Source organism: Bradyrhizobium sp. STM 3561 (assembly GCF_045571455.1).
Lineage (GTDB): Bacteria > Pseudomonadota > Alphaproteobacteria > Rhizobiales > Xanthobacteraceae > Bradyrhizobium > Bradyrhizobium vignae.
In genome coordinates, this window is the sequence record NZ_CP120695.1 from 5,450,658 (window position 1) to 5,564,231 (window position 113,574).

The 113,574-nt window shown below is 62.8% G+C and carries 99 protein-coding genes, 1 tRNA gene and 10 pseudogenes (1 of these 110 cut by a window edge); 55 read left to right on the top strand and 55 right to left on the bottom strand.

Going from position 1 to position 113,574, the window contains the following annotated elements; all coding sequences use genetic code 11:
- Window positions 1-31 precede the first annotated feature (31 nt).
- Window positions 32-968: pseudogene (locus P6U28_RS25800) on the bottom strand (Ku protein).
- 146 nt (window positions 969-1,114) lie between these two features.
- Between P6U28_RS25800 and P6U28_RS25805 the strand changes: the two are divergent.
- The 6 genes and pseudogenes from P6U28_RS25805 to P6U28_RS25830 all read left to right on the top strand — a co-directional run bounded on the left by P6U28_RS25805 (window position 1,115) and on the right by P6U28_RS25830 (window position 4,147).
- A complete protein-coding gene (locus P6U28_RS25805; protein WP_407120210.1) occupies window positions 1,115-1,507 on the top strand; it encodes a hypothetical protein in 393 nt (130 codons plus the stop codon).
- 45 nt (window positions 1,508-1,552) lie between these two features.
- A pseudogene (locus P6U28_RS25810) lies at window positions 1,553-2,001 on the top strand (hypothetical protein).
- 3 nt (window positions 2,002-2,004) lie between these two features.
- Window positions 2,005-2,713: pseudogene (locus P6U28_RS25815) on the top strand (SOS response-associated peptidase).
- A gap of 68 nt (window positions 2,714-2,781) precedes the next feature.
- Window positions 2,782-2,960: pseudogene (locus P6U28_RS25820) on the top strand (DNA polymerase IV); the annotation flags it as partial.
- A 324-nt stretch (window positions 2,961-3,284) separates the two neighbouring features.
- Window positions 3,285-3,509, top strand: a complete 225-nt coding sequence (locus P6U28_RS25825; protein ID WP_145986953.1) for a hypothetical protein — start codon at window positions 3,285-3,287, stop codon at window positions 3,507-3,509.
- Complete coding sequence (locus P6U28_RS25830; RefSeq protein WP_407120211.1) at window positions 3,506-4,147, top strand: Shedu anti-phage system protein SduA domain-containing protein; 642 nt, start codon at window positions 3,506-3,508, stop codon at window positions 4,145-4,147. The genes P6U28_RS25825 and P6U28_RS25830 overlap by 4 nt, the downstream gene beginning before the upstream one ends.
- Window positions 4,148-4,492: 345 nt before the next feature.
- Here P6U28_RS25830 and P6U28_RS25835 read toward each other — a convergent pair whose 3' ends face one another.
- Window positions 4,493-4,711, bottom strand: coding sequence for a hypothetical protein (locus P6U28_RS25835; RefSeq protein WP_407120212.1), 219 nt, complete (start codon window positions 4,709-4,711; stop codon window positions 4,493-4,495).
- 95 nt (window positions 4,712-4,806) lie between these two features.
- On the opposite strand from P6U28_RS25835, the gene P6U28_RS25840 reads away from it, so the two are divergent.
- Window positions 4,807-5,037 (top strand): hypothetical protein, encoded by a 231-nt coding sequence (locus tag P6U28_RS25840; RefSeq protein WP_122401243.1) that lies wholly within the window; start codon window positions 4,807-4,809, stop codon window positions 5,035-5,037.
- A gap of 38 nt (window positions 5,038-5,075) precedes the next feature.
- Here P6U28_RS25840 and P6U28_RS25845 read toward each other — a convergent pair whose 3' ends face one another.
- Window positions 5,076-5,954 carry a WYL domain-containing protein gene (locus P6U28_RS25845; RefSeq protein ID WP_122401242.1) on the bottom strand — a complete coding sequence of 293 codons (879 nt, stop codon included), beginning with the start codon at window positions 5,952-5,954 and terminating at the stop codon, window positions 5,076-5,078.
- A gap of 131 nt (window positions 5,955-6,085) precedes the next feature.
- Between P6U28_RS25845 and P6U28_RS25850 the strand changes: the two genes are divergently transcribed.
- The 6 genes from P6U28_RS25850 (at window position 6,086) to P6U28_RS25875 (ending at window position 14,865) form a co-directional block, all read left to right on the top strand.
- Complete coding sequence (locus P6U28_RS25850; protein ID WP_122401241.1) at window positions 6,086-7,051, top strand: CBASS oligonucleotide cyclase; 966 nt, start codon at window positions 6,086-6,088, stop codon at window positions 7,049-7,051.
- A 6-nt stretch (window positions 7,052-7,057) separates the two neighbouring features.
- On the top strand, window positions 7,058-7,573 hold the full coding sequence (locus tag P6U28_RS25855) for a hypothetical protein (protein WP_122401240.1): 516 nt from the start codon (window positions 7,058-7,060) through the stop codon (window positions 7,571-7,573).
- Window positions 7,573-8,511 (top strand): ATP-binding protein, encoded by a 939-nt coding sequence (locus P6U28_RS25860; RefSeq protein ID WP_122401239.1) that lies wholly within the window; start codon window positions 7,573-7,575, stop codon window positions 8,509-8,511. The genes P6U28_RS25855 and P6U28_RS25860 overlap by 1 nt, the downstream gene beginning before the upstream one ends.
- Window positions 8,508-9,230 (top strand): DUF6602 domain-containing protein, encoded by a 723-nt coding sequence (locus tag P6U28_RS25865; protein WP_122401238.1) that lies wholly within the window; start codon window positions 8,508-8,510, stop codon window positions 9,228-9,230. The genes P6U28_RS25860 and P6U28_RS25865 overlap by 4 nt, the downstream gene beginning before the upstream one ends.
- Window positions 9,231-9,489: 259 nt before the next feature.
- Window positions 9,490-11,658 carry a phage infection protein gene (locus P6U28_RS25870; protein WP_407120213.1) on the top strand — a complete coding sequence of 723 codons (2,169 nt, stop codon included), beginning with the start codon at window positions 9,490-9,492 and terminating at the stop codon, window positions 11,656-11,658.
- 135 nt (window positions 11,659-11,793) lie between these two features.
- Window positions 11,794-14,865, top strand: coding sequence for a UvrD-helicase domain-containing protein (locus P6U28_RS25875; RefSeq protein WP_122401236.1), 3,072 nt, complete (start codon window positions 11,794-11,796; stop codon window positions 14,863-14,865).
- 678 nt (window positions 14,866-15,543) lie between these two features.
- On the opposite strand, the gene P6U28_RS25880 is transcribed toward P6U28_RS25875, so the two are convergent.
- The 3 genes from P6U28_RS25880 to P6U28_RS25890 form a co-directional block, all read right to left on the bottom strand.
- Complete coding sequence (locus tag P6U28_RS25880) at window positions 15,544-16,113, bottom strand: hypothetical protein (RefSeq protein WP_129145799.1); 570 nt, start codon at window positions 16,111-16,113, stop codon at window positions 15,544-15,546.
- Between the two features lie 16 nt (window positions 16,114-16,129).
- Window positions 16,130-17,158, bottom strand: a complete 1,029-nt coding sequence (locus P6U28_RS25885) for an agmatine deiminase family protein (protein WP_122401234.1) — start codon at window positions 17,156-17,158, stop codon at window positions 16,130-16,132.
- Window positions 17,159-17,249: 91 nt separating this feature from the next.
- On the bottom strand, window positions 17,250-18,236 hold the full coding sequence (locus tag P6U28_RS25890) for a DnaJ family molecular chaperone (protein WP_122401233.1): 987 nt from the start codon (window positions 18,234-18,236) through the stop codon (window positions 17,250-17,252).
- Window positions 18,237-19,406: 1,170 nt separating this feature from the next.
- Here P6U28_RS25890 and P6U28_RS25895 point away from each other — a divergent pair.
- A complete protein-coding gene (locus tag P6U28_RS25895) occupies window positions 19,407-21,497 on the top strand; it encodes an MASE1 domain-containing protein (RefSeq protein WP_245509672.1) in 2,091 nt (696 codons plus the stop codon).
- Here the strand turns inward: P6U28_RS25895 and P6U28_RS25900 are convergent.
- Complete coding sequence (locus P6U28_RS25900; protein ID WP_122401229.1) at window positions 21,492-22,154, bottom strand: response regulator transcription factor; 663 nt, start codon at window positions 22,152-22,154, stop codon at window positions 21,492-21,494. The two genes, P6U28_RS25895 and P6U28_RS25900, sit on opposite strands and share 6 nt — an antisense overlap.
- A 544-nt stretch (window positions 22,155-22,698) precedes the next feature.
- Here P6U28_RS25900 and P6U28_RS25905 point away from each other — a divergent pair.
- Window positions 22,699-23,805: pseudogene (locus P6U28_RS25905) on the top strand (OpgC domain-containing protein); the annotation flags it as partial.
- Between the two features lie 206 nt (window positions 23,806-24,011).
- Here the strand turns inward: P6U28_RS25905 and P6U28_RS25910 are convergent.
- The 3 genes and pseudogenes from P6U28_RS25910 to P6U28_RS25920 all read right to left on the bottom strand — a co-directional run.
- Window positions 24,012-24,107, bottom strand: a pseudogene (locus tag P6U28_RS25910) (dihydroxyacetone kinase subunit DhaK); the annotation flags it as partial.
- Between the two features lie 111 nt (window positions 24,108-24,218).
- Window positions 24,219-25,016 carry an adenylate/guanylate cyclase domain-containing protein gene (locus tag P6U28_RS25915; protein WP_122406411.1) on the bottom strand — a complete coding sequence of 266 codons (798 nt, stop codon included), beginning with the start codon at window positions 25,014-25,016 and terminating at the stop codon, window positions 24,219-24,221.
- A gap of 132 nt (window positions 25,017-25,148) precedes the next feature.
- Window positions 25,149-25,346: pseudogene (locus P6U28_RS25920) on the bottom strand (hypothetical protein); the annotation flags it as partial.
- Window positions 25,347-25,463: 117 nt separating this feature from the next.
- Here P6U28_RS25920 and P6U28_RS25925 point away from each other — a divergent pair.
- A complete protein-coding gene (locus P6U28_RS25925) occupies window positions 25,464-25,676 on the top strand; it encodes a hypothetical protein (RefSeq protein WP_122406410.1) in 213 nt (70 codons plus the stop codon).
- Between the two features lie 170 nt (window positions 25,677-25,846).
- Here P6U28_RS25925 and P6U28_RS25930 read toward each other — a convergent pair whose 3' ends face one another.
- The 4 genes from P6U28_RS25930 to P6U28_RS25945 form a co-directional block, all read right to left on the bottom strand.
- On the bottom strand, window positions 25,847-27,037 hold the full coding sequence (locus P6U28_RS25930) for an adenylate/guanylate cyclase domain-containing protein (protein WP_122401227.1): 1,191 nt from the start codon (window positions 27,035-27,037) through the stop codon (window positions 25,847-25,849).
- Between the two features lie 101 nt (window positions 27,038-27,138).
- Window positions 27,139-27,723 (bottom strand): HutD family protein, encoded by a 585-nt coding sequence (locus tag P6U28_RS25935; RefSeq protein WP_122401226.1) that lies wholly within the window; start codon window positions 27,721-27,723, stop codon window positions 27,139-27,141.
- 199 nt (window positions 27,724-27,922) lie between these two features.
- A complete protein-coding gene (locus P6U28_RS25940; protein WP_122401225.1) occupies window positions 27,923-29,479 on the bottom strand; it encodes a L,D-transpeptidase in 1,557 nt (518 codons plus the stop codon).
- Between the two features lie 266 nt (window positions 29,480-29,745).
- The gene (locus P6U28_RS25945; RefSeq protein WP_407120214.1) at window positions 29,746-31,182 is read right to left on the bottom strand and encodes a lipopolysaccharide biosynthesis protein; all 1,437 of its coding nucleotides are present in this window, start codon (window positions 31,180-31,182) and stop codon (window positions 29,746-29,748) included.
- Between the two features lie 300 nt (window positions 31,183-31,482).
- Here P6U28_RS25945 and P6U28_RS25950 point away from each other — a divergent pair, with 300 nt between their 5' ends.
- A complete protein-coding gene (locus P6U28_RS25950; protein WP_407120215.1) occupies window positions 31,483-32,550 on the top strand; it encodes an endo-1,4-beta-xylanase in 1,068 nt (355 codons plus the stop codon).
- A gap of 104 nt (window positions 32,551-32,654) precedes the next feature.
- On the opposite strand, the gene P6U28_RS25955 is transcribed toward P6U28_RS25950, so the two are convergent.
- From P6U28_RS25955 to P6U28_RS25965, 3 genes are all read right to left on the bottom strand, one after another.
- Window positions 32,655-33,605 (bottom strand): DUF6492 family protein, encoded by a 951-nt coding sequence (locus P6U28_RS25955; protein ID WP_162500147.1) that lies wholly within the window; start codon window positions 33,603-33,605, stop codon window positions 32,655-32,657.
- Between the two features lie 99 nt (window positions 33,606-33,704).
- Window positions 33,705-34,496, bottom strand: coding sequence for a protein-L-isoaspartate O-methyltransferase (locus P6U28_RS25960; RefSeq protein ID WP_122401222.1), 792 nt, complete (start codon window positions 34,494-34,496; stop codon window positions 33,705-33,707).
- 1 nt (window position 34,497) lies between these two features.
- Window positions 34,498-37,962 (bottom strand): ATP-binding protein, encoded by a 3,465-nt coding sequence (locus P6U28_RS25965; RefSeq protein WP_407120217.1) that lies wholly within the window; start codon window positions 37,960-37,962, stop codon window positions 34,498-34,500.
- Window positions 37,963-38,097: 135 nt separating this feature from the next.
- On the opposite strand from P6U28_RS25965, the gene P6U28_RS25970 reads away from it, so the two are divergent.
- From P6U28_RS25970 to P6U28_RS25985, 4 genes are all read left to right on the top strand, one after another.
- Window positions 38,098-44,592: a non-ribosomal peptide synthetase gene (locus tag P6U28_RS25970; protein WP_122401220.1), complete on the top strand. Its 6,495-nt coding sequence runs from the start codon at window positions 38,098-38,100 to the stop codon at window positions 44,590-44,592.
- Window positions 44,593-44,681: 89 nt separating this feature from the next.
- The gene (locus P6U28_RS25975; protein ID WP_164937211.1) at window positions 44,682-44,852 is read left to right on the top strand and encodes a hypothetical protein; all 171 of its coding nucleotides are present in this window, start codon (window positions 44,682-44,684) and stop codon (window positions 44,850-44,852) included.
- 245 nt (window positions 44,853-45,097) lie between these two features.
- The gene (locus tag P6U28_RS25980) at window positions 45,098-45,829 is read left to right on the top strand and encodes a 4'-phosphopantetheinyl transferase superfamily protein (RefSeq protein WP_122401219.1); all 732 of its coding nucleotides are present in this window, start codon (window positions 45,098-45,100) and stop codon (window positions 45,827-45,829) included.
- A complete protein-coding gene (locus P6U28_RS25985; protein WP_122401218.1) occupies window positions 45,826-46,806 on the top strand; it encodes an LLM class flavin-dependent oxidoreductase in 981 nt (326 codons plus the stop codon). Before P6U28_RS25980 ends, P6U28_RS25985 begins: the two co-directional genes overlap by 4 nt.
- 97 nt (window positions 46,807-46,903) lie before the next feature.
- On the opposite strand, the gene P6U28_RS25990 is transcribed toward P6U28_RS25985, so the two are convergent.
- The 3 genes and pseudogenes from P6U28_RS25990 to P6U28_RS26000 all read right to left on the bottom strand — a co-directional run.
- Window positions 46,904-47,743 (bottom strand): ABC transporter ATP-binding protein, encoded by an 840-nt coding sequence (locus P6U28_RS25990; protein WP_122401217.1) that lies wholly within the window; start codon window positions 47,741-47,743, stop codon window positions 46,904-46,906.
- On the bottom strand, window positions 47,740-48,540 hold the full coding sequence (locus tag P6U28_RS25995; protein WP_174221550.1) for an ABC transporter permease: 801 nt from the start codon (window positions 48,538-48,540) through the stop codon (window positions 47,740-47,742). Before P6U28_RS25995 ends, P6U28_RS25990 begins: the two co-directional genes overlap by 4 nt.
- 82 nt (window positions 48,541-48,622) lie before the next feature.
- Window positions 48,623-49,942: pseudogene (locus P6U28_RS26000) on the bottom strand (ABC transporter substrate-binding protein); the annotation flags it as partial.
- On the opposite strand from P6U28_RS26000, the gene P6U28_RS26005 reads away from it, so the two are divergent.
- Both P6U28_RS26005 and P6U28_RS26010 read left to right on the top strand, forming a co-directional pair.
- Window positions 49,929-50,108, top strand: coding sequence for a hypothetical protein (locus tag P6U28_RS26005; protein WP_122401214.1), 180 nt, complete (start codon window positions 49,929-49,931; stop codon window positions 50,106-50,108). The pseudogene P6U28_RS26000 and the gene P6U28_RS26005 overlap by 14 nt on opposite strands.
- A gap of 159 nt (window positions 50,109-50,267) precedes the next feature.
- Window positions 50,268-51,101, top strand: a complete 834-nt coding sequence (locus P6U28_RS26010) for a Crp/Fnr family transcriptional regulator (protein ID WP_122401213.1) — start codon at window positions 50,268-50,270, stop codon at window positions 51,099-51,101.
- A 266-nt stretch (window positions 51,102-51,367) separates the two neighbouring features.
- On the opposite strand, the gene P6U28_RS26015 is transcribed toward P6U28_RS26010, so the two are convergent.
- Together P6U28_RS26015 and P6U28_RS26020 are read right to left on the bottom strand one after the other, a co-directional pair.
- Entirely contained in the window at window positions 51,368-52,309 is a 942-nt protein-coding gene (locus P6U28_RS26015; RefSeq protein WP_162500146.1) for an SMP-30/gluconolactonase/LRE family protein, read from the bottom strand.
- Entirely contained in the window at window positions 52,266-54,338 is a 2,073-nt protein-coding gene (locus P6U28_RS26020; RefSeq protein WP_407120218.1) for a PQQ-dependent sugar dehydrogenase, read from the bottom strand. Before P6U28_RS26020 ends, P6U28_RS26015 begins: the two co-directional genes overlap by 44 nt.
- 201 nt (window positions 54,339-54,539) lie before the next feature.
- Here P6U28_RS26020 and P6U28_RS26025 point away from each other — a divergent pair, with 201 nt between their 5' ends.
- The 4 genes from P6U28_RS26025 to P6U28_RS26040 all read left to right on the top strand — a co-directional run bounded on the left by P6U28_RS26025 (window position 54,540) and on the right by P6U28_RS26040 (window position 57,178).
- Window positions 54,540-54,773: a DUF6894 family protein gene (locus P6U28_RS26025; RefSeq protein WP_122401210.1), complete on the top strand. Its 234-nt coding sequence runs from the start codon at window positions 54,540-54,542 to the stop codon at window positions 54,771-54,773.
- Between the two features lie 9 nt (window positions 54,774-54,782).
- Window positions 54,783-54,959, top strand: a complete 177-nt coding sequence (locus P6U28_RS26030) for a hypothetical protein (protein ID WP_164937212.1) — start codon at window positions 54,783-54,785, stop codon at window positions 54,957-54,959.
- Between the two features lie 243 nt (window positions 54,960-55,202).
- Complete coding sequence (locus tag P6U28_RS26035; RefSeq protein WP_122401209.1) at window positions 55,203-56,795, top strand: gamma-glutamyltransferase family protein; 1,593 nt, start codon at window positions 55,203-55,205, stop codon at window positions 56,793-56,795.
- 158 nt (window positions 56,796-56,953) lie between these two features.
- Complete coding sequence (locus P6U28_RS26040) at window positions 56,954-57,178, top strand: hypothetical protein (RefSeq protein WP_162500145.1); 225 nt, start codon at window positions 56,954-56,956, stop codon at window positions 57,176-57,178.
- A gap of 52 nt (window positions 57,179-57,230) precedes the next feature.
- On the opposite strand, the gene P6U28_RS26045 is transcribed toward P6U28_RS26040, so the two are convergent.
- From P6U28_RS26045 to P6U28_RS26060, 4 genes are read right to left on the bottom strand one after another with little or no spacing between them, the layout of a single operon-like run.
- Window positions 57,231-58,514 (bottom strand): FAD-binding oxidoreductase, encoded by a 1,284-nt coding sequence (locus P6U28_RS26045; protein ID WP_122401207.1) that lies wholly within the window; start codon window positions 58,512-58,514, stop codon window positions 57,231-57,233.
- Window positions 58,515-58,526: 12 nt separating this feature from the next.
- Window positions 58,527-59,258 (bottom strand): amino acid ABC transporter ATP-binding protein, encoded by a 732-nt coding sequence (locus tag P6U28_RS26050; RefSeq protein WP_122401206.1) that lies wholly within the window; start codon window positions 59,256-59,258, stop codon window positions 58,527-58,529.
- Entirely contained in the window at window positions 59,255-59,908 is a 654-nt protein-coding gene (locus P6U28_RS26055; RefSeq protein WP_122401205.1) for an amino acid ABC transporter permease, read from the bottom strand. Before P6U28_RS26055 ends, P6U28_RS26050 begins: the two co-directional genes overlap by 4 nt.
- Before the next feature lie 31 nt (window positions 59,909-59,939).
- Window positions 59,940-60,698, bottom strand: coding sequence for an ABC transporter substrate-binding protein (locus P6U28_RS26060; RefSeq protein WP_122401204.1), 759 nt, complete (start codon window positions 60,696-60,698; stop codon window positions 59,940-59,942).
- 178 nt (window positions 60,699-60,876) lie between these two features.
- Between P6U28_RS26060 and P6U28_RS26065 the strand changes: the two genes are divergently transcribed.
- Window positions 60,877-61,518: a helix-turn-helix domain-containing protein gene (locus P6U28_RS26065; RefSeq protein ID WP_162500144.1), complete on the top strand. Its 642-nt coding sequence runs from the start codon at window positions 60,877-60,879 to the stop codon at window positions 61,516-61,518.
- A 585-nt stretch (window positions 61,519-62,103) separates the two neighbouring features.
- Here P6U28_RS26065 and P6U28_RS26070 read toward each other — a convergent pair.
- The 3 genes from P6U28_RS26070 to P6U28_RS26080 form a co-directional block, all read right to left on the bottom strand.
- Complete coding sequence (locus tag P6U28_RS26070; RefSeq protein WP_407120219.1) at window positions 62,104-63,270, bottom strand: IS110 family transposase; 1,167 nt, start codon at window positions 63,268-63,270, stop codon at window positions 62,104-62,106.
- 112 nt (window positions 63,271-63,382) lie between these two features.
- A complete protein-coding gene (locus tag P6U28_RS26075) occupies window positions 63,383-64,648 on the bottom strand; it encodes a D-amino acid dehydrogenase (protein ID WP_122401202.1) in 1,266 nt (421 codons plus the stop codon).
- A 70-nt stretch (window positions 64,649-64,718) separates the two neighbouring features.
- The gene (locus tag P6U28_RS26080; protein WP_407120220.1) at window positions 64,719-66,047 is read right to left on the bottom strand and encodes an aspartate aminotransferase family protein; all 1,329 of its coding nucleotides are present in this window, start codon (window positions 66,045-66,047) and stop codon (window positions 64,719-64,721) included.
- 147 nt (window positions 66,048-66,194) lie between these two features.
- On the opposite strand from P6U28_RS26080, the gene P6U28_RS26085 reads away from it, so the two are divergent.
- Together P6U28_RS26085 and P6U28_RS26090 are read left to right on the top strand one after the other, a co-directional pair.
- Window positions 66,195-66,743, top strand: coding sequence for a cupin domain-containing protein (locus tag P6U28_RS26085; RefSeq protein ID WP_018646206.1), 549 nt, complete (start codon window positions 66,195-66,197; stop codon window positions 66,741-66,743).
- A 179-nt stretch (window positions 66,744-66,922) separates the two neighbouring features.
- Window positions 66,923-67,075, top strand: a complete 153-nt coding sequence (locus tag P6U28_RS26090; RefSeq protein WP_164937244.1) for a hypothetical protein — start codon at window positions 66,923-66,925, stop codon at window positions 67,073-67,075.
- A gap of 42 nt (window positions 67,076-67,117) precedes the next feature.
- On the opposite strand, the gene P6U28_RS26095 is transcribed toward P6U28_RS26090, so the two are convergent.
- From P6U28_RS26095 to P6U28_RS26105, 3 genes are read right to left on the bottom strand one after another with little or no spacing between them, the layout of a single operon-like run.
- A complete protein-coding gene (locus P6U28_RS26095; protein WP_407120221.1) occupies window positions 67,118-69,379 on the bottom strand; it encodes a xanthine dehydrogenase family protein molybdopterin-binding subunit in 2,262 nt (753 codons plus the stop codon).
- Entirely contained in the window at window positions 69,372-70,427 is a 1,056-nt protein-coding gene (locus P6U28_RS26100; RefSeq protein ID WP_129146087.1) for a xanthine dehydrogenase family protein subunit M, read from the bottom strand. The genes P6U28_RS26095 and P6U28_RS26100 overlap by 8 nt, the downstream gene beginning before the upstream one ends.
- The gene (locus P6U28_RS26105; protein WP_122401198.1) at window positions 70,424-70,921 is read right to left on the bottom strand and encodes a (2Fe-2S)-binding protein; all 498 of its coding nucleotides are present in this window, start codon (window positions 70,919-70,921) and stop codon (window positions 70,424-70,426) included. Before P6U28_RS26105 ends, P6U28_RS26100 begins: the two co-directional genes overlap by 4 nt.
- Before the next feature lie 252 nt (window positions 70,922-71,173).
- Here P6U28_RS26105 and P6U28_RS26110 point away from each other — a divergent pair, with 252 nt between their 5' ends.
- The gene (locus P6U28_RS26110; protein ID WP_129146086.1) at window positions 71,174-71,812 is read left to right on the top strand and encodes a TetR/AcrR family transcriptional regulator; all 639 of its coding nucleotides are present in this window, start codon (window positions 71,174-71,176) and stop codon (window positions 71,810-71,812) included.
- 53 nt (window positions 71,813-71,865) lie between these two features.
- Window positions 71,866-72,273 (top strand): DUF4864 domain-containing protein, encoded by a 408-nt coding sequence (locus tag P6U28_RS26115; RefSeq protein ID WP_129146085.1) that lies wholly within the window; start codon window positions 71,866-71,868, stop codon window positions 72,271-72,273.
- On the opposite strand, the gene P6U28_RS26120 is transcribed toward P6U28_RS26115, so the two are convergent.
- On the bottom strand, window positions 72,270-73,535 hold the full coding sequence (locus P6U28_RS26120) for an MFS transporter (protein ID WP_129146084.1): 1,266 nt from the start codon (window positions 73,533-73,535) through the stop codon (window positions 72,270-72,272). The two genes, P6U28_RS26115 and P6U28_RS26120, sit on opposite strands and share 4 nt — an antisense overlap.
- A 144-nt stretch (window positions 73,536-73,679) precedes the next feature.
- Here P6U28_RS26120 and P6U28_RS26125 point away from each other — a divergent pair, with 144 nt between their 5' ends.
- The 11 genes from P6U28_RS26125 to P6U28_RS26175 all read left to right on the top strand — a co-directional run bounded on the left by P6U28_RS26125 (window position 73,680) and on the right by P6U28_RS26175 (window position 82,408).
- On the top strand, window positions 73,680-74,123 hold the full coding sequence (locus P6U28_RS26125) for a hypothetical protein (protein WP_122401194.1): 444 nt from the start codon (window positions 73,680-73,682) through the stop codon (window positions 74,121-74,123).
- A gap of 73 nt (window positions 74,124-74,196) precedes the next feature.
- Entirely contained in the window at window positions 74,197-74,478 is a 282-nt protein-coding gene (locus tag P6U28_RS26130) for a hypothetical protein (RefSeq protein ID WP_122401193.1), read from the top strand.
- A 9-nt stretch (window positions 74,479-74,487) separates the two neighbouring features.
- Complete coding sequence (locus P6U28_RS26135; RefSeq protein ID WP_407120222.1) at window positions 74,488-75,915, top strand: TolC family protein; 1,428 nt, start codon at window positions 74,488-74,490, stop codon at window positions 75,913-75,915.
- A 13-nt stretch (window positions 75,916-75,928) separates the two neighbouring features.
- A complete protein-coding gene (locus P6U28_RS26140) occupies window positions 75,929-77,263 on the top strand; it encodes a copper oxidase (protein ID WP_407120223.1) in 1,335 nt (444 codons plus the stop codon).
- Between the two features lie 32 nt (window positions 77,264-77,295).
- Window positions 77,296-77,751, top strand: a complete 456-nt coding sequence (locus tag P6U28_RS26145; RefSeq protein WP_164937243.1) for a cupredoxin domain-containing protein — start codon at window positions 77,296-77,298, stop codon at window positions 77,749-77,751.
- Window positions 77,752-77,768: 17 nt separating this feature from the next.
- Window positions 77,769-78,068, top strand: a complete 300-nt coding sequence (locus P6U28_RS26150) for a copper-binding protein (protein ID WP_129146080.1) — start codon at window positions 77,769-77,771, stop codon at window positions 78,066-78,068.
- Between the two features lie 145 nt (window positions 78,069-78,213).
- Window positions 78,214-78,441: a hypothetical protein gene (locus P6U28_RS26155; protein WP_164937242.1), complete on the top strand. Its 228-nt coding sequence runs from the start codon at window positions 78,214-78,216 to the stop codon at window positions 78,439-78,441.
- A gap of 149 nt (window positions 78,442-78,590) precedes the next feature.
- The gene (locus P6U28_RS26160) at window positions 78,591-79,028 is read left to right on the top strand and encodes a hypothetical protein (RefSeq protein ID WP_129146078.1); all 438 of its coding nucleotides are present in this window, start codon (window positions 78,591-78,593) and stop codon (window positions 79,026-79,028) included.
- Window positions 79,015-79,515: a DUF4259 domain-containing protein gene (locus P6U28_RS26165; protein ID WP_129146077.1), complete on the top strand. Its 501-nt coding sequence runs from the start codon at window positions 79,015-79,017 to the stop codon at window positions 79,513-79,515. Before P6U28_RS26160 ends, P6U28_RS26165 begins: the two co-directional genes overlap by 14 nt.
- A gap of 256 nt (window positions 79,516-79,771) precedes the next feature.
- Entirely contained in the window at window positions 79,772-81,913 is a 2,142-nt protein-coding gene (gene flhA, locus P6U28_RS26170) for a flagellar biosynthesis protein FlhA (protein WP_164937241.1), read from the top strand.
- 294 nt (window positions 81,914-82,207) lie between these two features.
- Window positions 82,208-82,408 carry a hypothetical protein gene (locus tag P6U28_RS26175; protein WP_129146075.1) on the top strand — a complete coding sequence of 67 codons (201 nt, stop codon included), beginning with the start codon at window positions 82,208-82,210 and terminating at the stop codon, window positions 82,406-82,408.
- 641 nt (window positions 82,409-83,049) lie between these two features.
- Here P6U28_RS26175 and P6U28_RS26180 read toward each other — a convergent pair.
- The 7 genes from P6U28_RS26180 to fliI all read right to left on the bottom strand — a co-directional run bounded on the left by P6U28_RS26180 (window position 83,050) and on the right by fliI (window position 90,004).
- Window positions 83,050-83,328 carry a transposase gene (locus P6U28_RS26180; RefSeq protein WP_407120224.1) on the bottom strand — a complete coding sequence of 93 codons (279 nt, stop codon included), beginning with the start codon at window positions 83,326-83,328 and terminating at the stop codon, window positions 83,050-83,052.
- Window positions 83,328-84,014, bottom strand: coding sequence for a transposase (locus P6U28_RS26185; RefSeq protein ID WP_407120225.1), 687 nt, complete (start codon window positions 84,012-84,014; stop codon window positions 83,328-83,330). Before P6U28_RS26185 ends, P6U28_RS26180 begins: the two co-directional genes overlap by 1 nt.
- Before the next feature lie 829 nt (window positions 84,015-84,843).
- Window positions 84,844-85,803 (bottom strand): AraC family transcriptional regulator, encoded by a 960-nt coding sequence (locus tag P6U28_RS26190; RefSeq protein WP_407120226.1) that lies wholly within the window; start codon window positions 85,801-85,803, stop codon window positions 84,844-84,846.
- A 235-nt stretch (window positions 85,804-86,038) separates the two neighbouring features.
- Entirely contained in the window at window positions 86,039-87,097 is a 1,059-nt protein-coding gene (locus P6U28_RS26195) for an anti-sigma factor domain-containing protein (RefSeq protein WP_122401186.1), read from the bottom strand.
- 182 nt (window positions 87,098-87,279) lie between these two features.
- Window positions 87,280-87,825 carry a sigma-70 family RNA polymerase sigma factor gene (locus tag P6U28_RS26200; RefSeq protein WP_129146089.1) on the bottom strand — a complete coding sequence of 182 codons (546 nt, stop codon included), beginning with the start codon at window positions 87,823-87,825 and terminating at the stop codon, window positions 87,280-87,282.
- Between the two features lie 312 nt (window positions 87,826-88,137).
- Window positions 88,138-88,557, bottom strand: a complete 420-nt coding sequence (gene fliJ / locus P6U28_RS26205) for a flagellar export protein FliJ (protein ID WP_011084990.1) — start codon at window positions 88,555-88,557, stop codon at window positions 88,138-88,140.
- A 121-nt stretch (window positions 88,558-88,678) separates the two neighbouring features.
- Window positions 88,679-90,004 carry a flagellar protein export ATPase FliI gene (gene fliI / locus P6U28_RS26210; RefSeq protein WP_122401184.1) on the bottom strand — a complete coding sequence of 442 codons (1,326 nt, stop codon included), beginning with the start codon at window positions 90,002-90,004 and terminating at the stop codon, window positions 88,679-88,681.
- Between the two features lie 430 nt (window positions 90,005-90,434).
- Here fliI and ctrA point away from each other — a divergent pair, with 430 nt between their 5' ends.
- From ctrA to P6U28_RS26230, 4 genes are all read left to right on the top strand, one after another.
- On the top strand, window positions 90,435-91,136 hold the full coding sequence (gene ctrA, locus P6U28_RS26215; protein WP_016848562.1) for a response regulator transcription factor CtrA: 702 nt from the start codon (window positions 90,435-90,437) through the stop codon (window positions 91,134-91,136).
- Between the two features lie 165 nt (window positions 91,137-91,301).
- A complete protein-coding gene (locus P6U28_RS26220; protein ID WP_129146072.1) occupies window positions 91,302-91,706 on the top strand; it encodes a DUF350 domain-containing protein in 405 nt (134 codons plus the stop codon).
- 1 nt (window position 91,707) lies between these two features.
- Window positions 91,708-92,097: a hypothetical protein gene (locus P6U28_RS26225; protein ID WP_129146071.1), complete on the top strand. Its 390-nt coding sequence runs from the start codon at window positions 91,708-91,710 to the stop codon at window positions 92,095-92,097.
- 3 nt (window positions 92,098-92,100) lie between these two features.
- A complete protein-coding gene (locus P6U28_RS26230) occupies window positions 92,101-93,261 on the top strand; it encodes a glutathionylspermidine synthase family protein (protein ID WP_407120227.1) in 1,161 nt (386 codons plus the stop codon).
- Between the two features lie 161 nt (window positions 93,262-93,422).
- Here the strand turns inward: P6U28_RS26230 and P6U28_RS26235 are convergent, their stop codons facing one another.
- The 6 genes and pseudogenes from P6U28_RS26235 to chpT form a co-directional block, all read right to left on the bottom strand.
- Complete coding sequence (locus P6U28_RS26235; RefSeq protein ID WP_129146069.1) at window positions 93,423-94,295, bottom strand: protein-glutamate O-methyltransferase CheR; 873 nt, start codon at window positions 94,293-94,295, stop codon at window positions 93,423-93,425.
- Complete coding sequence (locus P6U28_RS26240) at window positions 94,292-95,488, bottom strand: chemotaxis response regulator protein-glutamate methylesterase (RefSeq protein ID WP_129146068.1); 1,197 nt, start codon at window positions 95,486-95,488, stop codon at window positions 94,292-94,294. Before P6U28_RS26240 ends, P6U28_RS26235 begins: the two co-directional genes overlap by 4 nt.
- Before the next feature lie 75 nt (window positions 95,489-95,563).
- Window positions 95,564-95,929: a PleD family two-component system response regulator gene (locus P6U28_RS26245; RefSeq protein ID WP_007600538.1), complete on the bottom strand. Its 366-nt coding sequence runs from the start codon at window positions 95,927-95,929 to the stop codon at window positions 95,564-95,566.
- A gap of 71 nt (window positions 95,930-96,000) precedes the next feature.
- Window positions 96,001-96,471: a chemotaxis protein CheW gene (locus tag P6U28_RS26250; RefSeq protein WP_122401178.1), complete on the bottom strand. Its 471-nt coding sequence runs from the start codon at window positions 96,469-96,471 to the stop codon at window positions 96,001-96,003.
- Window positions 96,472-96,490: 19 nt separating this feature from the next.
- A pseudogene (locus P6U28_RS26255) lies at window positions 96,491-99,300 on the bottom strand (chemotaxis protein CheW).
- A 198-nt stretch (window positions 99,301-99,498) separates the two neighbouring features.
- Window positions 99,499-100,152 carry a histidine phosphotransferase ChpT gene (gene chpT / locus P6U28_RS26260; protein WP_164937296.1) on the bottom strand — a complete coding sequence of 218 codons (654 nt, stop codon included), beginning with the start codon at window positions 100,150-100,152 and terminating at the stop codon, window positions 99,499-99,501.
- Window positions 100,153-100,337: 185 nt separating this feature from the next.
- Between chpT and P6U28_RS26265 the strand changes: the two genes are divergently transcribed.
- Window positions 100,338-101,165, top strand: coding sequence for a 3'(2'),5'-bisphosphate nucleotidase CysQ (locus P6U28_RS26265; protein ID WP_129146425.1), 828 nt, complete (start codon window positions 100,338-100,340; stop codon window positions 101,163-101,165).
- Here the strand turns inward: P6U28_RS26265 and P6U28_RS26270 are convergent.
- A complete protein-coding gene (locus P6U28_RS26270; protein ID WP_129146426.1) occupies window positions 101,159-101,641 on the bottom strand; it encodes a YHS domain-containing (seleno)protein in 483 nt (160 codons plus the stop codon). The genes P6U28_RS26265 and P6U28_RS26270 overlap by 7 nt on opposite strands.
- 139 nt (window positions 101,642-101,780) lie before the next feature.
- On the opposite strand from P6U28_RS26270, the gene P6U28_RS26275 reads away from it, so the two are divergent.
- The 3 genes from P6U28_RS26275 to P6U28_RS26285 all read left to right on the top strand — a co-directional run bounded on the left by P6U28_RS26275 (window position 101,781) and on the right by P6U28_RS26285 (window position 104,038).
- On the top strand, window positions 101,781-102,386 hold the full coding sequence (locus P6U28_RS26275) for a DUF1134 domain-containing protein (RefSeq protein ID WP_129146427.1): 606 nt from the start codon (window positions 101,781-101,783) through the stop codon (window positions 102,384-102,386).
- A 119-nt stretch (window positions 102,387-102,505) separates the two neighbouring features.
- Window positions 102,506-103,804, top strand: a complete 1,299-nt coding sequence (locus tag P6U28_RS26280) for a hypothetical protein (RefSeq protein ID WP_129146428.1) — start codon at window positions 102,506-102,508, stop codon at window positions 103,802-103,804.
- 159 nt (window positions 103,805-103,963) lie between these two features.
- Window positions 103,964-104,038: transfer RNA gene (locus P6U28_RS26285), tRNA-Val, on the top strand.
- An 86-nt stretch (window positions 104,039-104,124) separates the two neighbouring features.
- Here P6U28_RS26285 and P6U28_RS26290 read toward each other — a convergent pair.
- On the bottom strand, window positions 104,125-105,315 hold the full coding sequence (locus P6U28_RS26290) for a hypothetical protein (RefSeq protein ID WP_407120228.1): 1,191 nt from the start codon (window positions 105,313-105,315) through the stop codon (window positions 104,125-104,127).
- Between the two features lie 155 nt (window positions 105,316-105,470).
- On the opposite strand from P6U28_RS26290, the gene P6U28_RS26295 reads away from it, so the two are divergent.
- From P6U28_RS26295 to P6U28_RS26305, 3 genes are all read left to right on the top strand, one after another.
- Window positions 105,471-105,668 (top strand): hypothetical protein, encoded by a 198-nt coding sequence (locus P6U28_RS26295; protein WP_407120229.1) that lies wholly within the window; start codon window positions 105,471-105,473, stop codon window positions 105,666-105,668.
- 332 nt (window positions 105,669-106,000) lie between these two features.
- A complete protein-coding gene (locus P6U28_RS26300; protein ID WP_407120230.1) occupies window positions 106,001-106,171 on the top strand; it encodes a hypothetical protein in 171 nt (56 codons plus the stop codon).
- A 71-nt stretch (window positions 106,172-106,242) separates the two neighbouring features.
- Entirely contained in the window at window positions 106,243-106,377 is a 135-nt protein-coding gene (locus tag P6U28_RS26305) for a hypothetical protein (RefSeq protein WP_407120231.1), read from the top strand.
- A 173-nt stretch (window positions 106,378-106,550) separates the two neighbouring features.
- Here P6U28_RS26305 and P6U28_RS26310 read toward each other — a convergent pair whose 3' ends face one another.
- The 6 genes from P6U28_RS26310 to P6U28_RS26335 all read right to left on the bottom strand — a co-directional run bounded on the left by P6U28_RS26310 (window position 106,551) and on the right by P6U28_RS26335 (window position 112,535).
- Window positions 106,551-107,306, bottom strand: a complete 756-nt coding sequence (locus P6U28_RS26310; protein ID WP_407120232.1) for a hypothetical protein — start codon at window positions 107,304-107,306, stop codon at window positions 106,551-106,553.
- A 13-nt stretch (window positions 107,307-107,319) separates the two neighbouring features.
- Window positions 107,320-108,741: a terminase large subunit domain-containing protein gene (locus tag P6U28_RS26315; RefSeq protein ID WP_407120233.1), complete on the bottom strand. Its 1,422-nt coding sequence runs from the start codon at window positions 108,739-108,741 to the stop codon at window positions 107,320-107,322.
- Entirely contained in the window at window positions 108,738-108,911 is a 174-nt protein-coding gene (locus P6U28_RS26320; RefSeq protein ID WP_407120234.1) for a hypothetical protein, read from the bottom strand. The genes P6U28_RS26315 and P6U28_RS26320 overlap by 4 nt, the downstream gene beginning before the upstream one ends.
- The gene (locus P6U28_RS26325; protein ID WP_407120235.1) at window positions 108,908-109,294 is read right to left on the bottom strand and encodes a hypothetical protein; all 387 of its coding nucleotides are present in this window, start codon (window positions 109,292-109,294) and stop codon (window positions 108,908-108,910) included. The genes P6U28_RS26320 and P6U28_RS26325 overlap by 4 nt, the downstream gene beginning before the upstream one ends.
- A gap of 801 nt (window positions 109,295-110,095) precedes the next feature.
- Window positions 110,096-112,123, bottom strand: a complete 2,028-nt coding sequence (locus P6U28_RS26330; protein ID WP_407120236.1) for a primase-helicase family protein — start codon at window positions 112,121-112,123, stop codon at window positions 110,096-110,098.
- The gene (locus tag P6U28_RS26335; protein WP_407120237.1) at window positions 112,074-112,535 is read right to left on the bottom strand and encodes a hypothetical protein; all 462 of its coding nucleotides are present in this window, start codon (window positions 112,533-112,535) and stop codon (window positions 112,074-112,076) included. Before P6U28_RS26335 ends, P6U28_RS26330 begins: the two co-directional genes overlap by 50 nt.
- Window positions 112,536-112,804: 269 nt before the next feature.
- On the opposite strand from P6U28_RS26335, the gene P6U28_RS26340 reads away from it, so the two are divergent.
- The gene (locus P6U28_RS26340; RefSeq protein WP_407120238.1) at window positions 112,805-113,551 is read left to right on the top strand and encodes a hypothetical protein; all 747 of its coding nucleotides are present in this window, start codon (window positions 112,805-112,807) and stop codon (window positions 113,549-113,551) included.
- Here P6U28_RS26340 and P6U28_RS26345 read toward each other — a convergent pair.
- Window positions 113,544-113,574, bottom strand: a pseudogene (locus tag P6U28_RS26345) (IS5 family transposase) (it continues 730 nt past the right edge of the window). The gene P6U28_RS26340 and the pseudogene P6U28_RS26345 overlap by 8 nt on opposite strands.

The following is a 113,574-nucleotide window of genomic DNA, read 5'->3' on the forward strand; positions in this document are numbered from 1 at the left end:
TCGCTTGGTTTCCAACGTCTGCAGCCTGCGCTCAGCACACCGGATGCTTCACGATTGGCTCGGCCGACTTTCGCTGCGGCTTTGCGGCGGGCTTTTTCGCCGTCTCCTTGGCCGATCTTTTGCCAGTGATCGGCATCAGCATTTGCTTCTGCCCAGCGGCCGCCTTGCGCGGCGTCTTGGCTGCTTTCTTCGGCGCCTCTGTCCGGCCCGGTCGCGTCTCTTCCAATGCTCTTGCGCAGTGCGTCCATCAGGTCCACGACGTTCTCGCCGCGGGGACTCGCTTTGGCGGTGATGGGTTTGCCGGCGCGCTTCTGATTGATGAGCTCGATGAGGGCGGTTTCGTACTGGTCTTCGAACTTGTCCGGCTCGAAATGGCCCGCCTTCTGATTGACGATGTGTTTGGCGAGATCGAGCATATCCTTGGTAACTTTGACATCCTGGATGTCGTCGAAATATTCATCGGCTGAACGGACTTCGTAGGGGTAGCAGCAGCGTTCCGATCAAGCCCTTGTCCAGCGGCTCGAGCGCAATGATGTGCTCGCGATTGGTCTGCACCACACAACCGATCGCGACCTTGTTCATCTCGCGGATGGTTTCCGGAATGACATCGTGCCCGACTTTACCGTCGGGACGCAGGTAGTAGGGCCGGATGAGATATCGCGGATTGATCTCGCTGCGGTCGACGAACTCGTCGATCTCGATCGTTCGCGTCGATTCCAGCGCGACGTTCTCAAGCTCCTCCTTGGTCACCTCGATGAACGTATCGGTATCGACCTTGTACCCCTTGACGATGTACTTGTTGTCAACCTCCTCGCCGGTGTCGGCGCGACCTTGGCGTACTTGATCCGATGGCCGGTCTTTCGGTTCAGCTGGTTGAACGAGACGGATTCCGAGGTGCCGGATCGAGCGCGACCGGACATGACCAGGGAAAGACGCAGGAAGCCTTTCCAGTTAGCGCGGGGGGCCATGCCGGGGGAACTCCGATACTGATACCTGATTCAAGACGAACGATCAGGCTGGGTTCCGACACCGCGACCCGTCCCATAGGAGGATTTTTCTCAGCGGCTGCCCCAGTCGGACTCGACATTTGTTCTTGCTATGTTCTAATTCGGGCATGACCGACCGACCCGCGAGCTGGCGCATGCCGACCCCGAAGCAGATGGAAAAACTGGCCGCCGAAGCCGGCCGGAGACGAGCGCCGTCCGCTGCGGGTCCTGATACGCCCCCCTCGGCCGAATATTGGGAATCGGTCCTCAAAGACCCTCGCGCCGGCGCGACTTTGGCCCAGGCCAGACATCGACGCCTTTCGGAAATTAAGGGCCGGGTGCTGCGCGTCTCCTGCCGCCGCTGCGAGCGGACCGTGGAAATCCAGACGGCCGATGCCGTCCGCTTGTATGGAGATAACGCGCTCTGGAAGGACGTGGCGCAGCGATTGCTCGACAACACCTGCCAGCAGCGCAGCGGCCGGCATGAGGAAGACGGCTGCTGGCCAGCGTTCGAGCCGTAGTCGCTCAGGATTCGCGATCCGATCTCTTTGCACCTGGATGTCCGGATGGCGCCGAAGTATCACCCTACGCCTTTGTCGGGCGGCGATCGCAAGGCTCTGGCGAAAGAGCTCGGCAAGGCACGTGCGATGGCAAACATCCTGGCTACCCAATCGGCGGAGATGCGGGCCAAAGGCGAGGCCATGATCCAGCAAGCGGACAGGCTGCTTTGCGAAAGCTGGAACGAGCGGATGTGGAGTGACGGCGAACCGATCGATCGTCGTCGACCATCGATCAGGCCGTCAACGGAGGCTTTCCCTGGCTGGAGATCAGGTGCGCACGGTGCAAGACGCCGAGCGACGTGGACCTCGCGGCGATGAAGCATCGGCCGACTACGTTCGTGCACGATCTCGCCAGCCGGCTGCGCTGCCGCAAATGCGCCAGGGCGGACCGGCGTCCATCCGCGACTCTGCTACAGTTGACGTGGCAGCCGCGCCACCCTCGAACCGAATCCTGACCGATGTGCAACCTTTATTCCATCACGACCAACCAAGCCGCGATCAGCGCGCTATTCCGCGTCTGAATCGACACGTCGGCAATCTGGCGCCGATGCCCGGGGTTTTTCCCGACTACAAAGCACCGATCGTACGGAACGGAGCCAAGGGCCGCGAGCTCGCTTCGGCGCGGTGGGGGATGCCATCATCATCAAAGGCGCTGATGGACGCCACCAAGAAACGAGCGGAAAAGCTGCAGGCCAAAGGCAAGGCGGTGGATATTTCAAGGAATTGCTCAGACTGGAGCCGGACGGCGGCACGACCAACATCCGCAATGTGAAGAGCAAACACTGGGCCCGCTGGCTCGGCGTCGAGCATCGCTGTGTGGTGCCGTTCAATTCGTTCAGTGAGTTCAACAAGGCCGAGGGCGGCGATATTTGGTTCGCGCTCGATGAGACTCGTCCCCTCGCCTGTTTCGCCGGCATCTGGACGAAGGTCAAAGAAGGTGAGACGACCAACGACCTCTACGCGTTCCTGACGACAGAGCCGAAGGCCGAGGTCGGAGCCATCCACCCCAAGGCCATGCCCGTGATCCTTACGACGCCGGACGAGGTCGAGTCCTGGATGACAGCCCCAGCGGACGAGGCCCTGAAATTCCAAAGGCCCCTTCCGGATCGAAGCCTCCGGATCGTGGCCCGCGGCGTGAAGGAAGACCCGGCTGGGCAGACAGCATGACGGACGGAGACGACGACCAGGCAGAGCCCTCGCTCACCCGACGCAAGATCACCGATGGACGCCTTTTGGCGCGCAGGTTCGGAGTTAGGTCGGCAATGCCGTCGGTGACGGTCAGACAGCAATGTCCGGATCTGATCTACGTGAAGCTGCTTTTCGAGGTCTACAAGGCGGCCTCGCAGTAAATCCGCGAGATATTCGCAAGCACACTCCAATCATCCAGCCTCTGTCTCTGGCCGAGGCCTATCTCGGAGAGGATCACCTCGGGCTTCGGAAAGTTGAGGGCGTAGTTGCATTGCAAAGGCCCGTGCCCGACAATCAACTCATCGATGACATGCCTGGAGCGGACACGGAATACGTAGCAAAGGCGTGAGGCCTGAGAAGTGAGATTATCCCCTGCGTAGCGCAGCGGCGGAAACAATCCGACTTCAAGGCTACGAGCACAAATGTTAGGTTCGAACAGCCACCGACCACAGCCTTTTCGATAGGTCCTAGGTCATCCATGCGCCTAATAATTGAAGAACGAGTCGAACATTCTCTTCGCTACCTCCGCCCAACGGAGAGCGCGAAGGTCATGCATACGCTTGGAGAACTCGAAAGAGCTGACTTTGCTCACTGGCGCGAAAAATTCAAAGTTGTAAAGTCGCAGACCGCCGGGGTTCAGCCGTTCTTCGTTATTCGCGTTAATCCCCGGCTCCGGATCATTTGTCGATATGGGGAAAATGAGACGCTGATCATTGAGGATATCGTTACTCACGAAGGCCTCGAAAAATTTGCTTCCGGGAAGCAGCGAAGATGAAGACGTTCGCTTCTCACACTTTTTCGTTTGATGACTGCGCTGTGCAGCTCGATACATTCCACGGTTTACTCCGCTCAAAAGTAGAGCTCAGCGAACGAGACGACATTCTACCTTTTTTCAAGAAGAACACACAGCTCGCGTCGTTCATAAGCACGTATGTGCCCGATATTGCTAACCCGGATCGGATCGCAATCGAGTACGACATCTTTGGCGACTTTGCCTGCGATCTCGCGATCGGAGACTCAACGTCGAAGAGCTATCTTTTGGTGGAATTCGAGGATGCCAAGCCGAACAGCTTGTTTATCACGGCAGGCAAGAAGGCAACACCTGAATGGGCACCTCGCCTTGAGCACGGACTTTCACAAGTTCTGGACTGGTTCTGGAAGCTTGGTGATATGGAGAAGTCGGACGATTATGAAAATCGATTCGGGGCACGACATGTAAGTTTTAATGGACTAGTTGTTGTCGGAAGAGATCAACAGCTCGAGGCACGTGAGAAGATTCGCCTGAAATGGCGCCAGGATCACACGGTAGTACACTCAAAGAAGGTCTCGGTAGTAACCTTTGACCAACTAGCCCGCGATCTTCGTTATCGACTCTCGCGATATTCACAAATCGCGCAGGCAAAGCAGGCATGAACGATACGGCCAGCTCGTTTTGGTTGATTGCAGGCGCGCTTGCCCAAGCGTCTGCTAGAGTTTCAGTTCCACTTTCGGGTAGCCTGATGCTGCCCAACATACGATTACTTTTCGCGAGGCCTCGTCGAAGAAAAAGGCTAAGCGAATGGTATGGCGCGGCTCTGTGCTCACTCCGTATCCGATATGCTCTTTTAGCTTCACACGGGCGTCGCGGTAGGTCACTTCGTAGTCAGCCGCGTACATACCCATGGTGATTTCGGACTGATGGGCGTTGTACCTAAACTGGCAGCTTTCCCGGCAGGAGTGGTCCAAATCAGCGCACCTCTCAACTCCTGTGCGCGCGTTCTAATACGTCGTCGCTAACCAATTGAAAGCCGCATACAACAGTTCCCGCTGTTCAAATTGAGAAGCCTCCTTTGAGGCGCGACCGTCGAGTACTTCTATGCGGCTCGTGAAATCGTTGCGTGCGCCGTCAATCGCCTCGTCTGTCGTTTCAATCCCCGGCACGTCAGCGGGCTGGCTGTCTTGATCGGCAGCCTTGGAACGCTGCGCCTGAAGAAACATGTTCTTCCAAAGAAGAAGCGCATAGTCGGCTGCGGTTTCTCAGAACGCACAATGATGCAGTCGGTTCGCCAGAGGAGCCGTGACTGAAGGTCGCCATGCTCGAACCGGACAGCGGCGACATCCCGTTCTTCAATCTCATCTTGCCAGCGGAGCACCTGGATCTTTTCGCCGCCCGGAAACACAAGGGGCTCTGCGAGCTTTGGCCAATTTACCGGACGCGCAAGCGGCCTGCGCGCATTCTTAAAAAGCCAATTCGCCACGTGCTCAAGCACCTCCGCCACGGTCGGCGGTGGAGTCTCGGCCTGCTCACCCATCAAGAATGCTGAGAAGTAGGTGGGTTGCACCGCTCCCCTCAAAACGTCGGCTAATATGCGATTCGCCGTAAAGTTTTATCGTACTCTTTCTTGTTGGCCACAACTATAGGTGTCTCTTTTGGCCGGTCCTGCTTCTCCGCAACGTCCAGGCGAAGACGCTTGTCGAAGTAGTAAAGCAAGGCGAGTCGCACCTTCAATTCGCAACGGCCATTGCTCATGCCGTAGTCGCGCTCGATCGTTTTCTGCTGCGCGGCGGAAAGTTTTGGGTTGGGCACGAGGACAACGGTGAACGTGTTGTGCCAATCGTGATCATCAGATGACTTTGCTTCAGGCGCGCCTGTCTGGCCGACCGCGAGGCACCTTGAGATGATAAAATCCTTGAAAGCACGTTCGATGTGACAGAACGCGCGTACGTGCCATCGCAGTCCATCTGTACCGAACGCGTGTGGGGTGATCCAGCGCCACATGGGTTCTGGCCTGCTATCGTTCAGCGACTGATATTCGATATGTGCGGAGCGCTGGGTCCGTATCGCTGTCAGGAAGAAGCGTAGAGTTTCCGGGTCCACTCGCCGTGACGGAATCGGCGTCACCCCCACGTCCGTGAGGGGAAGCATCCACGTATCGAGCGGCGATATGACATCCTCAGCAAGGGCGCGCATTTGGGCGAGATAGCGTTCGGCATTCGGCCGTAGGATACGCGGTTCAAACGTGTCCGACGGAAGGTAGCGTTTGCCGCTGCTGTCGTACCGCAGGTTTTCCGGAGCCCGCTCGCGGTATTGGGCTAGGTCAGCGGAGGCTTGGGGGATCGACACCCCGAATCTCTCCTTCAGGTCGGAGCGGTTGACGCTCCCCTCCCAAAATAGACGAAACTCAATGAATTCAAGACGTTGTTCCGCACCCCAGCGGGGCTTGGCGGGGGACTTGTCCACTGCGGCACTCCGATTATCAGTAAAGTTTCTTGACAGATATAGTTTCTTTATTCATAGGAAGACTAGACCCATCTCCGCTGCGTAGTCAACGATTCGGTTGGCCGCAGCACAGACTGCTTTTGGATTCAACGATGAGCCGCAGCCACGTCGATCATGCCGACATCGTCCGCTTTGCTTCCGAACGGGTAAACCTTCCTAAGGAGCAGGCCGACGAGTACCGCGCGCAAGTGCGTCGTCTGCGTGAGCGGCTTGAAACCTATCTGGCCGAACACCCGGAATTTTCGCTCCGAAAAATGCTTTTGTCGGGCAGCCTTGCCAAGGGTACCGCCCTTCGCACGCTCAACGACATCGACGTGGCCTGCTACATTAGCGGAGCGAACGCGCCCAAGGATGTCAGCGCACTGATCGAATACCTCGCCGAACGGCTTCGCAAGGCATTCCCGAACTTCTCGCCCGACCAGGTCAAGCCGCAGACCTATAGCGTGACCGTGTCCTTCAAGGGCACCGGCCTCGACGTTGACGTTGTCCCGATCCTCTATGACGGCGACAAGGACTGGTATGGCAACCTCGTCAGCCAGGAGGACGGCTCCTTCCTGAAGACCAATATTCCCTACCACCTTGAGTTCATTCGCAAGCGGAAGGCGGCACAGGAAAAGGACTTCGCGCAAGTTGCCCGTCTCCTGAAGTTCTGGACGCGCAAGCTGAAGAACGAGCAAGAAGGTTTCCGTTTCAAGTCTTTCATGGTCGAGTTGGTCCTCGCCCATCTCGCCGACGGCGGGGCCAATCTCTCGGACTATCCGGAGGCGCTGCAGCATTTCTTCACCTACGTCGCCAAGAGCAATTTCCGCCAGCTCATCGTTTTCGGCGACTACTACCCCGTTTCAAGCGCCGGCACGATCACCGAGCCTGTGAAGATCATCGATCCAGTCAACGCGGTGAACAACGTCAGCCGTCTTTATACGGCGCAACAGGCCGACGCGATTGTCGATGCCGCACTCGACGCGGGCGATGCGATTGATGCGGCGCTCGCCGCGCCAACCAAGGGTGAAACAGTTCGGTACTGGCAGCTAGTCTTTGGATCCTCATTTCAGGTCTGAGAGAACATGAGCACGAGTTACGCACTGACGGCAACCACGGCGTTCACAGTGACGCATGCGCGGCACATGGCGTCCAAAGTTGCGACTGACCTCAAGCGCGTGCAGCGATTCTATGGCGAACCGAGCGACATGCGGATCGCGAACTACGAGACTGAACTCACCGAGCTTTTGAAGGCTGGGTTCCTGTCCGAAGTCACCTACGGCTTCCAGCGGAACGGCTCCTGGATCGAGCCAACGCTGCGCTACACCGCGCAGGACCTGCAGGGCATGACGGCCAACGACGACGATCCGGGAAAGGTGCGCGCGGGTGCTGACGTGAGCAACGCCAGCTTTGGTTCGTTCCTGACATATTCCTCAGCTTACTTCACCGCGAGCGAGGCCACACGTGCCGCAGTGCATCGCTTGCTGCCCTTCTCGCGCGGCGATTCCGCCAATCCGGGCGTGTCCGGCTACTTTTCAGCCGACCGCACCTATTCGGCGGGCGGACAAGCCCTCAACCGTCAGAGCGTTCGGAGCTGGTAATGAACATGAAGCCTACCCTTGATGACCTCTTTGAGAGCCGCTTAACCTTCCCCGATCCACTCGCGCGCCAGCGGCTCGCCGCTCTCGTCGGGCTGGATGATCACAAGCAGCGTCTCATGAAAATTCTCGGCCTGCTGATCAATCCCGATGGCCTGAAGAAGTGGGCTCAAGCCCATCACCCGCAACTGAACGGTTCGTTGAGTAGCATCCTGCGACGGCCGCCGCTCGTGGTGCTCGCAGGGGACGTCGGTTCAGGCAAGACGGAACTTGCCGAGACAATTGGCGATGAGGTGGCGCGCCAGGAAAATATCGATGTAACTCTCTTTCCCCTGAGCCTTGCCACTAGAGGGCAAGGTCGTGTCGGTGAAATGACCCAGCTAATTTCCGCCGCGTTCGACCACACGGTGACTGAAGCTTCAAAACTAAAGTCAGCTACCGGCAAGTCCCGGGGTGGCATCATCCTGCTAGTCGACGAAGCCGACGCGCTCGCGCAATCCCGCGAGGCGACCCAAATGCATCACGAAGATCGCGCTGGCGTGAATGCATTCATCCGCGGCGTAGACCGGATCGGAAATGGCGCGCTGCCTGCCGCTGTGATCATGTGCACCAACCGGCTTGGCGCGCTGGATCCTGCCTTGCGGCGCCGCGCAGCCGAGATCCTGCAATTCCAAAGGCCAGACGGCGCCCAGCGCCACGCTGTTCTAAGCAGGATACTTACCGAACTCGGCTTCTCAGCGGCACATATTGAACAGGTCGTCACGGCCACAGGGCCGGCGGCGGGCATCCGTTATGGATGCACGTTCTCTGATCTGACACAACGGCTCCTTCCCGCCATCATTCTGGACGCCTACCCCACGAAAGCCGTCACCGCAGTGCGCGCTGTTGACATCGCCAGGGCGATAGTCCCTACGCCGCCATTTCAGGAGAAATCGACGTGAGCGGCTGGTCCTTAACCCAATTGTTGTCCGGGCTGCACGACGAGATTCAGCAGAAGCTCGCAATTGCAAGAAGCTCCTTTGCGCATCCTGGAATAAAGGGAGATGCGAGCGAGCAGGTTTGGCTCGACATGCTGCAGGCATACCTCCCTCAACGCTATCAGGCCGCATCAGCCCACGTAGTCGATAGTCAGGGGAAGTTCAGTGACCAAATCGATGTCGTCGTCTTCGATCGTCAGTATTCTCCCTTCATATTCAAGTTCCAGGGCCAAACCATCGTTCCCGCGGAGAGCGTCTATGCTGCATTTGAGGCCAAGCAGGCCATCAACGCGGCCCAGGTCGAATATGCGCAAAAGAAGATCGCAACTGTACGGCGGCTGCACCGCACGAGCCTCCCCATCCCGCACGCCGGCGGCACCTATCCCGCTAAGCAACTCATCCCCATCCTGGGAGGGCTTCTTACATTTGAGAGCGATTGGACTCCTGCTTTCGGCACTCCGTTGGAAAATGTCCTCGCAACTACCGATCCAATTGAACGCTTGAATATGGGCTGCGTCGCCGCACATGGCCACTTTGCGTTCGACCCGAAGACCAGCTCCTACATCTTCACCAGGGAAGGACGGCCTGCGACTGCGTTTTTGTTCAACCTCATCTCGACTCTGCAGTTCAGCGGCACAGTGCCGATGATCGACATCCAGGCCTACGCGCGTTGGCTGGCCTAGGCTTTTAGCGGCTAAACAAAAGGTGTTGAGCAAGATTGCGCGATGAATGCGAATCACGATGAGATCAGGGTACGCTGCCTCTTCCGGACCATTTTCGCGCCGGATCATTGGCTGTGCTGGGACTTGTGTTCGGCCCCGGCCGGTGATGATGCCACATTAGACTGGCGGCCCGTTCAGAGCTTTGGACTGCGCTGCGCTAATCTGACCTTTGGTAACGACCTGCAACATTATTGCCTGTACCAAGAGTAGGAACTTTCAAATGGACCGCGTCTCAATTGATCTCAAGCACTGCTACGGCATCAAGGCCCTCTCAAAGGATTTTGATTTCAAGAAGACCAAGGCTTACGCCATTTATGCCCCAAACGGCGTGATGAAGTCGTCGCTAGCCCAGACGTTCGCCGACGCGGCAGCAGGTGCCGATTCCCAAGATCGGATTTTCACCGGCCGCAAAACGGTCCGAAAGATCACCGACCAGGCGGGTAACAGCATCGATGGGGACCGTATCCTCGTCGTCCTACCTTATGATTCGGAATTCGGCCCCACTGAAAAGACATCTACACTTCTCGTCGACGCAAAGCTGCGCAAAGAGTACGAGCAGCTTCACGTCGACATCGAAGACGCGAAGGCTGTCCTTTTAAAGGATATCCGGCAAACGGCTGCTTCCAAGCGCGATTTCGAGATCGAGATTGCTGGTGCCTTCACCAACGGCAGCGACTTTGAGACAGCTGTTACTCGTATCCGGACCGAGCTGGAAAAACAGAAAGACGCGCCCTTCTCTGAAGTTTCCTACGACATCATCTTCGCCGACAAGGTCGTAACGGCCCTGGAAGGCAACGACCTAAAGGACGAAGTGGGCGACTATATCCGGCGATATAACGAGCTGATGGCGAACTCGACCTACTTCAAGAAAGGAATGTTCGACTACTACAATGCCGGTCAGATCGCAAAAAGCCTGGCAAGCAATGGCTTCTTCGACGCGAAACACGTTGTCACGCTGAGGTCGGCATCGGGAGGGGTCAAGGAGATTGCAACAGAGAAAGAACTCGAAGCCGTAATCGCGCAGGAGAAGGAGACCATTCTTAAGGACAAGGAGCTCCGGAAATCATTCGACGCGCTTTCGAAAAAGCTCGAGCGAAACTCCGAACTTCGTGATTTCTGCCGTTATCTTCAGGAGAACGAGACCCTGCTCTCCAGAATGAACAATCTTCCAAAGTTCAGGGAAGACGTTCTGAAATCATATCTGAAGGTACATCAGGATCACTATGAAGATCTGATGCAGAAATACGATGCCGCTGCAAAGCGCAAAAAACAAATCGAGGACGAGGCCCGAAAGCAGCGCACGCAATGGGAAGAGACCATTGCGATCTTCAACGACCGCTTTTTCGTTCCGTTCCGGCTGGAGGCGCGAAATCGCATCGAGGTAATGCTGGGTGAGGATGAGATCATTGATCTCGGGTTTACCTACATCGACGGCACCGAGACTGCAGACGTTGAGAAGCGGGAGCTCGTGCAGGTCCTCAGCACTGGCGAACGCAAGGCTCTGTATATCCTTAACGTCATTTTCGAAGTGCAACGCCGGATCAAGGTGGGCCTGGAGACCTTGGTCGTCGTCGATGACATCGCAGACTCCTTTGATTACTCAAACAAATATGCGATCATTCAGTATTTGAAGGACATCAGCGAGGCTGGCCCCTTTAAGCTGATCATAATGACGCACAACTTTGACTTCTTCCGGACAATCGAAGGTCGCTTCGTGGGATATCCGAACTGCTTGATGGCATCGAAGAATGCTCAGGGCGTATCGCTGGCACAAGCAACCGGAATACGGAACGTTTTTGCAAATGACTGGAAGGTAAACTTCTTCAAAGACGCGAAAAAGAAAATCGCCTCGATCTGTTTCCTGAGAAATCTAGTCGAGATGACAACGGGCGAGACTGATCCCCACTACGGGAAACTAACTTCCATGCTGCATTGGAGGTCCGACTCGCCGAGCATCTCAGTGCGAGATTTAGATGCCATTTACAACGCTGTATGTAAGACGTCCGGCACTTCGCAGGACGCCGGCAAATTGGTGCACGTTCTCATCACCGAAGAAGCCGAAAAATGCCTCGGAGGATCCGCAGGCTTGAACCTGGAGAACAAGATCGTGCTCGCGGTAGCAACGCGCCTGGCTGCGGAACGCTTCATGATTGCTAAACTCAATGACGCCGTTTTTCTAGCCGCGATCAAGTACAATCAGACTCAAGCCCTCATCGGCAAGTTCAAGGAAATTTTTCCAAACGACACGCCCCAGATCAATTGTCTAGATCGCGTCGCCCTTATGACGCCCGAGAATATTCACGTTAACTCGTTCATGTATGAACCGATCGTCGACATGTCGGACGAACATCTCAAGCGTCTGTACGAAGATGTGACGAAGCTCAAATAAGGTGGCTTGCCGCTTGTTAAAAGGCCGCGGCGGGCCATGGCGTGTGCGGATCGCCGAACCCGAACCGACGCGGAGCGATCTTTGGTGGTGCGTTGGGTTCTTTGTAAACTAGTCGATTGATTCTAGAGAATTGTAATGGACGTAGAAATCTATGAAACAAAGGAATTCCTGAAGGCTCTGCGGGCTATGAAACTCGTCGGCGGGCGCAAGAGCAAGGCCGCCGACCAAGTCTTGGCAATGCGCAGCAGCGTCGGGTTGTTCGACAATCCGTTTCAGAGCCTCCGCAAGACCAAGAACGGCGAGAGCCGGATTGCTGGATGTGTGAAGTATGACCTGCAGGAATTTTGCCGACTGGTCACGATTGCTGGAAACGGATGCATCTTTCTGCTCTACATCGGAGACCATGAGGAGGCCGACGCATGGCTCGACAGACATCGGGGCCTGACGATCGGTGCCGTGTCGGGCACTTCGCTCGGGAGAACGAAAATCTCCGATAGCGAAAGCGGTGTGACCATAAGCAACGAGCCGGACAATTGGTCCGGGGTGCTGATCGAGAGATTGCCTGAGGAGCTGCTTGAGCGCCTACTCGGCCACCGCCCCTACCGGGAGGTCCAGGCTATTCGCCAGGTTAGAGCCGGAAGCCGCGATACGAGCATACGAGACTGCCTCGTTCAGGTAGGCGACGAAGCTCTCCGGTCCGCTCTGTTCGATATCCTAGTTCTGTTAAATGGCGGTTTGATCGAGGAGGCTCAAAATCGCGCGCTCCACCACCTCGGAAGCTTCAAGCCCCTCGCCGAGCTTTCGCCTGAAGAGCTCTTGGAACTCGATATGGGCGATGGAACCCGGAAGGTCGAACTGGGCTCGAAGGAATACAGCGAATGGGTAGCTCGTTTCATAGAGACGAAACACCCCTTCGACTGGTTCCTGTTCATGCATCCCGAACAGGAGCGGCACGTTACTGCGGACTACAACGGTCCAGCAAAACTGTCCGGTGTAACAGGGTCGGGCAAGACCAGCATTGCTGTGAAGAGAGCGATACGCCTCGCAGGCGAATACGCGAACGAAAAGATCCTTGTATTAAGTTTAAACCGCGCTCTTTGTGAGTTCATCTCAGAAATTGTTGATCACGCGTGCGGCTCTGATCTCGCATTGAGAAGCAGAATAGAGGTCAAATCGCTGTTTTCAATCTGCCAAGAGCTGCTTCAAGAATTCGAACCGGCAAATGCCAAGCTCTACAGTGATGTGACCTGGGGCCTCGAAGAACACAAGGACGAAGTTTACCGCGAGTTTTACCGCTGCCTCAGTAACGTCAAGGACGCCGAGGTGCTGCGTCCAATGCACCGTCTGTTGACGTCGCAGTCCATCGACGCGGAAAAATATATCGCGGAAGAGTTCGATTGGATTCGTAGCGCGCTTGGACTCAACAAGCGGCCTGAATACAACTCGATTACACGCGCAGGGCGCGGGTATAAAATTCTAGAGCAGCATAGGACCTCCATTCTGGAGGGTTTGACAGGCTGGGAACGCAAGATGTCCGCAGTCGGCGTCATCGATTACATGGGTCTGGTCACTGCGGTGACGAGATATCTCGATAAGATCACATCCCGGTATCGGTGCATTCTGGTGGACGAAGCGCAGGATTTTGGAAGCGTCGAGCTGTCAATTCTCCGGAAGCTTGTGAGGCCGGACAGGAACGATCTATTTCTCTGCGGTGATGCCGCACAATCCATTCTTCCAAAACATCAATCATTCGACGCCGCCGGCATCGACGTGAAGGGCAGATCCTCGCGGATATTCCGCAATTACAGGAATAGCCGGGAAATATTGAAGTTTGCTCATCAGGTCTTGACGCTGAACTTGTCGGAATCTCATTTTGAGCAAGGTGAGCTTGAGATTTCGGATCCGGAATTGTCGTATCGATCATCCGCCGAACCGCTCGTACTCGAAGCGCCATCACTGGACATAGAAATAGCTGCCGCGCTCAAGCTGCTCGACGCAAACGACGAGATCGCAGCCCGGCGCGGCTCGAGCCACTCAGGCTGCGTCGCTATCGTCGGATATTCCGGATTCGAGGTTCAGCAGTACGGCAATGAAATCGGCATACCAGTCCTCGACGGAGCATCGAAATTTCTGCATGGAACGCGCTTCCTGTCGGATCTCGAGCAGACGAAGGGCTATGAGTTCGACACGATGATCATCGTGAATTGCAGGGAAAGCCAGCTTCCACCGCGCGGAGCTCCTGAGCAGGAGGTGTTCCGCAATGCGAGCGAGTTCTATGTCGCCATGACGCGCGCCAAGAGCCAGCTCATTTTGTCATTTTCGGGAAAGCTGTGCGGCTGGCTGGCAGCATTGAAGTCGCCGGTCTCGCAGTGGTCCGATGTTGTTGATATGGATGATTTGGCAAACCTCGGGGTGCCCGGCTTCCTTCAGGAATTTCCGGACACCGAAACCCTGAACTTGCGCGAACTGACCGGAACGGAGTTCATCTTCACTCCCTACGCCCGGGGTCTCGATGCCGAACTCCTCGAAAAGCTGGAGGAATTTGTTGACGGTCGGGGAATGATACAGGGACAAACACAACGGAGGCTCAAATGGAAGAACATCGGCGCACTGGTCGATGACTTCGAGTCGGGCGCGGGCACAGCGGTGTTTGGCCCCTTAGCTCGCGACGTGATGAAGATACGGTTAGCCGAGGCAATGCTGGGTCTGCGGCCGAGCCTTAGGCCGAGGCCTACGCGCAAAAGGCAGCCGCCCGCGGAGACGAAGCTGCGGGGTGACCCGTCTGGTGATGGGTCTTCCACACACGATGGATCCCGCGCCTCAGGACTAGAGAAGCTCGGTCTTACAACCCGCGAATTGGCGATTTTGCACTCCTTGAATATTCGATCCTTGCATGACTTGATCAATGCAAGCGAGAAGCCCCTCGCAAAGCACCTCAGCATGACGACGATCAATTCCTTAAAAGAGCGAGCGAACGCAGCCGAGAAGCGCGCGCTGCGAGACGACTTGGCCGATACTGAAATCGGCAATGCCGGCTTTTCCAAGCAGGTCATTTCGATACTGAAGCAGATGGGATTGAAAAGGCTCAGAGATCTTGGGCGCCTCTCACAGCGAGATCTTTGGACCCGCTCTGACTTAGGCAAAACCGACGTCCAGAGAATTCTAAGAGTCTGCCGAGACCATGGTGTCACCCTAAAGGACGGCTGATCCGAGGGGGCCGGCAAGCATGCCGGCATGCAGCGGGGAGCGAGCAGGCAAGTTGCGAGACCGAAGCAGCAGCCATTGAGCGCGATTCGGCTGCATTAGAATATTGGTCCCGCCATTCCACGACCCTAGTAGCCTTAGGCGTGAATTGGCCGGAGATAGAGATTCGATCCGGGTTCACGGTTTCCTGATTACCGCACCAGTTTCGCACCAGAAATAAGATGATCAAAGCGCAACGAACGCCATCGACATCAAACAAAAACCCGGCAAAATCAACGAAGGCAGGCTTTATCCTCCCGCTCATAACGGTCTGGTTGCAGGTTCGAGTCCTGCCGGGCCCACCAATGAAGTCCAATTGTCCGTCCTCAACGGTGAAATGAAGCTCCTTGAGGCGCTTCGCCTCAAGCATCCTAAGCATGTCCGAAAACTGCCCGCGCGTAACCTGCAGCGAGGGGTGTAGAGAAGTAAGGGTGCTCGCGGCCCGTAACAGGACGCCCATGACGCCGGGCCAGGTGAAGCGCGCCTCAGGCATCGTGAAAGGCAGCGGGCATTTTCACGTAAGTGAACTCAACGGACTGCCTCGGTGGGCGGGGCTGAACGACCTATCCAAGGTTAACCGTGCGGCCTCCAAGGATTTCACCGCGCCAGTCGCCCATATCGTTGCGTCGTGTCACACTCAGATTATCGCGCTCTCATTAAAAAGGCGCTCCATTCCTTCTGCTTGTCCTTTCCAGGCGCCAGGCGCGAGGGTGAAACAAGACACCGGAAAACGATTCTCCTGTTTCGGGCGTTGTTTCCATCACAATACGAAGCAATTTTCCTGACATGATCCTCAATTCCGGGAACGTCGTTGAAGGTCTTCCTCGTGAAGCACGCTCGCTCGAGGTTTGGTAGCTCGTCCATCAGTCCCGTAACATCCCGCCAGACCGAGACGCGTCCGCCGATGTAACTGTCTTTTCGATGATGGGCGCGATCAGTGTCTACCATCACCTCTGAAATGATATCGACGAAGTCGATACCCCTTTCCCGCGTGAACCTCAGCCGTTCCGGATTGCGATTTTTACCCTTTAGATGTCCCTCTACTCCAAAGGCTGCTGGCAACAGGCTCCACAGATCGTTTCTTCCCGTCCCGTAAAAGAAGTCAGCGGTATTCTTGGGTGTATCCGGATTGAACGTTCCAATGATAAGGCACCTCGTTGCAGGGTTTATTTCGTGATTCCGAAATTTATGTTTGATCGGCGTGGGCGTCATTCTTTGCTTCCCGCATTTATTTCCGTGACGTGCTTGGCATCGGCTGCGTCAGACAATGAATCCCACCACCACCGAGAGCAATGTGGTCAATGCTCAGCATCCGGATGTCTCGGCCTGGAAATGATCTCTGCAACACGGAGTGCGCCGCCTCGTCCCGTTCTGGGTCTCCGAACTTCCCAGTAATGGCTGCGCCGTTCGCCAGGTAAGCGTTCAGGTATGACGGAGCAAACGAGCGGCCACGAAACCGCCAGTGCCGCCTGCGAGGCGGAAGGATCGAGTTTACAGTCATCGCGCTACCTCGACTGTCGGATTCGCTCTGAAGCACGTCGATATCTCTTGACCGATTTCTGGGCGTGGGCATCTCTGGATCGGGCGCTTCGACCAGAATTGCTCCGGGCGACGTGAAGAGCAGGTATCCGTCGGCATGGCCACTGGTAAATGGTTCATCGGCGTCGCCCTCAAGCCATATGATCTTGCGCCCGCCGACGGCGGAGAACCCACGCTCTATTTCCTCCATTTGCTCGTGCGCACTGCGACCAATTCGTGGGTTTCGGTTTTCGTTCAGCAGGCAGCTCTTGGTCACGATAACGGTACCCTCGCCGTCGGTCACGAACGCTCCTCCTTCTGCGACAAACTGTGCACGTATGGTCGCCAGCCCCAGTCTTGCGGCCAAGGGGCCGGCGAGAGCATCTCCAGGGCGTGCGGAGCGCGTTGAGCCCCAGCAATTGAAATTCCAGTCAACAGCGACGACTGCATCACCCCGCACCGCAAACGTCGGCGCGATGTCGCGCATCCAGATGTCGTCCACGGGAGCCGATAGGATCTCCACGTTCGGTCCAAATGACTGGCGCTTGGCCTCCGGAATTTGGTCGGACGGTGTCAGCAGGTAAACCGTTTCATATTCGGCGATGGTGACAACAACCTCGTGGAGTTCGCGCCTGACAGCATCGGCGTACATCCCCCATTCCCGGTGTATGGCCCAAGCCATCAGACAACAGGCGTGAGGCTCCCATTCGGCGGGAAGTCTGATTTCGTTGTACGACATTACTGCAATATCCCGCTCTATCTGGCTCTCGCTGCAATGTCGGGAAACCGGCCGAGCTTTCGGCTGACCAACCTAAAACCGAAATCGCTTCTTAGAATCCGCGTGAGCTTCGTGCCTCCTCGTATGCCTTGTTTATTCTGACCGCCTCATCTTCTGCGGCCTTCTTTATGAGCTCGCTGAGATTTGCCACCTTGTCCGGATGGCACTTCTTTATGGCGTCGCGATAGGCGGCTGTGATCTCCTCTGAAGAAGCCTCAGGAGAAACTCGGAGAACATCATGCCATCGCTTCTGCTCGATTGCCCTTTCTGGAGACCTTGTATCAACTCTCGCCTTCTCGTAGTCGACTTTTCTGTTTGGCTCATCCGGCTCCGCTGATTTCCGGGAGCTCTTCTCCGGCGGCCTATTGCCGCCACGGATCGAGGCAAGGGCTTGATAAGCTCGCTCTCGGTCGTTCTCATCTTTGAATCTCAGATTCCATTCTCGACTTCCCGGAAAGCTAAGCTTGATACAAAACGCCCTATCTGGCCGCCCGGTGGTGCTCCGCGAGAATTGAAGTTCAGCATTCCGTCCAGAATTCCAGTGCCACGGGAACCAAATAGATCCGCCCGACCACCAATGAAAATCAGGTGCTATCACGAGAAAGAATTGGCCGTTGGTCGCCTTCCACCGTTGTTCGAGGATCAGAACCGAGAAGGGCCAGCGGACACCGCGATATCTCGTCTTTGACATAACGCGAATCCTGTCGGCGGTAACGCCATTTCGAATTCTTCGTGGGACACGGGCAGCGGCATCCAGGAAATTCTCTTCCCGACCATCGGAATTCCGAGCGACACGTAAGCTCTGTAACGCAAACCATCGAATGAGCAGCACTAAAGGAATGAATTCGATCAGCATGTACTTGCTGTCGGGGTAAGCTAAACCTACTGCAAAAAAAGAGAGTTGTGCGGGCACTCCGATTCGCATGAGCTGAACTCGGAGACCTCTCTCTCTTTCGAGCTGGCGCGTAATTTCGTCTTTTTGAGTGGGCTGCTTTGCGAATTTCTTCTTTAGCAATCTGAATATTCGGCTTTGATCCATGTATCCGCCGCCCCCTCAGCGGATGATGCTGCGCAAACGCGACTCTTCTTTACCGTTCTAAAGCACCCAGCAAAAACGCAGCCAAAGCTAACCAAAACATCGAAGAGTAAGCGAATGTCATGAAGGGGCTGCGAGCTAACCGTGTTTGTTGTTGCGTCTGGCTGTATGATTTCGATCCGACCGAGACGTACATGGTCCACTGGATAACCATGCCAGGAAACAGGTAGAGCTTTTTTAGGATGCTACCCGATACGCCAGCTATATTGTCGCTCGCCATTTTTCAAATTTATCCAACAATAACAATTATTTATCGAATTTTATCCTAGTGAACGAACCAGGACGCGTCAAGGGTCGGAGGTGCCGTCCGCTGCCTTGTTGAATCTTGATAGCGGGTCGTTCGACGTGATGCTCAGCCGTGGCGTGCGCATCATGGCTTATGACGCAGCGATGAAGACCATCATGGACGAAGTGGCGGCCGACCTTTCTTGGTTCGTTAGCCATCCGTGTGACCTTATTCAGAGACTTGAGAGCTGCACGACAAGAGAAGGGCTCAATTCGCGATTGTCGCCCTACGCGAGACGGGTCGTCACGTTCTCACGGAGGTACGACCTGAACTTGTTTTACTCGCCCGCCTTCACGCCTTCCCATTCAAGATTTGGCTGCCGCGTAGCGACTATCGGGAGAGTAAGCCAGCGCCTTGACACCATCAGCATGTCCGACAACCGTGCTCTGTCTCGTCCGCCACGGCAACCTATCGTGCAGGTGGTTTAGCCAGGAGACTCCAACGAGAGATAGGCCTTTGTCGCACACAGCGGCTTTGTCCGAGTTCAAATCCAGCCTTTCGGAGAGCCTATCTTCGTCGTACGATGCCTCCCTCGACAAGTCGGGTGAATACGAGACGCCGCGAATTCCTCCGGTGCGCAACGGCGGCCTGTCGTCTCCCGCGAGCTGAGAGGAGGGATTGACGCAAGTCGGCCAGATGCTCCTCGAACGCACGGTTCGTCTCGTTAGTCCGCAAAGCAGACTGCGGTGATCAATTCGATCTGAAGGCGTCTGCCATATCGGGCTAGCGATCTTTGATCTTCGACCAAGATTTCAAAATTCAGTCATGGTGAACGACCCAATTGCCTAGTCCCGGCGCCGACGATGTCCGATCGACGATCACCCGACATGGATTCATACCGCGGCGTCAGCTACGTCGGTGGTCTGGTCGTGATTGGACTGATCTATTTCGCCTCGGCAAAGGCTGGCCTCGCCCTCGCCTCTATTCATCCCAGCGCAACACCAATTTGGCCGCCGACAGGTGTCGCGCTGGCGGCAGTGTTGTTGCGGGGATATCGAACCTGGCCCGCAATTTTTGCCGCGGCGATGATCGCCAATGCGACGACGGCAGGCTCCCTTGCCACCGCAATTGCGATTGCAACCGGTAACTCTCTCGAGGCGATTGCCGGCGCGTATCTCATCAATCGGTGGTCGGGCGGGTGTGAAACGTTTTCGACACCAAATTCTGTCGCAAAGTTTACCCTGATCTGCGTCGTGATCGCGACACCGATCAGCGCCACCATTGGACTGACCAGCCTGGCACTCTTCGGATACATCGAGCCAAAGAATTTTGCGGACGCGTGGATCACCTGGTGGCTGGGCGACGTGACCGGCGCACTAGTCATTGCCCCCGTAACCGTGCTGTGGGCATCAAACCACCATCAAGCCTCCAACTGGCACGATTTTGTCGAGACGGCAGGGGTCCTCGCGACAGCAGCGGCTGTCGGCCTCATTGCTTTCAGCCCCCTGATCGAGCAGACGCCCGGCCGAGATCCACTCGGCTTTCTGGCCATCCTGCCCATGCTATGGGCGGCGCTTCGTCGCGGTCCACGCGATACCGCAACGGTCGCTCTCGTGCTTGCGGGCATCACGATTTGGGCAACGCACGCGGGCGGCGGCCCCTTCGCGATTTCGGATCCCAACGCGTCATTCCTGCTCGTGTTGATGTTCTTGATCAGTATTACCGTTCCAAGCCTGCTGCTGAGCGCGGATGTTAAGGTCCGCGAGAAAGCGGAAGGAAACCTGCGCCGCGCGCATGTCGAACTCGAGCAGAAGGTCGCCGAGCGTACGCAGGAACTGGAGCTCGCCAACGCAGCCAAATCGCGCTTTCTCGCCATGGCAAGCCATGATTTGCGGCAGCCCTTACATGCGTTGGGGTTGTTCGTCGCCCAGCTGCGGACGCCACTCAAACCGGAGGAAAGGACAAACACGATCGAACGGATCGACGCAACCCGCAAGGAAATGGATGAAATGTTCAATTCGCTCCTGGACATTTCCAGGCTGGATGCCGGGATGCTTACCCCCAAAATCACCGAATTCCCGATCGGGCGCTTGTTGCAGAAAATCGAGACTGCGTTTGACCAGGCCACGCAAAAAAAGGGGCTGCGGCTACGCGTCAGGCCAAGTGACGCCTGGGTGCGAAGCGACGCGATGCTGCTCGAACGCATCATGCTGAATCTTGTGTCAAATGCGGTGCGCTATACGTTGCAGGGCGGGATCCTCGTCGGATGTCGTCGGCGCGGTGAAATGTTGCGTATCGAAGTATGCGATACCGGTCCTGGCATTCCCGAGGATCAAAAGCAGAATATCTTTCGCGAGTTTTTTCAAGTTCCCACCTCAGAACAGAACCGGTCCGGCGGACTGGGCCTCGGTCTGGCCATCGTCGACAGGCTTCGTCTGCTTCTCGACCATCAAATCGACCTGGTTTCGACTGTGGGCCGAGGTTCGCGATTTGCGATCCTGGTTCCGAAAGTCGATCAATGCATCAGGTCCGCGGCGCCCGCCGTCTTACCCCACGCCGGCGCCTTGGCGGTCGACGGCAAGGCAATTCTTGTTATTGCCGATACTCCGATCGTGCAGGAGGGAACGGGCGGATTGCTTAGCAAATGGGGATACTCGGTACTTGCCGCCGGCTCCGACGAAGCTGCACTTGTCCGACTTGCCGAGCGCGAACAGCGTCCCGATCTCATAATCTCGGACTATCATCTCGCAAGCGGTAGGACCGGGATCCGGGCAATCGAACAAGTCAATGCGGCGTTTGGCTCGCCAATTCCCGCCATTCTCGTCAGCGGCGATACCGCAGCTGAACCTCTGCGGGACGCCAGGGACAGAGGGTACATTTTGCTGCACAAGCCCGTCGATCCGATGCGGCTCCGTGCTGTCATGCATGAGCTCCTTAGGGATCACGATGGTGGGAGAGGCACCGGGGCAGTTTCATGAATCAGATTTCGGCGGCACCTCCCAGCCCATTTTTCCGACCTTAATGACGGCCTCGGTGCGCGTCGCTACGCCGAGCGCCTTGAGAACGACCGTGATGTGATTCTTCACTGTCGGCACTGCCATATTGAGCGTCCTGGCAATGACCTTGTTGGTTTTCCCCTTCATCAGCAGCGCAAGTACGTCGATCTGACGATCGGTCAATCCAAGCCCCTTGAGCGAGCCGCGAGCCAATGGCTTATCTGCAAACCGCGGGTCCGCTGTTTCCTCCAGAATCTCCGAGGGAATGTAAACTCCGCCGGAAAACACCAACTCAATAGCGTTGAGCATCACCTCACGTTCCGTGGTTTTGGGGATGAAACCCAGCGCGCCAAGCTTGAAAGCGCGCCTGACCGTATCGTGATCATCGGAGGATGAGAGAATGATGATAGCAATGGTCGCATAGCGATGGCGCAGTTCGCAGAGGACAGAGAAGCCGTCGCGGTCAGGTAGATTGATGTCAAGCAAAATGAGGCTGATATCGGGATGCTCCTCGACGATGTGCATGGCCTCTCGGCTGCTCGAAGCTTCGAATATCACGGCTTCTCGCTTCAATTGCTTGAGGACAGCGTGCAACGCCTCGCGAATCAATGTGTGATCGTCAACAACAAGCACTTTCATAAAAATGCTCTCCGTCCTCTGACCGCCCGGAGATCAATGAAAAATCATACACCCACCTTCGAAACCGTCCATCTTCTATCTCTGGTCCAGCGGTTCGCCGTCAGGCACTCAGAGTAGGAGCCGAGCGCTGCTGTGTGGTATGATTGCAACGGCACACAGTCGTAAGGAGCGCGCGCTGCATGGAGCGCGGAACTCGCTTAGCCCCTCCGTCCACGCGAGCGACAAATTGCTCATCATGCGGTCTCAATACCGCGTTCGGGATAGTACCTTGGTCATAGGACCTAGGCACCTCTCTGTACCGACCTCCGGCCGATTTACAGTCTGTGCCACTTGAAAGATGATGTCGACAGTCGGTCCTCCCACCAGCGTTCTACCCAGCGCGGCCATGTGATCATTGTCGCAATTGCTGTCGTTGCCAGGTCGATGTGAAGCAACCTTGAACTGCGGCGCTGTCACGACCCGCAGGGCCGCGCTTTTTTTTCAAGTTCGATCCGTCTCGATCGTTCCTCTTTGAGCGTGCGCGCACGCTGGACGAGGCAAGCCAATGCATGATCGAACCGCCACCCTGAAGCCATCCGCGGACGTGGCGTCGGAGCTGAAAGCCAACGGCCGCGACGTGCGCATTGATGCCTGCCGCGGCATCGCGCTCTGGTGCATCTTTCTTGATCATGTCCCCAATAACATTGGAAGCTGGCTGACGCTGCGGAACTACGGCTTCAGCGATGCCGCGGAAGTGTTCATGTTCGTCTCAGGGGTCACCTGCGCACTGGCCTACGGTAAGGTATGGGGCCGCGAGGGATGGAGCAGCGTGATCCGCCGGACGCTGCGGCGAAGCTGGGACATCTATGTCGCGTTTCTGCTGCTCACGCTCGCCTGCGCGACCCTAGTCCACATCGCCGGCGTGGAACGCCTTGCCGACGAGAGCAATACGCGCATTCTGTTGGATCAGCCGGGCGCAACGCTCGCGCACGCGGCGATTCTGCAATACCGCCCAGTCAATACCGATGTGTTGCCGATCTTCGTGCTCCTCCACCTCTTGTTCGCGCCGTTGCTGTGGTTGCTGCTCCGACTGCCCAACGTGACGCTCGGCGCCTCGCTGGCGCTTTATACACTGGTGCATATGTTCGGCTGGTCCTTGCCGGCGTGGCCAAACGGCCACTGGGCTTTCAATCCACTGGCCTGGCAGCTGCTGGTGGTCCTTGGCGCGTGGGTGATAATCGCGGGCGGAAGAGTGCGCCCCTGGCTAACGTCACCTTTGGCGCTCGTGCCTGCCGTTCTCTATCTGGTCTTCAGCCTCGTCATCGTATTGAGCTGGAGAATCAAGCCGCTGGAAGCATTGATCCCGCAGGGGCTGACGAAGTTGGCCTACCAGATGGACAAATCGAATCTCGATCCGTTGCGTCTGTTGCATTTCTTGGCCCTAACGGTTGTGGCGGTATGGTTGGTGCCGCCCAATCGACGAGCATTGACGACTGCGGTAATGCGCGGCGCCATCCTCTGTGGCAGGCACTCTTTGCCAATCTTCTGCCTCGGTGTCCTGCTTACGCTCGCTAGCCTCCTGGCGCTGCTCGACATATCGGCGGGGCTTGCGATGCAGATCACGCTCAGCGCTGGTGGTGTCCTGACGATGATCATGGCGGCGACGCTACTGAACTTGATCAAGAGCAAACCCAGGCCGCAGCTGGCCATTGCACTGCCTGTGAGTGTGCGCGCCGAGGGGAACGCTTGGGGCACCGTTAGCTGGCGCACCCTGGAGGCGTTCCGCCGAGGACTGCGCGAGTTCGGCTGGGCCGGCGACCAGAAGCGCCTCGTCAGCGAGCGGCCATCCCACCAGGGGCCTCGCTTCGCAGACGAATTGGTACGATCAAGCAGGCTCAACGTGAGCGAGCACCCGGCCATGTCGAGCGAGGTGACGTAGCTGCCGATCAGCGAGCGGGCGATGCGCAAGCCGCGCTTCCACCGGGTCGCGTCGGAGCGTATTGCCAATGCCACCCAACGCCTGCGGCATCATCCATACCGCGCCCTTTCGAAAGCTGAAGGCGCTGCAGGCTGCCGCACGCCGTCTCACCCCTCCACCCGCCACAGCCTCCATCTTTCCGGCACGCCCTTCAGCCGGTGCAAGCCGTGATCCTTCAGGCTCGCCGCCGCCTGCGCCGTCATCAGCTCCTTCACCGCACTCGACACCAGCACCTCCCCTGCCCGCGCCTTCGCCGCGACGCGGGTGCCGATGTGGAAGGCGAGGCCGACCATTTCGCCGCCGCTGATGGTGTATTCGCCGGCGTGCAGGCCGACCCGGATCTCGAGGCCGAGCGTGCGCACGGCTTTCTGGATCGCGGTCGCGCAAGCAATGCCGGCGGCGGGTTTCCTGAACGTCGCCAGCACGCCGTCGCCGGTGGTCACGACCTCCTTGCCGCGGCACGTCTTCAACTCCTTGCGGACGGCAGCATAGTAATGGCCCATGACCTTGGTCCAGCGCGCATCGCCGAGCTTCGCCGCCTTCGCGGTGGAGCCGACGATGTCGACGATCAGGATGGTGGCGAGCGCCTGCTTGAGCTCGGCGCTGCGTGCGGCGGACGGGCGCCGGTTCGCGATCGGTCCGGTCAGCGGCTCATAGCGATGATTGCGGCGCCGCGCGATCGCGGCCTTCGTATAGTCCTGCGCGCGCTGCGCAGTGCCGCAACGAACCGTCTTCTCCTGCGGCAGACGCGACCAATAGACCTTGCGCCCATCGCCGGCGCCATGCACCTCCACGGCGCCCCACTTCAGGAAGACTGCCGAGCCAACACGCCTGACGCACCACGCCTTCGACGTGTACCCGGAGACGTTCGACTGATGGACCCCGATGCGTAGGAATTTCGGCATGAACGAGCGGCCAAGGACCGTTTGGGCGTAGCTTGGCGCAAAACCTAGACGCACAACCCGGCGCTGGCAACAGTGCTGCCAACCCGCATGCCGTCGCCGCATCCCAAGCTCGCAGCCTAAATTCCTCTGCCCCCCGCCCTGCCTGCCGATCGTACAGCGCCATGCAGCCGGACGTTCGGCCGGATGCTGCGCCATCCATGCGGCGAGCTGCGGCGCGCCCATCAGGCAGGACTGCATCGTCACGTCGGCGAAGTCCGAGGTCGTGACGATTTGTTCACGACAGTTCGTCGGTGACGAAAGGCTGCAGAGCAAGCGGCGGCAGCCCGGCACGGGGGCGGTCGAGACATAGGCGGAGCAGGCAGAGCGGTTCCGCCGACTGCAGCGCTGCGAGCTCCGATTGGCACTTCCTGCGGCAAGGTGCGTTGCGCTCTTTTCGAGGAGGCGCAGATGACCAAGACGCAGACGACCAGGACCAACGCGCAGGACTCAAGGACCGGGATCCAGCCAACGCTCAATCCTGGCGATGAAGCCCCGCCCGGAACCATGGGCACCGGCGAAGACGTCTGTCCCGACTGTCATGGCAAGGGTCGCATCGACGGTGCCCCCTGCGCCACCTGCGGCGGGAGTGGCACCATTACGCGGGCCATTGGCGGCGCTTGACGTTGCTCCCTTGAGCGAGGCTTCATCTTGACAGCAACGATGGCCGTCACCCGTGTTTGCGGAGCGCCCTCGGGGATAACGACACGAGGCAAAGCCGGAGCGGCCAGATGAACGCGCCGGGCGCCGGCACGACGGGAACGAACCGCAAATGGCCGCGGGCGGAAGGTCGCTTAGCCCTGATACGCAAACAGCTCGATCGGATCGCTGAAGCCGCGCACCTCGTGCCTGCCGACATGCTCGAGCTGAAACTCCTTCTCCACGAGCTCGGCGAAATCGCGTGACAGCAGCACGTTCCTGCCGAGCTTCTTGGTCAGCGCCTCGAGGCGGGAGGCCATGTTGACGGCCGGGCCGATCACGGTGAAATCGAGCCGGCTGGCCGATCCGATGTTGCCGTACATGACGTCACCGACATGGACGCCGATGCCGTAGTTCAGCGGCGCGCGGCCGGTTGCGCTGTTCCGTTCGTTCAGCGCGGCCATGGCCTGCCGGGCCTCGGCCACGGCATGGAGCAGATTGGCGCAGGCGTTGGGCGTATGAAGCGGAAAGATGGCGAGCAGTCCGTCGCCGATGAACTTGAGGATCTCGCCGCCGTGCCGCGCAATCGGCTCCGACATCGCGTCGAAATAGTCGTTGAGCAGGTCGATCACGTCGTCGCGCGGCCAGTTGTCGGAGATCTTGGTGAAATCCCTGAGGTCGCAGATCATGATCGCAGCGCGCACCGTCGTGCCGCTGCCGCGCCTCGTGGCGCCGGCCAGGATCAACTCGCCGGCATGAGAGCCGACATAGGTCTCCAGCAGCGTGCGCGCCAGGCGGTTCTTGACGCGGATCTCGCTGACCAGCGCCAGCACCGGCAACAGCTTCTTCAGGCCGGCGACATGCGCATCGTCGAACCCGCCGGGCCGATCGGTCGCGAAAGTGACGATGTGCCGCTTGCCGAGCGTATGGTAGAGCGGCCAGGCGACATAGTCGGTGAGGCCCTTGGCCCGCATCTCGTCATAGAGGGCGTGCTTGCGGCTGAGCGAAGAATCCTGCTCGAGCCGCTCGCGCACCTCGGCGGCGCCGTCATGGATCTCGTTGGCGGCGCTTCCGATATATTCGGACCGCTCGCGAACGTCATAGTCGACCAGCGCAATCTCCGCCTCGCGCATCCCGTCGGACCACATCATGCGGGCCCCCAGCCACTGCGGGTGATTGATCAGGATGTGAAGCGTCGCGCGCTTCACCGGAATGCCCGCCTGCTGGAGACGGATACACATCTGCGCGAAGATGTTGTCGATGAAGCGCTCGTCGCGCGTGCCGGTGGTCAGCCAGTCGACGACGCCGTCGGCCTGCGCAGGGACATGGTTGTCTGGTGCGTTCATATCCTGCCCCTCGGGCTGCGGTCTTTGGGGAAGCAGATATCGTGCTCCGGCCGGGCGGCGTCAACCTAGCCAGTTGCACGGATTGTGCGCAGCGACCGGCGCTAACCGAGGAGCCGGATCGACCCCAGCACCGCCAGACCCGAGACGAGCGCGAGCTGCGATGGCCCGAGCAGCTCGACTTTCAGCGTGCCGTTGTGGGGAATCGCAATATTCTCATTGTCGAGACTGATGCGGCATTCGCCCCGAGGTGCGTAGACCAGATGCGTGCCGGCGGCCAGCCGCCGGTCGCCGGGCTCCTTAAGCGCGATGAGATCGATCTCCGCCGCACCGCGCCGCGCCATGAGGTTCACGACCTCGACGGGCCCGGCCTCGAGCTCGGTCACGATCTCGAGCTCGCCGGTGAAGCGCACGGTCGTAAAAGGTTCACGTTCGTCGAATTCCTGCCCGAGGGCCTTCAGCACCAGCCCGCGCCCATCGACGACCATCTGCAAGCGATCGATGCCGGGCATATGGGAGAAGGGACCCGGCGCCACGATCGGCGTCGACGCAAAGCGCCAGTGCAGGCTGTCCCAGCTCTTCTCGCGTGCATCGGCCCGATGAGCGTCCGCGATGTCGGTGAAGATGCCGCCGCCGTTCTTCCAGGGCGAGCGGGTGTAGTTTTCGGGTCTGAGCAATGTGGTTTTCATATCGTGAGTCGTCCGGGAACGCCGGAGTTTGCACCCGAGTTTGTAGCCGGATGAAGCGCAGCGCAATCCGGGTCAGCTCGCGCCCTGAAGCACTGGCCCCGGATTGCGCTCCCAGCTACATCCCGCTCAGGACGGTATCCGCCGCGAGGGCCTGCCGGTGACGTAGACGCTTTCGGAGCCGGCCGACGCAGCACTTCCTTTACCAAAAGCCCCGCTGCATCGGCTGCGCCGGCTGATAATATTGGTACTGGCTGCGCGGGCGCGGATTGACCGGCTGGACGTAGGGATCACGCTGCTGGAAGAAGAAGCCGAAGCCGTTGCCGCCGTTGTCCCAGCCGTCATCGCTGGCGATCATGGCAGGCGCGGTCGGCTTGCGCGTGATGAAGCCGCCCTGCGGCTCGTTGCTCAGCACTGCGACGAACTCTGTCCGGTAATTGGTCTCGCTGCTCAGCGGCTCATCGGAGATGATGATCGAGGAGCGCGGCAATGCGGTCGGCCCGATGCGATCCCACACGTCCTGCGGGATGGTGATGCGGTCGAGCGCATTGCGGGCGTCGTCGCCGTTGTCGATCGTGACCACGCTCCAGCGCAGGCCCGAATCGGTCTTCGCCATCGCCGTGAAGATGTGCGTGCCGAGCGGCTGGTCGGGATTGCGGATCGTGACGGGAACCTCGATGCTGGTGTCGAACACCTCGCCGCCGCCGTCGGGCGCTGGCTTGTGCGTGTTCCGCCGCACGTAGAGCTTCTGCGTCGCACGGCTGATGTAAACCGAGACCGGCTCACCCGCGAGCTTTGCATCGGTCGCCGCCTTGACGGCGTCGGCCTTCCTGGCCGCGGCCGCCTTCGCGGCTTCCTTGGTGGCGGCCGCTGCATCGCGCTTCGGCTGCGCGGCGGCCCTGGCGGCGTCGAGCTGCGTCGCCGCGTCGGCAGCCTTGGCCACCGCCTTTTGCTTCAACTCCTCGGCCTTGGCGCGTGCCTGATCGGTTTTGGCGTTCACGAGCGTCTTGTCGGCGAAGGCGAGCTCGGCATCTGCGCGGGCCTTCTGCTGTTCCAGCTTGCGCAGCGCGGCAGGGAGCGAGGCAGCTTCCTTCGCGGCAGCGGAAGCAGCCTTCTTGGCCTCGTCGGCCACCCTTGTGGCCTCGTCGGCCTCGGCGGAGAGCTTGTCGGCCCGGCTGGGCGCCGCCGCGATCGCCTCCGGCTTCGGCACGAACAGCGAGGGGTGAGAGAAGTCGGTCGGGACCGTGTCATACGGCGAGATGATCACCCGCATTCCGATATAGGTCTTGTCGAACAGGTTCTCGGCAAAGCCGAACGGCATGCGCACGCAGCCGTGCGAAGCGGCATAACCGGGCAGCGGCCCGCCATGCAGCGCGATTCCGTTCCAGGTGATGCGCTGCATGTTCGGCATCCAGGCATCGTCATACATGGTCGAGCGGTGGTCCTTGTCCTTCTCGATGATGGCGAACACGCCGGCCGGCGTCTCGCGGCCCGTGGTGCCGGTCGACACCGGCGCGCGCAGGATCCAGCCGTCGGCATCATAGAAAGTGACCTGCTGGCTCTTGATCGACACGATCGCCATGATCGGCTCGCCGGCCACACGCGGCGCCACCGCCTCGGTCACCTGGCGCGGCTGCTTGGCGGCGGTCGCCGGGGCCGCCGCCGTCAATGCGACGACCGCGGCCAGCGCCACGAGTCCGGAAGGCCTCCAACTCCGCATCGCCACGGTGGATTGCGCCCTCGTCGGTCGGTTTTTCATGCCATCCTCGGTCGAAATGCCAGTCCGCCTGTGCCGATCACGTGCCAGATTGGAATCATTGCATTAAGAAGTCGCAGCCGCCTTACGTTCCGTCTGTGGCGAGATTCGGCATGTTCCCGCGACAAATCACTCATATACGACGGCTGCCACAGGCGGAAGGCGGCCTCCGGTCGAAGCTGGCGTGAAGCTGGCCCCGATCGCTGCGGCAGAATGTCCGGTTAGCTGGCGGGGGGTGCGTCGTGACGGCGACGCCCACCGGCGCGCAACTAAACGCCCAGCGCCTTGCGGTTGAACGTGCGGAGAAATCGCAGCGACAACGTTCGCACGTTCGCAACGTTCAGCAGCCAGACCGCAACCGCATAAGCAAAGCCGCCGGCAAGGCTCACGATGGTCAGCGACACGAGGCCGGTGCCGCCAGTTTGCGAGCGCGCAACCAGAATCGCGGCCGCCATCACCGCTGCGGAGAGGGCAATGCCGGCGAGGCGATTGAGCTCGAACGGGACCGGGTGGGCCCGATGCATCAGGACGACGGCAACGAGGAAGCCGATCGCCTCGGTCGCCAGCGTCGCCAGCGCCGCGCCGTAAAGGCCGTAAGGAGCGATCAGCGCGAACATCAGGATCACGCTGACCACCAGCGTGAGAAAGGATTGCGCCGCCAGCATGAAGGGGCGCTCGGCAAGCTGGAAGCTGATCTGCACGTAGAACTGATTGGCGATGCCGAAAAGCCGCGCAAGCACCAGGGTCGGCAGCAGCGCCGAGACGCCGGCGCGGAAGTCGATGCCGACGAGCGTGCCGGCGACCTGGTCCGCCGCAAGCGCGAGCCATATCGCGACGGGTGCCACGACGGCCAGCAGGAGTTCGAGACTTTCGGTCAGCCGCTCCCGCGTCGTCTCGCTGCTATTCTCGGACAATGACCGGAACACCAGCGGCACGGTCGCCGCGGCGACGCTGGATGCGATCATCACCATGAACTGGCGCGGCAGATCGGCGGCAACGCCGAAGATGCCGGCAGCGTCCTTGCCGAGCAAATAGGCGACGATGAGCCGGTCGCAGGCCGAATAGACGGCAACGGACAATCCTGCCAACGTCAGCGGCAGACCGTAGCGGGCCAGCTGCATGAACTGGCTGCGCTGGAAGCGCGCGATCCTGCTGCGGTCGCCTGCGAGGTTCAGGATGATGCCGGCGAGCGACCCCAGACCGAACGCCGCGAGCAGCCCCAATCCGCCCCAGCCGAGCCAGATGCCGACGAGGCCGAAGCCGACGCTGGAGACGCTGCGCACGATCGCGATCGCCGCGAAGCGGTAGGGACGCAATTTGGCGCGCTCGAACTCCTGGCCGACATCGACCGCATTGGCCATGATCGCGACGAACATGCTGGCGAGCAGCAGCTCGACACTGATGTCGCTGCGAAACAGCAAGACCAGCGGTGTGGTGGCACAGAGCACCGCGACCGTGAGGACGAAGGCGACCATCGCCGTGCCGCGAAAATCGACCTCCGCCGACATCGCCTGATAGCGCGACACCGACAGCTTGATCCAGGCGAAGAAGATCGCGCCCAGAATGCCCGCAAGGCTGATACCGACGACATAGACGCCGTACTCAGCCGGGCTCACGAGCCGCGTATAGGCCGTGACCGCGAAAAAGCCCACGGCCGCCGGCAGGATGTAGGCCACGAGATAAATCGAGAAATGGCGGTTCAGCATGCGAGCACGGGACCGGCAGCGGTCTTGCGATTATGACGGCTGTTAATCGATGGGGCCTTGGCGAACGAACTGCGCCGCAGCATGGCGCAAGAGTGTCACATAAGTCTCCAGATCGGGCGGCGAATGCGGCTTTGACGCCGCTTTCGCGCGTTAGCGTTAAATTTGCCCTTCCTCGAGCGGAAAGGTTTGGCGATCGAAAGAAACATGACTTGCGACTGCAAGGTTAACCCAACGAGCCAAAACCCAGGCCTCGCAAGGCGCCGCTTGGTACGATGCCGTCTTGGATCGATGAGGACTGCGGTGACCAGGCTCGACAGACGCGAATTTCTCCTCGGCGGCGCCGCAGCCCTCGCGGCGGGCGCATCGGCGTCCGCGGTGCCGGCGTCCAAACGCGCCCAGCGCCGTCCCGGCTTCGGCGCCGCGGCGACGCTCTGGGACCTGCAAGCCTGCCCGCGGCTCGGTGACGCCATCAGCACCTATTGCACGCAGGTGGTGCCGGTGCTCGAGCTGAAATGGCCGATGCTGCGGCCGGACGCCCACACGTTCGCCTTCGAGCGCGCCGACGCGATCCTGGATTTCGCGCGAGACAACGATCTGACGATGCGCGGCCACGCGCTGGCCTGGTATCACGACATTCCGGACTGGACCAAGCGGATCAAGGACACCAAGGGCGTCGAGCGGGCCTATCTCGACCACATCGGTACCGTCGTCTCCTACTACAAGGACAAGCTGACGTCGTGGGACGTCGTCAACGAGCCGATCCCGGATAACCCCCGCAGCCCGAAAGACAGGCGCGACACGTTCTGGACGCAGCATCTCGGCGGCCGCTGGATTCCCCTGGCGTTCCGTACGGCGGCCGCGGCCGACCCCTTCGTCAAGCTCGCGATCAATGAATATGACATCGAGTCGGCGAAAGACTCGTTCGTCGCCAAGCGGGCGGCTTATCGCAACCTCATCATGGACCTGCTCGATCAGGGCGTTCCGCTCCACGCGGTTGGGCTGCAATCGCATCTGCACGCCGAGCTCGAGATCGACACGCACGGGCTCGCCGAATTCGTCACCGAGCTGCGCTCTTGGGGCCTCGATGTGCTCATCACCGAGCTCGACGTCGACGACCAGAAGCTGACGGGAAGTCCTGCGGAGCGCGACGCCGTCGTGGCCAAGCGCGTCGACGACCTGCTCACCGCCGTCTCCGCGAGCGGCCCGGTGCGCTCGATCCTGACCTGGGGCCTCTCGGACCGTTACAGCTGGATCAACGGCACCTTCGCCCGCGCGGACAAGCAGCCGAACCGCCCGCTGCCGCTCGACGGCGAGTTCAAGCCGAAGCCGTTCATGGACGTCATCAGCAAGTTCACCAAAGACGTTTGAAGACTAAAGCGCGATGAGATTTGGATGAATCGTCATCGCGCTTTAGCTTGTTGTTTACGCATGATTTTTCCGGAAAACCGCTTCGCACTTTTCCGGATCATGCTTTAGCGCGTCTTGGGCACTTCGAACGCGGCCGCGTCTCCCATGTCTTCGGGCGACAGGCTCGGGCTTCGGCGATCGCGCGAGGAGAGACGGAACACGTCGCGGATGTCGTCGATCGAGGTCGACGAATAGGACTGGATGCATAGCGCGACCTGCTCGGGCGAGGCCGTGCGCATCATCGCTTCGATGGCCGGGCGGTCGAGGGGCGTATCGTCCCAGTGCGAGACTGCGAGGCTGTCTTCGGTGATCCGATGTCTCGCCAGATGTTCCGGCGAGGTCGCGACGAAGTTGCCGTAAAGCAGATATTCGGAGAACTTTTTCTTCCGGCACAGCGCCAGAGCCCAGCTCAAGCCCGTCGCCGACTTGATCGCGTCGGTCATCGCACGGGCCGTGTCCTTGTCCCAGACCAGCGCGTTGCCGACATAATCGTCCGCCGGGAACGAGCGCTGCTTGATACCGAGAAGCTGATCGACGGTGCGAAGCCAGAGGCCATGCAACGGGTGATCGGCGCCGATCGCCTCGCGCGTGACGAACAGCGGCGTCTGCTCGGCGCCGGCATACTGGCCGACGTCGAATTCGCGGAAGAACAGATTATCCGAATCCAGGATGCAGACGCGCTGCTCCGGCGCATTGAGGACGCCGGCGATCTTCAGGATCTGCTGGATGTGCCAGCCGTGCACCGGTGACGACAGCAGCGACAGCCAGACGCGGCGCTTGCTCATGAACTGGAGCGCCGGCGGCAGCGCGAACAGCCATTTCGGCAGATAGCGCGAGGCCGGGACGATGACCCGCTTGTCGGAGGCGAACCGCGCGAACAGCGGCACGTCCTCATCGTTGACGAGAACATAATGCCGCGTGTATCCCGTCAGCCAAGTGTCGATGCTCTCGCTGAGCAGCGAAAAACGTTCGATATCCTTGGCGTAGCTGGCAGTCAGCAGTGCAACGGAATGCATGGAACGCGCTCGAATGGCGATCAGACCGCACTCATAGCGACGGCGGGAGCCGCTGGAAACTCACAAACGGAATCAAGGTAAAATGAAATGAAGCATTAACTAATCCGACGGCAGCCCCTGCGCGAGACTGCGAAAGCGCAGCGGTGCCAGGGCTGAGGCCCGCTGCCACCAGTCGGCGACGCGGTCGTCGAGCGCGCTCACACCGCGGCCGTGACCGGGAAAGATCCGGATCTGCTGGATCGCCTCTGCCTCGAAGCCGTTAGCCCTCCGCGTGATCTTGAGGGCGGCACCTTCGCGGTCGCGCTGGGTCAGCGGCACCAGGAGGCGGCCGCGCGGACGGAGCGCCTCAAGCCAGAGTGGGTGCGGGTGCGGGAAGCCGGCATGCACGATGATCACGTCGGCCGGCTTGCCGACGTCCTTGCATCCGTCGCCGTTGACGACCCTGACGTTACCATAGCCGCGCAAGCAGTTCGCCGCTCGCACCGCGAGACGCTCGTCGCATTCGATCGCATGTACGCTGCCCTTTGGACCGACCATCATCGACAGCACGGCCGAGAAATAACCCAGTCCGCAGCCGATCTGCACGACACGGTCCTTCTCCCTGATGTCGAGCATGTCGATGAAATGCGCCCACAGGCTCGGCAGGCCGGTGTCGAGCCTGCGGCGCGCGTCGATCGCGACCAGTACGTTGTCGTAGAGATGAACGGGATCTGCGTTGGGCGTCAGCCGATAGCTGCGCGCCGCCTCGCTCTTGATGCGCCAGGGTCCCCTCGGCAGAAACTCCTCTCGCGGAACGGCGGCAAGCGCGTCGAGCAGGCGCTTTGAGGAAATCCGCTCGCGCCTGGCAATCAACTCCACATAGCGGGCACGCTCGGCGACAAGATCGCTCATGTCACAGATCGGCCTGCTCGCGAATGGGCGCGCCCGCCCCGAGCTCGTTGACGAGCTGCATCGCCTTCTTCAGGTCCGGGGTGTAAAAGCCCTCGCTGAACTTGTTCACGATCGGCACCAGCAGGAGACTTGCGTGCTCGCGTTTGCCGGCTTCATGCGACAGGCGCGCGAGACTGACGGCGGTGCGAAGCTCCCAGGACAGCGCACCCTGCTTGCGTGCGATCTCCAACGACAGGCCGAACAGGTCCTCGGCCTCCTGTACCGAGGCCGGGTCGTGAGCCGACAGCGTGATCTCGCCTTGCAGGCGATAGACCTCGGCAAGGTAGGAGTGATCGCCGGTCCGTTTCGCCGTCGCGAGCGCACCATCGAGCGCGCGCAAGGCGGCATCGCGCATCCCGATCTTGGCATAGGCCTCCGCCAGCAGACAGCGGAACCAGCATCCGGCGAGCCAGGAATCCATCGCCTCGTATTCGTCGAGGCCGAAGCGCATCTGGCTGAGACCTTCGTCGGCCTCGCCAAGCTGCGTCAGCGCCCAGCCGCGCAGGATCGCCGCCTGCTGCTTCCAGTGCAGGAAATTGTGCTCGGTAGCAATGATCATGGCGCGGTTGGCATGGTCGCGCGTGCCCTCGACGTCGCGCAAATGCTGGCAAAGATACGCGCCGAACACGAGTGCGAAGGCGAGGGTGAAGGGGTGACGGATCTTCTCCGCATTCGCGATCGCCTGCTCGCTGTGCTGGCGCGCCGCGTCGGGCCGGCCGAGGAACCACAGGAGGTAGCCGAGATAGGACAGCGAAACGACGCCGGGATCGGTGCCGTGCCGCTCGATCAGATCGGAATGCAGATCGGGGCTGTAGAGATTGATGCAGCGATGCAGATGATGCTGCGAGGCGGCGAAGCGGCCGCGATAGAGCATGGTCATCGCGATCGCGCGGTGAGCCTCGATCAAATAGCCGGTCTGCTGTGCCGGCTGCGCTCGCTCGTTCAGCCGCGCGCGCTTGGCGAACTTCATCAGCTCGACGCTGAGATCGTGCGCGCGCGTGAGATCGGCACGGATGAAATGGCACACCCAGAGCCCGCGGGTCGCAGCAAAGGCCTTTTCGTCGTCCTCGAGCTGCCGACCCAACTCGAGCGCACGGATGTAGTTTTCCTCGACTTCCTGCACCGCATAGCCTTTGGCGGCAATCAGCGCGTTGCCGAGCGCGATCCGCAGCTCGAGCTCCATCTCGTCCGCGCCCTGCATGCGCGCGTTGGCCTGAACGACGCTGAGGCCGCGGCGCAGATGGCCGATCGCCTCCAGATTGGCGCCACTCTTGGCCGCCTGTTTGCCGGCCTTGAGCCAAAAGCTGGCGGCGCCCTCGCTCTGGCCGGATTCGGTCAGGTGATAGGCGAGCAGCTCCGGTTCGCGTTCGGTCTTCTCCGGATACATCTCGGCGAGCACCTGGGCGATGCGGGAATGCAGCTTGCGCCGCTCGCTGTGCAGCAGGCTCGCATGCGCGGCGTTCTGGATCATCACGTGCTTGAAGGAGTAGATCGCGTCCGGCGGATGGCCGCGGCGCATGATCAGTCCCGCCTCCTCCAGATGATTGAGCGCCGCCTCGATCTGCTCGGCCGGCGTATTGGCGACGGCGTGCAGGGTTTCATAGGAAAATTCGCGGCCGATCGTGGCGCCGATCTGCGCGATCCGCTTGAACGGTCCCATCCGGTCGAGCCGCGCCATCAGCGAATCAGTCAGGGTCGCCGGAATTGCGAGCTGCCGCCACTGTCCCGACAACACATAGCGCCCGTGCCGCTCGGTCAGGAGGTTGGATTCGAGAACCGTCTTGGTCAGCTCTTCCAGGAAGAGCGGGACGCCGTCGGTCTTGACGATGATCTCCTCGACGACCTCCTTGGGCAGTTCGCGTCCCGCAACACGCTCGACCAGCGTCGTGCGGAGCTGCCGGCTGAGGCGATTCAGGACCAGGGTGGTGATGTGCGAATGCGCATTCCAGCTCGGCTGGAATTCCGAGCGCGCGGTGATGATGACCAGGATCGCCCGGTTCTGCACCCGATCGACCAGGAGGTCGATCACCTCGCGGGAGGTCGGGTCGATCCAGTGCAGATCCTCGAACGCGATCACCAGCGGCATCTCGCGCGCGAGACCGAGGAAATGGTTCACCAGCGCCGCGACGGTCGCATCCTTCTGCTGCTGCGGCGATAGGTCGAGCGGTGGATACCGGTCTCCGGTCGGTATAGACAGCAGCGCGGCAAACAGCGGCGCGACCTGCTCGATGTCGCCATGCGCGGCGGCGATCGCGTTCTCCAGGCTCGCCAGCGACAGCGCGGAAGCGTCCTCGCGGTCGAGGCCGAGGGAGAATTTGAGCTGCTCGACGAACGGATAGAATGCGGTCGAGGTGTAGTAGGGCGAGCACTGGAACGAGACCTGCGCATGCCGGTCGCCTGATATCCGCTCGAAGATTTCCTGGATGATGCGCGACTTGCCGATGCCGGGCTCGCCGAACTTGACGACGACCTGGCCGTCGCCGTCCTTGGCCTGCTGCCAGCGGCCCATCAACAGCGCAATCTCCTCCTCGCGGTTGACGAGCGGCGTCAGCCGCGCGCCCATCGCGGCGGCGAAGCGGGTCTCCACCCGCGTGGCGCGCACCACGTGCCAGGCCTGCGCCTTCTCCGAGATGCCCTTGAGCGCATGGATACCGAGATTGCGGTAGTCGAATTTCCCCTTCAGCAGCGACTGCGTCGAGGCGGAGATCACGACGCCATTGGGCGGCGCCAGTGCTTGCAGCCGCGCCGCGAGACTGACGGTTTCGCCGACCGCGGAGTCGCGCTCCTCGGTGCCCTGCCCGACGAGGTCGCCGACCACGACGAGGCCGGTCGCAATCCCGATGCGGACAGCGGGTGAATGGCTGAGCGCGCCCCGCGGCTCGACCGCGCGAGCCGTCGACAGCGCCCGCACGATCTCGAGCCCGGCGCGCACCGCACGCTCAGCATCGTCCTCATGTGCGGTCGGATAGCCGAAATAGACCAGGATACCGTCGCCGACGAAACGGGCCGCAAAGCCCTCGTAATGTTTGACCACACGGACGCAGGTTTCGCGAAAGCCCGCGATCATGTCGCGGACGTCTTCCGGATCGAACTGCGCGGAAAGCGAGGTGGAATCCACCATGTCGCAGAACATGGTGGTGAGCTGGCGGCGTTCGGCACCGACCTCCGCGCGTGTTTGCGGACGGACCGCCGCGGTTGGCGCCTTCGCCGTTTCCGCATGAAACAGCGCCGCCATCGCCCGCTGGAGCCGCTTGCGATCGCCGAGCGGCAATCCAAGCTCGACCAGATCGGATTCGGTCAGGTCCCGCATGACGTCGAGATCGAGACGGTGCTGCGCGAAAAGATCGGTGTAGTGCCCGAGGCCGATACCCTCGAGCCAGCGCTTCAGCCCGCTTTCCGATCCCGTGTCCGGCTCATTCTCCAGCATGGTGATTCTGCCCGACCATCACTCCGTCGAAGGGCTTCAGGGTCCCTCAACCACAGATTTTGGACCCAAACTTCACCTCGGACTGGACGCGTTCCCTAGCTTGTTGGAAGAATAGCCTAATCGGATCAAAAGGGAATGGCGTTGTCGGACATTGCATCCGGAGCGGAAGAAGGATCAGCCGGTACGACGGCCGAAACGCAGATATTCGCGCATATCAGCGGCCTTCTCGAATTTTACGCCCGCAAGACACCGGCGGCGCCCGCACTCCTCGCCCCCGGCCGGCCGGTCCTCAGCTATGGCGCGCTGGACGGATCAGTCCGGCAACTGGTCCGTAGCTTGCGTGAGCTCGGCATCGGCCCCGCAGGCCGCATCGCGGTTGCACTGCCGCGCGGCGCCGACAGTGCACTGGCGTTGATCGCGGTCGCCTCGACCTGCGCCTGCGTCCCGGTCAATCCCGACCTGACCGCGGACGAGCTGCAGCGCTATTTCAGCGAATTGAAATTGACGGCGCTCGTGACCCGGGCCGACATGAACTCTGCGAGCCGCGACGTCGCCAGGGCGCTCGATATCGCCGTGATCGATTTCGTGGCGGGGCCGATCGACGATCTCGGTGGCTGCGCGTTCATCGCGCCGACGATCGGGCCGGCGAATGCCAGCGGTGCCGCGCGCGGCGACGACGATGCGTTCATCCTGTTGACGTCGGGCACGGCGGCGCGGCCGAAGATGGTGCCGCTGACCCATCGCAATGTCTGCCTGTCCGCTTACAATGCCGGCCATGTGCTGTCGCTCACGTCGCATGATCGCCTGCTCAACGTCCTCCCTTTGTTTCATGCCCATGGCCTGATTTCCGGTCTCCTCACGGCGCTGGCCGCGGGCTCCAGCGTGATCTGCACCGACGGTTTCGACGCATCCTCCTTCTTTGGCTGGATGCGGGAGCTGCAGCCGACCTGGTACACGGCGGTGCCGACCATTCACCGCGCCCTCTTGACCGCGGCGGAAGCGAACCCGGACCGCGCCCGACCGTCGTCGCTGCGCGTGATCCGCTCGGCCTCGGCCTCCCTCGCGCCTCCGATTCTCCAAGGGCTGGAGGCGACGTTCGGCGTTCCCGTACTCGAGACCTACGGAATGACGGAAGCTGCCTCGCAGATCGCGGCCAACCCGTTCGAGCTGCGCAAGGTCGGATCGGTCGGCCGCGCCGCCGGCCCGGAGATCGCGATCATGGACGAGAGGGGCCGCACGCTCGCGAGCGGCGCGCACGGCGAGATCATGCTGCGCGGTCCGAACATGAGCCGCGGCTACTACAATGACGATGCGGCGACGCAGGCGGCGTTCCGCAACGGCTGGTTCCGGACCGGCGATCTCGGTTATCTCGATGCCGATGGCTATCTCTTCATCGTCGGCCGCATCAAGGACGTCATCAACCGCGGCGGTCAGAAGATCTCGCCGCTGGAGGTGGAAGAGGTCCTGCTCAGCCATCCCGCGGTGCTGGAGGCCGGGGTGTTCGCCGTTCCACACGAAAAGCTCGGCGAGAACGTCGCCGCCGTCGTGGTGTTGCGGCCGAATTCCGAGGCAACCTCCGACCAGTTGCGCCAGTTCGCACGAAAACGGCTTGCCGCCTACAAGATACCCAGCCTGATCCGCAGCGTGCCGGCACTGCCGAAAGGTGCCAGCGGCAAGGTCAAGCGCAATGCGCTAGCCGGCTTGATCGCGGAGACGGCGGATGCCGGCGAGACGCGACTGCCGCGCAACGCGCTGGAGACGCAGCTCGCGGAGATCTGGGCCGGCCTCCTGGAGCTGCCGCAGGTCGGCGTCGACCAGGACGTCTTCGCGCTCGGTGCGGACTCGCTCGCGGTGACTCAGATGCGCTCGCGCCTGCGCGAACGCTACCATGTCGACTTCTCGTTCGAGGACATCTTCGATTGCTCCACGGTCACGGCGCTTGCGAACCGGATCGAGACCGCCGCAAGCCGGCGCGCGACGGCGCTGCCCGCCTGGCGCCACGACGAGGATCCGGATGCGCCGCTGTCGTTCCAGCAGCAGCGGATGTATCTGCTCTCGCGGCTCGACCCGACCCGCTACAATTACAATGTCGTCGAAGTCGCACTCCTCGACGGCGCGGTCGACGTCGCCGCGCTTTCTGCGAGCCTCGCTGCGGTCTGCTCGCGCCATGAGGCGCTGCGCTCGGTCTTCGTCGAACGCCAGGGCGAGCCGGTACAGCTTGTGCTGTCATCACCGCCGCGGGTCGAGCGCATCAAGCTGAAGCCCTGCCCTGCAGAGAAGCGGCCCGCAATTGTTCGGCGCGAGGCCTTCAAGCTCGCGCAACATCCGTTCGACCTTGCCCGCGAGCCACCGCTGAAACTCGCACTGCTGTCGTTCGACAAGAACAGCCATGCGCTGGTGGTCAATGTCCATCACCTCGTCACCGACGGCTGGTCACAGCGGCTGTTCTGGGAAGAGCTCGCCATCCATTACGCAGCGGCGCGCAAGAAGCACCCCGCCGCACTATCTGCGCCTGCCTTCCAGTATCGCGACTTCGCGCTCTGGCAGCAGAGCTGGGCGCGGACGCCGGCGGCGAAGGAGCAGCTCGAGTATTGGAGGGCGCAGCTCGACGGCGTCACCACGCTACCGCTACGGACGGACCGACCACGGCCGCAGGTCTGGAGCGGTCACGGCGCGCGCCACTATCTCGAATTCTCCAAAACGCTGTCGAGCCAGCTGCGCGCGCTGAGCCAGAACCAGGGCGTCACGCCGTTCATGGCGCTGCTCGCCGTCTTCCAGTGCCTGTTGTTCCGCCATACCTCGCATGAGGATGTCGCCACCGGCTCGCTGATCGCCAACCGCAACCAGATCGAGAGCGAGCGCCTGATCGGGCTGTTCGCCAACACTCTGGTCCTGCGCAACGATTTTAGCGGCGATCCGAGCTTCGGCGAGATATTGCGGCGGGTGCGGCAGGTCACGCTGGACGCCTACCGCAACCAGGACCTCCCGATCGAGGAGGTGCTGCGCGCGCTGCAGATCGCACGGAGGAGCGACGGCAATCCGCTGTTCCGGATCATGTTCATCCTCCAGAACGCCTCGATCGAGGCGGCACGCTTCCGGGGGCTGTCGACCCGGCGGCTGGAGGTGGACCCGAAGGTGGCGCGTTTCGACATCACGCTCGAGCTGGTCGAGGCCGACGGCCGTTTCGCCGGCTTCTTCGAATACGCCACCGATCTGTTCGACACCGCGACGATCGAAGGCATGGCCGCCCAGTTCAAGACCCTGCTCAAAGCCGTCGTCGCCAATCCGGAGCAGCGGATCTCGCGCCTGCCGCTCCTGACCGAGGCCGAACGCCGTCGGCTGCTGGCGAAAGGCCGGGGCATGCCGGTCAATTTCACCACACGCGGCAATTTGAGCGAATGCTTCGACCGCCAGGCGAAGAAGACACCGAACGCCGTTGCGGTGTCGGACGGCCGCGCGTCGGTGAGCTATCGCGAACTCGCGCGCCGCAGCCAGGCGGCCGCACGCTGGCTCGCCCGCGAGGGGGTCGGCGCCGAGAGCGTCGTCGCCTTGCTCGCGGAGCGCGGGCCCGACCTGCTGGCCGCAATGATCGCAGTGCAGCGCGTCGGCGCGGCGTTCCTCAATCTCGATCCTGACCAGCCGCCGGCAAGGCTCACGACGATCCTCGGATCGAGCTGCGCCCGCGTGCTGCTGACGCGGCGGGCCCAGTCCGCCATGGTCGAGACCCTGCTCGAGCCGCTGGTCGAGCGCATCCAGGTGGCCGAGCTCGAAGACGTGATCGCACCAGGGACAAGCAAGCCGGCGCGCACGCTGCGGCGCGCCGCCTCCAGCCTCGCCTATCTCGTCTATACGTCCGGCTCCTCCGGTGCGCCGAAGGGCGTCATGGTCGAGCAGCACGGCCTGTCGAACCATCTGGCCTCACTCATCTCCGAGCTCGGCCTCTCCGCCAGGGACGTGATCGCGCAGACCGCACCGCAGAGCTTCGTCATCTCGGTCTGGCAGTTCCTCGCCGGGCCCATGGTGGGCGCGCGCGTCCATGTCTGCGGCAACGCGATCGTGCAGGACGCGATCCTGCTGGCGCGGGAGATCGAGCGCGAGGGCATCACGGTGCTCGAGATCGTGCCTTCGCTGCTGCGCATCATTCTCGATCGCATGGACGAGGTGCAGGTGCAGCGCGCCTTCGCAAGGTTGCGGCTGCTGATCTCGACCGGAGAGCCGTTGCCCGTTGATCTCTGCCGCGCCTGGTTCGCGCGCTGTCCGAGAGTGCCGCTGATCAATGCCTATGGTGCATCGGAATGCTCCGACGACGTCTCCCTGCATCGCCTGACCAAGGCGCCGGCGATCGCGGCGACCAACGTTCCGATCGGCGCGCCGCTGCCGAACACCCAGCTCTACGTGCTCGACGCAAGCCTTCAGCCGCAACCGATCGGCGTGACCGGCGAGCTCTGCATCGGCGGCGCCGGAGTCGGCCGCGGCTACGTCAATGACCCCGCGCAAAGCCGGCAGCGCTTTCTGCCGGATCCGTTCGCGCGCCAGGCCGGCGGCCGGCTCTACCGGACGGGTGATCTTGCCCGCCGCCGCGCCGACGGGACGATCGAATGCCTCGGCCGCGCCGACCATCAGGTCAAGGTCCGCGGCTACCGTATCGAGCTCAAGGAGATCGAGAACGCGCTGGCCGAGCATCCAAACGTGCGCGCCGGCATCGTCGAGCCGCGCCGGGAGGCGAGCGGCGATATCAGGCTGATCGCCCATATCGTCGCCGAGCCCGGTAGCCGGAGCAGCGCCAGCGAGCTGCGCGAGTTCCTGAAAGGCAGGCTGCCGGCCCACGCCATCCCGTCCGCCTTCCTGTTCCTGGATCGGGTGCCGCTCAACGCCCATGGAAAAATCGACCGCTCCGCGCTGCTGGCGCCCGCTCAGCCGGAAACGTCCGGGCCGGACTTGCCCGTGGCGGCGCGGCGCTTCACCGAAAAGGTGCTCTCCGACATCTGGATCGACTTGCTGAAGGTCGAAGACCTCGGTGTCACCGACAATTTCTTCGACCTCGGTGGCCATTCGCTGCTGGCTGGCCAGGCGATGGCGCGCATTGCCCGCGCGCTCGGCGCGTCGCTGCCGATCAAGACCATCTTCGAGGCGCCGACGATCGAAGAGTTGGCTCGGCGGGTCGACGAGGCCGTGGCGGCGAAGCCGCACAAGCCTGCCGCAAGCGTGCCGCGATTAGCTGCAAGCGGGCCTCCCGTTCTTTCCATCGCGCAGGACCAGATGCTGCGGATCGAGCGGAATCTGCCGGGGCTACCGCTGTTCAACCTGCCCTTCGCCTTCCGTCTCCAGGGCCCGCTCGATCCGGCCGCCCTGGCGCAGGCGATCGATGACGTCGTGCGCCGGCACGAATCGCTGCGGACGGCGTTCGGCTGGAACGGCGAGGCGCCCGAAAGCCGCATCGCCGCGCTGCGCACCCTCGGCCGAATCATGACGGTCGAGACGATCGGCGACGGTCATCCTCATAACAACAAGCGGCGCAAGGCCCTGGAGCTCAGGAAGATCAATCTCCTGATCCAGCGGGAGACCTACGTCCCGATCGACATCACGCGTGCGCCGCTGTTGCGCGCCCGCTTGTTGCGGCTCCACGACGACGATCACGTGCTGCTGCTGACGCTGCATCACGCCGTTGTCGACGGCTGGTCCATCGGCGTGCTGTTCGAGGAATTGTCGAGCCGCTATGCGGCGCTGGCCGGATATCCGTCGGTGCCGCTAAAGAGCCCCCCGCCGGCCTTTTCGGCCGTCGCACGCTGGCAGCGCTGGTGGTGCGACACCGACGCCGCACGCCGCCAGGCTGCCGACTGGACGGAGAATTTACGCGGAGCGGGTCTCCTTTTTGACCGCGAATCAAGGCCGGGCCCATCCACAGGGCACCATCCGATCAACCTCGAGCGTGAGCTGATCGGCCGGCTCACGGCGTTCGCCGGCCGGCACAATTGCACGCTGTTCATGTGCCTGCTCACAGGTCTCAAGGCCCTGCTGCTGGCCCGGACCGGCCGCACCGACATCGTGGTCGCGACCGCCATGGCCAATCGTGCCCAGCCGGACACCGACCGAATCATCGGCCCGTTCGAGAACACGGTGATCGTCCGCACGACGATCACGCCGGATCTGTCGTTCGCGCAGGCCTTGGCGCGGATTCGCCAGAGCGTGCTCGACGCGCATGCGCGGCAGGAGCTGCCGTTCAATATCCTGGCCGATCATCTGGAGCGCGAGGGGATCGATCCGGCCTCGCTGCTCCAGGTCTATTTCACGCTGCAGAATCCGCTGCGCCAGCCGCTCGATCTTCCGGATCTCGCGACAGCATCGATCGGCAACGTCGCGCGCGAGGGCCAGCCGGTGCTGCCGATCGACCAGACCTGGCTGTCGCTGATGCTCAAGGAGCGCCCGACCGGCATCACAGGCTCGTGCAATTACAAGCGCGAGTTGCTCGAGGGCCGAATGGTCGGCGAGTGGATGGAGGATCTCGTCGCGCTGCTGACGGCGGCGGTCGCCCAACCCAATGCGCCGCTCGGCCGGTTACTCGCGCGCAGGGCGGCCTTAAGCGCGTTACATCCGGACGAGTACGGATTCACGCGCCAAAGCTGCGAATGATCAAGTTGCGTCTTGATTATTTGGCGTCACCGCGCAAGATTATTCCCGCGTTTTGATTTGGACGATTATTTTCAACCGGGGGAGTGTTTATGGGTTTCATCAAATTTACCAAGGGCACCTCGCTGAGCGACAAGGATCGCAAGGCCCTGCAGAAGTTGCTGACTGAAGAGAAGAAGAGGCTCCAGTCCGCGCTGAAGGACGTCGACGCCAGCCTTTCGATGCTGGGCGCGGCGAAGAAGGCCAAGAAGAAGAAAAAGTAAGACTAGTCGGCAGGGACGCCGCACGAATCTTCAGGCTTCATTTTTCGGCCTCCGGTTTTCAAATTGGGCCGCTCGCTTATCGAGTTGGGGTCTCGGACAAGCTTGCGCCTGTAAACCGGTCTGCAAATCGACAAGAATTCGCCTGGGTGGGCCGTTAGGAAAGGTCCTCTTCGTGGATTCTTGCTCAGCTGACTCTTCCGTCAGGACCGGGGCCTTGACCTCGCCTGACGCCATGGGCCCAATTGATGGCAGACGACAGAATCGAACTCTTTGTCGGGCTGATCGAGACCATTGACGCGCCGGGCGCAGTCGAGGCGTGCCGACGCCTGCTCTCGATCGACGAACGGGCCCGGGCCGATCGCTTCATGTTCGAGCGGCATCGGCGGCAATACATCTTCGCGCATGCCATGCTGCGCCTGGCGCTGTCGCAGGTCGCCTCCAACGTCGCGCCCTCCGACTGGTCGTTTGGCGCGGGCCGTTATGGGCGCCCCTTCGTCGCAGCGCCCGTCACCTCGACAGCGCTGCATTTCAGCCTGTCACATGCCGACGGCTGCGTCGCCTGCGTGGTGTCGCGGCATGAGGCCGTCGGGATCGACGTCGAAACCGTGTCGCGGCGTGTCGCGCCGCTTTCTACCGCGCATCGCTTCTTTGCACCGGAGGAGGTCGAAACGCTGCTCGGACTGCCGGAGCCGGCGGCGATCGAGCGCTTCTTCGACTATTGGACGCTCAAGGAGGCCTATCTGAAGGCCAGAGGCTTCGGGCTCAATTTGCCGCTCGATGCCTTCGCGATGCAGGTGTCGCGCGAGGCCATCGAGATCAGCTTCAAGCCCGGCATTGCCGACGATCCGGACGGCTGGCGCTTCTCGCTGTGCTCGCCATCGCCCTCGCACCGCCTCGCGATCGCCGATGGCTCCCGTGCTGATGGCGGCCTTCCCATCAGCCGCCATGCCTGGCCGCTCCAGGAAACGGCCGAATGACGCCGTCGCGGCTGCGCGTCTTTGCCGCGATTTCACGCAACCGCGATCCCAAGACTCATGTCGGCGAGCTGATGCGGGTGGCGCAGTTCGCCGGCCGCAACGGCTTCGAAGGCATCCTGCTGTTCGAAGGCAACGACGTGTTCGTCGAACCCTGGGCGATGGCCCAGCACATCATGGCAGAGACGACGCGATCTTCGCCGTTGATCGCCGTCAATCCGGTCTACATGCACCCGTTCACGGCGGCGAAATTCGTCTCGTCCTTCGCACAGCTCTACCGCCGCAAGGTCTATCTCAACATGATCACGGGGACGGCGGTCAGCGACCTGCAGGGCCTCGGCGACGACCAGTCGCATGCCGATCGCTACGTTCGGCTCGGTGAATTCGTCGCGCTGATGCGCCAGTTGCTGGCAAGCCCGCGGCCGGTGAATTTCGATGGGCAATTCTATCGCGCCCGCAATCTGCAACTTCGCCCGCGCCTGCCCGCGGAGCTTATGCCGGAATTCTTGATCGCCGGCCAGTCGGACGCGGCGCAGCGCGTGGCCAAGGAGACCGGCTGCATCAAGATGCAGATGCTGCCGCCCGATCTCGATCGCGGCCTCGACGCGGCTGGGATGAACTTCGGCATTTTCGCGCGCGCGGGACGCGAGGAGGCACGACAGGCGGCAAGGGCGCGCTTTCGCGACAGTGTCGATGATCGCGAACTGCTCGCGCTCACCGTGGAGAGCAGCGATTCCGTGTGGAAGCGGCGGCTCTACGAGGAGCAAAGTGGTGAGCTTCACGATAACGGCTATTGGCTGCTGCCGTTCCTCACCTTCCAGGCCGACTGCCCCTATCTCGTCGGCAGCTACGAGGAGATCGGTGCAAAGCTGAAGGAATTTGCGGCGAAGGGCCTGACCACTGTTATGCTCGACATGGTAGCGGACGAAGCCGAGATGCAGCACGTTTGCAAGGCGCTCGCTGCGAGCGGGATGCTCTAAAGCATGATCCGGAAAAGTGCGAAGCGGTTTTCCGGAAAGATCATGCGCAAACAACAAGCTAAAGCGCGATGACGATTCATCCAAATCTCATCGCGCTTTAGGACCGCACGCCGAGCGGGCTCAGTCGCGCCAGCGGCTCGGAGCCTTCCGGCCGGCGCAGCAGCTGCATGACATGCCGCTTCAGCCGCACGAACTCGGGTTCGGTCACGAGATCGTGGCTGCGCGGCCGTGCGAAGGTCAGGACGACGTCCTCGATGACACGGCCGGGTCTTGCGCTCATCACGACGATGCGATCGGCGAGGAAGAGGGCCTCGTCGATGTCGTGGGTGACGAAGACCGTGGTCGTCGGGATTTTGCTCCAGATGTCGAGCAGCACCGCCTGCATCATGCCGCGCGTCTGCGCATCGAGCGCGCTGAAGGGTTCGTCCATCAGCAGCACCCGCGGCTGGTTGATCAGGACCCGCGCGATCTCGACGCGTTGCTGCATGCCGCCCGACAATTGCGCAGGGTAAAACGTCTCGAAGCCGGAAAGGCCGACCAGCTTGATGATGGCGTCGGCGGCACGGTCGCGTTCCTTCTTCGAAAGGCCACGCATCTTCGGGCCGAAGGCGACATTGTCGCGCACCCGCTTCCAGGGAAACAGCGTGTGCTGCTGGAACACCATACCCCGGTCCGGGCTCGGCCCCTGGATCGGCTGCCCGTCGACGGTCAGCTGCCCCGCCGTGACCGGCAGATGCCCGGCCAGCGCGCCGAGCAGCGTGGACTTGCCGCAGCCGGAGGGACCGAGAATGCAGACGAACTCGCCCGGCGCAATGGAGAAATCGAGGCCGCTCACGGCCTCGATTGCCTCGGCGCCGAAGCCGAGCGCAATCGAGACGCCGGCGATGTCGATGCGACCGACGCTCTTGGTGCCGATATCCGCCACCCGGATGTTCATCGCGCCACCTTCGGGCTGCGCCAGGGCATCAGAAGCCGGCCGGCGGTCGTCAGCAGCCAGCTGGAGCCCATGCCGAGCAGGCCGATGACCAGCATACCGACGATGATGTCGGCGTAGTTCTGGAGCGTGTAGGCTTCCCAGGTGTAGTAGCCGATGCCGAACTGACCCGAGATCATCTCCGCGGTGACGAGACAGAACCACGAGGTACCCATACCGATCGCAAGGCCCGTGACGATGCTGGGCGCGGCGTCCGGCAGCACGACCTCTCGCAGGATCGCGAGCTCCCCCGCACCGAGGCTGCGGGCGGAGGCGAGAAGCCGACGGTCGACATTCGCAACGCCATGGACGGTGTTCAGCACGATCGGAAACAAGGCGCCGATGAAGGTGATGTAGATCATCGACAGTTCGGACGACGGGAAGATCAGGATCGACAGCGGAATCCACGCCACCGCCGGAATCGGCCGCAGCAATTCGAGCGGCGGCAGCAAGAGGTCGGTCGTGGCGCGCGACCGGCCGATCGCGAAACCGAAGATCACACCGAGCACCACCGCCGCTCCGTAACCTGCGAACACGCGCCAGAGGCTGCTGGTGATATGGGGCACCAGTTTCGGCGACCGAAACAAAGCGAGTGCGGATTGCACGACCTCGAGCGGCGGCGGCACGTTGCGGAAGGTGACGATCCCGAGATTGAGATGCGTCGCGGACGCGACCTGCCACAGCGCGATGCAGGCGAGAATCGAAAGGCCGCGGACCACCCAGCGGATGGCCGCAGGCCGCGCCTGGATAGCGGCGGTCATGGCCTCACCGGCTCGCAACGAGCGACTCGCGCGCGGCCGCGAAGTCGAGCACCGCACCGCCATGTTGCTTCGACCAGCGCTAGGCCGCATCCTTGAGCAGGAACGCGCTCAGCTCGCCGCTCCACGACCGCACGAACCAGGCTTGGTTTGCGAACAGCTTGATGCCGCTCTCGCGGTCCTGGGCATAGACGACGCGGATGGTCTTGCCGTCCTTCTCGATGCCGGCCAGCGCCTTGAGCGCGTTCTCGGGCGAGGCGTAGTGACGCACATGAGCCTCGTCCCGGACCCAGATCTGCGCGACACGACTGAAGTCGGTGATTTCGGCTCCCGTCACTGCATCTTTGGCCCTGAGCGGGAGCTGCGCATAGTTCTTCAGCTCCGCGTCATAGTCACGGCCCGCCTGCGCGGCCGCGATGCGGATGAACTTGTCTGTGACGAACTGGTTGATGTCGAGATCGCTGTCGGCGCGCTTGAGCAGCTTCAGCGTCTTGATCGAGGTCGCGACCGCCTGCCGGTATTCCGCCTTCCAAGTCACGTCGCGGGTCTGAAGGCCGAGCGGGCCGTGAAAGAGGTAGTCGACCTCGGCCTCGATGCCCGTCACCTTCGCGATCAGCTCGCTGTATTTCTCGGGCTCCTCCGCGATCAGGCGATCCGCTTCGAGCGCGGCGCGCAAATAGGCGACGACGATTTCCGGATATTTTTCGGCATACTCGGCATCGACCAGCCCACCGTGGAATGTCGGAGCATTTGCCTGTGCACCGTCGAAGATCTTGCGCGCAAAGCCGCGCCACGGGAACAGCTCCGCGAACGGGACGAAGTCCGCATGCGCCTCGATCTTGCCGGCCTGCAAGGCAGGTCCCGCAATCTCGGGCGCCTGCGTGATGATATTGACGTCGGTCTCGGGGTTCCAGCCCTTGGCTTCGATGGCACGGAGCAGCATGCCGTGCGAGGTCGAGGCAAAGGGAACGGAGATTGTCTTGCCCTTGAGCTCGCTGAGCGACTGCACCGGCGAATTCGAGGGCACCACGATGCCGTTACCGCTGCCCTTGGTGCTACCGGACAAGACGCTGATGAACAGGCTGCGGCGTCCTGCCTTCTGGAACGCAACGCCGTTGAGCGAACCCGGAAAATCCGCCATCGCTCCGAAGTCGAGCTTGCCCGCGACCATCTCGTTGGTGAGCGGTGCGCCGCTGGTAAAGTTCTTCCACTGGATGTCGTAGGTGACGTCCTTGTACTTGCCGTCGCGAGGCAGGAACTGCTCCAGCAGTTTGAGCTCGCGGATAAGCAGCCCGCCGGTCGCGCAGTTGATGGTCGTATCCTGCGTTCCGATCGCCACGCGGATGGTCTCCGCCTGTGACGGTCCGAACATCGCGATTGTCAAAGCCAAGATGGCCGCACTCATTCTCAAAGAGCTGAAATCGATCATCGAACTGTCCTCGGAGACCGGCGATGCCGGCGACAATGCCAGCCTGCACTATCGAAGTCGCGGCGAACCGCTTGAAGCAATTACTTGCATCGCCATCGTGAACTGCGCGCATCGTGAATCCCGCGCGCGATGGCGTGAATGATTTTCTCAGGACCGCGTTCCCGACAGAGGAATCATTCCGCCGTCGATCGCCGCACATATCAAGCTTTGCTAAGTGATTTGGAACGATCGCAAAGAGATGGACATCGCACCACCGCCGCTCTTACCTATTCGCGAGACATCTGAGAGCTGACGGATTGCGATGACCATTCTCAAGGAAGCTGCCGCGACAGAGCCTGGCGCTTTTGTTGATCGGCCGGGCGTTACGTTCGACTGGCCCGCCCGCGAGACCGCGCGTCGAACCCGCGACACGCGCGCGAAGACCGCGAGCTCGGCACTGTTCATGAGCGAGACGATCGACGGGCTCAACGCGGGGGCGCATTTCCTCGATCGCCTGTCCACATTCGAGCAGGCCCGCGTGCATGCGGCCGGGCGCACCGTCACTGTGCCGCAGGGCGAGATGGTGTTCAGCCAGGGCGACGGCCACGAAGGCATCTTCATCATTCGCCGCGGGCAGGTTCGGGTCTACTACACGGCGCCGTCGGGCCGCGAGATCACGCTCGCCTACTGGACGCCGGGACATTTCATCGGCGGTCCGGAGATTTCCGGTGGCGGCATTCACATGTGGTCCGGCATCGCCATCGAGGCGTGCGAGATGACGGCACTCTCCGGTCCCGCGCTCGAGAAGCTGCTCAAGGGCATGCCGAGCTTCGCGCTGGCGCTGATCGACGGCCTCATCGCCAAGGGCAAGTGCTATTCCTCGATGGCGCAGATCCTCGGCACGCGCTCGGTGATCGAGCGGCTGGCGCAGTTCCTGCTCACGCTGTCAGAGCTGCACGGTGTGGCCGACGGCGACACCATCGTCATCAACCGCAAGATCACTCATGACCAGATCGCGGCCATGGTCGGCTCGACCCGGCAATGGGTGACGATGATGATGAAGCGCTTCCAAAACCGCCGCATCATCGCCATCGACGGCAGCTCCATCCGGATCAGGCGGATCGATCTGCTGGAGCAGATCTTGTTCAAGCATTGAGGTGGGCCGATCGACGCTCCGGGGCCGCATTTCTCCTCCCTCTCCCCGTTCTTACGGGGAGAAACGAAGAACGCGCATCACCGCGCCTCTTCGAATCCGGCCAGCACGGAAGTCAAATTCGCGCCGAGGATATTCGAGAGATAACCGCCTTCCGTGGTCGCAGGTTCGCTTGACGTGCCACGAAAGTCTTGATCTCCGCGGCCGCGAGATGCAAGCAAGAATGCCGCATCCGTGCGCGCGGCTCTGCATCGGAAGCAGATCATGCTCTAGCAGCGCCCGCGCTGGAGGCAGTGCTCGCGCCCCGGCTGGTCGGTGCGGAAGGATTCGATGAAGCCACCCTGGCGCTGGGTGACGAAGACAGTCTTGCCGTCACCGCCGCCGAAGGCGAGGTTGGTCGGCTCCTTGGCCCGAAGCGCGATCTCCCGCTCGACCGCGCCATTGGGCTTCATCAGCGCGATCGTGCCTTTGAGAATGCGCGCGACATAGAGGCGGCCGGCGACGTCGGTGCGCAGGCCGTCGACGGTGTCGGGCTGAAACGACTTCACGAGCCTTGCGCCAGTGAGCTCGTTGCCGCTGATCGCATAGGACCAGATCTGGCCGCTGCTGGATTCGCCCACATAGAGCGTCTTGCCGTCCGGGCTGAGATCGATGCCGTTGGTGGTGCCCATCGCGCGCGGCGCCGGCATCACCTGCCCCCGCACCGTCCCGTCGGCTCGCTTCGCGATGCGCCAAATATGACCTTCCCTGCCTTTCCAGTTCGGATCGCTCGCATAGATCGTGCCGTCGCGCGCGATGGTGATGTCGTTGGGCTGATTCATCTCGTCGGAATGAAACCAGACGGTGGGCTCGGTCGCGCCCTTCGGGATCGCGAAGATGTTGTGCTTCTTGTAATCGGCAATGAACATGGTGCCGTCGCGTGCAAAGCGGATGGCATTGCCGACACTGCCTTCGGGAAGCACCGTGAATGGCTCCGACGCCGCGCCGCCCGCCGGCAGCCTGCCGATGGTGCCGGGCTTGCCGAGATTGACCACGAAGAGGTTGCCGTCGAGGTCGGCGGCGGGCCCTTCGATGCCGAACGTATATTCGCCGGCGGGCGTCACCTGCACGCTTTCGAACAGCCTGGTCTCGGCCTGGGCGGGGGCCGTGGCGACGACGAAGAGGATGCTACTGCACAGGCACCAGAAATTCCTGCCGGATGTAATAGCCATCGCCGTCGGAGCACTCGCCATTCAGATAGGGATCGGCCGGCCGAAAGAATCGGCTGAAGCCGGGTCTGTCTACAGCGCTCCTTTGTGTCACGACAACGACCTTGGCGGCCGGTATTTCGCCGCATTCCTTGTCGGACTTGTCATAGAACTTGCGCTGCGGCGGACCGGCTTTGATCCGCATCCGCGTGCCCGGAACCATCTTCGCGACGAGCAGATCCGCCGCATCCAGCAGACGCTTGTAGCCAGGCTCGGTCTTCGGCAGGCTCTCGCCACCCGGCGGCATCAGCTTCTCCGCGCCAAGGCCGCGCAGGCGCGTGCGCAGCTTGCCGGCGTCGGGATCGCCGGGATAGATCCAGCCATCCTGCGACAGCATGAAACGGAGCACGGCGCCGTCCTGCTCTGCCTCCGATTGGCCCGCCTTCAGACCGAAATCCGAGTGGCAGCCGACGCAATGCTTCTCGACGAGGCCCTTGCGCAGCGTGGTCAGCCGGGCGCTGTTCCGTGCATCCCTGGCGACCAAGGCCGCGAGCTGATCGATCATCGCCGGGCTGCGGCTGTCGCAGGGCAGCGGCGCCGGCGCTTCACCCGCGGCGCGATCGACGCGGATCACGGTCCGGTTCTTGTCCTCCACCAGCCAGATCGCGCCGTCCTCCGCAACCGTCATGCCGACGGGCGCACCTTGCGGCCGCGCGCCGTTGACGCGGTGCCAGCCGGCGATCAGCTCCTCGAACGGCGCGGCGGCGACCTCGCCGGCCTCGGTTTGGAAACTGCGGGTCGGGTCAGCCGCGCAACTGACGTGATAGCGCACCGGTGCCGGGGCAGGTTTGGGGAAGCCGTGATCGTCGACATCATAGACGAGCAAGCGGCTGCCGGTCGGGCGATAGCCGTGCAGGCCCACCAGCAGCTTGCCCTCAAGCTCCGGAAATTTGCCGCCGTGGTAGTAGAGCATCGCGAGCGGTGCACCATGCGGCGGCAGCAGCGAGAGCGGCGGCTTATAGAGCGCGTTGGCCGTGCAGAGCGACTTGTAGACCCCGGATTGCAGCACGAGCCTGAATTCGGGACTCGGCGTCGACAGATCGTAGCAATACGGCCAGCCGTAGTGCCTGCCCTGCTCGATCGCGTTGATCTCCTCGTTCGGCTTGAAGATGTCGGGCAGATCGCGCCCGTTCTCGCCCTGCAGGAAGGCGTAGCCGGCATCCGGAAAGTTCGGATGCAGCGCCAGCGCCATCGAGTTGCGCAGACCGCGCGCATAGACGGTGTGCGGCGGGTCGGGATCGCCAGGCTTCAATGCCGGGAAGACGCCGCCTGGTGGCGGCGTGAACAGCCAGATCGCAGCCATCGCGGAGCCGCCTTCGGCCGCAGCGCAGGGCCTGGTGATCGGCGCCGGCGTGATGCAGTCGTCGCTGTGCGCGCCGACATTGACGAACAGCCGTCCATTCCGATCGAGCACGAATTGCTTCAGCGGATGCGCGCTCTCGTCCAGCCTCGTGCCGTCCGGCAAAGTGATTCGGCGGCCGGGCATGTGACGGATGATGGTCTCGACCGTGCTCCGTGGATTGTCGGCGAGCGGATCGAAACGGAAGATCGTCTCCGCGGTCGAGGCATAGAGCTTTTTGTCGGGACCGATCACGAGGCCGAACGGATATTCGAGCCCCGTCAGCAGCTCTTTGAAGCGTTGCCCGTGGGGCGCATGCGGATCGAGCAGCAGCAGCCGCCCGTCGGCATGACCCCAGCCGCCCATGTCGGCGACGACGAACAGGTCATGACCGGGCACCTGGACGATCGAGCGCGGGAATTTGAGGCGGTCCTGTTCGCTGGCGACGAGGCCGGCGCAGAATCCCGCCTTCATGTCGATCTCGATTCTGGGGAAGGCGAGATCGCCGCTGCCGCAGGATTCGGTGCCGATCGCATAGCCACTTTTCCTGACCGGCTCGGACGATGCCGGCGCTAAGCCGAGCAGCGCGGCGGTCAAGACCCCTGCAAGCAAGCGCAGATTTCGCCGTCCGATCTCGAATGTGAACTGATTCACGGTCGCCCCCGACCTTCCCGCGGACGTTGTTCCATGCCGCCTCGGCGCCGTCCAGTCATCACTCGCCTGTGATTAAACCTGTAACGACCTTGGTGCCGACCAATCTCCGTAAATTCCCTTACCGGGCTCGACCCGAATGTTTCGCGAAGGCTTGGGGTGGTATCGATTTGCCGTCCCAATCGCTTTCTACAGGAGGCGCTCATGGTCCAGGTCTATTTTCACTGCTCCAACACCGAGGGCACGCTGATCGACCACTACGGGGCCGCCGTCGCCAATCTGACCGAGGCGCGCGACCGCGCCACCCAGATCATGAACTCGATGATCCAGACGCCCGGTGCCGAGGACTGGCGCGATTGGGTGATCCATGTCAGCGATGACGACGGTGAGGAGATTTTCGATCTCCCCTTCACCGCCATGCTCGGCAAGCCGCATTGAGGTGATACCATGTTGCTCGCTTCCTTGAGCCTGTTCCGCCAGCCCCTGAGCTTCGTCGCCACCAAATGGCAGACGCTGATCCGCGTCGCGGGCAACCCCTATCGCCCCGAGCTGCATTACATGCGCGGGCCTGGCCCGAAATGGCGCGCCAAATATCAGGCCAGCCGGCTGGACCGCTCGCTCTAGGCGCTCCTTCGCTGCGTTCGAGCTGATTTCCGTCTCTTTCCCATCATGGCCGGGTTCAACCCGGCCATGATGCGTTTGGGAGACGGCAGCGCCCCGCCATACCGCCTATTTCACACCAGCCATGTCGCGCCTCCCTTTGTTCTCGTTGGCGGCAATGTGTCATTCTGCGCTCGCTCCGCCGTTTGCGCGGTCGCGCAATGAAGCCAAGACACAGACCAACAAGACACAGAACAAGACGAGATCATGCCTCACCAGTTCAGCCTCAACCAGACCGTCCGCAAACCTGCAGTCAAATCGAAGGGCGGCATCGTCGCCTCGCAATCGCGGCGGGCTGCTGAAGTCGGGGCGCAGGTGCTGGCCGCGGGTGGCGACTGCGTGGACGCGATCGTCGCAACCACCTTTGCCCTGAACGTCCTGGAGCCCTGGAATAGTGGTATCGGCGGCGGCGGTGCGATGGTGCTCTACCGCGCGAAGGAAAATCGCTACGAGGTGATCGACTACGGCATGTGCGCGCCGCAGAGCCTGCGCACTGCCGACTATCCGCTCAGTGGCGAAGGCGCGGCGGCCTCCGACCTGTTTCCCTGGCCCCGGGTGAAGGATGACCGCAACATCCATGGTCCCGGCTCGATTGCGGTACCCGGCGTCGTCGCCGGCATGGAAGAGGCGCATCGCCGCTACGCAAAGATGCCGTGGAAGGATCTGGTCGCGCCGGCTGCCGCGCTCGCCGGCGAAGGCCTGCTGGTCGATTGGTGGACGACCGTGACGATCGCTGGCTCTGCGGCGGATCTCAGGCGCTATCCCGCAAGCGCGGCCGCATACCTGAAAGACGGTCTGCCGCCGAGCGCGCCATGGGGCATCAAATCCGAGACACGGCTGCCCCAGGACACCATGAAGGCGACTTTGTCACATCTCGCCGAGGCCGGCCCTCGCGATTTCTACCAGGGCGATCTCGCCAGGAGCATTGCCTCCGATATCAAGGCCGACGGCGGCTCGCTGTCGGTGGAGGATCTCGCCGCATTCCACGCCCACCTGCGCGAGCCACTGGCGATCCCCTATCGCGAGGGCAAGGTGCTTGCGACGCCGGAGCTCACGGCGGGACCGACGATGGCGCATGCGCTGCGCCTGTTGCAGCAGAGCTTGACGCCCGCAGGCGCGCCGGATGCCGCCGCCTATGTCGAATATGCGCTCGCCCTGCAGGCGGCCTTCCGCGAGCGGCTCAGGGACATGGGCGATGCCGACGGCAAGCGCTCGCTTGGCGCAGAATATCTGGCGCCCGCCTGCACCACGCATTTCTCCGTCGTCGACCGTCACGGCAACATCGCGGCGGTGACGCAGACGCTGCTCTCGTCCTTCGGCTCGAAATATGTGACACCCCACACCGGTATCACCATGAACAACGGCATCATGTGGTTCGATCCGACGCCGGGTACCACCAACTCGCTTGCACCCGGCAAGCGCTGCCTTTGCAACTACACGCCCGTTATCGCCGAGACGAAGGACGGCAAACGCCTCGCCGCCGGCGCCTCCGGCGGACGTCGCATTTTGCCCGCCGTGATGCAACTCGTCTCCTTCGCGATGGATTTCAGGATGGATCTGGACGCCGCCATCCATCAGCCGCGCATCGACGCCAGCGAAGGCGCGATCGTGATCGGAGACGCCCGACTTCCGGAGGAAGCACGCAAGGCGCTGGCCGCACGCTTCGACTACGAAGAAGGCCGGGTGCAAACGTTGCCGCAGAAATTCGCCTGCCCGAGCGTGGTGATGCGCGAGGGCGACACGAATTATGGGGCGGTCGAGATTTTTCAGCCATGGGCCGCGGCGGTCGCGGAAGGCTGAGCGCAGAAATCGACGCGAGATCATGCGAGCGCTCGTTGAGCCGATACGGGATCGCGCATCTGCACGAGCGTCACGACTCCTCCACATTCGCAGGGAACTTACCTGCGCACAGTTCGTTCATTGAATGGACAAATGCGCTCGCCCCAGTGGAGGACAAGATGAAGAAACTTGCGCTCGCCGCGTCCCTGATCATCGCGGCCGGCGTTACGTTTGCCGGCCCCGCGGTTGCAAAGGGCGGACATGGACATGGTCGCGGTCACGGCCATGGTCACGCGATGGGCCATTATCACTATGGCACACCGCCCGGCTGGTCGCATGGACGCAAGGTCGGCTGGCGCGGCATGGGATGCCCGCCCGGGCTGTGGAAGCAGGGCCGCTGCTGACGCAATCTGCAACTCCCAACACGGCGCCGCCCGAATCCGGGCGGCGCCTTTTTCATATGCCAAGCCGGTCCCGCACCCGGCCCGCGATCACCGCGGTCGTCACGCCGACCGGCCAGAACGCGTGCATCGGGATCGGCTTGATGCCCGTGATCGGCATGTCGATTTCGGCCTTGGCGCCGCCGATCAGGCGGCGCGCGAGTTGCGCGCCCATCGCGGTCGAGAGCGCGACGCCGCGGCCGTTGCAGCCGAGCGAGATCAGGATGTTCTCCGCGGGCTCATGCACGTGGGGATAATGGTCCTTGGTGATGGCGAGCCGGCTGTTCCAGCCATGGGTCCAGGCGGCGCCTTTGAGCTGGGGCCATAGCCGCTCGGCATAACGGATGAGATAGGCCACGTCATACGGCGACTTGATCCAGCGCATCGGGCCGCGGCCGCCCATCAAGAGACGGTTCTGCTGATCGATGCGGTAATAGACCGTGATGTGGCCGCTCTCGTAGAGGACCGGACGCGTCGGCATGATCGAACGGGCGACCGCGTCGGAGAGCGGCGCGGTCGCGGCGATCGAGGAAAACACCGGCACGATGGTGCGGCGGAGCGCCGGCCAGAGATCGTCGGTGAAGCCGTTGGTGGCGAGCAGGACCTTATCGGCATGAACCACTGCGCGCGGTGTCTCGATGCGCCAGCGCCTGCCGTCGCGGCGCAGTGACAATGCCGGCGTCTCGCCATGGATCTTCGCGCCCGCGGAGATCGCGGCGCGCGCGAGGCCACGGGCGTAGCTCAGGGGATGCAGATCGCCGCCGCGGGTATCCAGCATCGCGCCGATGTAACGGTCGGTGCCGGTCATCTCGCGCAGCTGCTCGCGGTTCAGATAGGTCACCGGCATGCCGCGGCGGATACATTGTTGCGCGGTCTTCTCGATCGCGGCGGCGCTGGCCTCATTGTAAGCCGCGCGCAGCGTGCCGTTCTGCCGCGCCTCGCAGGGAATCTGGTAGCGGCGGATCAGGTCGTGGGTGAAGTTCGTCGTGCCGTAGGAGAACTCGATCATGCGGCGGCCGAGATCTGCGCCGAAATCGGCTTCGATCTGATCGGGATCGTGCTTCAGTCCGGGATTGGTGTGGCCGCCATTGTTGCCGGACGCGCCCCAACCGGGTTCCTGCGCCTCAAGCACCAGCGCCTCGACGCCTTGCTCGGCCAGATGCAGCGCTGTGGACAGGCCGGTGTAGCCGCCGCCGACGATCGCGACGGAGACGCTTCTGTCGACGTCGAGCGGCGGCGTGGCGACCGGCGCGACGGCGGTGTCGGCATAGAGCGAGGGCGGCAGAGGCAGGCGCGTCATGGCGAAGTCCGGTCAGAGCGGATGCAGCACGCGGCGCAAAAAGTCCTGCGTGCGCGAATGCTGCGGCTGGTTGAGCAGCGCCTTGGCCGGGCCCTGCTCGACGATGACTCCGCCGTCGATGAACAGCACGCGATCGGCGACATCGCGGGCAAAGCCCATCTCGTGGGTAACGACGACCATGGTCATGCCGTCGTCGGCGAGCTTGCGCATGACGCCGAGGACCTCGCCGACCAGCTCGGGATCGAGCGCCGAGGTCGGCTCGTCGAACAGGATCGCCTTGGGTTGCATGGCGAGCGCCCGCGCGATCGCGACGCGCTGCTGCTGGCCGCCGGAGAGTTGCGGTGGATGGGCATCGGCCTTCTCGGCAAGCCCGACCTGGGCGAGCAGAGCGCGGCCGCGCTCGAGCACCTGGGCGCGCGGCTCCTTCTTCACGAAGAGCGGCCCCTCAATCACGTTCTCCAGCACCGTCCGATGCGGAAATAGGTTGAAGCGCTGGAACACCATCGAGACCTGGGTGCGGATGTTCACGATCGACGGAGCATCGCGATCGACCTTCAGGCCTTCGACGCTGATCTCGCCACGATCGTAGCTTTCGAGCCCGTTGATGCAGCGCAGGATGGTCGACTTGCCCGAGCCTGATGGCCCGATGATGCAGACCACCTCGCCCTTCTCGACGCTCGCCGTGATGCCCTTGAGCACCTCGACCTTGCCAAAGCTCTTGTGGACGTCGTTGAGTTCGATCATCGCTTGCGGGCCCGCTTCTCGAAGTGACGGACCAGCAGGATCAGGGGGATGCTCATGGTGAGGTACATCAGCGCCACCAGGGTGAACACGCTGGTGTTCTTGAAGGTCGAGGAGGCGATCAGCTTGCCTTGCAACGCAAGCTCTGCGACCGTGATGGTCGAGGCCTGCGAGGAATCCTTCAGCATCATGATCATGACGTTGCCGTAGGGCGGCAGCACGATACGTACCGCCTGCGGCAGCACCACGCGACGCATGGTGAGCCACCAGCCCATGCCGATCGACTGCGCCGCCTCGATCTGGCCCTTGTCGATCGCCTCGATGCCGGCGCGAAAGTTCTCAGCCTGATAGGCCGAATAGGCGATGCCGAGCCCGAGGATCGCAGCCTGCAAGGCCGTCAGCGTGACGCCGAGATCGGGCATCACGAAGTAGAGGTAGAACAGCAGCACGATGATCGGGATGCCGCGGATCACGTTGATCAGGCTGGCGCTGAGCATCGACAGCGCCTTGATGCCGGAGACCCGCATCATCGCCCAGACGAGCCCTAGCACGGTCGAGAGCAGCAGCGAGCCGACCGTGACGACGATCGTCAACGCGACGCCGTTCAACAGGATCGGGAAGAACTCGACGGCGTCGCGCCAGAAGCCTTTCATCGGGAAGCCTTCATCGGTCAGACGCTCACGATCAACCTTGTGCCTTCAGGCCCCATTTATCCAGAATCTTGTCGATGGTGCCGTTGGCTTTCAGCTTCGCCAGCGAAGCATTGATCTTGCCGAGCAGCGCAGTTTCGCCCTTGCGGACGCCGATGCCGACCGAGCCGACCGTGACCGGCTTATAGCCGTCGACGAGACGCACCTCGGGGAAGCCGCCCTGCTTCAGATTGTAGGCGAGGATCGGATAGTCGGCATAGCCCGCCTTGAGGCGGCCGGTGTTCACGTCGCGCAGGATGTCGGGGATGGTGTCGTAGGCCTTCACCTCGGCGAACAGACCAGTCTTCTTCAGCGCGTCGACGAAGGCGGTGCCGACCTGGGCGCCGACCGTCTCGCCCTTCAGGTCGTCCTGCGTGGCGTAAGCCTTGGTGTCGGTCTTCGGCACCACGAGGCCCTCGCCGTAGGTGTAGATCGGGTCGGAGAAGTCGACGACCTCCTTGCGCGGCGGCGTTATGAACATCGCAGCCGCGATGATGTCGATCTTGCTCGAGGTCAGCGAGGGGATCAGCGCCGAGAACTGCATCGGCTCGATCTGAACGTTGAAGCCGGCGTCCTTGCCGACCTCGGTGATGAGATCGACCATGATGCCCTGGATGGTGTTGGTCTTGGTGTCGAGGAAGGTGAAGGGAATGCCCGTCGGCGTCGAACCGACCTTCAGCACTTGTTGCGCCGACGCCGGCACGGCTGTGGCAATGGCGAGCGCCGCGATCGCGGCCTGGACAAAACGCTTCATCGCATCCCCCTTTGGGTCTGGCCGGTGACGGCGCTCGCGCATGTCGTGACCAGACGTTGCGGGCTCAGCCGTTTCGGCCTAGTTTCACCAATATGAAAATTGGTCACAGTTTCGCGAACGATGCAAGTGGTTTTCATGCACATGAAGGAGGCTGTCTGACGTGAGCGGTGGCAAAAGAATGCGCAAACCGGTCGCCGCAAAGCCGGCCAGGAAGGCGAGAGCCAAAGCCGTCGCCAAGCCGGCCGAACCCGCGATGGACGTCGCGGTCGGCCGTCGCATCCGCGATCTCAGGCGGGTCAGGCAATTCTCGCTGGAGACGGTCGCGGCGCGCACGGATCTGTCGATCGGTTTTCTCAGCCAGATCGAGCGCGGCCTGTCGTCGCCGTCGCTGCGCGTGCTGGCAACGCTCGCCGACGTGCTCGGCGTCGGCATCGCCGCGCTGTTCGGCGCAAGCCCGAGCAGCGATGGCTCCTCCGATCAGGTGGTAACCCGCGGCCTGCAGCGGCCAGAGCTGAAACTCTGGCGCACCGGCGTCTCGAAACAATTGCTGAGCCCGGCCAGCGCCGATAACAAGCTCAACCTGTTCCTGGTGCATCTGGAGCCCGGCGGCTCCACCGGCGACGAGCTCTACACCCATGATGGTGAAGAGGCCGGGCTCGTGCTCGAGGGCGAGATGATGCTGACGGTGGACAGCCGGACGTGGTCGCTGAAGACGGGTGACAGCTTTCGTTTCGCCAGCCGCCGGCCGCATCGGTTCTCCAACCCGGCGCAGGATGCGAAGGCCGTGGTGCTCTGGGTGAATTGCGTGACGGGGGCGTAAGCCTCCCTCCTTTCGCGCGCACACCCTCAGCCCGTGATAGGTTGGCGCTCCGCTACCTCCACATCGTCATTGCGAGGAGCCCTTGCGACGAAGCAATCCAGACTGTCTCCGCGGAGGGATACTGGATTGCTCACATGGGGATTTGGTGTGTCAAGGCGGTTTGTTCAGCTCTTTGTTCGATTGCAGGCCAGCTCTTCGTCCCGACCGTGGAGCACGTAGGATGGCGCGCGCAGATCGAGTCAAGGTCGGCCCGTAGGGCCGTCGCGAAGCGACTTGGCCTTGACTCGAGCGAGCACGCCATCAGGCTTTGGCAGTCGGGGCAGCGGGCGGATAACTCCTTTTCGTCAGGCGATCCAAGGGTCGAGCCGGTTTTTGCAATCTGGTTTGCTTGCCAGATCAAACTCACATTCGGTCGCCGCGCGGCGGCGGCTGCACCAACATTCCGCTTGCGGCGGGCAGGCTCGAGAGGACGAGACCATTCTTCGTTACGGCGTTTGAAGCCATGCAATCCATCGGTTCGTCCACCCGGATCGGCCGAGGCTGATCAATCTCGGCGGATTGGCTTTGAGGCTGAGGAGCGTGGTGTCAGGCGGCGGCCTTTATCTCGGCTCCCTCGATCACCACGCCCGCGGTCACGTACTTCCAGAGGGCCACGAGCAGCTTGCGCGCGAGCGCCACGATCGCGCGCTTGCGGCCGCGTTGGCTGTGCACCTTGAACCACTGGGTCAAAGCCGATTGAGGCTGGTGGCGTACCCAGAGCCAGGCGAGCTGGATCATCGTGGTTCTCAGGCGCGGATTGCCAGCCTTCGACACGCCTTGCTCGCGCTCGATGCCGCCACTGCGCCATGGCGTGGCTGCAAGGCCGGCATAGGATGCAATCTGGCGGCGGTTGGCGAACTGCCGGTAAAAGGCCTCCGACCAGAGAACGGCCGTGAAGTTCGGGCCCAGGCTCTTCAGTTCGAGCAGCATTGCCACCGGGTTCGATACGGTCTTTCTCCCCGCCGCCTTGCTCGCGGCCAGCAACGCATCCTGCTCGCGCTCCACCGCCGTGATCTGGTCGAGCAGCAGTTCGAGCCGGTCGAGTTCGCGGCTGATCTGCGCCTTCAGATGCGCCAGCAAGGCGCGCCCGTCGCCCGTCCGCAAGGCCTCCAGCCGCTTCCGCCGGTCTCGCCGCAGCGGCGCGTAGTCGAAGATCCCTTGCGCGAACAGAAGACCCTTGATCCGGTTCACATGCTCGATCCGCTCCGCGATCAAGGTCTCTCGCTCGCGGCACAGCCTACGGCGGTCCTCCTCTGCCGGAGAGGGCGCAACGACCATGGCGCAGACCCGTACCTCGCCGCGCTTGTAGGCCAGCAGCGTCCGCAACAGCGTCTCGCCATCCAGCCGGTCCGTCTTGGCCCGCCGGCGCCGGCGCGGCGTCGCAATCGAGGCCGGATCGACTACGTGGCTCTCGATGCCTTCCTGCTGCAGGGCGCGGTGAAGCCAGAACCCGTCCAGCCCCGCCTCCTGGATCGTGATGATCGGATAGCTCTCACCCGTTCGCGCCTGCGCCTTGCGCTTCAGCTCCGCAAACAGCTTCAACAGTTCCGAAAGGTCGCCGGCCTTCATGCTGCGTTTGGACATCTTCTCGCCCTTGCAGGGCGACAGCGAAGTGACCAGCCATGTCGAACGGCTCAGTTCCAATGACACAAAAATTGCGCCAAACTGCGTGCGGATAGCGGCCAGTCCGTCGGAAGGATGATCGAGCAACATCGTCGTCTCCAGGTTGAATGGATTCAGCAACCCTCAGTCTGGCCTCAGACCTGGTCGCTATCCACTCCCCATGGAATCTTCGCTACGCACGCAATGACGAACGGATAGAGCCTTACCCGAACCGATGCGCGTACCGCTCCACCGTCAGCGCACTCACATCGATCTCCGGCTTCTTGCCCGACAGCATGTCGGCCAGCACGCGTCCCGAACCGCAGGACATGGTCCAACCCAACGTGCCGTGGCCGGTGTTGAGGTGGAGGTTGGCGTATTGGGTCGGGCCGATCACGGGCGGGCCGTCCGGGGTCATGGGGCGCAGACCGCTCCAGAACGTTGCCTTGGCGAGATCGCCGCCGCGCGGGAACAGGTCGGTGAGGGAGTGATCGAGCGTGGCGCGGCGGGCGTCGTACAGCTTGCTCGAATAGCCCGAGATCTCGGCGGTGCCGCCAACGCGGATGCGGTCGCCGAGGCGGGTGATCGCGACCTTGTAGCTCTCGTCCATCACGGTGGATTCCGGCGCGCCGGAGGCGTCCTTGATCGGCACCGTGATCGAATAGCCCTTCACCGGATAGACCGGCAGCGCGATGCCGAGCGGCGCCACCAGCCGCGGCGACCAGCTGCCGAGCGCGAGCACGTAAGCGTCCGCCTGCAACAGGCCGGCGCTGGTCACGACGCCGCTGACGCGCGCGCCCTCGGTGACGATGCGATCGATGCCGGTGTTGAACAGGAAGCGCACGCCGAGCGCCTGGGCATGCTTGGCCAGGGACTGCGTGAACATATGGCAGTCGCCGGTCTCGTCCTGCGGCAGACGCAATCCACCGACGAATTTTTCCTTGACGCCTGATAGCGCCGGCTCGACCGCGATGCAGCCCTCGCGGCTCAGCACCTCGAAGGGCACGCCATATTGCTTGAGCACGGCGATGTCTTCGCCGGTGCCGTCGAGCTGGGACTGGTGGCGGAACAGCTGCAGCGTCCCCTGCGAGCGCTCGTCATACTGGATGCCGATGTCGCGGCGCAGGTCGCGCAAGGCGTCGCGGCTGTATTCCGCGATCGGGATCATCCGGCTCTTGTTGACCGCATAGCGCGCGCTGGTGCAGTTGCGCAGCATCTTGAGCAGCCAGACCCACATGACCGGATCTAGCTTCGGCCGGATCACCAGCGGGCCGTGCTTCATCAACAGCCATTTGACCGCTTTCACCGGCACGCCGGGGCCGGCCCAGGGCGACGAATAGCCGGGCGACACCTCGCCGGCATTGGCGAAAGAGGTCTCCAGTGCCGGCTCCGGCTGACGGTCGACGACCGTCACCTCATGACCGGCGCGAGCGAGGTAGTAGGCAGAGGTGACACCGATGACACCGCTGCCGAGGATCAGAACTTTCACGCTTCGTCAAACTCCCGCGGCATCACACGCGCCGCTGCCAGGAAACAACTCGCAACGGCGAGAGCAATTATCAGGCCACCTTCTTGATGGCGTCGCCGAGGATGGAGACCATCTGATCGATGTGGCTCTTCTCGACGATCAGCGGGGGCGACATCGCGAAGCTGTCGCCGCTCATGCGCAGATAGAGACCGGTGTTGAAGCAGTCGACCATGACGTCATAGCCGCGCGCGCCGACGACGCCGTCGCGCGGCGCCAGCTCGACCGCGCCCATCAGGCCGCAATTGCGGATGTCGACGACGTTCGGCAGGCCTTTGAGCGAATGCAGCGCGTCGCGCCAGTATTCGGCGATCGAGGCACCGCGCGTGAGCAGGCCTTCGTCCTTGTAGATGTCGAGCGTCGCGATGCCGGCGGCGCAGGCGGTCGGATGCGCCGAATAGGTGTAGCCGTGGAACAGCTCCATCTGGCTCTCGGGGCCGACCATCATGCCGTCATGCACCTTGCGGCTCGCGAACACCGCGCCGCAGGGAATGGTGCCGTTGGTGATGCCCTTGGCCGTCGTCATCAGGTCCGGCGTGACGCCGAAGAAGTTGGCGGCGAACGGCGTGCCGAGGCGGCCGAAGCCGGTGATGACCTCGTCGAAGATCAGGAGGATGCAGTGCTTGTCGCAGATCTCGCGCAGGCGCTGCAGATAGCCCTTCGGCGGCGGCAGCACCGCAGTCGAACCCGGCACCGGCTCGACGATGACGGCGGCAATGGTCTCGGCGCCGTGCAGCGCCACCAGACGCTCGAGATCGTCGGCCAGCTCGACGCCATGCTCGGGCTGGTCCTTGGCGAAGGCGTTACGGGTGAGATCGTGGGTGTGGCGGATGTGATCGACACCCGGCAGCAGGGTCGCGAAGGCGCGGCGATTGGCGACCATGCCGCCGACCGAGGTGCCACCAAAGCCGACGCCGTGATAGCCGCGCTCGCGGCCGATCAGACGGGTGCGGCTCGACTGGCCGTTGGCGCGATGGTAGGCGAGCGCGATCTTGAGCGCGGTGTCGACCGACTCGGAGCCGGAGTTGGTGAAGAAGACGCGATCGAGTCCCTTCGGCGCGATCTCCGCGAGGCGCTCGGCGAAGTCAAATGCCAGCGGATGGCCCATCTGGAACGAGGGCGCGAAGTCCAGCGTCATCAGCTGCCGCTCGACCGCGGCGGCGATCTGCTTGCGGCCATGGCCGGCATTGACGCACCAGAGGCCGGCGGAGCCGTCGATCACCTTGCGGCCGTCGACGGTGGTGTAGTGCATGCCCTCGGCCGAGGAGAACAGGCGCGGCGCCTTCTTGAACTGCCGGTTGGCGGTGAACGGCATCCAGAACGAGTCGGTCTTGATGGTGTTCGGAATCTGATGAAGGGTCACGGCCGCGCTCCTTTGCTGACGGGCCAGCAGAGCCACGGCTTCGAAGCCGCAACAAGTCCTTTTCTGGTGATCTGCAAGCCATTGATTTAACTGGGGCCGCCGGTCCATATTTGCGCGATCCGCAACACCTGCAACAGGGCTTGGGCTATGAGCGTCGACATCGGTGGACGGCTACGATTCATCCGGGCGCGCCACAAGCTGTCGCAGCGCGAGCTGGCCAAACGTGCCGGCGTCACCAATTCGACGATCTCGCTGATCGAATCCAACCAGATGAATCCCTCGGTCGGCGCGCTCAAGCGCATCCTCGACGGCATCCCGATGGGGCTCGCCGAGTTCTTCGCGCTGGAGCCGGAGTCGAGGCGCAAGATCTTCTACCGCGCCGAGGAGCTGACCGAGGTCGGCAAGAAGCCGATCTCGTATCGGCAAGTCGGCGACAATCTGTTCGGCCGCAGCCTGCAGATCCTGAAGGAGCGCTACGAGCCCGGCAGTGACACCGGACGCGTGCATCTCGTCCACGACGGCGAGGAAGGCGGCATCGTGATCTCGGGCAAGCTCGAAGTCACCGTCGAGGACGAGCGCCGCATCCTCAATCCCGGCGATGCCTATTATTTCGAGAGCCGCCGCCCGCATCGCTTCCGCTGCGTCGGCGGCAAGCCGTGCGAGGTGATCTCCGCCTGCACGCCGCCGACGTTCTGAGGGGGATCTTACGGAACCACCGATATCTTACGGATATTGAGCCACCTCAATTTCCGCGAACCAAGCCGCTACATATTACGAACCGTGCCGGGCAGCCTGGCGTTGAGGTGCTGAGGTTATGGCCGGATACGTGAGAATTCCTTGGGCACTCCGGGGCCGCTTCGTAACAGGACTCGCAGATGAAGATCACGCTCGCCAATGCAGAAGCCGCGCTCGACGAAGTCCAGCGCGATGCCGACAAGCTCCATTCGCGCGAGCTGCGCAAGGCCATCGCCGACTACATCGAGATGCAGCGCGAGGCGCTCAGGGCGCTCCGCAAGAAGCTGCATTAGCGAAACGCGGCGGAGCGAGAAGATCTCGTCCCGCCTTGCCCCTCAACGCTGCGTCAGCAACTCCTCGATCCGGATCGGGAAACGGCGGACGCGCACGCCGGTCGCATGCCAGACGGCATTGGCGACCGCGCCGGCGCTGCCGGTGATGCCGATCTCGCCGACGCCCTTGATGCCGAGCGCATTCACGTGCGGATCGTGCTCCTCGACCGTGATGACGTCGAGCGGCGGCACGTCGGCATTCACCGGGATGTGGTACTCGCCGAGATTGGCATTCATGATCCGGCCGCTGCGGCGGTCGGTGACGGCCTCCTCGTGCAGCGCGAAGGACATGCCCCAGATCAGGCCGCCGCACAGCTGGCTCTGCACCATGCGCGGATTGACGATCCGTCCCGCCGCGAAGGCGCCGACCATGCGGGTGACGCGGACCTGGCCGAGCTCCGGATCGACCTTCACCTCGGCGAACACCGCGCCGTGGGCATGCATGGCATATTCCTCCATCGCCGCCGGATTCGGCGCGCCGGTACCGCGAGCCTCGACCTCGGCGACGCCGGCGCGCGCGAGAATCTCGGCATAGCTCTCGCCGCGGCTCTCGTCGTCGCGACGGATCAGCCTGCCGTCCCGCGCGATCACGCCGGCATTGCCGGCGCCGAACAGTGGCGAGCGCTCATCATTGGTGGCGAGATCGGCGAGCTTTGCGATCACGGCCGCGCCGGCGCTATGGATCGCGCTGCCGGCCGTCGCGGTGTGGGCCGAGCCGCCGGCGATGCCGGCATCGGGCAGGTCGGACGTGCCGGCCTTGAATTCGACACGGTCGACATCGAGGCCGACGGCATCGGCCGCGATCTGGGCCAGCGCGGTCCAGGCGCCCTGCCCCATGTCATGCGCGCCGATCTCCATGACACCCGAGCCGTCGCGGCGGATCGCCGCGCGCGCTTCGGCCTGGAACATCAGCGCCGGGAAGGTCGCGGTGCCCACGCCCCAGCCGACCAGAAGACCGTCATCGTCGCGCATCTGCCGCGGCTGGAGCGAGCGCTTCGCCCAGCCGAACCGCGCCGCACCCTGCTCGTAGCAGGCACGCAGTGCCTTGGACGAGAACGGCTTGCCCGAGATCGGCTCGACCTCGGCGTAGTTCTTCAGGCGGAAGGCGAGCGGGTCGATGCCGCAGGCCCAGGCCATCTCGTCGATCGCACTCTCGAGCGCGATCGAGCCCGTTGCCTCCCCCGGCGCGCGCATGAAGAGGGGCGTGCCGGTGTTGACGCGCACGGCATCGTGCGAAGTGCGGATCGCAGCCGCCGCATAGAGCGTGTGCGAGGCATCGGCCGCGGGCTCGTAGAAATCGTCGAACGTGCTCGACACGGTCCTGGCGTGATGATCGAGCGCGGTCAGGCGTCCCTCCCCGTCGGCACCGATGCGCAGGCGCTGACGCGTCGGCGCACGATGGCCAACCGGGCCGTACATCTGCTCACGGCGCAGCACCAGCTTCACCGGCCTGCCGACGAGTTTTGCCGCCATGATGCCGAGCGTTGGCGGCCCGGTCATCAATCCCTTGGAGCCGAAGCCGCCGCCGAGGAACGGGCTTCGGATGTGGATCTTGTCGTGCGCGATGCCGAACAATTCGGCGATGCGCGCCAGCGACAGCATCAAGCCCTGGGTCGGCATGTCGATCTGCAGACGGTCGCCATCCCAGGAGGCGACGATCGCATGCGGCTCCATCGCGTTGTGATATTGCGGCGGCGTCTCGTAGGTCGCGTCGATCCGCTTCTCGGCAGCGGCAAGACCCGCCTCGACGTCGCCGTGATGATGTTCGCTCGGATTGCCGACGCCGACGACGGGCGGCACGAAGGTCTCCCCGGCATCGAGCCCGACCAGCGGGGGCAGTTCATCATAGCGAGGCGCCAGCAAGGCAACGCCTTCGGTCGCGGCTTCGAGCGTTTCCGCGATCACGACCGCGATCGGCTGATTGGCGTAGCGAACCTCATTGCTCTGCAACACCTCCATCCGGAACACAAACGGATTGGTCTTGATCTCGGGGTCGATCGCGAGCTGTGGCTTGTGGTCGGGCGTCATGACGTCGACGACGCCGGGATGGCGCTTGGCGGCCGCGACATCGAGCGAGGTCACGCGGCCACGCGCGATGCTCGAAACGGCCATCACCGCAAACAGCATCCCGGGTGGATGATTGTCGGCGGCGTAAGTCGCCCGCCCCGTGACCTTGAGGATGCCGTCACGGCGGGTCAGCGGCTGGCCGATATTCGAGCCGTGCCGCAGATGGGCGGGAGCGCTGGTCAAATTGAGCTCAGGCATGGATGGCTCCGGAGATCGAGGCAAAGGGAGAGGCCGGCAGCGCGGGGATACGCGCAGGCGTACCGGCGGCGGCGAGTAGCAGCGCGCGCACGACGATGCGGCGCGCGAGCTCGATCTTGAAAGCGTTGTCGCCGGACGGTTTTGCGCCCTCGAGCGCACGCCAGGCCGCCTCCTGGAACGCGTCTGGGGTGGGCGCAACATTCCCAAGCACGTCCTCTGCTGCGCGAGCGCGCCAGGGCTTTGCGGCAACACCGCCGAGCGCAAGCCGCGCCTCCGCGATTCTGCCGTTCTCGATCCGCAGCGCGGCGGCGGCCGAGACCAGGGCAAAGGCATAGGAGGTGCGCTCGCGGACCTTGAGATAACGCGCATGCGCGGCAAAGCCGCGCGCGGCGGGCGGCAGGCGCACCGCGACGATGAGATCGCCGGGCTCGAGCACGGACTCGCGCCCGGGCGTATCGCCGGGCAGGCGGTGCAGCGCGTCGAGCGCGATCTCGCGCCGGCCGTTGCTGCCCTCGATCTCCACGACCGCGTCGAGCGCGACCAGGGGCACGCAGAAATCGGACGGATGCGTGGCGATGCAGCTCTCGCTCCAGCCGAGCACGGCATGGCTTCGATTCTCGCCGTCGCGGGCGTCGCAGCCGGAGCCCGGCTCGCGCTTGTTGCAGCGGCTGGCGGTATCGTAGAAATATGCACAGCGTGTCCGTTGCAACAGATTGCCGCCGACGGTGGCGGCATTGCGCAATTGAGCCGACGCGCCGGAGAGCAGCGCTTCGGCCACCGCAGGATAGGATCTCGCGAATTCGGCATTGTGCGCGAGATCGGCGTTGTTGACGAGCGCGCCGATACGCAAGCCACCGTCTGCGAGAGTCTCTATACCATCGAGTCCATTGAGATGCGTGACGTCGACCAGACGATCCGGACGGCTGACGCCGCCCTTCATCAGATCGAGCAGGTTGGTGCCGGCTGCGAGATAGACGGCGCCCGGCCGGGCCGCGGCGGCGACGGCTTCGGCGATCGTGCCGGGCCTGACATAATCGAACTGTTTCATGCGGAGCGCCTCTGATTGGTCTCGTCCATGCCGGCCTGCGCTTCCAGCACGGCATCGACGATGCCGGCATAGGCGCCGCAGCGGCAGAGATTGCCGCTCATGCATTCGCGGACGCGTTCGGGATCGTTGCCGGCCTGGCCTTCGCGCATCATGCCGATCGCGCTCATGATCTGGCCGGGCGTGCAGAAGCCGCACTGAAAGCCGTCATTGGCGATGAAGGCCGCCTGCACGGGATGAAGCTGGTCGCCGCGTGCGACGCCTTCGATGGTGAGGATGTCGGCGCCGTCGTGGCTGATGGCGAGCGCAAGGCACGAGTTGATGCGCTTGCCGTCGACGAGAATGGTGCAGGCGCCGCACTGGCCGCGGTCGCATCCCTTCTTGGTTCCGGTGAGATGGAGGCGCTCACGCAAGAGATCGAGCAGCGTAACGCGCGGATCGTCGAGGACGAAGTCGCGCCGCGCACCGTTCACGGTGAGGCTGATGGAGTGGTTCATACAAGGCTCCGATCAGAAATGGACATGAGTCGTCGTGCAGCGCGCCACCGCCGTGGCCGCCGTCGATACCGCGCCGCCCGAAGATGATGCGGCCGACGCCCGATCGAAGATACGGAGGCAGCCTCCGTTTAACAAGAGCCGCTCGGAAATATCTGGAATTCGTCAAAAGCCCCTGCGCGACCAACGCGATGCAGCCCTGCACGGGTCCGGCGAGGGTTCAATCTAACCAATTCGTGATCTACATTGCGCGGCATGGATGACCACACCGACCAGGCCCGAAAGCCCCGCGCCGACGCCGTGCGCAATCGCGAGCGCGTGCTCGAAGCGGCCAAGGCCGTGTTCAGCGCCGGCGGCCCCGAAGCGAGCCTGGAGGCCGTCGCAAAACGCGCCGGCGTCGGCATCGGCACGCTCTACCGCCATTTTCCGACGCGCGAGGATCTGTTCGAGGCGGTGTACCGGCGCGAGGTCGAGCAGCTCAGCGAGCTGGCCGAGCAACTGAAGAATGAAAAGGACCCGGTCGAGGCGCTGCGGCGCTGGTTGCACTCAGGGGTCGAGTTTGTTGCGACCAAGAAGGGGATGATGGCAGCGCTGGCGCTGGCGGTGCAGAGCGGGTCGGAGCTGCATGCTTTCTCCTTCGAGCGTCTGACCAAGGCGATCGGCTCGCTGCTCGAGCGCGCGGTCGCAGCTGGCGAGATGCGCGCCGACATCAGCCCTGAGGATCTGCTGCGCGCCTTCTTCGGCATGTGCTACGTGCACGATCAGCCCGGCTGGCAGGCGACGGCGCTGCGCCTGCTCGACGTGTTCGTCGACGGCTTGCGCGTGCAGCCGGCCGGCAAGGCCAAGGTGCGCGCGGCCAGGACGACGAAGCCGGCACCGAGGCGGAAGCGGTAGGCGCGGAGATGTGTTAGCATCGCCTCCGCCGGGATATCGACGCGGAGCCTGTCATGCGCATCGCAGTCTTGGTCGTCGCCTTCACGATTGCCCTTAGTCTCCTCGCCGCACGCGCCGGCGATGTCGCGGCCGCCCAAAGCGTCATCCGCGCCCAGGAGCAGGCCTTCGTTCGCGACGATGCGACGGCGGCTTATTCCTATGCGGCACCTTCGATCAAGGAGATCTTTCCCGCACCCGACATCTTCATGTCCATGGTGCAGAGCGGTTACGCGCCGGTCTATCGTCACAAGAGTTTCGAATTTGGCGAGAGCAAGATCGATGGCGGCTGGATCGCCCAGCGCGTCCATATCATCGATGCCAATGGCGAGGCCTGGGAGGCGCTCTACACGCTCGAGCAGCAGGGCGACGGCAGCTACAAGATCACCGGCTGCTCGCTGCTGAAGGCAGGACAGTCCGTTTAGGTGGCAAAACCCGGGCCGGTCTTGACCGAGCCCATCCGCGAGCGGATCAAGAGCAGCACGACGATGCCGATGTTCAGCGCATTCCACGCCACGCCATTGGCGAATGCCGCGGCGTACGATCCGGTGGCATCGAAGATGACGCCGGACACCCAGCCGCCGAACGACATGCCGAACACGGAGGCGAAGATCACGATGCCGACGCGGGTCGCCGCCTCGCTCGCCGGCATCGCCTCGCGCACGATGATGGCGTAGCTCGGCACGATGCCGCCCTGGAACAGGCCGAACATCGCGGAGATCAGATACAGCGAGGTGAGGCTGTCGAAGAACAGATAGAACACCAGCGCAAATCCCTGCGCCAGCGATCCCACCAGCAGCGTGCGGATGCCGCCGATCTTGTCGGCGAGATAGCCCGAGCCGATGCGGCTGATGATGCCGCAGCCCATCATCAAGGACAGCATCTCGGCGCCGCGCGCGACGCCGTAGCCGAGATCGCCGCAATAGGCGACGATGTGCACCTGCGGCATCGCCATCGCCACGCAGCAGGAGATGCTGGCAATCGAGAGCAGCACCGTCAGAGTGTTGGTCGACAACTTGAGATCGACCCGCGGCGGCGGTGCGTTGGCATGATCGCGAAGATGGTCGTTGCCCATCTGCGCGCGCAGGATCAGCACGAGCACCGCCATCAGGCTGGCGCAGACGATGCCGATGCCGATATGGGTGTAGCGCCAGCCGATCTCCTGCGTGCCCCAGCTCACGATCGGCGGCCACATTGTTCCCGCTACATAATTGCCGCTGGCGACGATGGTCACCGCTAATCCGCGATAGCGCTCGAACCAATGCGAGGCTTCCGCCATCAGCGGCGCGAAGGTCGCGGAGGTGCCGAGCCCAATCAAGAAATAAGCCGCTACGAACTGCCAGAGCTGGGTCGACAGACCCGCGAGCACATTGGCGACGCCGAGGAAGGCGATGCTGATCGCCATCGCCGGCACGATGCCGAACCGGTCGGTGATCTTGCCGGCGATCACGCCGCCGAGCCCGAAGCCGAACATCATGAGGGTGAAAGCCAGCGACACCGCGCCGCGCGTGGCGCCGAATTCGGTCTGCACCACGGGAATCACGACCACGACCGCCCACATGCCGACGGCGCCGATCGAGCCGATCACAAGGGCAATGACCAGGCGCACCCAGGCCTGACGGGAGTCAGGGGTGAAGGACGCAGGTGTTTGTCCTGGATGATTTGGCGCGTGCACGGGCCGGACCATGACCCGCGGTTCGCCACATGGTCAAGCATCGTGGCGCGATATTGGGCATGCGCGGTGCGCTGCGGTAGGAAGAGCTTGGCGAATGCGCCTTTTGCCATTAGTTTGCAATCAGCGTGTGCAACATTGCCGCGCGGAGTCGGCAGAATGTTGTTGCGATTGACGCGATCGTTGCGGATCAGGGTGGGGCGGATCATCGCCCTCGCCTATCTGTTCTGCGTGCTCGCGCCGGCCGCAAGCCTTGCCTGGGGCGGTGGCCCTGCGCCCTGCCTTGACGACGCGCGCCTCGCAGATCTCGTGCCGGCGCATCACCAGATGCCGACGAACCATGTGCACGGCGATACGTCGCACGCGCATGCGGCAACCCACGCTCATCACCAGACCGCGGCGAAGGACGCGCCCGCACAGCATCACCACGACGGCAAGGGAACAGTGGGCCCGTGCTGCGCGATGATGTGCGTCAGCGCGCTGCCCGCCGATCTGCCTGATGTCGCCAAGCCGCTTCTGCCCGTCTCCGCCTGCGCACCCGAGATCGTCCCCAGCCTGCACGGCGCGGCACCACCCCAGCACTACCGTCCCCCCATCGCTTGATCTGACGCGACGATTTCGGGCCGAGCGCGCTTCTGCGCGCGCGAACCTGTGGTCTCCAGATCAAGGACAGGTCATGTTTACGCTTTCCGGGGCGAAGTCCGCCGCATCTGCGGTGGATCGACGATATTTTCGATTGAATCGGCTGCTGCTCGCCCTTGCCGCGCTGTCGCTCTCCGGCTGCATGCCGGCAACGACACCGATCGCCAGTGCCGACCCCGCCGCTCCGGCGGCGAAGGTGGCGCGCATCGGCTATCGCTCGACCATCGCGCCCTATACCAGCCTGCGGCCTGCGACGCCGGCGCCGTGGCGCGGCCGCAACGATGCGGTGACGCCGCAGCCGAAGCAAGACCGGTAGGAGCGCGCCATGACACGCCATCTTGCGCGAGGCCTGCTCGTCCTCACTGCGCTCAGCGTTTCCGGCTGCGCCGCGTTCTCGCCCGACAGCGGCATGACTGATGTCTCGGATCTGACGAACCAGACCATCAACAAGGACGTCGCCTTTGTGCGAACGGCCGAAGGCACCGGCGCGGTCGAGGCGCGCGTTCGCCAATTGCTGTCGCGGACGCTCAGCGCAGACGCTGCCGTGCAGATCGCGCTGCTCAACAACAAGGGGCTGCAGGCCGCCTATGACGAGCTGGCGCTGGCCGAGACCGATCTGGTCGAGCAGAGCCTGCCGCCCAACCCGGTGTTCTCGATATCGCGGATATCAGGCAATGGCGCCAGCGAGATCGAGCGCCAGGTGGTCGGCGACATCCTCGCGCTTGCCACCCTGCCGTTCCGCTCCGACATCGCCCGTGACCGTTTCAGGGCAGCGCAATTGCGCGCTGCCCTGGCGACGCTGCGACTCGCCGCCGACGTGCGCCGCGCCTACATCCGCACTGTTGCCGCCAACGAGATGGTGGTGCTGCTGACCGACGCGAAGGCGACGGCGGAATCGACCGCGCAGCTCGCGGTCAAGCTCGGCGAGACCGGCTCGCTCAACAAGCTCGACCAGGCGCGCGAGCAGGTGTTTTACGCCGAGACCACTGCCGACCTCGCCACCGCGCGGCAGACCGCGGCGAGCACGCGCGAAAGGCTTGCGCGCCTGATGGGTCTGTGGGACGAGGGTCTCGACTTCCGCTTGCCCAACGCGTTGCCCTCGCTGCCGCGCCGGCCGCTGGCCTTGCCCTCCATCGAGGCCGATGCGGTCGCCCATCGCATCGACCTGCAGATCGCGCGGCTGGAGCTGACGGCGCTGGCGAAGTCGCTGAACCTCGCCGAGGCGACGCGTTTCGTGACGCTGCTGGATATTGCCGGCATTTCCCGCCGCACTCGGGATCCGGAAGGGCCGCCGTTCCGCGAACGCGGCTTCGACGTGCAGTTCCAGATCCCGATCTTCGACGGCGGCGAGGTGCGCGTGCGTCAGGCAGCCGAGACTTACAACTTTGCCTTCAACCATTTGAGCGAGCGCGCCGTGAATGTGCGCTCCGAGGCGCGCGATGCTTATCGTGCCTATCGCTCCACTTACGACATCGCGAGCCACTACCAGCGCGAGATCATCCCCTTGCGCAAGATCATCACCGAGGAGATGCAGCTGCGCTTCTCCAGCATGCAGGTCGATATCTTCGCGCTGCTCACCGAGGCGCGGCAACGTCTGGCGTCGCTGCGCGGCGCGATCGACGCCAGGCAGAGCTTCTTCCTCGCCCAGGCCGACTTGCAGACCGCCGTCAATGGCGGCGGCGCGCCGGCGGCCGTCAGCGACAATCCAACCACCATCGCCGCGGCAACACCTGCCGATCGCGGCGGCCACTGAGATGGAGGCCAGGATGTTTTCCCGCCGAGGATTTCTGGGGAGCGCCGCGCTTGCCGGCGCGTCGGCTATTCAAGGCCGCGTGCAGGCCGCTTCGATTCCGGAAGCACCCACCATGGACAAGGTGGTGATGCAGCCGCCGCTGCATCCGATCAGCGGACCGGATTATCGCCCCGTGGTCACGCTGAACGGCTGGTCGGCGCCGTTCCGCATGAACGGCGACTGGAAGGAATTCCATCTCGTCGCAGAACCGGTGGTGCGGGAGTTCGCCGAAGGCATGAAGGTGAATTTGTGGGGCTACAACGGGCAATCGCCCGGCCCGACCATCGAAGCCGTCGAGGGCGACAAGGTCCGCATCTTCGTCACCAACAGACTGCCCGAATACACAACCGTGCACTGGCACGGCATGATCGTCCCGAGCGGGATGGACGGCGTCGGCGGATTGAACCAGCCGCACATCGAGCCGGGCAGGACCTTCGTCTACGAATTCGAGATGAAGAAGAGCGGCACGTTCATGTACCACCCGCATTCCGACGAGATGGTGCAGATGGCGATGGGCATGATGGGCATGGTCGTCGTGCACCCGCGCGATCCGAATTTCCGGCCCGTCGATCGCGACTTCGTGTTCGTGATGAGCACCTATCGCGTCGACCCCGGCACCTATCTGCCGCATGTCAACGAGATGACCGATTTCAACATGTGGACCTGGAATGCGCGGGTGTTTCCCGGGATCGATCCACTGCCGGTCAGGCTCGGCGACAAGGTGCGCGTGCGCATGGGCAACCTCAGCATGACCAATCATCCGATCCATCTGCATGGCCACAGTTTTGCGGTGACCTGCACCGACGGCGGCTGGGTTCCGGAGAGCGCGCAATATCCGGAGACGACGACGGACGTTCCGGTCGGCGCGGTGCGCGTGCTCGACGTGCTCGCCGACAATCCCGGCGACTGGGCGTTCCACTGCCACAAGTCGCACCACACCATGAACGCGATGGGACACGACGTGCGCAACCTGATCGGCGTGTCGCGCAAGGATCTCGCCAAGGCCGTCGGCAAGCTCGCGCCTGACGGCATGGCCATGGGCTCGACCGGCATGGCGATGGGGAACATGGAGATGCCCGCGCCCGACAACACGCTGCCGATGATGACGGGCACCGGCCAGTTCGGGCCGATCGAGATGGGCGGCATGTTCACGGTGATGAAGATCCGCGAGGACCTCGCGCGCGACGATTACCGCGATCCCGGCCCGTACAAGTTCCCGCAAGGCACCGTCGCCTACGAGGTCACGGCGCCGGCCGCCGAACCAGCCCGGCAAAAACCCGGCAGCCCGCCGATGAAGCACAAGATGTGAGCGTTTCGATGAACCACCAACTGGAGATAACGATGAAGACCACGATCAAGCTCGCCCTCGCGCTGGCCGCGCTTTCGACCGCACCGGCCTTTGCTCACGACAAGCACGGGCACGAAAACTATTCGGCCGGCGAGCCCGGCGATCCCAAGAAGCCGGCACGCACCGTCGAAGTCCTGCTGAACGAGATGGACTACACGCCGGCAAAAATCGAGGTGAAGCGCGGCGAGCAGATCCGCTTCGTGCTGCGCAATGTCGGCAAGGAGGACCACGAATTCCTGCTCGCGACGACGAAAGAGAATCTCGCGCATGCGGATGAGATGAAGAAGCATCCGCACATGGAGCACGACGATCCCAATGCAGTGCGGCTTGCCCCGAGCAAGACGGCCGAGATCCTCTGGAAGTTCAGCAAGCCCGGCACGTTCGAATATTCGTGCCTCATCCCCGATCACCGCGACAACGGCATGATCGGTCACGTCACCGTCAAGTAACGCGAAAGGAGATCCACATGAACCGCATCATCAAACTTACCGCCGCGCTGGCGCTGGCGGCAAGCGTTGCCACCGGCGCGCTGGCGGCCGGGGCCTCGATCAGCGGCGAGGTCAAGAAGATCGACGAAGGCGCCGGCAAGATCACGCTCAAGCACGGACCGGCGAAGAGCCTCGGCATGGATGACCCCATGACCATGGTCTATCGGGTCAAGGACGCGGCCATGCTCAAGCAGGTGAAGGTCGGCGACAAGGTGACCTTCGAAGCCGAGGAGGCGTCGTCGGGCTACACGGTGACGAAGATGGAGAAGGCGAAGTAGAGGGCCCGCTGTCATTCCGGGGCGCGCCGCTTGGCGCGAGCCCGGAATCCATTCATCCACCAACTCCGCCGCCCGATGGATTCCGGGTTCGCCCTGCGGGCGCCCCGGAACGACGACTGCGCATTTGCGGGGCAAGGACGACGGCTTGACCGCATTGGCGCCGGTCCGCGATCGCTTTCCCGAGTTCTCCCTTCTGCTGGCAACCGAACCCGAAGCCGATCTGTTCGGTGCGCTGCGTTCAGCCGAGAGCATCGGCCGCCCGCTTGGAGACAGCCGCTTTCTCGCCCGCATCGAACGTCAGACCGGGCGCATCCTCAAGCCAGCCAAGCGCGGGCCGAAGCCCGCCGTGGAGGAAGACGGGAAAAATATTTAGTGCACTGTCACCGTAATTAGAGAAACATGATCAACGGCATATCGAATATGAACCCACTCAGATCGTACTACATCCAGCAATCAATCAATCTATTTGGAGCTTTGCCAGACAACTCCCCTGGGGCTCGTGGACAGTGAGGGATGGTTGGGATGCAAGACGAACCTGAATTGAAATATGCGAGAATGAAAGATTTTCTTTCATTTTATGCTGAGCGATATCTCAAGGCTGAGGGTCTGCCGCCGGACAGACAGCCCATAGCCAGCCTTGAAGCGCTAGAGAAAAAGAGCATGAAGATGGCTCTCAAAGGGCTCCGCCAAGCGATCAACGATTGCGTGGAAATGTCGTTACGTTTTGACCATAAGGAGGTCGAGAAACTAGACTCCCAGCTTCGCAGTCGCGGCATTGTCACGCTCTCTGAACTGCGGAGACGATATTCGAAAAGCTACGCAAAGATTGTAAAGCGAGGCCAGATCAAGAACGAGACCGAATATTATCTGGTCCGCAACGTGCTACACGACCCGACTGAAAAGTCTCCTGAAGAGCGCAAGTTGCTGGAAGAACTGATTTCCGACTATGAAGCTACATAGCACTTCCAAGCCTAAGCGGCTCGGCGGCTTTGCCATGCTGATTGCCTGTTGTGCCGTTCTTCTATGCCCTGCCCCAGTCTCAAGCGGTGGCTGGGCCGCTGATACGCTTTCCAATGACAATGCATCAGATCTCTTGGACCAGATTGTTCCTAACGGCAGTGTGGAGTCGATTCGTAGTGCTCTCGACGCCGCTTTAAGCCCTGTATCGACTATCGGTGACGAGACAGCTTCGCGCGCTTTAGCTGCCGCCGAATTGGTTGCGGCGATGATGGGCAACCCAGCAGCCCATTTACCTGCCCCAAGTAGAAAATGGGCGGCGCTCCATTCGATAGATGCGAATCGGGACCTCATAGACTCTGCGGTCAGAGCTGTCGATCGCATCCTTAAGGATTCGGGGGCGCAAGAACTGATGCGAGAAGGAGGCGCAAAGAATTTACGCGATTGGCAGGTGAGTGTGACGAATCTCCAGGCCCGACTTAGTCGGTGACGCAGAAGCCGAGGATTACGGTGACATGCACCCCTGAAGTGAGACACGATAATCCCCCTTCCCTCCCCCCGTTAACCCTTTGCTAACCATACACCGGGCAAAAATTGCCGGGTGAAGTCGAGTGTCGTCGGCCGCGTAGAACGGGAGGAACCCCGTGGACGCCAGTGCGGTGCCTCACTTTCGGAACGGCGGCCCTTCGGCCGCCGCGCAGACGTTTGGGGCGCGCGGACGGCAGTCGCGCGGGGAGGCAGCTACCATGGTCGACGTCACCGCGGGACAGGGCGTAGGCAACGCCAAGCCCGGCATCCCCTCCCTCAACGACATCGTCACCGTCCTCAAGCGCGGCGACATCGCGCTGGCGCTCGGCATCCTCACCATCCTGGTGGTGCTGATCCTGCCCCTGCCCGCGATCGTGCTGGACCTGTTCCTGGCGATCTCGATCACGCTGTCGATCCTGATCCTGATGACGTCGCTGTTCATCCAGGCGCCGCTCGAATTCTCGGCGTTCCCGACCATCCTCTTGATCTCGACCATGCTGCGCCTGTCGCTCAACATGGCCTCGACCAGGCTGATCCTGTCGCACGGGCACGAGGGCACGGCTGCGGCCGGTCACGTCATCGAGGCCTTCGGCAACTTCGTGATGGGCGGCAATTTCGTCATCGGCATCATCGTCTTCGCCATCCTGATCATCGTCAACTTCGTCGTCATCACCAAGGGTTCGGGCCGCATCGCCGAAGTCGCCGCGCGCTTCCACCTCGACGCCATGCCCGGCAAGCAGATGGCGATCGACGCCGACCTCTCCGCCGGCCTGATCGACGAGAAGGTCGCCAAGGAGCGGCGCAAGGAGCTGGAGGACGAGAGCGGCTTCTTCGGCGCCATGGACGGTGCCTCCAAGTTCGTCCGCGGCGATGCCATCGCCGGCCTCTTGATCGTCTTCATCAACGTCGTCGGCGGCATGATCATCGGCGTCGCGCAGCAGGGCATGTCCTTTGCCGATGCGGGGCGCAGCTACACGCTGCTGACGGTCGGTGACGGCCTCGTCACCCAGGTGCCGGCGCTGATCGTCTCGACCGCGGCCGGCCTGCTCGTCTCCAAGGCCGGCGTCTCCGGCGCTGCCGACAAGGCGCTGATGAAGCAGTTCTCCGGCTATCCGCAGGCGCTGGCGATGTCCTCGGCGGTGATGCTGGTGCTGGCGGCGCTGCCGGGCATTCCGACCATTCCCTTCCTCGCGCTCGGCGCCGGCGCCGGCGCGCTGGCCTGGCACGCCCGCAACCACAAGAGAACCGCCGTCAAGGCCGAGCAGGCCGCCATGGCCGCACCCGCTCCGGGAACGCCGGGTGCGCCTGGCGCTGCCGCGGCGGAAGAGCCGATCTCGGCCGCGCTCAAGATCGACGACCTCAAGATCGAGCTCGGCTATGCGCTGCTGCCGCTGGTCAACGGCCCCGACGGCACCGACCGCCTCACCGAACAGATCAAGGCGCTGCGCCGCTCGCTCGCGATCGAGATGGGTTTCGTGATGCCGGCGGTGCGCATCCTCGACAACGTCCAGCTCGAGGCCAACACCTACATCATCAAGATCAAGGAGGTCGACGCCGGCACCGGCAAGATCTGGCCGAACCAGTTCATGGTGATGGACCCCGGCGGCAGCCAGGTGCAGGTGCCCGGCATCCACACCACCGAGCCGACCTTCGGCCTGCCCGCGACCTGGGTCGACGCCAGCCTCAAGGAGGAGGCCTCGCTCAAGGGCTACACCGTCGTCGACGCCGCGACCGTGCTCTCGACCCATCTCACCGAGCTGCTCAAGGCCAACATGTCGGACCTGTTGTCCTATGGCGAGGTGCAGAAGCTGCTCAAGGAGCTGCCGAAGGAGCAGAGCGAGCTGGTCAAGGACATCGTTCCGGGCCAGGTCACGGTCTCCGGCATCCAGCGCGTGCTGCAGCTGCTGCTCGCCGAGCGCATCTCGATCCGCGACCTCTCCACCATCCTCGAAGGCATTGCGGATTCGCTCGCCTTCTCGCGCAATCCGGCGACGATGGTCGAGCACGTCCGCGCGCGCCTCGCGCGCCAGATCTGCGCGCAAAACACCTCCTACGCCGGCTATCTGCCGTTGATCGCGCTGTCGGCGAAATGGGAGCAGGCCTTCGCCGAGTCGATCATCGGCCAGGGCGAGGAGCGCAGCCTCGCAATGCAGCCCTCGAAACTGTCGGAGTTCATGACCGCCGTGCGCGAGGCCTTCGAGCGCGCCGCGCGCGAAGGCGAGGCGCCGGTGCTGGTCACCTCCGCGGCCATTCGTCCGTTCGTGCGGTCCCTGGTGGAACGGTTCCGGGCCCAGACCGCCGTGCTGTCGCAGGCTGAAATCCACCCCAGGGCGAGGTTGAAAACGGTCGGAAGCATCTGATTTGCCTTAAGAAGCCGTGTGTTTTTCAGCCACAGGCAAATGTTTTTTGAGTTCCTGGCGCCTTGTCGACCACCAAGCCAGAAAGCGCCAGGGAGGCCCATTACATCTCTGAAATAATTATAGAAAAACACAACGAAGGGATCGCTTTTGATCGCGATCTTTCACGTCCTGTCACGGTCTTGTGATCGCCCCTTGGGAACGAATCCGCCGATATTAGGTTGTTGGGCACCGGAAGCATGAACCTGCCCGAATGGGCGGGCGACTACTTCGGGTAGATGGCGGCAGGAGGCTTCCATGAACCACTCGATCTACAGCGCTGATCGCGCGACCCATTTGAAGATTGTGGTCGTCGCGCTCGTCGCAGGGATCGCGGTGGCGGGCTTCGGCATGACGGCGCGCTCTGGCTCGGATGAAGGCCTGACCCAGACCGCCCGCGTGGTCAAGGCCGGCAAGCCGGTCGTTGTCACCAGTTCGAACGCCTCTCTCGTTCGCTGAGGAGATTTGACGAGTTTTGTGAATTCACGCGGCTCTTTACCAGCCCCCCAAAGTCGCCACGTGGATATGTAGACGACCCCAACCCCAAGTCGACTACGGAAAGCGCCCGCCCCCCACGGGCGCTTTCTCATGTCTGGGGTATGTCGCGCGGTTGCGCAGGGACGGGTCAGATCATCGATGCGAGCATTCTCTCCGCCCGTGTCCCGGACGCGCCAGCGCGTTCACGCGCGTCTTCGACGCGCTATGGCGTTGCTGCGCAGAGCCGGGACCCAGCAGCTCCACGGCATCCCGACACATGGGCCCCGGCTCTGCTGCGCATCGTCGAAGGGACGCTGCCCTGCGTCCGGGGCACGAGGGCAGAGTGATGGCGCGTGGGAGGTGACACAGTCGCTTCATCATTGGCATTCATCGCAGACACACCCTCGCATTCTCGCGACTGATCTCGCCCGAGCTTTGCTTCGTCGCCTTGCCCTCGTTGGAAAGAGCAACTGTGGCGAAGTAGCCCGGCGATCGGCCGGCCTCAAGGCTGGCGCTGGCGCGCCCCCGCCTGCGGCGGCTGACGGCCTTGACCCCGTCCGCTCACCGGTCTGTTGGCTTTGCATGCGCTCGGCCGAGGTCCGAGCGCGAGATAGGCGCGCTCGTCAGGCCACCCTGTATTTCTTCGGATCCCACGTCTCGCCGCGCGCGATCATGGTGTTGAGGATGATGATCAGCTTGCGCATGCAGGCGACGATCGCGACCTTTGGCGGCTTGCCCTTGGCAATCAGCCGTTCGTAGAAGGCCTTGAACACCGGATTGTTCAGCGTTGCGGCACCGACACAGGGCATGTAGAGGGCATTTCGCACCCAGCGGCGGCCACCCTTGATGCAGCGTTCACCTCGACGTTTGCCGCTATCATCGTCATAAGGAGCAACGCCCATCAACGCGCGGCGGCAACTTCGTCGCTCACCTGCCCCAGCTCCGGTAGTCCTCCAAGCAGCGCCATTGCGGTCCCCTCAGCAAAGCCTGGTACGCTCTGGATGATCTCGGCACGTTTGGCAAAGTCCGGCGTTGTCTTGATCGTCGCCGCGATCGCGGTCTCGAGCGCGGCGATTTCGTCAGCCAGCTTCTTAAGAAGACGCGCGCGAGCCTTCTGAACAAGGGCCGGCGCCTCATGCTCCTTCTGCATTTCCAGGCGAGCCCTGACGTCAAGCAGGCCTTGGCGTCCCTTCACCAGTGCCTTCATCTCCTCGTGAGCGGGATTGTCGACTTGGCTGGGAGCCTCGCCGAATGTCTCGGCGAACCAGGAGATCATCTCCGCGTCGATCTTGTCATTTTTCGCAAGGCGTCCCGCCGATTCCGCAAAGTGGCGAACCCGTTTGGGATCGACGATCCGTACTTCCAGCCCTGCTTGGCGCAACGCCTTGGCCCATACCCGCTCGTAGCCGCCGCTTGCCTCCATCACTGCCTTGCCGACCTGATGCTTGCGAAGCCATGCAATCAAGCTCCGTCGCCCCGCCGCGGTTGTTGGGCAAGTCTTCCGCTCCGTTACGGTCCGAATGCACGCATCAATCTTGTCTTTAGCGACATCGATGCCGACGACAACCAGATCGTCTTGTGTCATCATCCACTCCCTTCCTTGCCTGGTACGGGCTCGCAGCCCTTGCAACTGTTCGGGTTCAGGAAGACACCGGAGCTGTCCCTTGCTCTTTAGCAGGCTCTGTCGCCTTTGGGCGCAACGGGCTCAGTTCCGGCAACGGGCGGTTCTGATCCAACCGCCCGTTGCCACATTCTGGCAGATTTCGGGGACACAAGGGCGCAGGGAAGGCCGGGAGCCGGCTGGCACCCGCGGTCCACTGTGCGAATTCTGCGTAACAAGAAGCTGCACAGCGGCATACAGGTGTAGCCAGGACATCCCGGCCTTCCCTGCGCAGTGGTTTGACGGCTTATGTCGTGATCTCCTCGGGGAGCGATGCACTATTGCCCCCGTCGCCTTGCGGATGGCTGATGTGCATGCCCGGTCGGGCAATACACATCACCGCAAGACTTGGCGCACAGACCCCGGGCGCCAGGACCACACGATTTTGCCGTACGCCAGCCACACCGGTCGTATGCGCGACGCACTCGCTCACGGTTGCCCGCCCTGCAAAACCCTTCGCGCCGATGTGACCCACGTCCACCGCCGCCCGGCCCGCGTGTCGTGACGATCGCGATACGCCCCTCTTCCTCGGGCCGGAGTGCCGCGACACCTACGCGATTTCCGAATTTCGGTAAAGCGGAATATTTTCGACTGCGCCCGTTGACCGACAGTTGGGGTGTTTTGCCCGTCGGCAACACAAGGTCTCGTAGCCCGGATCGAGCAAAGCGTAATCCGGGATCGCATCCGCGGACAAAGCGGCCCCGGATTGCGCTAACGCTCCATCCAGGCTCCGTGCTACGCGCCTACAAGCCGCGGCTCACGCCTCGCGCAGCTCCGACGGCGTCGCGCCGAAGCGCTTGCGGAAGGCGCGGTTGAAATAGGACAGGTCGGCGAAGCCCGAGGAATGCGCAATGTCGCTGATCTTGCGCGCCCTGGCGCGGGGATCAGCGAGCAGCTTGCGCGCGTGGAGCAGGCGCTGCTCCAGCACGAATTCGGTGAAGGTCGTGCCGGCCTGCTCGAACAGGCGCTGGGCCTGGCGCGGGCTGAGCCCCGAGCGCGTCGCGACTTCGGACAGGCAGAGATCGTTGCGGCCGAGTGCGGCTATCACATCGGCGCGCATGAGATCGAAGCGAGCCGCCGCCTGGCCGCGGCCGCGTGCGCGATTTGCATTCTCCGCATCCGTGCCGAGCAAGAGGCCGACGAGGTCGACCATATGCTGCGCGGTCAGGCGCTGGCCGACCGCATCGAGATGCGGCGCATGATTGGCGGCGAGCGCATGGTAGCGGAAGATGGTCTCGGCGACCGCACCATCCGAGAGCACCTGCGAGAGCTTGTCCTCGGCGCGCGGACTGATGTCGAGCAGCGCACGGCGCGGCATGCGAATGGTGGTGAAGCGGTCTGCCTCGGTGTGGCCGACGGTCCCGGTCACGCTCATGTCGACCAGCACCATCTGAGCGGGCGCGAGCTCGACGCTGTGGCCGTTCTGCCCGACGCGGACGAGCCCCGCATGGGCCGCGATCAGGACGAGATCGTCACTGCCGTCGGCAAGGTGGCTCTGCGTGCGGGAATATTGCGCGGAGGCACCTTCCGGAATGGCGAGCGCGATGTTGTCGACGACGCTGATCTGCAGCCGGCAATCGATGTTGTCGCCATGGCTCGGCCCGATATCGAGGCCGCAGGGACCGACGGCCCGCTCGCGCCAATGTTCGAAGGCGGCGCCGTGCGGCAGGCCTGCATATTGGTGAAGGAAGATGCCTGGCGTTCTCGCTGCATCCATCTGATTTTCTCGCCCTTTCCAGCATCGCGGACTTCAAATTCCGGGGATTTGACGCGGCGAATTGCGGGGAGGTTCAAAGCGGGGATGGATTCACGGACACTTAATCGGGATGCGACGGCGGGATGGACCGTGGCGGCAGTGGCGCGGCCTTGTAGCCCGCACGGAGCAAAGCGGAATGCGGGAACAGTGGTCCCGGATTTCGCTTTTCGCTCCATCCGGGCTGCGGCACACGCACCTATTTCTTCGCAGGCGCCTGCGGCTGGGACGGCGGCACGGCCTCGATCAGCTTGCCGGAAAACACCGGCGCCGAGGTCGGCTGGCCGCTCGGCGAACCGCCGGCCTGCTCGACCGTGACGGCGTAGGTCGCGCCTTGGACGACCTCGGCATCATAGGAGGCGAGCAGCGGACGCGCGGTGAAATCGCTCGCGCCGATGACGCCGAGCGAGCGCGGGCGCGGCAGCTTGTCCGAGATCAGCCAGAGCTCGAAGCTCTTGCCGGGCTCCGGCGTCGCGCCGACCTTGCGCACCGTGAAATTCCGCGTCGCACCGTCGATGGTGAGGATGAAGGCGGGGCCGCCGCCCTGGCCCTGCAGCAGCGCGACATATTGTGCGGAGGCGGCGAGCGGCGCGGCCGGCGTCTTCACCTCGACCGTCTGGATGCGCGGCGCGGGACGCAAAGCACCCGGCAGCGCGTCGGGCTGGAAGATCTGGAGCGACAGCGTCACGAGCAGCGCGGCTGCGAGCGCGGCGGCGGCCGATGCAATGGAGCGCCAGCGCTTCACGCGGCCCTCGAGGCGAACCACATTGCTGTCGCCGACGACCGGCGGCTGCGGCGCACGAACGACGTTGATATCCGGCGCATGGACTTGCGGGATGAATTGCGGTGCGACGTCAGGGAGGGCGTCCGGCTCGGGACGCGACGTCTCAGCTGGCCCGGCCTCGGGATGCTGCACCTCCACCGACTGCGAGCTTTCGGTCGGCGCCTCCGCGGTCTGCAGCGAGGATGACTCCGGCACGGACGGTGGTGGCGGCGAAGCCTCGGCCAGCGCGGGCGGCTCCTGTGCGGCGGCCGTGCGCGCGATCTCGGACCTGATGTTCTCCCACACGATCGGACGCGGCTCGACGGAGCCGACCATCTGGTTGAGCACGCCGAGACGATGGGCCCAGCCCTGCACGATGGCGGCGAACGCCTCGTCGACCGCCATCATGGTCTCGACCTGCGCGCGCTCATCGGCGTCGAGCGTCCCGAGCGCGTATTCCGCGGCGAGCGCGATATGGTCCTCCGTGTAGGCCATCACATTCCTTCACCTCTCCCGAAGGGAGAGGTCGGAGCGCATCGCAAGATGCGGCCCGGGTGAGGGGTTACGGTCCCCCAGGAGATCCGCGGCCCCTCGCCCGGCGCTACGCGCCGACCTCTCCCCGACGGGGGGAGGTCAACTGCCGTTGCCGCTCTGGTTCGTGCCACTCTCGTCATCCTCTAGAGCCCGAGGCACTCCCGGATATCCAACATGCTGCGCCGGAGCCACGTCTTCACCGTGTTGACGGGCGCCGAAAATTTCTCCGCCAATTGCTCGCGGCTCCAGCCGTTGTAATAGGCGAGCAGCACGAGCCTCTGACGGTCCGGCTCGAGCCGGCCGATACATTCCAGGAGCCGCTTCAGCTCCTCGGTCATCTCGCGGCGCGCCAGCGGATCGGCACTCTCGGCCGCAATCTCCATCGCCTGAGGCTCTTCCTCGATGGATGCTTCCGATTTCTTGCGCACGATGTCGATCGCACGATTGCGCGCGATCGAGGCCATCCACGTGATCGGCGACGACAGCGCCGCATTGAACTGGCCGGCGCTGTTCCAGATCTTGACGTAGGTCTCCTGAATGACCTCCTCTGCGAGATCCTGCCGACGCAAGATACGGAGCACGACGCCATAGAGTTTCGCGCGCGTGGCGGCGTACAGGCGCTCGAACGCGGCCTGATCGCCCTTCGCCACCGCCTCAATCAACCCGACCAGCTCTGCTGGCGTCAGCATTGAGCCCCCTGAAACGCGACCCGTCGCTTCACCTCTCCCCGTCGGGGAGAGGTCGATTTGCGCAGCAAATCGGGTGAGGGGGCGCAGGGCTAACGGCAGACCGTAACCCCTCACCCGGCGCTCCGCGCCGACCTCCCCCGAGGGAGAGGTGGGCACCGCCGTCGCTGGCACAGCATTCACTCCCGCCAGCATAGCGCGCGGCCAAGCCGACCACCAAGGGGCGCGGCGCTACACTGTGGACAGCAGATACGAAAACCCGGACCTTGCGGGTCCGGGTTTTGGCAAATTCCTGGATGTTTGGTTGCTGGCGCGTCAGGCGACGGCGCCGATGCGCGCGCGCATCAGGCCGATGCTGTCGAGGTCGGCCTGCTCACGGGCGTTTTCCTCGGCGCGCTCGCGAGCCTGGTCGCGCTCGTCGAGGAGCTCGACTTTCTTCAGCTCCTCGAAGGCCTCGGCCAGCGCGGCCTTGGCTTCATCGAGCTGACCCTTGAGCTCGTCGGCCGAGCGGGTCAGATTCTCGCGGCGCTGGATCGCGGCCTTGGCGTAGGTCGGATAGGCGAAGTGCGAGGGATCGTTGATCCCGGCACGCTCCTGCTCGGTCTGGATCTCGCGCTCGAGATCGACCGACATCCGCTGGAAATCGGCGATCATGGTCTCGATCTGGGTGACCCGGCGGCGCTTCTCGTCGACCTGAAATTTCTTCAGGCGGATAAGCGTATCTCGTGACTTCATCGACTCGTACTCCCCAGAAGTCCCCCCGCTGCACGTGGGACGGCACCGGTCACCCCATAGGCCCGATCGAGGCCAAGACCGGCTCTGCTACTCTGTGGGATCGGATGATGACCTGACAAAGTTAGCGTTCCGTTTCCAAATTGCCCAGGATTTGGGCCAATTGGCGGTAGCCGTCCGCGAGTGATGCATTTTCGTCCTTGCGCTGACGCAGGAAGGCCTCGAGCGGCTCGTGCAGGCGGATCGCCTCGTCGACCTCGGGGCTGGAGCCGGCCCGGTAGGCGCCGAGACGGATCAATTCCTCCATGTCGGCATAGGTCGCCATCACCTGGCGCGCCCGCTGGATGACAGGCCAGAACTGCGGATCGGCCGATTTCGGCATCGTGCGGGAGACGGATTTGAGGATGTTGATCGCAGGGTAGCGGCCACGCTCGGCGATCGACCGCTGCATCACGATGTGACCGTCGAGGATGCCGCGGACGGCATCGGCGATCGGCTCATTATGGTCGTCGCCATCGACCAGCACCGTGAAGATCGCGGTGATGGCGCCCTCGCCCAAGCCCGGCCCGGCACGTTCCAACAGCTTCGGCAACTCCGTGAAGACGGTCGGCGTGTAGCCCTTGGCGGTCGGCGGCTCGCCGGCGGACAGGCCGATCTCGCGCTGGGCCATGGCAAAGCGCGTCACCGAGTCCATCAGGCAGAGCACGTCCTTGTCCTCGTCGCGAAAATACTCGGCGACCGCGAGCGTGAGATACGCCGCCTGGCGGCGCATCAGCGCGGGCTCGTCGGAGGTCGCGACCACCACGACCGAACGCGCCAGGCCCTCCTCGCCGAGATCGTCCTGCAGGAATTCCTGCACCTCGCGGCCGCGTTCGCCGATCAGCCCGATGACACTGACGGCGGCATCGACGTTGCGCGCCAGCATCGACAGCAGCACCGATTTGCCGACGCCGGAGCCTGCGAAGATGCCCATGCGCTGGCCACGGCAGCACGTGAGGAACGTGTTCATCGCGCGCACGCCGAGATCGAGCGGGCTGCCTACTCGCTTGCGCGAATGTGCGGGCGGCGGCGTATTGCGGAACGGCATCGGCGAAGAGCCCTGCGGCAACGGGCCCTTGCCGTCGATCGGCTCGCCCAGCGCGTTGACGACGCGGCCGAGCCAGGCTGCGGACGGCCGCACCTGATTGGCGGCATTGGCAATGACCGCCTTGCAGCCGCGGCGCACGCCTTCGAGGCCGGCGAACGGCATCACGACAGCATTGTTACCGGAGAAGCCGATCACTTCGCAGGGAATGGTGCGGTTGGCGCCGGTCTCGATCACCAGCCGCGCGCCGACCGACATCGCGTGGATCGGACCGGCCACCTCGACCATCAGCCCGCGCACGCCGACCACGCGGCCATAGATGTTGATGCCGTCGATGTCGCCGATCTGTTCGGCAAGAGCCTTCATCGGTGAGCCTTCATCGGTGAGCCTTCATCAAGGGGCGCGCCCAGGTCATCCGGGACCTCACGGTGAAACTCTTAAGTTTCGCCATATTTCTGAACGGCGCTTAACTTCGTGTTTACCCGCATCATTAATCATTGCGTCACTGTCTTTGTGACTGAGCGTGACTCCCCTTCAGAAGAAGGCTGAGTCGCGGGAGTCGGTTAGGTCCGTCTCTTAAAGTGGAGCTTGAACGGGATCGGGTAACGAAAGCTGCTTCGCGCGCAAGACCTTAGGGCGATTCGACAAAAATTGCACCGGGGGGACTTGCGTTCCAGAATCAGAGTTTGTTAACCATCTGTCGTCAGGATCCGAATCAGTTGTTCAAAGGCGTTTTGTTGAGTGCCGCGAATGCGGCCGACCTGACGCCCAGGAGCGGCGACTATGGGGAACTGGCATGCGCGTTTTGCTGATTGAAGATGACAGCGCCGTCGCGCAGTCGATCGAGCTGATGCTGAAGTCGGAGAGCTTCAACGTCTACACGACCGACCTGGGGGAAGAAGGCGTCGATCTCGGTAAACTGTACGATTACGACATTATTCTCCTCGACCTCAACCTGCCCGACATGTCCGGCTACGACGTGCTCAAGCAGCTCCGGGTCTCCAAGATCAAGACACCCATCCTGATCCTCTCCGGCCTCGCCGGCATCGAGGACAAGGTCAAGGGTCTCGGCGTCGGCGCCGACGACTACATGACCAAGCCCTTCCACAAGGACGAGCTGGTGGCCCGCATCCATGCGATCGTGCGCCGCTCGAAGGGCCACGCCCAGTCTGTCATCCAGACCGGCGACCTCGTCGTCAACCTCGACACCAAGACGGTGGAAGTCGGCGGCCAGCGCGTGCATCTGACCGGCAAGGAATATCAGATGCTGGAGCTGCTTTCGCTCCGCAAGGGCACGACCCTCACCAAGGAAATGTTCCTCAACCATCTCTATGGCGGCATGGACGAGCCGGAGCTGAAGATCATCGACGTCTTCATCTGCAAGCTCCGCAAGAAGCTCGCCAACGCCTCCGAGGGCCGCAACTTCATCGAGACCGTGTGGGGCCGCGGCTACGTGCTGCGCGAGCCGCACGAGGCCGACGAGCGCATCCCCGCCTGATCTTCCGGGTTACATCGCGAGCCCGAAAGGGCTCGCTCCTCCCAGCCTGGCCCCCGCCGCAAATGGCGGGGTTTTCGGTTTTGGGGGGCAGCTTCATCTGAAGCTTAACGTTTGAACCGCTAGCCTTCCCCTGCCGACGAATGGTCGCTGCACGATGGGGGAACGATGCTCCTGCAATCACTCGCCGGCCTGCCCGCCTTCCTGGTCTATTTCTGCACCGGGCTGATCGCGATCGTGGCCTATCTGTTCGTCTACACCCGCATCACGGCCCATAACGAATTCCAGCTCATCCGGGATAACGAGCCGGCCGCAGCGATCGCGCTCGGGCTCAGCCTGCTCGGCTTCGTGGCGCCGCTGGTCAGCGCCATCGCGCATTCGGCCAATGTGCTGGACTGCCTGATCTGGGCGACGATCGCGCTGATCGTGCAGGTCATCGTGTTCTTCCTCGTCAAGGTCCCGGTGCCGAAGCTCTCGGAGCGGATCTCCGCCGGCGAGCTGGCCCCGGCGATCTGGCTTGGCCTGTCCTCGCTCGCCGCGGGGCTGCTCAACGCCGCCAGCATGATCTACTGAGATGGCCGACAAGCCCTCCAAGAAGGAATTCGGCAAGCGCCGCCCAGTGGTTGAACCACCGCCTGCGCAGCCACCGGTGAAGCGCTCCGGCCATGTCGCGCTGCTGGTAATGGGTACGATCGCGGTCGGCACCACCGCCTACACGCTGATGCCGCGGCAGATCTGCGAGCCCTCTCCCGGGGCCGTACCGGGGCAGACGACCACGACCTGCAGCAGCAGCGGCAGCAGTTCGTCAGGCGGCAGCAGCCCGCATTGGTCGTCGCGATCGAGCGTCTTCAGCAGCGATTCCTCGAGCCATTCCTCGTCGGGAACATCGTCCGACTCGGGCTCTCATAGCGTGAGCCGCGGTGGCTTCGGCTCGTTCGGCCACGGCTTCTCGGGCGGCGGCTGACCCATGCAGCGCATCACCTGTCTCGAGCGCGACGACTGGCGAGAGACCGCAGCGAAATGCGGCTTCGTCTTCCACACCATCGACGGCGAGCGCTATTGGGACGAGCGCGCCTATTACGGCTTCACGCTGGACGAGATCGAGCGTGGCATCGAGACGCCGACCGGCGAGATCGATGCGATCTGCCTGGAGCTTGCCGGCCGCATCATCGGCGACGAGCACTCCTTGCGGCGCTTGAAGATTCCGGAAGCGTTCTGGGGCCTGATCGCCGAGAGCTGGAAGCGCGACGACCGCAGCCTCTATGGCCGGCTCGATTTGAAGTTCGACGGCAAATCGCCGGCAAAGTTGCTCGAATACAACGCGGACACGCCGACCTCGATCTTCGAGGCCGCCGTGTTTCAATGGACCTGGCTCGAGCAGGCGATCGAACGCCGCATGATCCCGTCGCGTGCCGATCAGTTCAACTCGATCCATGAGCGGCTGATCGCGACGTGGAAGGAGATCGCTAGCGGCCGCCACGTCCATCTCACCGGCATCACCGGCAACGAGGAAGACGCCGGCACGCTCGCTTATCTCGAAGACACCGCACGCCAGGCCGGGCTCTCGACCAGGCTGCTCGACATCGAGCAGGTCGGCTGGCACGACGAGCCTGGTGGCTTCATCGATCTCGACGATGGCGACATCGCACTCGCCTTCAAGCTCTATCCCTGGGAATGGATGTTCCAAGACGCATTCGGCGCAAAGCTCAAGGATGCTCCGACGCGCTGGATCGAGCCGCCATGGAAGGCGGTGCTCTCGAACAAGGGCATTCTGCCGCTGCTCTGGGAGATGTTTCCGAACCATCCCAACCTGCTGCCGGCCTTCTTCGAGGACGACCCGCGCGCTGCCGAGCTCGGCAGCTCCTATGTGCGCAAGCCGCTGCTCTCGCGCGAGGGCGCCAACGTCACGATTGTGTCCGGCGGAATGCCGCTCGATGAACAGAATGGCCCCTATGGCGCCGAAGGTTTCGTGCGCCAGGCGCTGTCCCCGCTGCCGAATTTCTCAGCCTTCTATCCCGTGGTGGGAAGCTGGCTGGTGGATCACGAACCCTGCGGCCTGTCGATCCGCGAAGACGAGAGCCCGATCACCGGCAACCGCTCGCGGTTTCTGCCGCATGCGATTCTGTGAGGGCCCCTCATTCCGGGGCGCGACGTCGTCGCGAACCCGGAATCCATAGCCACAGGCAGATCGAACAGCCCCACGTCCAACGGCCTGCCCATCTCGGAGGCCTGTGGTTATGGATTCCGGGCTCCGCGCTTAGGCGCGGCCCCGGAATGACGAGAAGCTGTTCACCGCGCCGCAGCGACCTTCAGCGGCTGCGGCATCAATACGCCCATCCCCCGGCCGGAGCGCGCGGGGTTAAGCTGGTAGAGACCGCGACGGTCGGAGATCGGGCGGAACGCATCCGTGATGCCGACGACGGATTCGGCGGCCCCAAGCAGCAGCGTGCCGTCGGCTTCCATCGCTTTCGCCAGGCGCTCGAAGATCACGGCCTTTGTATCCTGATCGAAATAGATCAGCACGTTGCGGCAGAAGATCACGTCGAACGTGCCGAGATGGGAGAAGTCCTGCAGCAGGTTGAGCTGACGAAACTGCACCATGGCGCGAATGTCGGGGTTGAGCTGCCAGAGCTCGCCGGTTTGCGTGAAGTATTTCACCAGAAGCTGGATCGGCAGGCCGCGCTGCACCTCGAACTGGCTGTAGACGCCGGCCTTGGATTTCTCCAGCACCTCCTGCGACAGGTCGGTGGCGACGATCTCGATACGCCAGCCGGCGAGAGCAGCTCCCATCTCCTTCACGCACATCGCGATCGAATAGGGCTCCTGCCCGGTCGAGGAGGCCGCCGACCAGATGCGAAGCGACTTGCGCGCCGCGCGCGCCTGGATGAGGCCCGGCAGGATGGTGTCGCGCAGGTTGTCGAACGGAATCTTGTCGCGGTAGAAGAACGTCTCGTTGGTGGTCATCGCTTCGACCACATCGGTCGCAAGCCGGCCGTCGCCGTTCCTGATCTTCAGGACGAGATCGGGAATGCCTGATAGGCTTGCCTTGCGGGCGAGCGGCAGCAGTCGGCTCTCGACCAGATATTGCTTGTCGGCGGAGAGATCGAGACCGGAGCGTTCCTTCAGGAACTTGCGCAGATAATCGTAATCCAAGGGCGTCACGAGCGGTCTCCCGCGAACAGGCGGTTGACCTTGGCGCCGATCTGGTTGAGCGGCAGGATCGCCGCGCAGATGCCGGCATTGGCCGCCGCGCCCGGCATGCCCCAGACCACGCTGGAGGCTTCGTCCTGCGCGATCACGCTGCCGCCGGCCGCGACGATGTCCTTGCCGCCGCGCATGCCGTCCGAGCCCATGCCCGTCAGGATCACGGAGAGGATGTTGCCGTGCCAGACGTCGATGGCGGAGGTGAAGAGCGGATCGACCGCGGGCTTGCAGAAATTGACGGCGGGGCCGTCGTCGAGCCCGATCACGACATCCGCGCCGCTGCGCGCCACACGCATGTGCTTGCCGCCGGGCGCAAGATAGATCCGTCCCGGCTTCACCGGCTCGCGGTCGACCGCCTCGGCTGCCGGCCGGCGGCTCGAACGCGCCAGATGCTCGGCAAGGATGGTGGTGAAGGTCGGTGGCATGTGCTGGGTGATCAGCACCGGGAAGCGGTCGATCACGGGGCCAAGCTCGGTGACAAGCGACATCAGCGCCTGGGGACCGCCAGTCGAGGAGCCGATCAGCAGCACCTTGGGCGCCTGGGCCGAGAACGGACGCGTCGACGGCGATCCTGACGAGAGGGCGTGCACGGCCGGAGCGGGCGCAGGCGCGACAGGCCGCGCAACCGGACCGCGCGCGGCCGGAGCCGGGCTCGCGGGCGCCAGCGGCGGGCTCGCAACCGCGGGCCTGCGACGCAGCCGCGCACCGAGATGGCGGATCTTCTGGATCAGGTCGTGATGAAAAATGTCCGCGGCTGCCGCCTCGCGCGTCGACTCCGGTTTGGGGATGTAATCGGCCGCGCCGAGCGACAGCGCCTTGAAGCTGATCTCCGCGTTGCGGCGGGTCAGCGTCGAGGCCATGATGATGACGAGATCGCGCTTCTTTGCCAGCAGCCGCGGCAGCGCCGAGAGGCCATCGAGCTCGGGCATCTCGATGTCGAGCACGGCGACGTCGGGGTTGATGCGTTCCAGCTGGTTGACCGCCTCGAGCCCTGTGCGCAGCGAGGCCGCAACCTCCATGTCGTGCTCGGCGCCGATCCAACGCGAGATCAGACCGCGGATGACGACGGAGTCGTCGACGATCATCACCCGCAGCGGTCCGGCTTCGCGCGACGTGCCTGTAGTCGAATTACCTGCGAACGCAATACTCATTACTCACCAACTCAGACTGAAACGGTTCAGTTGAAAACAAGCGCCGGAGGATCCGTTCAGCCTCCGGACAATCGCTCAGATCAGGCCGACTTCCTGGAACTTCGCCGTCACGATGTCCTTGTCGAACGGCTTCATGATGTATTCGTTGGCGCCGGCGTGCAGCGCGCGCGCAATATGCGCGACGTCGTTCTCGGTGGTGCAGAACACGACCTTGGGCTGGTCCCCGCCGGGCATGCGGCGGAGATGGCCGAGGAACTCGTAGCCATCCATGACCGGCATGTTCCAGTCGAGCAGCACCGCATCGGGCAGGCCGCGCTTGCAGGCCTCCAGCGCCTTCTCACCGTCCTCGGCTTCGAGGATCTGGAAGTCGAGGCCTTCCAGGATCCGGCGCGCAACCTTGCGAATGACGCTGGAATCATCAACGACGAGACAAGTTCGCATGTGAACCTCTGCTTCCTCCCCTCTGCGGGGACACTTCCAATTGCAGGCCCGCCGGCGGCAGCGCCGCCGTATCAGGCCGCCATCATTTCGGGCGCAAGCTCGAGGACGCGATCGACGTCGAGGACGACCATGAGTTGGCCGTCGAGGCGGTGGACACCGCCGGCGAGCTTGGCCATGCGGGGGTCGAGGTTGACGGGGTTCTCCTCCTTGCCGTCCTCGGGCAGGCGCAGCACCTCGCCGATCTGGTCGATCAGGAGGCCGTAGGATTCGCCGCGCAGGTCGACGCCGACCGCCATCGCCGTCTTGCCGTCCTCAGGTCTGGGCAGGCCGAGACGGGCGCGCATGTCGACCACGGTGACGATGCGGCCGCGCAGGTTCAAGACGCCGGCGATCTCGCGCGAGGACAAGGGCACGCGGGTGACGCGCTCGGGCATGAACACGTCCTGGACGCGGGAGATCGGCAGCCCGAACAGCTGGCCGCCGATCATCGCGGTGACGTATTCGACCATGGTGCCTTCGCTGGCGTGGGTCTTGCTGCTCATCGATCTCTCCTTGTCGCCCTTACGCCGCCGCCCGGCTCAGCTCGGAGGCGCCGGCGGCGCCCGCGGTCTGCTCCTTCAGCGCCGCGATCAGACCGGGACGGTCGAACTTGGCGACATAATCGTGGAAGCCGGCCTGGCGGCCGCGCTCGATCGCCGCCGGCGACACCAGCGCCGAGAGGCCGATGATCGGCGTCGCGGCGAGATTGTTGTCGGCGCGGATCACTTCGGCGAACTCGAACCCGTTCATGTCCGGCATCTCGATGTCGGTCAGGATCACGTCGAAGTTTTGCGCGCGCAGCGCGGCGAGGCCCTCCTGCGCGCCTCCCGCGGTGCGGACGCGGTAGCCGGCGGCCTTCAGCACCGGCGCCAGCATGTTGCGGAAGAACGCAGAGTCGTCGACCAGCAGCACCGACTGCGAGTGCATCGACGGCCGCATCTCCTTGCGGGTGAACCAGTCGGCGAACGCCATCGGCAGGAAGTGGCCGACGTCGATCACCTCGGTGGCCTGGCCCTTGATCACCGCCGAGCCGAGAATGCCCGAACCCGAACCGCCGACCTCGATGTTGAGCCGTTCCTCGACGATGTCGATGATCTCGTCGACGACGAGGCCCATGGAGCGGCCGTCATCGGCGAACACCAGGATCGGCTGGGCGCCCTGGCTGGCAATGGTGACGCCTTCCATGGCGACCAGCGGCATCAGCTGCTCGCGGTACTGCACCATGTAGCGGCCGTTACTGAACTCGATCTTGTCGGCCGGCAGCTCTTCCAGGCGCGTGACGAGGCCGAGCGGGACCGCCTTGGGCTGCGACGAGCCGGCGCGGAACACCAGCAGCGAGGTGGTCTGCTCGCCCGAGCCGATGTGATGGCCGGCCGCGTCATCCGCCATGTCGTGGGCCGAGGAGCCGGCGGCGCCGAGCGCCTTGGCAATGCCGTTGGGATCGATGATCATGATCACCGCGCCATCGCCCAAGATGGTGTTGCCGGAGAACATGTCGATGTGACGCAGCTTGGTCGACATCGGCTTGACCACGATCTCTTCGGTGTGGAACACGCCGTCGACGACGATGCCGAAGGTCTGGCTGCCGACCTGCGTCACCACGATGAAGCCGTTCTCGGGATCGCTGGCGGCGCCGTCGTCGATCTTCAGGAGCTTCTTCAGGTGGATCAGCGGCAGCAGCTTGTTGCGCAGCCGCAGCACCGCGGTGTCCTTGATGCGCTCGATGCGGTGCTCGCTGTTGGCGCGGGCGCGGACCAGCTCGACCACCGAGAGCTGCGGAATGGCAAAGCGGTCGCCGGCGGCTTCCACGATCAGGGCCGAGACGATGGCGAGCGTCAGCGGGATCTTGATGGTGACCGAGCTGCCCTCGCCGGCCACGCTCTTGATGTCGATGGTGCCGCCGATCTGGTCGATGTTGGTGCGCACCACGTCCATGCCGACGCCGCGGCCCGAGACCGAGGTGATGGCGGCGGCGGTGGAGAAGCCCGGCGCGAAGATGAACTTGTGGATCTGGGCTTCGCTCATCTTCTCCAGCTCGGCCTCGGTGACGAGACCGCTCGAGAGCGCCTTGGCCTTGATCTTCTCGGTGTTGAGGCCGCGGCCGTTGTCGGCGATGCAGATGATGATGTGGCCGCCCTCGTGATAGGCGGAGAGGCGAATGGTGCCCTGCTCGCCCTTGCCGCTGGCGAGGCGCTCGGCGGGGTCTCCAGGCCATGATCGGCGGAGTTGCGCACCATGTGGGTGAGCGGGTCCTTGATCAGGTCGAGCACCTGGCGGTCGAGCTCGGTGTCGGCGCCGTGCATCTCCAATTCGATCTGCTTGCCGAGTTCGCTCGAGAGGTCGCGGACGATGCGCGGCAGCTTCTGCCAGGCATTGCCGATCGGCTGCATGCGCGTCTTCATGACGCCCTCCTGCAGCTCGGCGGTGACGTTGGAGAGGCGCTGCAAGGGCACCTTGAACTCGGTGTCCTCGTTGCGGCGGGAGATCTCCAGCAGCTGGTTGCGGGTCAAGACCAGCTCGGAGACCATGGTCATCAGATGCTCCAGCGTATCCACGTTGACGCGGATCGACTGGTTGGCGACGCGGTCGCCCTCGCTCGCCGTCTCGTCGGCCATCGACTTCTTCGGCGCCGGCTTGGCGGGTTTTGCCGCGTCCTTCGCGACCGGTGCTTCGGCGGCCGGCGCAGGCGCGGCCTCAGCTTTGACAACAGGCACCGGCGCTTCGATCGCGGTCTCGCGGAAGGCGCGCTCGAGCTCGTCGAGCGAGACTTCGCCCGGACGCAACGGGCGCTCCAGGGTCTGCTCGACCAGCGAGCCCGTGGTCATCTGCTTGGCCGGCGCAGCAGCCGGGGCATCCGGCGCCAGCGGCGGAGCGTCAGCAACCGGAATGGTGCCGCTCGGCATCGGCTGCGCCGAGCCGAACGCGATCGGCGAAGCCGACGCCGACATCGCCGCCATGCCCTGCTCGACCATCGCTTCCAGCTTGTCGATGAGGTCGCGGTCGTTGCCCTCAGGCTCGGCTTCGGTCGCCTCGAGACCTGCCAAAATCTCCTTGATGCGGTCGATCGAGGACAGGATCACCGTCACCGCCTGCCCGGTCACCGGCATGCCGTCACGGAATTTGCCCATCAAGGTCTCGCCGGCATGCGCCAGCGCTTCCAGCCGCGGCAGGCCGAGGAAGCCGCAGGTGCCCTTGATGGTGTGGACCAGGCGGAAGATGTTATCCAGGATCTTGGCGTTGTTCGGCTCCTGCTCGAACTTCACCAGCTGGTTGTCCACGGTGTCCAGGCTCTCGCTGGTCTCCGTCAGAAACTCCCGCAACAGATCATCCATGAAAACAGGCCTTCATACAGGAAGGGCGCGCACGAGGCGTGATGCGCCATTTCGGAATGGGGCCAGCTTCACCGCAAAGCGTTTAATATTGGTTGAGTATGTGCAAAAGAACGGAACCAACAAAGAGATAGGGCGCTCCGGACAAACCGAAGCGCCTCATAAAGATTCGATTAAGAAGCCGAACGCGACGCGTCTGTTTTACGAAGCGCTAACGATGATGGCGTCGCCTTCGGGCGCGAGAGTCACCGTGAGCCCGCAGGACTGCGCGAGCAGCCGCGTGTAGTAAGGCTGGATTGCATGCGCATCTGCGGCAGGCCCGCGCTCGCCGCTCAGGAGCTCGGAGATGTTTTGCGGCAGGCGCGCATTGTGCCCCGTCGCAGTGATGCGGAAGCTCATCGTCTCGCCCTCGCCGATCGGATCAACCGTCAGCATGCCGCCGCGCGGGATCGTATGCTGGGCGACGACCAGCATGTTGAGCAGCAGCTTGACGCGATTCTTCGGCAGCAGCAGCCGCGGCAGATTCCAGGTGATCGAGCATTTGCCGTCCTCGATGTGGCCGCGCGCCATGGTCTGGGCATCGCCGAGATCGATCTGGGCGCCGGAGGAGCCGGCGGCGCCGAAGGCAAGGCGGCAGAACTGGAGTCGGGCGGAGGCAGTCTTGGCGCTCTTGCGGATCAGGTCGAGCGCGAACTCGCGATCTTCCGGCTTGGGATCATCGTCGAGCACTTCGAGCCCGTTGACGATGGCACCGACGGGGCTGATGAGATCGTGGCAGACCCGCGAGCACAGGAGCGCGGCGAGTTCGAGCATATCGGGAGCAGTAGCGGTCGCGGGCGACGAGGCGTCAGACATATAATGGGGTCCTGGAGGGTTCCTGGAATTGCACGGCGCTGGACGCCGCGAATCACGCATGCTTGACGGATGCTGCGGGTTCTAACATTCGCCAGCCGGTGGCAGCTAGCTTGCGATAGGTTCGAAGCGGCCATAAGAGCTGCGGGCGAATCAATTGAGAGGGCAGACTTGCCGATGAATGAGGCATGCAGGTGAGGATCATCGATGCCGAGGCCGCATCCGGATTGATGGAGGCGCTCACCGCACTGGTGGTGAAGGCGGGCGAAGCGATCCTTGCCGTCAACCGCTCCGCCATGCGGATCGAGGGCAAGCAGGACGGCTCACCGGTGACCGAGGCCGACCTCGCCGCAGACCGCATCATCGCCGACGGCCTGGCGCGGCTCGCGGGCGACGTTCCGACGCTGTCGGAAGAGCGGACCCAGCTCGCCGCCCCGCCGTTTCAGGGCAGCTTCTTCCTGATCGATCCGCTCGACGGCACCAAGGAGTTCGTCGCCGGCCGCGACGAATTCACCGTCAACCTCGCCCTGGTGACGGACGGCGTTCCCTTGCTCGGCATCGTCAGCGCACCCGCGCTCGGGCTGCTCTGGCGCGGCATCGTCGGGCGCGGCGCCGAGCGGGTGAAGTTCGACGGGGCAACCATCGGGGCGGCCGAGCCGATCCACACCCGAAAGCTGCCGGCACCGGGCGAGCCCTGGATCGCGGCGGTGAGCCGCTCCCATGGCGACCCCAAGAGCGAGGCGTTCATCGACGACAGGCCCAATGCCGTCAGGAAGACCTGCGGCTCGGCCGTGAAATTCGGCCGGATCGCGGAAGGCAACGCCGACATCTATCCCCGTTTCGGGCCGACCTCGGAATGGGATGTCGGGGCCGGCTGCGCGGTCGTGACCGCGGCTGGCGGCAAGGTGACCGACGGCAAGGGCGGCGAGCTCCGATTCGGCCAGCGCAGCGATACGGGCTTCATCATCCCGGAATTCATCGCCTGGGGCGACCCGCAGGCCGTAGGCTGCTACTGACCGAGCTGTTCCTGAAGAGTCGGCCAGCGCTTGCCTACCTCATAGAGGAAGCGCTCGGGATCGGCGACGAAAGCGTCGCGATTGGCTTCCCGGCTGAACAAATAGAGCCGCTGCGCCACGATCGCGAAGAAATGCGGATTGCCGGCGATGGTGACGCCGCGGGCGATATCGGCCGGATCGTAGCCGCCGAATTGCGGACCATAGATCTCGGGATGCGCCAGAAAGGAGGCTCGGTTGCCCTCGTTCCGGAAGCGCCAGACCGCACCCCGGAGATTCGCCTCGAACTCTGCCGTCCCCTGCACGGCCTTGCCAACAACGAAATAAGCGACGGGGTCGAAGCCCTCGATGGCGACGCCGGTGAAGCGGTTGACGACGATCCGTTCGGTGGTGGTAGCCGCTGCCGGTAACCCCGGGCAGATGATCCAGATGCCCGCCAACAGGCCGATGAGGCCGATCAAGGCAATTCCGGGGCGCAAAGGGCTATCTTCCTGCCGTTGTGCCGTCATAGTTGCTGCGGATAACATCCGAGTCGAGGGGACATTCGGCGCAACCTACAGCCGTGCCTGTTGGCGTCAGGTTAAGGAAGCGATCGGATTCGGTACCAGGGGTTCTTTTATGACTTTCGCATCACGCCTTGCTGCGCTCGCGCTTGCCGCGATGATCGGCTGGATCGTGCCGGCCTCCGCCCAGCAGGCGCCGCCGCCCAACCTGCCGCCGCCGCAGCGAGCCCCGTCCCCCAACACCTATGGGCCGGACGAGCTCGTCACGGCCGGCCACCGCTTCTTCGGCAACGTCTCGCGCGGGCTCGCCTCGATCATCGAGAAGGCGGTCAGCCAATGGGGCCTGCCGAACGGCTACATCCTGGGTGAGGAAGGCTCCGGCGCCTTCGTCGCCGGCCTGCGCTACGGCGAAGGCACGCTCTACACCAAGAATGCCGGCGACTTGCGCGTCTACTGGCAGGGTCCCTCGCTCGGCTTCGACTGGGGCGGCGACGGCGCCCGCACCATGACGCTGGTCTACAACCTGCCCGCCACCAATGCGATCTACCAGCGCTTCGCCGGCATCGACGGCTCGGCCTACATCATCGGCGGATTCGGCATGACGGCGCTCACCGCCAACAACATCGTGCTGGTGCCGATCCGCTCCGGCCTCGGCCTGCGGCTGGGTGCCAATATCGGCTATCTCAAATACACCCCGCGGGCGACCTGGAACCCGTTCTAGGTCCTCGCCTCTTATCCGCCTACGGATCAAGGTTAACGACAGAGCGGGGCTGGCTTTTTGCCGGCCCGCCATGGCATTGTCGTTGGTGAATTTTTCCTTAAGCTTGGGAGTTCTGGCCCATGGTCGAACCGATCATGTACCTGGCGATCGGTTTCCTGCTCTCGATGCTGTGCTGGCTCGCGATCGTGCCGCTGGTGCATAACCGCGCGGTGCGCCTGACCACGCGCCGGCTGGAGGCCGCGACTCCGCTGTCGATGGCCGAGATCCAGGCCGACAAGGACCAGCTCCGTGCCGAATTCGCCATGTCGGCGCGGCGGCTCGAGATGAGCGTCGAGCAGCTCAAGAACAAGACCACGAGCCAGCTCGCCGAGCTCGGCAAGAAGAGCGACGCCATCAACCGCATGAAGATCGAGCTTGGCGAGAAGAACGCCACGATCTTCGCGCTCGAAGCGCGCGAGAAGGCGATGAAGGAGCAGCTGCGCGCCACCGAGGAGGAATTCAACGCCAAGACCGAGGCGTTGCACGCCGCCGAGATCGCGCTGGCCGACAAGCAGGCCGAGCTCGCCAGGATCAATGCCGAGCTGTCCGACCGCTCGATGATGGCGGAGAGCCGCCAGGTCGAGCTCATTGCCGTGCGCGCGCAAATCGAGGAATTGAAGAACCGCGTCGGCGATGCCGAGAAGGAATTTGCCGCCACGCAAGCTCGCCTCGCGCAGGAGCGGACCGACTCCGAGACCGCCTCGCGCGAACTCGGCGAGGCGCGCGGCCGCGTCGAGAATTTGAGCCAGCGCATCACCGAGCTCGATCGCCAGCTCATCGTGCAGGTGAAGGAGGCCGAGATGCTGTCGGGCCGCGTCGCCGACCTCGAAGGGCGACTTGCGACGCAAGGCAAGCTGCTCGCCGAGCGCGACTATGAGAACAACCAGCTGCGCCAGGCCAACGAGGCCGCCGAGCGCACCATCAAGGAGCTGCGCGTCGAGATCGCCGCCTTGAGCGGCGGCAAGTCGTCGGCCGCGTTTGCAGCGATCCGCGCGGAGAAGGCCGCGTTGGAGGAGCAGCTCCGCTCCGCCCGCGACGAGCGCGCAAAGCTCCAGCGCGACATCAACGCGATCCAGCAGCAGGCGGAAAGCTCCTGGGCGACCGAGCGCATGGAGAACGCGCTGCTGCGCGAACGCATCAACGACATCGCCGCGGAAGTGGCAAAACTCGCGATGCAGCTCGAAGGCCCGAACTCGCCGATCGAGGCGCTGCTGGCAGCCGAAGCCGGCCAGCCGCCCAAGCCGGCGCCACGCCCGGCCAACGATGCCGCGACCAATGGCGCGGGCGCTGCCACCCTGCCCGAAGGCGGCGGAACGCTCGCCGAACGCATCCGCGCCCTCCAGGCCCACGCCTCCCGCGCGCGCCAGCAAGGCGCGTAACCGGCCCAAAATCCGGCTTCCCTCGCGAATTGCGCGACCTGCGGAAGGTTTTCCGCCGCCGCGCCGCCTGGAAACTTGACACCTTCGGCCGGCACTTCTAAATCGCGGGCTCCGATGTGCCGGCCGGCCGAAAGGTCCGGCCGCCTGCATGATGGTCCCGGGCGCATAGCTCAGCGGGAGAGCGTTCCCTTCACACGGGAGAGGTCCAAGGTTCGATCCCTTGTGCGCCCACCATTTCATTTCACCAAAACAATCGGTTAGGCGAAGGCCGGTTTGACACCGTTTTCCGGGGAAGCGACCGGGAAGCGAGCAAAGACAAATTACTTCCACCGTTTGTTTCGACCCCGGAGCCAAGAATCGTCCGGCTTCTCGCGTGGCTTAAGCCGAGGCGGTGCGATGCGCTTGGGCATTTCGAACTCCACCGCAGCATCGCCCTGGACGATGCTCTTGAGCTGCGTTCGAAACATCTGCACGTCGCCGAAATAATTCGGATAGGCAGCCTTGAGGTTCTCGATGCTGTCCGCCTCTACGAGCACGGAAGTAACACCGGACTGCGACTTCTCCGCCGTTATTTCCGACGCATCGTATGCCTCGGCTCCCGCGACTGCGCTGAAGAATGGATAGACATTTACGATGCGGTTCGTCTTGTCGTAGATGATTTGGTAGTACTCGGGCTCGCTCTTGGGATCGATGTTCTCGGTGTACTTCACCGCGTGCGCGATGTTTTCGAGCGTGTCCGCCGCATTGAGCGTCTTGTCCAATTCGATGATCTCTAGCACTCGCGCGGCCCTGTCGGGGAGTCCCGGCGGCTCAGCGCATTTCTCGGTGACCGCGAATTCGGCTGACATCAGCGCAAAGAGACGGAGCCATTCTGGGCTTCCCTCTCCACCCTTCATATTCTCGCTGCGGTATGCGCCGACGGCCTCGACCGCGGTCGCCCAAGTGTGCTGAAGCCAAGTCCTAATCTGCACCTCTACGCGCCGGTCGTGGAAGACACCATCATCCCCATTGCCGCGATACCGGAAGACCATGTGGTGGCACCGATAGCCGTTCGCCTTTGGTTTTTCGATGTATGGGTCTTCCTTATGCAGCACATGACCGTTGAGGCCGCGCATGCGCTCGATTAAGACCTGCGCGTCTTTGATGGATGGCAGGATCGCGCGACACCCGGCTAAGTCCTGGATCTTATCGAGCGGCCATTGCTGCTTGATGAGCTTGCCCCGAATAGACGGCATTCGCTTCAGCCGGGCGACCGCATTTCCAGCCATATTGTTGCGCTTGATCTGCCCGCTGAGAATCGCCCGAAACCTGTTCATCGGGTAGCCGTGCGAGTCCCGCCAATTATGTGCGATTGCGAAAGTGCGGCGGATTGCTTCGGCGGTCTCGTCGGTCCAAATGAGTTTCTGCGACAGCGCCTCTCCGGCCTGCCGAACTTCTTTCATTGTGTACTTGAACGGCGGGAATTCGGGCATCTTTCTTAGCCAGATGGGAATCGGCTCATTATAGCCCATCCTGGCTCCACAATGCCTGCTCATCGGGCCAAAGCAGACCTATCCTATCTTTTTGGGGGGGGGGGCCGGTTTTGACCCTGAACAGGCTTGGACCCGGGAACTCGGGCGTCCGATTTACGTTTTAGATCAAAAGATACGTCGCTCCGGAGCGCAGCATGGCAGCATCAGACATGGCTTCGCAGTCCGACCTTCTTCCCCCGATCTATTGGCCGTCACGCCGGCAGGATCGCCTCGCATTCGAACGCGCGAAGGCCGTCGTGGAAATGGCGCAACAGGTGCTTCAGCAGTGTCCTGAGCCGGACACGTTCCTTGGCCGCAAAACCCAAGAACCGTTCCCCCAAGAAGAGAATTGAGTTTGATCTTCGTCAAACCAGGTCGCGCAAACTCGTGTATGGTTTTGGAAATGGATCGCGAGATGCACCTGCGCCACTTGCGACACGCCGAACGGCACGTAGCCGAGGGCGAGCAACACATCGCGGCTCAGGAAGAGCGCATAGCTTTCTTGGATCGGGCCGGTTACGAGACCAAGCTTGCGCGAGAACTGCTAGCCACGTTCCGAGCTGGCCTAGCTTCGCACATCGCGCATCGTGACCTCATCATCGATGAGATCAATCGGTCCTAAGTTCAACTTTGAACAATCTCGCCCTGCGGTGGTTTCTCCCTAGGAGAACTATGGAGGCGAGCCATGGCTGATCGTGATCGCATCTACAGGCCGGTCAATGAAATTGACGCAGAGCACAAGGCACAGGCCCGAAAGGCAGTGAAGGACGCTCGCGAAGCCTTGAGAGAGGCGGTCCCCGACACCTTCCTAGGCCGCAAAACGCACGAGCCGTTCCCGATGCAGGACGAGGAGTAAGGCCGCCTCAGTTACCACCCCTCCATTGATCTAGCGCAACGGTCCAGCCGTCTCCCCGGTGACGCTGGGCCATGACCGAGCCAGACAAACAGAGCGAGGTACAGGAGACCAAGCCGTCACGGCTGGGCGAGGCACGGCGCATCGTTGAGGAGTACGCAGCCGAGCTGCGCGCGATCATCCAGAAGCTACGCCGCAAGATGAACTGAGGCCGCCTGAGTTGGCGGCCTACGTTGACTTCCGCTGCTGGCCCTTCGCGAACGACTGGTGGGAGAATGCAAAGTCTGCTCTCAGACCTTAAGGCGACAATAGGTGACCCCCGGCCTTCATGGGTAGGCCGGGGGTCTATACCGGACGGGCGTCCCGTTCCCGTCCAGCAGTCCTAACCGCCCGCGAGTGCCTTCAACTTCTCGGCCGCTTTCTCTGCCGGCGAGAGGTGCATGCTGCGAGTCAAAGCACCGTAGCGAATGCCGACCTTGGTCCCCGCCTCGATCACGTAGTCCAGCGCCGTGGCAGCCGCCTGGTGCTGGGCGTAATCCTGCGGAGCAAACTTTGCAGCAGCCTGCTGGCGGAGTGTGCTCTGTGCTTCCGCTGAAAGCCCAGACAGGAAGGCCTGTGCATGCAGCACGCTGGCAACTGTCGCTCGGTCACCCTCGTTGATGGCCTGCATAATGAACGCGCTTCGCTTCTCCTCGGGGAGCGCCTTCACGTAAGCGCGCACCTCGCTTGCATGCGAGAGCCCTTCCGGCGTCTTCCGTTTGGGATCTTCCAGCGCCGTGGCGACGCGCTCGGCCAACAGCGTCATGCAGCCTCGTAGCTGCTTCACCTTGCCGTCGATCACAGGCGCAATCCGCTTCCATGCGGCCTCGGTAGCAGCGGCGAACTCCTTGGTGTTCTCCACCACGATTGTCGGCCTGCCGTTGACGAGCCGGGTCTGCGGGTTGGCCTCCTTGAGCGCACTCTCGGTGTCGTTCAAGAGAGCGTAGCCTTGATAACAGACTTCCAGCGCGTCACGGGAGGCGGCCCAAACCTGCGCACCGGGTGTGTTTTGCTGATTGAGCGTGTCCGTCAAGTTGGACAGGGCATCTGGATGAAGCGAGATCGGAACATCCGTGCGAATGCTGGCGCGGTCTGACATTGTTGTCTCCTTGTTAGCTGCTATGGAAACCGTACTCGGACGCCGGTCTCGGATTGGTGGGATAGTTATCTGGGAGGTAGGAGCGCGGGTCGATGTGACGGAGCGGATTGCGGGGCGTGTTGATCTGCCCAGAGGTCATCTGCTGCTCCATGACTGCGTAACGTGCAGCATCGGCAGCATGATCGGGACCTGTGGTGAGGACGTCTTCGGGCCGGGATGGGTCGCGCTGGATGAACGGCACGGTCTGCCAGAAGTACTTGCACCGCGCGGTGATCCACATGCCGGGCAGACCGTTGCGCTCCTTCGCGTTGTGGAGGAGCTGGCGCATCGCAGCCCAACCCGCAACGCGCTGCTTCTGCGGACGTTGCAGGTCCACACCGTGCTCGCGCAGAACTTCTAAGAGAGTGTCTTGCAGACCCGCCGCATCGTCACCGACGCCATACGTGTTGGCATTCCAGCGACCGCACATTTCGATAATTGCCTCCGCAAGCTTGCTCGGCGGCCAGCGAAGACCCTCGTTGGGGTCGTTGGGCTCGACGGTTGCCAGCTCATCGACGAGGATCAGGCTGTTGCGCGGGAACGGTCCGATGTCCCCTGGCGCCTTGACGCAGACGTAGGTGACCGACGGCGCCGAGCTGCCCCAGTCCATAGCAAGATACGAGCGCCACTCCTTGGTGATGGGGTACGGCCAAGCCACCGGCAACATGTGGACCTTCTCGTCCAATGTGCCGCCGAAGAAGGCGCCTCTGGCGATATTCCAATCGCCGTTGATCCATGCCCGGAACAGCTCTTCGTCGTTGCCGCAGGCCGCGCGAAGGCGACGCTTGTAGTCCTCGTGGTCGAGGTGCGGGTTGTCGATTAGGGTCGAGGGACAATTCACCCAGGTCTCGCCGTCCAGCTCGTACGGATGCCACGCGAGCTGGCGCGCGATGAAGTTCTGATGGATGAGCGCATGCAGAGGTCCACCGGGGTTAGCGGTCCGAACCTCGCGAAGGGGTATGCCCTCAGCGCCACGCAGGTTGGATTTCAATAGGTCGACCCAGCGACGATCGGCGAGGAGGCCGAACTCGTCGACGATCAGCAGCGTGAACGAGCGCCCCTGATACTTCTTATATGCGTTCGGACCATCCAGCTGGCCGCACTCGATGATGGCGCCGTTCGGAAGGCGGAAAGTGTGCTCCGCTCGATTGTGCCGGACGCCTTTGCCGTATGCGACCGAGAGAAGGCTATCGAGCTGTTCTTCCAGCTCGGTGATTGCCTTGTGTGTCTCGCGGACGATCAGGGGGCGCGCTTTCTCGCCATACTTCTCGACGTGTCGAAGAACCAGAAGCAGCGCACCGGTTGACTTACCGCCGCCACGGCCACCCGCCATCAGCAGGTTCCAATTCTCGGGTACCGACAAGACTGTCGCTTGATATGGCGTGGGGTTGATCACGAGTATCGCCTCGCGCGCGTTGGAGTGCCATCGGCGTTGAAGCCGCCTGTGTGCGTGGGATGACGCTTGATCCGGCGAGCGAGGACGGGCTTTCCGTCGGCATCAACCGTGACCTGCACGGTGTCGAACTCGCCAAGGTCGATCTGAGGCACGGGCTGCTCGGTGCTCACGGCTGCCCCTCCGACGGTTCGATGACCTTGATGGCCTTGAGGTAGGCCTCGGGCGTCGCTGCATCGGGCAGGTTGATGACGATGTTCGGCCGGGTCTCGGGTGCGAGGCCTTCCACCCAGCCGAGGCGAGCCTTGGTTAGGTAGATCGCGGCCACGATGTTGCCTCGCCTCGCGGCGCGCAGGAGCAGGTGCGAGAGCTCGTCGGCCAAAAGCGCCTTACCGAGGTTCATGGCCTCCTCGGCCTGCTCGTCGCGCTTGATGAGGGCCTGGAGAGTGGAGCGGTTCATGCCGAGGGCAGCAGCGATGCTGTATTGGTCCTGCCCCTCCGCTGCCATCGCAGCGAGCGCTCGCAGGCCTTCCGGAGTGAGGGTAGCGCGAGGCATGGGGCCACCGCTCTCCTCACGCGTAACCAGCTCGGTACCGCTCGCTAGCAGCGAGGCGAGCGCGGTCTGCGCGGGCGTCGGTGCGTCCGACTCCTGCTTTGCGGTCTTACTGCGCTCGATCTTTGGTGGTCGTCCCATGCCCGAGCAGATAGCGCGGGCGCGAAACCATTCGTCTCAATTACGCATACGGTGCGAATGGGGCTGCTGGACCGGTGCAGTCTATGGCAGGGGAAGCTCTGGCGAGCTAAAGCCCAGCAACTGCTGCGGTCGTGGCGACGAGCGACGATGCGGGGAAGCGACGGGGAAGCGGCGTCCAAAGGCGCGACTTAATAGCGTATTGGATGTCCTTTTTTAGAGCCGTGATGGCTGGTGCGTGGTGACTGGATGCGGATCGACCTTTAAAGCCCAGGTGTGGTGCTCGATCCTCGAACGATCCTCTTCTGCATCCTCCCTTCAATTTCTGTCATCAAGTACTGAGGATAGGAGGATGGAGAGGATAGAGAGGATAGAGAGGCTGTGTAGAGTTTTGAGGGGTCTAGGAGCAATCTAGAGGCCGTTTATCCTCGTATCCTCCTCCGAACAGCCTAACCCTTTCTTCCCTTGGGCCTTTCTCCCCTAGAGGATGCTCTAGAGGACCCCCTTTGGGCCTGTGCCGATCCTCGATCCTCTCAGACCGCCGGGGCCCAGCCACCCCGAACGAAAAAAGCCCCCGCAGACCGAAGTCGCGAGGGCTTAATCCCGAAGAAGACGCCAACAATGGAGTGCGCCCTCTATGCCCGAGGCCCCCGGCCCCAGCAATCACTAAGCTCGCTCACCGCGTCTGTCTTCAGGCACAAACGGCAGTTCGCGCTCGATCACCTTGCCCGTCGGGATTTCCCGCTTGCCCAGCTTGGCCCAGGAGGTGATGGCCTCGTTGAACTTCACATCAAGGATGAACTTGCGGAAGTTCTCACGCGCCTCCTTCAGGGGCCGGGGTATCCACTGCCTGTCCACGTGATGTAGATCGTGATAAAATAGCAGCTTGTCAAAGACATTAGCGATAGCCTTGTAGCCTACCTTCTCACCGAAATACTCGGTAGACGAGGACGAAAGGTCATACGTTGACACATAGCCCTGCTGGCGGAGCGTGTCATACTTCGTATCGCTGGTCGGAAAGAACTGCCCGGTGTCAAGCACTTCATAAACTAGCCGCTCAGCAGGCGTCAGGTTCAGGCGCTGTTGCTCGCGAAGCGCATCAGTGATCACCCGCGCACGCGGATGCCACCCCTTCAGGTCCATGATCAGTAGGTCGTGCAGCATTGCCTCCAGGCCACCGTTCTTGAGCTCTGCAACCAGCGCCGTGAAATACTTTGCGTCCTGCTGATGGGTGTTAGGCACGTCAGCCACCACAAATCGCCGCGCGTCCTTGCCTGCAGGCACCACGCGCTCATCGTTGGAGATAATAATAAGCCCGAGGTGGTTCAGCACCCAATCGACGTCTCGACCTTTTCCCTCAAGCGCGATTTCAGGCTCGGTGACCAGACCCTTGAGCGCAGCCTTGCCATCCTTGTCGTCCGGTGCCACTGCCTCGTCAGCTATCAGCAGACAGCAATCACGCAGATGCGCGTTGAACCGTCCAACAAGGTGCTTGGACGAGAAGATCTGTTTGCCGTTGCGGCCGAGCAGGTCCTTCATGGCCCGACCAAAGATGCCCTTACCTACGCCTTCGCCACCAATGAACACCAGCGCCACCTCTGGGCGTTCGCCGGGGTTTTGCAGCTTCCAGGCAGACCACTTGATGATGTAGTCGCCGAGCGTCCTGTTGCCGTTGGCCAGCACATCCCGGATGTGCGCCTGCATCAGTGACCAATCACCCTGCTGGGGCTTCACGCCAAAACCGCGCCACAGATTGTAGTTGTCATCAAAAGTTTCAGGCTTAGTCGGTTCGAGCACGAGGTTTTCGTATGTGCGCCGTCGCGGGTGATCCAACCACCACTTACCCTTTTGTTTCTTTTCTGTCTTGCCGCCAACCTTCACCTCTACGTACTGGTTGCGGAAGGCCTCCTCGAACGGCTTGAGCTGACGGATGTTAAGTCGTTCAATGCCCTCGACAGTCTTCCACTCACACACCCCTGGTTTGCCGCCGATGTCGCGGCACACGAAGTAGCGATCGTTCATCTCTGCCAGTGCAGGGTCGATCGCTTTCTCCTCGGCACGTTCGATCTGCCGGATGGCATAGCTCTCCGCATTGCCCCCCTTCTCCAGAACGCTCTCGCTGATGAGGTACTCGGGGTCGGTCAGGATCGAGAAGATCACCTCGTGTGGCACGCCACAGCGGACAAGCTCGCACACCGCGTCGAACACCCACATAGAGCGGCTGTTGTCACCTTCCTTGGGCTGCTCCGGATGCTTGCCCTGCACACAGATAACCTTGATGCGGTCAGGCACTTCCCATTTATCGAGCTCGTTGATGTCGTCGATGCGCCGGACCACATCACCAACCTGGACGTTGACAACCACGCTGCCGCGCTCGCCTTCTGCCTTCTGCTTCCGCTGCGGCGCCCACTTCAATGCCTCTTGGAACGCGCTCCACGCGTAACGGTGCCGCTTCTCCTGCTCAAGGATGTAGGAGCGGACGCGCTTGCGGCCGGCTCTCACCTTCGCGTCATCAGGGTTATTCCAGGAGAACGGCTCGCGCATGATGCGATCGATATTCCAGCAAGCGTCAGCTCCTTCGAGTTTGCCGCCAAACTTCATGCACAGCCATTGATTGATGCGCTCAATCTGCGGCAGCACCTCTTCAGTGACGACGACTGGCTCCCTGAAACCAGAGCAGCCACCAGCCACCACCGCTGAATATCTTGTAGGTAGCGTCGGGCACTCCGGCAGGCCACAGTGCATCGTTGGTGACAAGCGCTTCGAGGCGCGCGAGCTCTTCAGCCAGCGACTTCTCTTTGTCTGCGTCAAGGTCAAGCCAGACGCCATAGCACAGCTTGCCAAGAGTATCTGGCTTCGAGGCCTTTTTGGCCTGCCCTATGGGGACGCAGGCGGAATAGATGTTGTGGTCCGCGTGGTCGCGGCGAAACTTGATGTACTCTGACTTGGTATCCGGCCCGAACGTGCCGTGGAACAGTTTCTTCCTGTCCGGACGGATGGCGGTGAGGTCCCAGCCGTTGGGATGTTCAAGGCGGTGAAACTCGTAAGCGAGCTCGTGGCATGCGTCTTCGCTCAGCGCGGATGCGCCGTCGTTCATGTTTGACATGTGGACTTACTCTCATTGTGACCGTTCTTCGGGAACGGCAGCCTGTTCCTTCTCGCAATCTGAAGCGCAGCGCAGTCATATTTGGAAAAGCACATCGCGATGCAGGCTCAAAGCAATAACAAGCGCATGGTAAAGATGCTGACCCCTGGAGTTCTGTCAGCTCAAGTCCTGTTACCGTCTTGTTATTGCTTTGAGATTGCTTAGCTCTGTGGCAGGCACAACCTTGACCGATCGTCGCCCTTGCGCCTTCGGTCGGACAAGATGTTACAATGCTGCTCCTGGAGTGCGAGATGCCTTTTGAATTTAAGAAAATCGCTAGCCACGGAACGACCAACCCAATCGTTGCGCGCCTCTCTCTTCAGATTTTGAAAATTCTGCAGAACTGCAAGGGAACAAAGGAAGCCAAGGATAAGATAGGTCTCCTCTATCATGAATCATTGATGATGAAGCTTCTGCGGTGCTGGGAGATCAAAGAAGCCTACACAAAATCATTCGCGGAAGCTGCCGCAAAATACAAACCCCCGACTAGGCCGAACGAACCGGTCGAGGTTCCACAAATCGAGCGGCTGGAGGCGGAGTGCCACAATTTTCTATACGAGGCGAAAAACTACATTCGCGACCTACTCTATGTCGTCAACAAGCTCTACGGCACGTCGTTCTCGGAAGCGAGCGAGTTTTCGAAGGCACGCAAAAAGGGAAAGTCCCTTATCGAATTTGCGACGGAGACGTTTGGCCCGGACGATGCGAAGACGAAGATGTTAGTGGAGGCCGTCCCCTGGGTAGAGATGGCAATTGGAATGCGTAACGCGGTGGAGCATCCAGACGGTTACAGCGGTCAGCTTGTGATTGAAAACTTCCGGCGTGATCCAGATCAGAAGCTAAGCGAGCCAGTTTGGTATCGGGTCAAGGATGGCAAGAATGCCACCGAGCCGTCTTCGATCCGCGCCGATCTCGACGCATTCATTCACAACATGCTGACCTTAGGCGAGGACGTGTTAGGGTTCAGACTCAATTGATCCAATAGGCGACGATGGCGGCG

What these genes read in the sequence shown, in the direction of transcription:
- P6U28_RS25805 (WP_407120210.1), top strand. Translation starts at nt 1,115, where the DNA reads ATGACCGACCGACCCGCGAGCTGGCGCATGCCGACCCCGAAGCAGATG.
- P6U28_RS25825 (WP_145986953.1), top strand. Translation starts at nt 3,285, where the DNA reads ATGCATACGCTTGGAGAACTCGAAAGAGCTGACTTTGCTCACTGGCGC.
- P6U28_RS25830 (WP_407120211.1), top strand. Translation starts at nt 3,506, where the DNA reads ATGAAGACGTTCGCTTCTCACACTTTTTCGTTTGATGACTGCGCTGTG.
- P6U28_RS25835 (WP_407120212.1), bottom strand. Translation starts at nt 4,711, where the DNA reads ATGTTTCTTCAGGCGCAGCGTTCCAAGGCTGCCGATCAAGACAGCCAG.
- P6U28_RS25840 (WP_122401243.1), top strand. Translation starts at nt 4,807, where the DNA reads ATGCTCGAACCGGACAGCGGCGACATCCCGTTCTTCAATCTCATCTTG.
- P6U28_RS25850 (WP_122401241.1), top strand. Translation starts at nt 6,086, where the DNA reads ATGAGCCGCAGCCACGTCGATCATGCCGACATCGTCCGCTTTGCTTCC.
- P6U28_RS25855 (WP_122401240.1), top strand. Translation starts at nt 7,058, where the DNA reads ATGAGCACGAGTTACGCACTGACGGCAACCACGGCGTTCACAGTGACG.
- P6U28_RS25860 (WP_122401239.1), top strand. Translation starts at nt 7,573, where the DNA reads ATGAACATGAAGCCTACCCTTGATGACCTCTTTGAGAGCCGCTTAACC.
- P6U28_RS25870 (WP_407120213.1), top strand. Translation starts at nt 9,490, where the DNA reads ATGGACCGCGTCTCAATTGATCTCAAGCACTGCTACGGCATCAAGGCC.
- P6U28_RS25875 (WP_122401236.1), top strand. Translation starts at nt 11,794, where the DNA reads ATGGACGTAGAAATCTATGAAACAAAGGAATTCCTGAAGGCTCTGCGG.
- P6U28_RS25880 (WP_129145799.1), bottom strand. Translation starts at nt 16,113, where the DNA reads ATGACGCCCACGCCGATCAAACATAAATTTCGGAATCACGAAATAAAC.
- P6U28_RS25885 (WP_122401234.1), bottom strand. Translation starts at nt 17,158, where the DNA reads ATGTCGTACAACGAAATCAGACTTCCCGCCGAATGGGAGCCTCACGCC.
- P6U28_RS25890 (WP_122401233.1), bottom strand. Translation starts at nt 18,236, where the DNA reads ATGGATCAAAGCCGAATATTCAGATTGCTAAAGAAGAAATTCGCAAAG.
- P6U28_RS25895 (WP_245509672.1), top strand. Translation starts at nt 19,407, where the DNA reads ATGGATTCATACCGCGGCGTCAGCTACGTCGGTGGTCTGGTCGTGATT.
- P6U28_RS25900 (WP_122401229.1), bottom strand. Translation starts at nt 22,154, where the DNA reads ATGAAAGTGCTTGTTGTTGACGATCACACATTGATTCGCGAGGCGTTG.
- P6U28_RS25915 (WP_122406411.1), bottom strand. Translation starts at nt 25,016, where the DNA reads ATGCCGAAATTCCTACGCATCGGGGTCCATCAGTCGAACGTCTCCGGG.
- P6U28_RS25925 (WP_122406410.1), top strand. Translation starts at nt 25,464, where the DNA reads ATGACCAAGACGCAGACGACCAGGACCAACGCGCAGGACTCAAGGACC.
- P6U28_RS25930 (WP_122401227.1), bottom strand. Translation starts at nt 27,037, where the DNA reads ATGAACGCACCAGACAACCATGTCCCTGCGCAGGCCGACGGCGTCGTC.
- P6U28_RS25935 (WP_122401226.1), bottom strand. Translation starts at nt 27,723, where the DNA reads ATGAAAACCACATTGCTCAGACCCGAAAACTACACCCGCTCGCCCTGG.
- P6U28_RS25940 (WP_122401225.1), bottom strand. Translation starts at nt 29,479, where the DNA reads ATGAAAAACCGACCGACGAGGGCGCAATCCACCGTGGCGATGCGGAGT.
- P6U28_RS25945 (WP_407120214.1), bottom strand. Translation starts at nt 31,182, where the DNA reads ATGCTGAACCGCCATTTCTCGATTTATCTCGTGGCCTACATCCTGCCG.
- P6U28_RS25955 (WP_162500147.1), bottom strand. Translation starts at nt 33,605, where the DNA reads ATGCATTCCGTTGCACTGCTGACTGCCAGCTACGCCAAGGATATCGAA.
- P6U28_RS25960 (WP_122401222.1), bottom strand. Translation starts at nt 34,496, where the DNA reads ATGAGCGATCTTGTCGCCGAGCGTGCCCGCTATGTGGAGTTGATTGCC.
- P6U28_RS25965 (WP_407120217.1), bottom strand. Translation starts at nt 37,962, where the DNA reads ATGCTGGAGAATGAGCCGGACACGGGATCGGAAAGCGGGCTGAAGCGC.
- P6U28_RS25970 (WP_122401220.1), top strand. Translation starts at nt 38,098, where the DNA reads ATGGCGTTGTCGGACATTGCATCCGGAGCGGAAGAAGGATCAGCCGGT.
- P6U28_RS25975 (WP_164937211.1), top strand. Translation starts at nt 44,682, where the DNA reads ATGGGTTTCATCAAATTTACCAAGGGCACCTCGCTGAGCGACAAGGAT.
- P6U28_RS25980 (WP_122401219.1), top strand. Translation starts at nt 45,098, where the DNA reads ATGGCAGACGACAGAATCGAACTCTTTGTCGGGCTGATCGAGACCATT.
- P6U28_RS25985 (WP_122401218.1), top strand. Translation starts at nt 45,826, where the DNA reads ATGACGCCGTCGCGGCTGCGCGTCTTTGCCGCGATTTCACGCAACCGC.
- P6U28_RS25990 (WP_122401217.1), bottom strand. Translation starts at nt 47,743, where the DNA reads ATGAACATCCGGGTGGCGGATATCGGCACCAAGAGCGTCGGTCGCATC.
- P6U28_RS25995 (WP_174221550.1), bottom strand. Translation starts at nt 48,540, where the DNA reads ATGACCGCCGCTATCCAGGCGCGGCCTGCGGCCATCCGCTGGGTGGTC.
- P6U28_RS26005 (WP_122401214.1), top strand. Translation starts at nt 49,929, where the DNA reads ATGGCCGCACTCATTCTCAAAGAGCTGAAATCGATCATCGAACTGTCC.
- P6U28_RS26010 (WP_122401213.1), top strand. Translation starts at nt 50,268, where the DNA reads ATGACCATTCTCAAGGAAGCTGCCGCGACAGAGCCTGGCGCTTTTGTT.
- P6U28_RS26015 (WP_162500146.1), bottom strand. Translation starts at nt 52,309, where the DNA reads ATGGCTATTACATCCGGCAGGAATTTCTGGTGCCTGTGCAGTAGCATC.
- P6U28_RS26025 (WP_122401210.1), top strand. Translation starts at nt 54,540, where the DNA reads ATGGTCCAGGTCTATTTTCACTGCTCCAACACCGAGGGCACGCTGATC.
- P6U28_RS26030 (WP_164937212.1), top strand. Translation starts at nt 54,783, where the DNA reads ATGTTGCTCGCTTCCTTGAGCCTGTTCCGCCAGCCCCTGAGCTTCGTC.
- P6U28_RS26035 (WP_122401209.1), top strand. Translation starts at nt 55,203, where the DNA reads ATGCCTCACCAGTTCAGCCTCAACCAGACCGTCCGCAAACCTGCAGTC.
- P6U28_RS26040 (WP_162500145.1), top strand. Translation starts at nt 56,954, where the DNA reads ATGAAGAAACTTGCGCTCGCCGCGTCCCTGATCATCGCGGCCGGCGTT.
- P6U28_RS26045 (WP_122401207.1), bottom strand. Translation starts at nt 58,514, where the DNA reads ATGACGCGCCTGCCTCTGCCGCCCTCGCTCTATGCCGACACCGCCGTC.
- P6U28_RS26050 (WP_122401206.1), bottom strand. Translation starts at nt 59,258, where the DNA reads ATGATCGAACTCAACGACGTCCACAAGAGCTTTGGCAAGGTCGAGGTG.
- P6U28_RS26055 (WP_122401205.1), bottom strand. Translation starts at nt 59,908, where the DNA reads ATGAAAGGCTTCTGGCGCGACGCCGTCGAGTTCTTCCCGATCCTGTTG.
- P6U28_RS26060 (WP_122401204.1), bottom strand. Translation starts at nt 60,698, where the DNA reads ATGAAGCGTTTTGTCCAGGCCGCGATCGCGGCGCTCGCCATTGCCACA.
- P6U28_RS26065 (WP_162500144.1), top strand. Translation starts at nt 60,877, where the DNA reads ATGCGCAAACCGGTCGCCGCAAAGCCGGCCAGGAAGGCGAGAGCCAAA.
- P6U28_RS26070 (WP_407120219.1), bottom strand. Translation starts at nt 63,270, where the DNA reads ATGTTGCTCGATCATCCTTCCGACGGACTGGCCGCTATCCGCACGCAG.
- P6U28_RS26085 (WP_018646206.1), top strand. Translation starts at nt 66,195, where the DNA reads ATGAGCGTCGACATCGGTGGACGGCTACGATTCATCCGGGCGCGCCAC.
- P6U28_RS26090 (WP_164937244.1), top strand. Translation starts at nt 66,923, where the DNA reads ATGAAGATCACGCTCGCCAATGCAGAAGCCGCGCTCGACGAAGTCCAG.
- P6U28_RS26095 (WP_407120221.1), bottom strand. Translation starts at nt 69,379, where the DNA reads ATGCCTGAGCTCAATTTGACCAGCGCTCCCGCCCATCTGCGGCACGGC.
- P6U28_RS26100 (WP_129146087.1), bottom strand. Translation starts at nt 70,427, where the DNA reads ATGAAACAGTTCGATTATGTCAGGCCCGGCACGATCGCCGAAGCCGTC.
- P6U28_RS26105 (WP_122401198.1), bottom strand. Translation starts at nt 70,921, where the DNA reads ATGAACCACTCCATCAGCCTCACCGTGAACGGTGCGCGGCGCGACTTC.
- P6U28_RS26110 (WP_129146086.1), top strand. Translation starts at nt 71,174, where the DNA reads ATGGATGACCACACCGACCAGGCCCGAAAGCCCCGCGCCGACGCCGTG.
- P6U28_RS26115 (WP_129146085.1), top strand. Translation starts at nt 71,866, where the DNA reads ATGCGCATCGCAGTCTTGGTCGTCGCCTTCACGATTGCCCTTAGTCTC.
- P6U28_RS26120 (WP_129146084.1), bottom strand. Translation starts at nt 73,535, where the DNA reads ATGGTCCGGCCCGTGCACGCGCCAAATCATCCAGGACAAACACCTGCG.
- P6U28_RS26125 (WP_122401194.1), top strand. Translation starts at nt 73,680, where the DNA reads ATGTTGTTGCGATTGACGCGATCGTTGCGGATCAGGGTGGGGCGGATC.
- P6U28_RS26130 (WP_122401193.1), top strand. Translation starts at nt 74,197, where the DNA reads ATGTTTACGCTTTCCGGGGCGAAGTCCGCCGCATCTGCGGTGGATCGA.
- P6U28_RS26135 (WP_407120222.1), top strand. Translation starts at nt 74,488, where the DNA reads ATGACACGCCATCTTGCGCGAGGCCTGCTCGTCCTCACTGCGCTCAGC.
- P6U28_RS26140 (WP_407120223.1), top strand. Translation starts at nt 75,929, where the DNA reads ATGTTTTCCCGCCGAGGATTTCTGGGGAGCGCCGCGCTTGCCGGCGCG.
- P6U28_RS26145 (WP_164937243.1), top strand. Translation starts at nt 77,296, where the DNA reads ATGAAGACCACGATCAAGCTCGCCCTCGCGCTGGCCGCGCTTTCGACC.
- P6U28_RS26150 (WP_129146080.1), top strand. Translation starts at nt 77,769, where the DNA reads ATGAACCGCATCATCAAACTTACCGCCGCGCTGGCGCTGGCGGCAAGC.
- P6U28_RS26160 (WP_129146078.1), top strand. Translation starts at nt 78,591, where the DNA reads ATGCAAGACGAACCTGAATTGAAATATGCGAGAATGAAAGATTTTCTT.
- P6U28_RS26165 (WP_129146077.1), top strand. Translation starts at nt 79,015, where the DNA reads ATGAAGCTACATAGCACTTCCAAGCCTAAGCGGCTCGGCGGCTTTGCC.
- flhA (WP_164937241.1), top strand. Translation starts at nt 79,772, where the DNA reads ATGGTCGACGTCACCGCGGGACAGGGCGTAGGCAACGCCAAGCCCGGC.
- P6U28_RS26175 (WP_129146075.1), top strand. Translation starts at nt 82,208, where the DNA reads ATGAACCACTCGATCTACAGCGCTGATCGCGCGACCCATTTGAAGATT.
- P6U28_RS26180 (WP_407120224.1), bottom strand. Translation starts at nt 83,328, where the DNA reads ATGGGCGTTGCTCCTTATGACGATGATAGCGGCAAACGTCGAGGTGAA.
- P6U28_RS26185 (WP_407120225.1), bottom strand. Translation starts at nt 84,014, where the DNA reads ATGATGACACAAGACGATCTGGTTGTCGTCGGCATCGATGTCGCTAAA.
- P6U28_RS26190 (WP_407120226.1), bottom strand. Translation starts at nt 85,803, where the DNA reads ATGGATGCAGCGAGAACGCCAGGCATCTTCCTTCACCAATATGCAGGC.
- P6U28_RS26195 (WP_122401186.1), bottom strand. Translation starts at nt 87,097, where the DNA reads ATGGCCTACACGGAGGACCATATCGCGCTCGCCGCGGAATACGCGCTC.
- P6U28_RS26200 (WP_129146089.1), bottom strand. Translation starts at nt 87,825, where the DNA reads ATGCTGACGCCAGCAGAGCTGGTCGGGTTGATTGAGGCGGTGGCGAAG.
- fliJ (WP_011084990.1), bottom strand. Translation starts at nt 88,557, where the DNA reads ATGAAGTCACGAGATACGCTTATCCGCCTGAAGAAATTTCAGGTCGAC.
- fliI (WP_122401184.1), bottom strand. Translation starts at nt 90,004, where the DNA reads ATGAAGGCTCTTGCCGAACAGATCGGCGACATCGACGGCATCAACATC.
- ctrA (WP_016848562.1), top strand. Translation starts at nt 90,435, where the DNA reads ATGCGCGTTTTGCTGATTGAAGATGACAGCGCCGTCGCGCAGTCGATC.
- P6U28_RS26220 (WP_129146072.1), top strand. Translation starts at nt 91,302, where the DNA reads ATGCTCCTGCAATCACTCGCCGGCCTGCCCGCCTTCCTGGTCTATTTC.
- P6U28_RS26225 (WP_129146071.1), top strand. Translation starts at nt 91,708, where the DNA reads ATGGCCGACAAGCCCTCCAAGAAGGAATTCGGCAAGCGCCGCCCAGTG.
- P6U28_RS26230 (WP_407120227.1), top strand. Translation starts at nt 92,101, where the DNA reads ATGCAGCGCATCACCTGTCTCGAGCGCGACGACTGGCGAGAGACCGCA.
- P6U28_RS26240 (WP_129146068.1), bottom strand. Translation starts at nt 95,488, where the DNA reads ATGAGTATTGCGTTCGCAGGTAATTCGACTACAGGCACGTCGCGCGAA.
- P6U28_RS26245 (WP_007600538.1), bottom strand. Translation starts at nt 95,929, where the DNA reads ATGCGAACTTGTCTCGTCGTTGATGATTCCAGCGTCATTCGCAAGGTT.
- P6U28_RS26250 (WP_122401178.1), bottom strand. Translation starts at nt 96,471, where the DNA reads ATGAGCAGCAAGACCCACGCCAGCGAAGGCACCATGGTCGAATACGTC.
- chpT (WP_164937296.1), bottom strand. Translation starts at nt 100,152, where the DNA reads ATGTCTGACGCCTCGTCGCCCGCGACCGCTACTGCTCCCGATATGCTC.
- P6U28_RS26265 (WP_129146425.1), top strand. Translation starts at nt 100,338, where the DNA reads ATGCAGGTGAGGATCATCGATGCCGAGGCCGCATCCGGATTGATGGAG.
- P6U28_RS26275 (WP_129146427.1), top strand. Translation starts at nt 101,781, where the DNA reads ATGACTTTCGCATCACGCCTTGCTGCGCTCGCGCTTGCCGCGATGATC.
- P6U28_RS26280 (WP_129146428.1), top strand. Translation starts at nt 102,506, where the DNA reads ATGGTCGAACCGATCATGTACCTGGCGATCGGTTTCCTGCTCTCGATG.
- P6U28_RS26290 (WP_407120228.1), bottom strand. Translation starts at nt 105,315, where the DNA reads ATGGGCTATAATGAGCCGATTCCCATCTGGCTAAGAAAGATGCCCGAA.
- P6U28_RS26295 (WP_407120229.1), top strand. Translation starts at nt 105,471, where the DNA reads ATGGCAGCATCAGACATGGCTTCGCAGTCCGACCTTCTTCCCCCGATC.
- P6U28_RS26300 (WP_407120230.1), top strand. Translation starts at nt 106,001, where the DNA reads ATGGCTGATCGTGATCGCATCTACAGGCCGGTCAATGAAATTGACGCA.
- P6U28_RS26305 (WP_407120231.1), top strand. Translation starts at nt 106,243, where the DNA reads ATGACCGAGCCAGACAAACAGAGCGAGGTACAGGAGACCAAGCCGTCA.
- P6U28_RS26310 (WP_407120232.1), bottom strand. Translation starts at nt 107,306, where the DNA reads ATGTCAGACCGCGCCAGCATTCGCACGGATGTTCCGATCTCGCTTCAT.
- P6U28_RS26325 (WP_407120235.1), bottom strand. Translation starts at nt 109,294, where the DNA reads ATGCCTCGCGCTACCCTCACTCCGGAAGGCCTGCGAGCGCTCGCTGCG.
- P6U28_RS26335 (WP_407120237.1), bottom strand. Translation starts at nt 112,535, where the DNA reads ATGTCAAACATGAACGACGGCGCATCCGCGCTGAGCGAAGACGCATGC.
- P6U28_RS26340 (WP_407120238.1), top strand. Translation starts at nt 112,805, where the DNA reads ATGCTGCTCCTGGAGTGCGAGATGCCTTTTGAATTTAAGAAAATCGCT.